This window comes from Paraburkholderia acidisoli, assembly GCF_009789675.1.
Classification (GTDB): domain Bacteria; phylum Pseudomonadota; class Gammaproteobacteria; order Burkholderiales; family Burkholderiaceae; genus Paraburkholderia; species Paraburkholderia acidisoli.
Genome location: NZ_CP046913.1, coordinates 230687 through 342876, shown reverse-complemented (window position 1 = coordinate 342876; position 112190 = coordinate 230687). Strand labels below are relative to the sequence as shown.

Genomic DNA, 112190 nt, shown 5'->3' with positions numbered 1-112190 from the left:
GCCCGGGTCGGTGGCCTTGGTGCCGCTGCGCCGCGCGATCCACAGTTGCGGCGCGCCGGAATCGCCATATTCTACGACGCCGTTCACGTGCACCGCGTACGTCATCGTGCCGAAGAAGCGCGAGGCGGCGCGCTCGATGTAGGCGAGCGGCGGTGCAGCGAAGGCGTTGCGGATCGCGTAGGTTTCGTTGCGCCAGCCCGGAATGCGGCCTTCGGCGGCCAGCGCGCCGATCACCGAGGCGAGCGCCGCGCTGCGCGCCGTCACGGTGTCGAACTCGCTCGCGAGCGAGACGCGCGCGCTGCCGGCGTCGCCGTCGATCTCGAACACGTCGGGCCAGCGCGCGAGCAGCGCGACATCGTCCTCGCGGATCCAGCCAACGCGTTCGTCGCCGAAATGAAACGGCAGGTGCGCGCTCGCGTCGAAGCGGCGCGCGGCAATGATGCAGGGCAAAGTCATCGTGGATGGCTCCTGGTGACGCCGCTCGGTGAAATCCCGGTGAGGTTTCACTGCGCGCGAATTAATCGCGCAACGCGACGCGAATGCCGATTGCGATGAAAGTCAGTCCAGCCAGGCGGTCGAGCCACACGCCCGCGCGCGGCCGGCGCTTCAACCAGCCGCCGATCGCGCCCGCGCAGAGCCCGAAAATCGAGAATACGACGAGCGTCTGAGCCATGAACACGAGGCCCAGTTCCAGCATTTGCAACGTGACGGGCTGCGCGCCGCGCGCGCCGGTCGTGTCGATGAACTGCGGCAGGAACACCACGAAGAACAGCGTGACCTTCGGATTCATGACGTTGCCGAGCACGCTCTGGCGAAAGATCGCCGACAGCGGCTGACGCGGCCGGTCGCCCGCCGCGGCGAGCCCCTGGCTGCGCAGCGCCTTCACGCCGATCCAGATCAGGTAGGCGGCGCCCGCGAGCTTGAGAATCTGGAACGCGACCGGCGAGGAGCGCAGCACCGCCGCCACGCCGAGCGCGGCGAGCATGGTGTGGAACGTCACGCCCGCGGCAAAGCCGAGCGCGGCGACGAGGCCCGCGGCGCGGCCCTGCGAGATGCCGCGCGCGAGCACCTGAAGATTGTCGGGGCCGGGCGCGAACGTGATCGCGATGGAGGTGGCGAGGAAAAGCGCGAAATTCGGCATGGCTTGTTGATGATCGCTGCGGTGGCTCGATGCGTTGACGTGATGCGTGGACGCGCGGCGTGCGCTCAATGGCCGCCGAACGTGGTCACGGTGAAGAGCGGGAGACCCGCTTCGTCGAGCATCTTCGAGCCGCCCAGGTCGGGCAGGTCGATGATCGCCGCGCCTTCCACCACCGTCGCGCCGAGGCGTTCGAGCAGCAACTTGCCCGCCATCATCGTGCCGCCCGTGGCGATCAGGTCGTCGACGATCACCACGCGGTCGCCCTTGCCGCACGCGTCCTCGTGAATCTCCACGGTCGATTCGCCGTATTCGAGCTTGTAGGTCTCCGCGACCGTCTTGTACGGCAGCTTGCCGATCTTGCGGATCGGGATGAAGCCCACGTTCAGTTCGTAGGCCACGATCGGCCCGATGATGAAACCGCGCGCGTCGAGGCCCGCGACGTAGTCGAGCCTGGCATCGACATAACGCTCCACGAACAGGTCGATCAGCACGCGCAAACCCTTCGGATGACCGATGAGCGGCGTGATGTCGCGAAACTGCACGCCCGGCTGCGGCCAGTCGGGCACCGTGCGAATGAGGCTGTGCACGAACTGCGCGGGATCGGCGCTCGGGTTCGCGGGTGCGTGGGACATGGTTTCTCCGGGGGCTCTGACTAACTGTATGGATGAAAATGATGCGTAAAACGGGGCGGGATTCGCCACGCGTCTCACGGCGCGCCCCACGCCCCATTCAAGCCGCGATTTACGACGCGAATGTTAAGCCGCGAGTTGGCGCCGCGTATTTGGCCGCATATTGGGCCGCGTATTTCGCCGCAAGCTTCACGCCGCAAGCTTCACGCCGGGGGATTCCCGCCGCGGGATTCAGGCCGCCGCGGCGCCCGCGCCCTGGCGGCGATGCCGCGACAGCCGCTCCTCGGCCTGCGCCAATTGCTCGGGCAGACCGCGAATCACGACGATGTCGGCTTCGCGCAGCTTGGTCGACGGGTCGGGCTCCACGCCGCGAATGCCGTGCCGGCGGATCGCCGTGACTTCCACGCCCAGCTCGTACAGACCGAGTTCCGCGAGCGTGCGGCCCACCGCGTCGGCGCGGGAGTCGACCGGTACGGATTGTAGCCGCACCTGCTCGTGACCGTCCTCGCCGGCATCGTCGGTGCCGTGGAAGTAGCCGCGCAGCAGGCTGTAACGCTCGTCGCGCAGCTCTTCCACGCGGCGCACCACGCGCCGCATCGGCACGCCCATCAGCACGAGCATGTGCGACGCCAGCATCAGGCTGCCCTCGACGATCTCCGGGATCACCTCGGTCGCGCCCGCCGCCAGCAGGCGCTCGAGATCGGCGTCGTCCACCGTGCGCACGATCGTCGGCAGCGTGGGCTCGAGTTCGTGGATGTGATGCAGCACGCGAAACGCCGACTGCGTGTTCGCATAGGTGATCGCCACCGCGGCCGCGCGGTGAATGCCCGCCGCGACCAGCGACTCGCGCCGCGCCGCGTCGCCGAACACCACCGATTCGCCGGCCGCCGCGGCCGCCGCCACGCGGTCCGGGTCGAGGTCGAGCGCGACGTACGAGAGGCCTTCGTTTTCCAGCATGCGCGCCAGATTCTGCCCCGCGCGGCCATAGCCGCAGACGATCACGTGGCCGCTCTGCTTGAGGCTCTGCGTGGCGATGCGCGTCATCATCAGCGACTGTTGCATCCATTCCGTCGACGACAGCCGCAGCACGATGCGATCGGCGTTCTGGATGAGGAACGGCGCGGCCAGCATGGAGAGCAGCATCGCCGCCAGAATGGCCTGGAGCAGCGTGGGATCGACGAGATGCTTGTCGAGAATGAGGTTCAGCAGCACGAAGCCGAATTCGCCCGCCTGCGCGAGACCGAGGCCCGTGCGCATCGCCACGCCCGGCGAGGCGCCGAAGAGCCGCGTGAGCGCCGTGATCAGTACGGCCTTGAGCACGACCGGCCCGAGGAAGAACGCCGCCACCATGAACGGGTGCTGCCAGATCACGAGCGGATTGAGCAGCATGCCCGTGGTGATGAAGAACAGGCCGAGCAGCACGTCGCGAAACGGCTTGATGTCCTCTTCCACCTGGTGCTTGTACGGTGTTTCGGCGATCAACATGCCCGCGATGAACGCGCCCAGCGCGAGCGAAAGGCCGAATTTATCGGTGATGAACGCCGCGCCCAGCGTGACGAGCAGCACGTTCAGCACGAACAGCTCCTGCGAGCGGCGCCGCGCGACCACGTTGAACCAGCGCGTCATGAACTTCTGGCCGACGAACAGCAGAATGCCGAGCGCGAGCACGATCTTGATCGCCGCCATGCCGAGCGATTCGAACAGCGACTTCGACGAACCGCCGAACGCCGCGATCACGATGAGCAGCGGCACCACGGCCAGATCCTGGAACAGCAGCACGCCCAGAATGTTGCGGCCGTGCTCCGACTCGATCTCGAGCCGCTCGGAAAGCATCTTGCTGACGATGGCCGTGGACGACATCGCGAGCGCGCCGCCGAGCGCCACGCAGGCCTGCCACGTGATGTGCACCCACGGCGCCAGCGCGAGACCGAGCGCGAGCGCGACCAGAATGGTGCCGAGCACCTGCGAGAGCCCGAGCCCGAACACCGCGCGCCGCATGCTGCGCAGCTTGGAGAGCGAAAACTCCAGGCCGATCGAGAACATCAGGAACACGACGCCGAACTCGGCGAGATTCTGCGCGCCGTCCGTGTTCGGCACGATGCCGAACGCCCGCGGCCCGACCAGAATGCCGACCGAGAGATAGCCGAGCATGGGCGGCAGGTTCAGATAACGGAACAGCACGACGCCGACCACCGAGGCGAGCAACAGGAACAGCGTCATTTCCAGCGGAGAAATCATCGTGTGAAGCGTCCTCTTTCGTCTGCGTCGGGGTTGCGGCGGCGGCTACTGCGTTCGGGCGGTTTTGAATCGGGCGTCGAGTCGTGCGTTTATCGTGCGTTTTAAAGCGGGTCGGTGCGGTTAATCGGTGTTGAAGCGGCTTTGGGACCGGATTTTCAATCGGTCCTGAATCATCGGCCTCGAATCGACGGCCTCGAATCATCGGCCTTGAATCGACGGCCTTGAATCGCAATGACTTGCGATACTCGATGACCACCCGCGCCGGGTTGCCCCGGTCCGGGGTCCATGATCGGCGCAAAGCCGGTTCCAGGGAAAGGGCTGCGGAGCACCGCCAGGCGGCCCGCTGGCCGGTGCTGACGAAGTCCGCTCGGGATGCGCGGCGAGGCGCGCCGCGCGGCGCGCGCACGAGGCCGACGCGCTGGGGCGTCGGCGCGGCGCGCAGACGCCTTTGCTATACTCCGCGAATGATAGCGAAAATCAATGGCGACCGGGCGCTGAAGCTCGCTCGCGACGTGCTCGACATCGAAGCCGACGCCGTGCGCGGTCTTCGCGACCGGCTCGACGACAACTTCGTCGGCGCGGTCGACCTCATCCTGGGTTGTCGCGGGCGCGTGGTGGTTTCCGGCATCGGCAAATCGGGTCACATTGCCCGCAAATTCGCCGCCACGCTGGCTTCCACGGGTACGCCCGCATTCTTCGTGCATCCCGCCGAAGCAAGCCACGGCGACCTCGGCATGGTCACCGAAGACGACATCTTCATCGGCCTGTCGAATTCCGGCGAATCGGAAGAACTCGTCGCGATCCTGCCGCTCGTCAAGCGCATCGGCGCGAAACTCATCGGCATCACGGGCAACCGCCCGCACTCCACGCTCGGCAAGCTCTCGGACTTCCATCTGGACGCCGGCGTCGAAAAAGAAGCCTGCCCGCTCAATCTCGCGCCCACCGCCAGCACCACGGCGGCGCTCGCGCTCTCCGACGCGCTCGCGGTCGCGGTGCTCGACGCGCGCGGCTTCGGCGCCGACGACTTCGCCCGCTCGCATCCGGGCGGCGCGCTCGGCCGGCGCCTGCTCACCTACGTGCGCGACGTCATGCGCACCGGCGACGAAGTGCCGAAGGTCACGAGCGACGTGACGGTGCGCGACGCGCTGTTCCAACTCACGGCCAAGCGCATGGGCATGACGGCCGTGGTGGGCGAGGCGGGGCGTGTGGAAGGCATCTTCACCGACGGCGACCTGCGCCGCGTGCTCGAACGCGTGGGCGACTTCCGCGAACTGCCGCTCTCGCAGGTCATGACGAAAAACCCGCGCACGATCGGTCCGGACCAGCTCGCGGTGGAAGCCGTGGAACTGATGGAGCGTCACCGCATCAATCAAATGCTGGTCGTCGATACCGAAGGCACGCTGATCGGCGCACTCAACATGCACGACCTCTTTTCGAAGAAGGTGATCTGATGGCTCTCCCACCCGACGCAACGGCGCGCGCGGCGCGCGTGCGACTGATGATCTTCGACGTCGACGGCGTACTCACCGACGGCGGTCTGCTCTTCACGGGTCAAGGCGACACCATGAAGGGCTTCAACTCGCTCGACGGCCACGGCGCGAAGCTCCTGCGCGAAGCCGGCATCGACACGGCCATCATCACGGGCCGCAAGTCCGAGATCGTCGCGGTGCGCGCGAAGGAACTGCGCATCACGCACTTGTGGCAAGGCGTGGAAGACAAGCGCGTGGCGTTCGCCGAACTGCTGCAACAGACCGGTCTCGCGGCCGGGCAATGCGGCTACATGGGCGACGACTGGCCCGACCTCGCGGTCATGCTCCAGTGCGGCTTCGCGGCCGCGCCGGCGAACGCGCACCCGGACGTGCTCTCGCGCGCCCATTGGGTATCGGACAAAACGGGCGGCCACGGCGCCGTGCGTGAAGTCACCGACCTGATCCTGCGCGCGCAGAACCAGTACGACGCGCTGCTCGCGGCCGCCTGTTCCCCGCAGTCGCCGCACGAGGCGCACGAGGCACAAGCGCGATGAACCCGAAGTTCCGCCTCGTTTCGCTCGTCCCGCTGATCTGCGTGGCGGCGCTTGCCGGCTTCACGTGGTGGCTGCTGCAAGCGGTGCAGCCGCGCGAACACGAGGCGGCGCCGCGCGCGCTCACGCATACGCCCGATTATTTCGCCGATAATTTTTCGGTGTCCGAGCTCGACCAGTCGGGCGCGACGCAGTACCGGCTCACGGCCTCGCACATGGTGCATTACGAGGACGACGAAAACAGCGACCTCACGAATCCGGCCGTACGCGCTTTCCAGCCCGGCAAGCCGATCGTGACCGCCACGGGACTGCGCGGCACCGTCAACGGCGACGCCTCCATCGTCAATCTGTACGACAACGCCCGCATCCTGCGCGCGGCCGGCGCCGGCGACCCGGAAATGCAGGCCGATTCGGAGCATTTCCGGGTGCTCGTGAACGACGATGTGATCCTGACCGAAAAGCCGGTTAAACTTCGTCGCGGCCTGTCGGTCATGACGGCCACCAACGGCATGAACTACAACAACGTCACCCGGGTCATCCAGCTCTACGGCAACGTCCGTGGCGCGATCGCCCCGGCTGACTCCGGCGGCTCGTCCTGAACGGCCGGGCCGTCCACGCAAGGCACGATTGCATGAACGAATCGCTTCCCCGTCCTGAGTCCGGCAGCCTGCGCACGGCGCACGCCGGACGCGTCAGCCGCTCCGGCGGCGCCGTGCGCGCGGCTTTCGCTGCGCTCGCCGCCGCGCTGTCGCTCGGCGCGTTCGCGCCCGCGGCGCACGCCGAACGCGCGGACAAGGACAAACCGCTCAATATCGAAGCGGACAATATGACGTACGACGATCTGAAGCAGCAGACCGTCTTTATCGGCCACGTGGTCGCGACGAAGGGCACGATCCTCATCAAGGCCGACCGCCTCGTCGTCACGCAAGATCCGCAGGGCTACCAGTACGCCGTGGGCACGGTGCCGGCGGGCAGCACCGGCGACAAGCTCGCCTATTTCCGCCAGAAACGCGAAGGCCTGAACGAATACGTCGACGGCACGGCGGAGCGCATCGACTACGACGGCAAGCAGGATCTCACCACGCTCACCACGAACGCGACGGTGCGCCGCCTGCAAGGCCTCTCGACGCTGATGGACACGGTCCACGGCAGCGTCATCACCTATGACGGGCAGAACGACTTCTACACCGCGAAGTCGGGCAAGGACGTCGCCGGTCCGGGCAACCCCGGCGGCCGGGTGCGCGCGACGCTGTCGCCGCGCAACGGCGGCGCGCAGCCGCTCACCGGCGCTTCGGCGCCGCTCGTTCCGTCGAACTCGCTGCAGGGAACGCCGCAACAGTGAATACCGTGACCGCCATCCAAAGCCAGGGCCGCCAGCTTGCCGGCAAGACCAGCTCGCTCGTCGTGCGCAATCTGAAGAAGCGCTACGGCTCGCGCACGGTCGTCAAGGACGTCTCGCTCGACGTGAAGAGCGGCGAAGTCGTCGGCCTGCTCGGGCCGAACGGCGCGGGCAAGACCACCTCGTTCTACATGATCGTGGGCCTCGTGCCGCTCGACGCGGGCGAGATCGACCTCGACGGCCAGTCCATCAGCCTGTTGCCGATCCACAAGCGCGCCGCGCTGGGTCTGTCGTACCTGCCGCAGGAAGCTTCGGTGTTCCGCAAGCTCACCGTCGAGGAAAACATCCGCGCGGTGCTCGAACTCCAGGTGGACGGCAACGGCAAGCGGCTTTCGAAAGACGTCATCACGCAACGCGCCGAGGCGCTGCTCGAAGAGCTGCAGATCGCGCATCTGCGCGACAATCCGGCGCTCTCGCTCTCGGGCGGCGAACGCCGGCGCGTGGAAATCGCGCGCGCGCTCGCGACCGATCCGAGCTTCATCCTGCTGGACGAGCCGTTCGCGGGCGTGGACCCGATCGCCGTGCTCGAAATCCAGAAGATCGTGAAGTTCCTGAAGCAGCGCAACATCGGCGTGCTGATCACCGACCACAACGTGCGCGAGACGCTCGGCATCTGCGATCACGCGTACATCATCAGCGACGGCACCGTGCTCGCGGCCGGCGCGCCCGGCGACATCATCGAGAACGAAAGCGTGCGTCGCGTCTATCTCGGCGAGCATTTCCGCATGTAATGCCGCGCAGGCGGGCGCGCCTGCATTTGCAGGCCTCGCGCCCGCATGCTGTTCCAACCTTCCGGCTTTGTCTTAAGCGCCTGGCGAGTCGCGTGCTTTCGCGCGACGCTGGCGCGGCAACGCGTGACGCGATCGAGCGTGCGGCATGCGCCTCGCGCCGCGCTCGCCTCGGGCAACCCCGCTAGCGGGCTGCATGGGCTTTCGTCGCTGCTCACGGCGTGCTCGCCGCGCCTCGACGAAAGGCGGCGATCCGTACCGTTTTCCCCCGGCGACTCGCGGCGCGGACCGGCGCCTGCGTCGCGTCGTGCTGTCTGATTTTTCTGTCTTTTTTTCCGCTTTTTTTCAGCGCTTTTTTCAGGAAGTCTGCGGGATCGACCGCGCACGCTCCGGTGTGCGCGGCCCCGTGTTTGCGCACCAAATTCGAGGGTGCGGCATGGCTGCGCCGGCGTGCAAGCGGTTTAGTACCGCGGGTACCGCGTACGTGGCAAACTCTTTACAATGATTCGCACATCGCCATGAAAGCCAGCCTCCAACTCCGCCTCTCGCAGCATCTTGCGCTGACTCCCCAACTGCAACAGTCCATCCGGCTGCTGCAGTTGTCGACGCTCGAACTGCAACAGGAGGTCGCCACGGCGATCGCGCAGAATCCCTTGCTCGAGAACGAAGACGACTGGATCGCCAGCCCCCTGCGCGTGGCCGCCGACGGCTCGCTCATCGCCCAGCCGCCCGCGTCTTCGGGCGCGGAGCCCATGCAAGGCGCGAGCACGTCGAGCGCCTCCAACGGCAGCGACGACAGCGAACGCGAGCCGCGCGGCGTCGACGAATACGACGGCATGTCGGGCGACACCAACGGCGATTCGAGCCAGTGGAACCTCGACGACTACGGCCGCTCCGGCAACGCCTCCGACGACGACGACCTGCCGCCGCTGCAGATCCACGAATCGACCACCACGCTGCGCGATCACCTGATGGCGCAGCTGCGCGAAACCAACGCGAGCCTGCGCGATCGCGCGCTCATCACCTTCCTCATCGAGTCGCTCGACGAAGACGGTTACCTGAGCGCCACGTGCGAGGAAATTCTTGCCGATATTCCCGCAGAGCTGGAAGTCGACGGCGACGAACTCAACGCGGCGCTCGCGCTGCTGCACAGCTTCGACCCGGCGGGCGTGGGCGCGCGCTCGGCGTCCGAATGCCTGAAGCTGCAATTGCTGCGCATGACGTCGACGGCTACGCGCACGCTCGCGCTGGAGATCGTCGCGAATCACCTCGAACTGCTGGCCGCGCGCGACTTCACGCGCCTGCGCAAGCAACTGAAGACCGGCGACGACGAACTCCGCGACGCGCACATGCTGATCCGCTCGCTCGAGCCCTTCCCCGGCGCGGCATACGGCAAGGCGGAAGCCGACTACGTGGTGCCCGACATCATGGTCAAAAAAACGGGGCAGAACTGGCACGCGGAGCTCAACCCCGAAGTGGTACCGAAGCTGCGCATCAACCATCTGTACGCGAACATCCTGCGCAACAACCGCGGCGATCCGGGCAGCGGCTCGCTGCGCCAGCAGTTGCAGGAAGCGCGCTGGCTGATCAAGAACATCCAGCAGCGCTTCGAGACGATCCTGCGGGTCGCGCAGGCTATCGTCGAGCGTCAGAAGAACTTTTTCGTGCACGGCGAAATCGCCATGCGCCCCTTGGTTTTGAGGGAGATTGCTGATACGCTGGGCCTACACGAATCAACTGTCTCGCGTGTGACAACGGGCAAATATATGCTCACGCCATTCGGGACGCTTGAGTTCAAATACTTCTTCGGTTCGCATGTGTCGACCGATACGGGAGGCGCGGCATCGTCCACCGCGATACGTGCGCTCATCAAGCAACTGATAGGAGCCGAAAACCCCAAATCTCCTCTTTCGGACAGCCGCATTGCTGAATTGCTGGCAGAACAGGGCTTCGTCGTGGCGCGACGTACCGTCGCCAAGTACCGTGAAGCGCTGAAGATTCCAGCCGTCAACTTGCGCAAGTCTCTTTAGCCTGTTCCGGCTTTTACGGAATGGGCACTTTCCGGCCGCTACGCCCGTTGGCGGAAATGGCCGGCCGCGCTAGCCCGTAGTCGCAGGCCTTTCGGGGAGCCGCGCACAGGCAGTCAGTCGACCGGCATTGCCGCGCTTCACGCGTCACGCGGCCATCAGCCTGGAGAAGCACTATGAATCTGAAGATCAGTGGACACCATCTCGAAGTAACGCCAGCGTTGCGAGAATATGTGATCACCAAACTGGACAGGGTGCTAAGGCATTTCGATCAGGTCATCGATGGCAATGTGGTCCTCTCGGTCGACAACATCAAGGAAAAGGACAAGAGACAGAAGGTGGAAGTGAACCTTCATCTGAAAGGCAAGGACATCTTCGTGGAAAGCTGCAATGGCGACATGTATGCCGCCATCGATCTCGTGGTCGACAAGCTCGATCGCCAGGTCGTGCGCCACAAGGATCGTCTGCAGGGTCATGCCCACGAGGCGATCAAGCACCAGCCCGTACCGGTGCCCGGCATCGAGATCCCGCCGCAGTAAGGCGCGAGCGATCCATGCAATGACGAGGGACGCGAGCCGGAGCTGAACGCTCACCCTCCGACCCTCGCCGCTTCGAGCATGAGCAATACCGTGCCCAAGCACCTGGCCGCCCAAACGGGGCGGCTTTTTCATGGGCGCTTTTCTGCCCCGCTTTTTTACATTCTTGATTTTTACGGGGACGGTTGCACATACGTGCTACGAGGTGCAACCCGGCAGTCCAGGTTGCGCTGATGCATGGCGCATCGCACCATCGGCGCGTACGCTTGTTCTATAATGGTCCAGTCGTTTTCGGGGTTTTCTGACACAATCGAATTCCCTGCGGTCCCGGCACCGGGCTTCGTCGCCAGATCCACTTGTTTGCCATGACGGCCCGCGCAGCGGGCGCGGCATATGCAGCCATTGTCGAGGTGAGGAGCATTCAGGCCACGTTTTCGCCTGCCAACATGAATCGTTTAGCCAAAATACTTCCCATCGAGAACGTCGTCGTCGGCCTGTCCGTTACCAGCAAGAAACGCGTCTTCGAGCAGGCTGGCCTGATCTTCGAAAACCAGAACGGCATCGCTCGCAGCACCGTTACCGACAATCTTTTCGCGCGCGAGCGCCTCGGCTCCACGGGCCTCGGCGAAGGCGTCGCGATCCCGCACGGCCGCATCAAGGGCCTGAAGCAGCCGCTCGCCGCGTTCGTGCGTCTCGCCGAACCCATCGCGTTCGAGGCGCCCGACGGTCAGCCCGTCTCGCTGCTCATCTTCCTGCTCGTGCCCGAACAGGCCACGCAGCAGCATCTCGAAATTCTGTCCGAAATTGCCCAGTTGCTATCGGATCGCGAGACGCGTGAGCGCCTTCACACGGAAGAAGACCGCGAAACGTTGCATCGCCTGCTCACGCAATGGCAACCTTGACGGCACGCGCGAGCCGGGATAAACCCGGTGCACCATCCGGCTTTCAGCGTCGTTAACCCGCTTGTGAGGCCGGTTTGCAAGGCGCCGCCCGGCGCGCTTCCCGCCCCGGTCTTCCCGCCCGCCTCACGTTTGCCCTTCTTTCGCCTTAGCCAGTTGAGCGAGTCATCTCGCGGAGTCACCGACTCATGGACACTTCCAGCATCAACGCCCAAAGCATCTTCGACGACAACGCCACCACGCTCAAGCTGAGCTGGCTGACGGGGCACGAGGGCTGGGAGCGCGGTTTTTCGACGGAGACGGTGGCCACAGCCACGGCGAGCGCCGACCTCGTCGGCCACTTGAACCTGATCCACCCGAACCGCATCCAGGTGCTCGGCGACGCCGAAATCCATTACTACCAGCGCCAGACCGACGAAGACCGTTCGCGCCACATGGCCGAATTGATCGCGCTGGAACCGCCGTTCCTCGTGGTCGCCGACGGCATGACCGCGCCGCCCGAACTCGTGCTTCGCTGCACGCGCTCCTCCACGCCGCTCTTCACCACGCCCATGTCGGCGGCCACGGTCATCGACAGCCTGCGCCTCTACATGTCGCGCATCCTCGCGCCGCGCGCGACGCTGCACGGCGTGTTTCTCGACATTCTCGGCATGGGCGTGCTGCTCACGGGCGACTCGGGTCTCGGCAAGAGCGAACTCGGTCTCGAACTGATCAGCCGCGGCCACGGTCTCGTGGCCGACGACGCCGTGGACTTCGTGCGCCTCGGCCCCGATTTCGTGGAAGGCCGTTGCCCGCCGCTGCTGCAAAACCTGCTCGAAGTGCGCGGCCTGGGTTTGCTCGACATCAAGACGATCTTTGGTGAAACGGCCGTGCGTCGGAAGATGAAGCTCAAGCTTATCGTGCAACTGGTGCGCCGCCCCGACGGCGAGTTCCAGCGCCTGCCGCTCGAAAGCCAGACGGTGGACGTGCTCGGCCTGCCGATCAGCAAGGTGACGATCCAGGTGGCCGCGGGCCGCAACCTCGCCGTGCTGGTCGAAGCGGCCGTGCGCAACACGATCCTGCAACTGCGCGGCATCGACACGTTGCGCGACTTCATGGACCGCCAGCGCCTCGCCATGCAGGACCCCGACAGCCAGTTTCCCGGCAAGCTGATCTGACCTTAGCCACCCGCGCGAGCCACGGCCCGCGCGGCTGAGACGCAGGTGGCGCGGCCGGCTGGCGAGTACGGTCGCGCAAATCGGATGCTATGATGACCCCATCGGAGTCATCCTATTTCCCATGCGTATCATCCTGATCACCGGCATCTCGGGTTCCGGCAAGTCAGTGGCGCTGAACGCGCTCGAAGACGTCGGCTATTTCTGTGTCGACAACCTGCCGCCGCGCTTTTTGCCGCAACTCGCGCAATATCTCTCCGACGACGGTTACGAACGCCTCGCGGTTGCTATCGACGCGCGTTCGAGCGCCTCGTTCGACGACATGCCGGAGATGATCCGCGACCTCTCGCAACGGCACGACGTGCGCGTGCTGTTTCTCAACGCGAGCACGCAGTCGCTCATCCAGCGCTTTTCGGAAACGCGCCGCCGCCATCCGCTTTCGGGTTCCGCCGCGCACGCCGCGAACGTCGGCATGATGAAGTCGATCGAAGAGGCCATCGAGCACGAGCGCGAACTCGTCTCGAATCTCGCCGAGTTCGGCCATCAGATCGACACCAGCAATCTGAGCGCGAACGCGCTGCGCGCCTGGGTCAAGGTGTTCGTCGAACGCGAGCGCGGTTCGCTCATGCTCACGTTCGAATCGTTCGGTTTCAAGCGCGGCGTGCCGCTCGACGCGGACTTCGTGTTCGACGTGCGCACGCTGCCCAATCCGCATTACGACGCCCGTCTGCGTCCGCTCACCGGGCTCGATCAGCCCGTGATCGACTTTCTCACCGCGCAACCGGCCGTCCACGAAATGATCGACGATGTCTACGCGTTCGTCGCCAAATGGCTGCCGCATTTTCGCGCCGACAACCGCAGCTACCTCACGGTCGCCATCGGTTGCACGGGTGGCCAGCACCGTTCGGTGTACATCGCCCAGACGCTCGCCACGCGCTTCGCGGGCGAGTCGAACGTGATCGTGCGTCACCGCGATGCGCCGCTCGACGTGGGCGAAGCGGCGCGCCTGATCGCCTAACCGGCTGCGTGTCGCGCGGCCTTTAACCGAAGCGTTGCGCCATGTCTCCGTCTCCTGCCGTGCTTGCCGATTTGCCGCTGTTCCCGCTGCATACGGTGCTGTTTCCCGGCGGCCTGCTGCCGCTCAAGATCTTCGAAGCGCGTTATCTGGACATGGCGAGCGCGTGTTTGCGCGAGCGCACGCCGTTCGGCGTGTGCCTGCTCAAAAGCGGCGCCGAAGTCGCCCTGCCCGACGAACCCTCGGTGCCCGAAGCCATCGGCTGTCTCGCCACGATCGAGGCATGCGACGTCGAAACCGTCGGCATGCTGCACATTCGCGCGCACGGCACGAAGCGTTTCCGGCTGCTCTCGCATCGCGCGGAAAACAACGGTCTGCTGGTGGGCATGGCGGAAGTGCTGCCCGAAGACATCCCGCTCGAGGGCGGCGAACGGCAAGCGCGCTTCGGCGCCTGCTCGGAAGTGCTCGAACGCATCATCGCCACCATCAGCGAGCGCGACCCCACCGGTTTGCCGTTCGCGGAGCCGTACCGTTTCGACGATCCTACGTGGGTCTCCAACCGTCTCGCCGAAGTGCTGCCGATCGCGCTGCGCGCGCGCCAGAAGCTCATGGAACTCGACGACGCCGGCGAGCGCATCGACGTCGTGCATCACTACATGCAGCAGCATCAGTTGCTGTGATGCGCCCGCGCGCGCGTTAGAGCAGCGGGCCGCGCAAGCCGTCGAGCAGCTTGCGCACGGGCGCGGGCACGCCGTACGCGTCGATCTGCGCGAGCGGCACCCACGCGAAGGCGCCGTCGTTCGCCTCCAGCGCGGCGGCGTCGCGCATCACTTCCACCAGACGCGGTTCGATGTCGAGCTTGAAGTGCGTGAAGGTGTGCGTGAGCGGCATCAGCGGAATGCCTTTCGCGGCGGCATCGCTGGCGCCATACGCCTGCGCGCGCTCGGCGAGCGCGGCTTCGTCGGCGGCTTCGGGCAGGCTCCACAGGCCGCCCCAAATGCCCGAAGGCGGGCGTTTCTCCAGCATCACCGCGTCGCCGTCCATCAGCACGAGCATCCACGTGCGCCGTTGCGGCACGACCTTTTTCGGGCGCGCGGCCGGCAATTCGCGCTGGCGCCCCGTGGCGTTCGCCACGCAATCGGCCGCAAACGGGCAGCGCGCGCAGTCGGGCTTGCCGCGTCCGCACAGCGTCGCGCCCAGATCCATCAGCCCTTGCGTGTAGGCGCTCACCTCGGCGTCGCTCGCGGCCGCGCCCGGCACGATGGATTCGGCGAGCGTCCACATCGCGTTCTCCACGCGCTTTTCGCCCGGAAATCCTTCCACGCCGAACACGCGGGCGAGCACGCGCTTCACGTTGCCGTCCAGGATCGTCTCGCGCGCGCCGAACGCGAACGAGGCGATCGCCGCGCCGGTCGAGCGGCCGATGCCGGGCAATTCGGCGAGCGCCTCGCCCGTCGACGGAAACTGGCCGCCGTGCTCGTCCGTCACCACCTGCGCGCAGCGATGCAGATTGCGCGCGCGCGTGTAGTAGCCGAGGCCGGCCCAGAGCGCCATGACGTCGTCGCTGGGCGCGGCGGCGAGCGCCTCGACCGTGGGAAAGCGTTCGAGAAAGCGCGCGTAGTACGGGATCACGGTCGAGACCTGGGTCTGCTGGAGCATGATTTCCGAGAGCCAGATGCGATACGGGTCGCGCGTGTTCTGCCACGGCAGGTCGTGGCGGCCGTGCTCGCGCTGCCATGCGATCAGGCGCGGCGCGAAGCTCGCGAGCAAACCGGCGGGATAGGTACCGGCGGGCAGTTGGACCTTGGGGGAAGACGTTTTGTACATGAATGCGAGGCGAGTCAGCGCTGGCAGCGCGGACAAAAATAAGTGGACCGCTGGCCCTGCACGATCTGCTTGATCGGCGTGCCGCACACGCGGCAAGGTTGGCCCGCGCGGTCGTAGACGAAGTATTCGAGCTGGAAATAGCCGCTCTCGCCGTTGCTGCCGACGAAGTCGCGCAACGTGCTGCCGCCCTTTTCGATGGCCGAGGCGAGCACGGCGCGCACGGCGTCCGCAAGCAGTTCGTAACGCGCGAGCGAGACGCGGCCCGCCGGCGTGGTCGGCCGGATACCCGCGCGAAAGAGACTCTCAGACGCGTAGATATTGCCGACACCCACCACGATATCGCCCGCGAGCAGCGCCTGCTTCACCGCGACCTTGCGGCCGCGTGTCTCGCGAAACAGCAGCGCGCCGTCGAAGGCGGGCGTGAACGGCTCGATGCCGAGACTCGCGAGCAGCGGATGGCCGAGCACGTCGCCGGCCTCGCGCGGATGCCAGAGCACGGCGCCGAAGCGGCGCGGATCGCGGTAGCGCAGCGTGAAGTCGTCGAACAGCCAGTCGACGTGATCGTGCTTTTCGGCGGCGGGCGGCTTGGGCAGATTGCGCAGCACGCGTAGCGTGCCCGTCATGCCGAGATGGACGATGAACCAGCCTTCGTCGACTTCGAACAGCAGATATTTGCCGCGCCGCCCGACCGAGCGGATCGTGCGACCGCGTAGCGAGCGCGCGAGCGTGGCCGGTACGGGCCAGCGCAGTGCGGGATTGCGCACCTCCACGCGCTCGACGCGGCGCCCGGCGACCCACGGTTCGATTCCCCTTCGGGTAACCTCGACTTCTGGCAACTCTGGCATGGCTTACAGGCTGGCGCGATGATGAAAGGAGATGGTCTGCAACTTGCGTAATCAGGATGTGCGCGTTGTGCGCGTATTGTAGCCAGCGCGTTACAATCGACCGAAACATTCGACGGAATTCCATGGAACTGTCTTTCGTGAAGCTGTTCGCCACGCGTCTCACCACGCCGCGCCTGCCCGCCTCTTTCGCACGCCGCCTGGTTGGCGCGGCCGTGCTCGCGGCCTGGGCCTTGACCTCGCCGGGCGCCTACGCACAGGATCCGTCCCCGGACACGGACGACACTTCCGTGACCATGCCGGACGCGTTCGGGCCTGCCTCGCCGGACGAGAAGAAGGATCTGCCGGGCGTCGCGCTGTCGAGCCAGGTCGTCTTCCAGGTGCTCGCGGCGGAGGTTGCGTTGCAGCGCAATCAACCCGCGCCCGCGTTCCAGACTTATCTCGCGCTCGCGCGCGACACGCACGACCCGCGCATGGCGCAGCGTGCGACCGAGATCGCGCTCGCGGCGCAAAGCCCGACCGACGCGCTCACGGCCGTGCAGCTCTGGCAACAGTACGCGCCGGATTCGGAGCGTGCCGCGCAGCTCGACGCCTCGCTGCTCGTGCTCGCCGGCAAGCCCGACGACGCCCAGCCGCTGCTCGCGCGTGAACTCGCGCGCGTGCCCGCGGACAGCCGCGGCCAGGCCATCCTCTCGCTGCAACTGCTGATCTCGCGCGGCCCGAACCGCGTGGGCGGCCTGAACGTGCTCAAGACGCTGCTCAAGGACGACATGAACCGTCCGGAAGCGCAACTCGCCGTCGGCCGTCAGCAACTGCTCGCCGACGACGTGCCCGGTGCGCGCAAGTCGTTCGAGCAGGCGCTCGCGCTCAAGCCCGACTACCTGCCCGCCGCGCTCATGCTCGCGCAAATGGGCACGGAAGAGCGCAACGAAGGCATCGCGTCGATCGAAAAGTACGTGCAGCAGAATCCGAAGTCGCGCGAAGGCCGGCTCGCGCTCGCGCAAACCTATCTCGCGGCGAACCGCCTCGACGACGCGCAGAAGCAGTTCGAGATCCTGCACAAGGACAACGCGAACGACCTCATGCCGCTCATGGCGCTCGCGCTCATCAACGTGCAGGAAAAGAAGTTCGACGTCGCGCAGAAGTATTTGACGCAATACGCGCAGGTCGCGGAGAAGAGCCCGACCGCCGACGCGGGGCAGGCTTACATCTATCTGGCGCAACTCGCCGTCGAGCAAAAAGACGACGCGGGCGCGCAGAAGTGGCTCGACAAGATCCAGCCGAACAGCCAGCAATACGTGCCCGCCCAGATCACGCGCGCGCAGATTCTGGACAAGGAAGGCAAGACCGACGACGCGCGCCGCCAGCTCGCGGCCATCCAGACCGACGATCCGCGCGACCAGGCGCTGATCGCGCGCACCGACGCCGCGATCCTGTTCGACGCGAAGCGCTACACCGACGCCGAAGGCCGTCTCGCGAAAGCGACCGCCGACTTCCCGGACGATCCCGACCTCACCTACGACTACGCGATGGCCGCCGAAAAGAACGGCCACTACGAAGTCATGGAAGCGCAGCTGCGCAAGCTCATCAAGACGCAGCCCGACAATCCGCAGGCGTACAACGCGCTCGGCTACTCGCTCGCCGACCGCGGCCAGCGCCTGCAAGAGGCGGACAAGCTGGTCGAGAAAGCTTCGGCGCTCGCGCCCGACGACGCGTTCATCATGGACAGCGTGGGCTGGGTCAAGTACCGCATGGGCGACAACACCGACGCCATCAAGCTGCTGCGCAAGGCCTACACGATGCAGCCGAACGCCGAAATCGGCGCCCATCTCGGCGAAGTCCTGTGGAAAAACGGCGACCAGAACGGCGCGCGCGAAGCCTGGCGCGAAGCCCGCAAGCTCGAACCCGACAACGACACGCTTCTGAAGACGCTCCAGCGCTTCCAGATCAACGATCTCTGATGGCCGACCTGTTCCCCAACGCTCTCACGGCGGCGCGCCGCTCGACCCTCGGCGCGGCCGCCGCCGCGCTGCTCGCGCTCGCGGGCTGTGCCACCCAGCCGCCGCATCAGCCGTCCACGGCCAACGCGACCACCTCGCTCACCACGCAGACGAATCGCGCGTGGCATGGCCGCTTCGCGGTGCAGTACGTCGACCAGAACGGCCAGCAGCGCAACGCGTACGGCAATTTCGACTGGCGCGAGAACGGTGCGACCGTCACGCTGAACCTGCTCAATCCGCTCGGGTCGTCGCTGGCGATCGTGACCTCGTCGCCTTCGCAGGCCACGCTCGAGTTGCCGAATCGCCAGCCGCTCACCGCCGACAACGTCAGCACGCTGATGCAGCAGGCGCTCGGTTTCGCGCTGCCGGTGGAAGGGCTGCGTTACTGGCTGCAACCTTCGGCGGCGCCCACGTCGCGCGCACGCACGACGCCCGATCCGCAAAATCCGCAGCGCCTGTCGCGCATCGAGCAAGACGGCTGGACGATCGACTACGTGGCTTATGCCGACGCACCGGCAACGGGCGTGAAGCGCGTGAATCTTTCGCGCGACAACCCGCCGCTCACGATCAAGCTCGTGATCGACCAGTAAGCTCGCTGTATCGGCATGTTTCAATGCCGCGATTTCAACGCCGCCGTTTCACCGCTTTCCCGACTTCACGGCCGTGACGCGCGCCCCGCGCGCGCCGGCCCGCCTCAACCGCATCATGATCGAAACCCCGGACTCGCTGCGCGACTGTCTCGCGCCCGCGAAACTCAATCTTTTCCTGCACATCACGGGCCGCCGCCCCGACGGCTATCACGATCTGCAGACCGTGTTCCAGTTGCTCGACTGGGGCGACACGCTGCATTTCACGCGTCGTGACGACGGCCGCGTCACGCGCGCGACCGAAGTGGAAGGCGTGCCCGCCGAGCACGATCTCACCGTGCGCGCGGCCCAGTTGCTCAAGGCGCATACGGGCACGCGGGAAGGCGTCGAGATCGACATCGAAAAACGTCTGCCGATGGGCGCGGGTCTCGGCGGCGGCAGTTCGGATGCCGCCACCACGCTGCTCGCGCTCAATCGCCTCTGGAAACTGCATCTGCCGCGCGCGGAATTGCAAGCCCTCGCCCTCAAGCTGGGCGCCGACGTCCCGTTCTTCGTGTTCGGGAAAAATGCGTTTGCCGAGGGTGTTGGAGAGGCGCTGGAGGCAGTACAATTGCCTCCGCGTCATTTTTTGGTGGTGACGCCGCAGGTTCATGTTCCTACCGCCGCGATTTTCTCTGAAAAGTCGTTGACAAGGGACACAAAGGCCTGCACAATAGCAGTCTTTCTTGCACAGCAAGCAACGCAAAACGGTTGGCCAGATAGTTTCGGTCAAAACGACATGCAAGCGGTTGTCGCAGGAAAATACGCGGAAGTAGCGCAGGTGCTGAGATGGTTTGACGACATCGCACCCGCGCGGATGACCGGATCGGGCGCTAGTGTTTTCGCAGCGTTCGGCAGTCGGTCCGAAGCAGAATCGGCGCACGCCAGACTGCTCACGGAACACCCCGGCTGGCGAAGCGCAGTGACCCCGAGTCTGGACACACATCCACTCTTCACTTTCGCGGCATAGTTTTGCAGGGTTGATCGGACCTAGCCGATCAATCAGGCTCGAAGTTGTGTAGGGGAGTCGCCAAGTTGGTCAAGGCACCGGATTTTGATTCCGGCATGCGAGGGTTCGAGTCCTTCCTCCCCTGCCAAAAATTCCAGGCAGTTCGCCAAAAGTAGTTCCTCTCGCCCCCCCAAGTCCGCAGCAGGTGCATGATGAGCAGCCATGACGGCCTGATGGTTTTTACTGGCAACGCGAATCCCGCGCTTGCACAGGAAGTCGTCAAGATCCTCGGTATTCCCCTCGGCAAGGCTATGGTTAGCCGCTTCTCCGACGGTGAAATCCAGGTTGAAATCCAGGAAAACGTGCGCGGCAAGGACGTCTTCGTCCTGCAGTCGACCTGCGCGCCGACCAATGACAACCTGATGGAACTGATGATCATGGTCGATGCGCTCAAACGCGCCTCCGCCGGCCGGATCACCGCAGCCATCCCCTACTTCGGCTATGCCCGTCAGGACCGCCGCCCGCGTTCGGCGCGTGTGGCCATCTCGGCGAAGGTCGTGGCGAACATGCTGGAAATCGCCGGCGTCGAGCGGATCATCACGATGGATCTGCACGCCGACCAGATTCAAGGCTTCTTCGACATTCCCGTCGACAACATCTACGCAACGCCCGTGCTGCTCGGCGATCTGCGCAAGCAGAATCACGAGAACCTGCTGGTCGTTTCGCCGGACGTCGGCGGCGTGGTGCGCGCCCGTGCGCTCGCCAAGCAACTGAACTGCGATCTCGCGATCATCGACAAGCGTCGCCCGAAGGCGAACGTCGCCGAGGTGATGAACATCATCGGTGAAGTCGAAGGCCGCACCTGCGTGATCATGGACGACATGGTCGACACCGCCGGCACGCTCTGCAAGGCAGCGCAAGTGCTGAAGCAACGCGGCGCGAAGAAGGTGTTCGCTTACGCCACGCACCCGGTTCTCTCGGGTGGCGCGGGCGAGCGTATCGCCGCCTCGGAACTCGACGAACTCGTTGTCACCGACACGATCCCGCTGGGCGAAGAAGCGCGCTCGTGCCCCAAGATCCGCTCGCTCACGAGCGCCGGTCTGCTGGCCGAGACGTTCTCGCGTATCCGTCGCGGCGACTCGGTGATGTCGCTGTTCGCCGAAAGCTAAAAAGAATTGACGCGCGAGGCGCGGCATTCGCGAGGATGCCGCGCCTTTGCACGTAATCGGCGCGAACGGACGATGGTTCGCGCTGCATCACCTGGGGGCCTGTCATACGGGCCCCGTTTTACTGCCTGGTCGCGGGCAGTGCATTGGAGAATCACATGAAAGTCGTCGCTTTTGAGCGCAATCTGCAAGGTACGGGTGCGAGCCGCCGCCTGCGCAATGCTGGCAAGACGCCCGGCATCGTGTACGGTGTTGGCGCCGAGCCGCAACTGATCGAAGTCGATCACAACGCGCTGTGGCACGCCCTGAAGAAGGAATCCTTCCACGCTTCGATCCTCGAACTCGAAGTGGCAGGCAAGACGCAGCAAGTTCTGCTGCGCGACGTGCAATATCACCCGTTCCGTCAGCTCGTGCTGCACGTGGACTTCCAGCGCGTGGATCCGAGCAAGAAGATCCACACGAAGGTGCCCCTGCACTTCATGAACCAGGAAACCAACCCGGCTGTGAAGCTGGGCGGCGCGATCATCTCGCACGTCGTCAACGAAATCGAAGTGGTGTGCCTGCCGGGCGCGCTGCCGGAATTCCTCGAAGTCGACCTCGCAGCGATCGAAGCTGGTCAATCGCTGCACGCGAGCGACATCAAGCTGCCGAACGGCGTCACGCTGGTTCAACACGTCGAACAGGAAAACCCGGTCGTCGCACTGGCCGCTGTCCCGGCTGCTGCCGTGTCGGCTGCTGAAGGCGAAGAAGAAACGCCGGCTGCTGAGTAAATCGCAGCGGCGTTGGGTGGCGCCTCGCAGCGCCGCCAAGCCGATCCTCTCGATCCGTTTCCATGAAACGGTCGACGTGACCCGCCGCGGTTCGCCCCGGCGGGTTTTTTTTCGCACGCGGTTCCACTCTTTCGTACACTTGCGGATTCGGTCAGTTTCATCCGCAGGCGGAATATCACCATGATCAGGTTGATCGTCGGGCTCGGCAATCCGGGCGCCGAATACACGGCAACGCGCCACAACGCGGGCTTCTGGCTCGTGGACCAGCTCGCGCGCGAAGCCGGCGCGACGCTGCGCGACGAGCGCCGCTTCCACGGCCACTACGCGAAAGCGCGCCTCTACGGCGAGGAAGTGCATCTGCTCGAACCGCAGACCTATATGAATCGCTCGGGGCAGTCGGTCGTCGCGGTCGCGGCGTTCTTCAAGATCCTGCCCGACGAGATTCTCGTCGCGCACGACGAACTCGACCTGCCGCCCGGCAGCGTCAAGTTCAAGCTCGGCGGCGGCAGCGGCGGCCACAACGGCCTGAAGGACATTTCCGCGCATCTGTCGACGCAGCAATACTGGCGTCTGCGTATCGGCATCGGCCATCCGCGCGACCTGATTCCCGAAGGCGCACGCGCCGGCGCCAAGCCCGACGTGGCGAACTTCGTGCTCAAGCCGCCGCGCCGCGAGGAGCAGGACGTGATCGACCAGTCGATCGAACGCGCGCTCGCCGTGATGCCGACGTTCGTGAAAGGCGAAACCGAACGCGCCGTGATGCTGCTGCATCGCAACGCCTGATTGCGTCCGATCGCGCCCACGAGTTCGATTGATCGCCGGGCCGAATCGCGTCAAATAGCCCGTTTGAGGAGAGTGTCTTGAGTCGTTTCTGGAGTGACATCGTCCGCCGCCTGGTGCCGTATGTGCCGGGCGAACAGCCCGCGCTCGCGAAGCCGGTCAAACTCAACACCAACGAGAACCCGTACGCGCCCTCGCCGCGCGTGCTCGACGCGATTCGCGCGGAACTCGGCGAGCACGGCGAGTCGCTGCGCCGCTATCCCGACCCGCTCGCGAAGGGCCTGCGCGCCGCCGTGGCCGCGCACCACGGCATTCGCGCGGACCAGGTGTTCGTCGGCAACGGTTCGGACGAAGTGCTCGCGCACGCGTTTCAGGCGCTGCTCAAGCACGAGAAGCCCATTCTCTTCCCCGACATCACCTACAGCTTCTATCCGACCTACGCGCGTCTCTACGACGTCGAATACCGCACGGTGCCGCTCGACGAGCAGTTCGCGATTCGTGTCGACGATTACCTCGCGGCGAACGCTCCGAACGGCGGCGTGATCTTCCCGAACCCGAACGCGCCCACGGGCCATGCGCTCCCGCTCGCGGAAGTCGAGCGCCTGGTGGCGGGCAATCCGGACTCGGTGGTGATCGTCGACGAGGCCTATGTCGATTTCGGCGCGCAATCGGCGATCGCGCTGATCGACCGTTATCCGAATCTGCTCGTGGTGCACACGACTTCGAAGTCGCGCTCGCTCGCGGGCATGCGAGTGGGTTTCGCGTTCGGTCACGCCGACCTGATCGACGCGCTCAACCGCGTGAAGGACAGCTTCAACTCGTATCCGCTCGACCGCCTGGCGCAAGCCGCCGCGACGGCCGCCTACGAGGACGCCGACTGGCTCGCCAGCACGAGCGCGCGCGTGATCGCGAGCCGCGAGCGGCTGACGGCCGCGCTCGCGGCCGTGGGCTTTAACGTCGTGCCCTCCGCGGCCAACTTCGTGTTCGCGACGCATCCGGCGCACGACGCGGCGGCCATTTCGGCGAAGTTGCGCGAGCAGGAGATTTTCGTGCGCCATTTCAACGCGCCGCGCGTGAACCAGCATCTGCGCATTTCGATCGGCACGGACGCCGAATGCGACACGCTCGTCGCGGCGCTCAAGGGCATCGTGGGTTGAGATCGCAGCCATAGCGAAAAGCCGGCAGGAAACAAAAACGCGCCCTTCGAGGCGCGTTTTTTTTGCCGACCCGCGTGGCAAGAACAAGCGGGGAACGAACGGGGAAAGCGCGCGATGGATCGCGAGATTCAGGCGTCGTTTTTCGCCGTGACCAGCGCGTGGTACTTCTGCATCAATTGCTCGGGCGACTCGAGATGCTCCGGATTCTTCGGGATGCACTCCACGGGGCACACCTGAATGCACTGCGGCTCGTCGAAGTGGCCGACGCATTCGGTGCACTTGCCCGGGTCGATCACGTAGATCTCAGCGCCCATCGAAATGGCGTCGTTCGGGCACTCCGGCTCGCACACATCGCAGTTGATGCACTCGTCGGTAATCATCAGGGCCATGCTGGTCTCGGCTTTTCCTTCAAAAACAATGCATTATAGCGGTTTTGCGCGCCGGGCACCGGCGCGATATTCGGGAGACGGGGTGCGCGCCGCGCCCGCAAAGCCAGCCGCGCAGGGGCTCCTAGCGGGTCCGGCCAGGCGTCACTGGGCGTTCGGGAGTCCGTTATAATCGACGCGCCCGCTTATAGAGATCGATTCAGGGAGTATTCCACGTGCTGCCGAGTATGTACCGAAAGAAAATCCCATGTAAATGCTGCGGCTCAACAAGCGAAATATCGGGAATTCAAGACTTCTCTTTCTCCATGGCCGACGTCAAGGCCGGAAAGAAAATCGAGCCTTTTGCGGGCATACCGGTTTATTACTACTCCTGCACGAAATGCGGATTCACCTTTTCGACGCAATTCGATGAATGGACGCCGGAAATGTTCCGGCAATACGTTTATAACGATAATTACATTCATCACGATCCGGATTATTTTTCCACCCGGCTGAAAAAGAACGTATTTCTGTTAAGTCAGAATTTTCCTGAAATTGCGCCGGGCTCGATCCTTGTCTACGGCGCAGTACCCATCGACAACGCCTTCCAGATTCGCCTTCAGGAGGCCGGTTTTGGCGATGTCACGTCAACCGGGCCTGAATCGTACCCTTCCCTGGCGGGGAAAAAATTCGATACGATTCTGGCGTTCGACGCGCTCGAGCATCATCCCGAACCCAGACAGCTTTTTGAAAATCTGGTATCGCTGCTTAATCATGATGGCGCGATACTGTTTTCAGCACGACTTGCCGATTTCCCGGAAAATTCGGAAGCGAGCAATAAAACACTTCTTTTACCCAGAAATGGTTACGTCTCGCTTCACACCCGCGAGTCGCTTTCCATTCTGGCGAGTGAATTTCAGTTGAGTCTCGAATCGTTCGACTCGCATGATTTTTACGCGCTCTTCAAACCGGATCGACCGGCCTGGGCCAATAAATATTTCCCTCACGACCAGCCCGATGCCGCCCGTGAGATGTTGCGGGGCCGGGAAATCGTCACCAGCGACATTACGCTTTACGAACCCATTCAAGCGGCGTTGAGAACGGCCGCTGAAGGCCACGTTTCCGAGGCGATCCGCATTCTCGACAACCTGCTCGAGACTCAACCGTTCAATCGCGACCTGCATATGGACCGCGGGCTGCTGCGCATGAAATCCGGTGCGATTGCCGACGCGCTGGACGACATGGAATATTTCTACAAGGGATCGATGATTTCCCAGCGTGGCGTTTTCCGCGATCTCAAAGCGCGCGCGTCCGAGTTCGAGGGCAAGCTGGTCGTCATCGTCAGCGACGCGGGTATTGGCGATCTGCTGTGGCTCGTGCGATACGGCGTCCTGCTACACGAAGTCGGTGTTCGGGTCGTGGTGGAATGCAATCCGATTTTTCACAGCCTGTTCGACAACGCCAGCTGGATTACCCACGCCGCCGCCGTGGGTGACGTGCCCATTCCCTTTCTTTACCGCATTCCGCTCCACAATCTACCGGGTGCCTTCGAGACGAGGCGCGAGACGATTCCATCGTTTCCTCATTACCTGGCGGCGTCGGAGGAAAAGATCGCGTACTGGAAAGCGAGACTTCCGGCTAGCAGGAAAATTCGCGTGGGGATCAGCTGGCGTAGCTCCAATGAGCGCACTTCGGGTTGGGCGAGCAAACGAAGCATGGATCTTTCCATGCTGCTGGGTGCATTCGATCCGGAAAAATATGACTGTGTGGTCGTTCAGAAAGACCTCAACGAGGCGGAACGCGAAATCATCGCGCTCCATGAGTGGATTCATATACCAACCGGTGAAATCAACTGCATCGAGGATACCGCGGGGCTGCTCTCCTGCATGGATCTCGTCGTGTCGACCTGCACGATGATCCCTCACCTGAGTGGCGCCCTCGGCATTCCCACTTTTTTGATGCTTTCGACCAATGCGTCGTGGGTTTGGATGACGGAAGGCGAGACAACGCCCTGGTACGCGGCGATGAAGCTGTTCCGCCAGCACACACTGGGCGACTGGCAGCCGCCCGTTGCGCATCTGGGTCACGCGCTTCGCGAATTTACACGGGGGAATTGACGCCGCCTCACCCGGATCGCAACGCGCCGCCAATTCGAACGGAAGCCCGCGTCAATGGCGACAATGCACACGACGGGAACGGCAACACCAGGAGATCCGTCCGCACTACAATGACTTGCGGACGCTGCGCCGTGCCAGCATCACACTAACAAAACCCATCCTCGTAGATCGGAAAAATGCTGCCCCAAGTCAATATCATTCGAGCCAACAACGGCGACTTTCTCTCGTTTTTCGAACAAAAAGGCATTTCCGGGGTACTCACCGCATTTGGCGCATGGGATGAATTGACGATCGCGCTCGCGCGAACGCTCGTCGACATCACGGACCTGCCGCCGGTCATCATGGACATCGGCGCGAACATGGGCACGTTCACGGTGCCGGTCGCCAAACACGTGGCGGGTCGCGGCGGTCAGGTCCACTCGTTCGAGCCGCAGAAAATCGTCTTCTACCAGCTCTGCGGAAACATTTTTCTGAATCGCCTCGACAATGTCTGGGCGAACAACATGGCGCTGTCGAGCGCGAACGAATTCCGCGAAATCCCGCGCATGAATTTCGACACCGCGTGGAATATCGGCGCTTACTCGCTCGTGCCCGACGTCGACCCCCAGCAAAAGCTGGAGACGAAGGACCCGTGCGAATTCCGCAAGCTGGACGATCTCGAACTCGCCGCGCGCATCACCCTCATCAAGCTCGACGTGGAAGGCATGGAGATCGAGGTCTTGGGCGGCGCCATGAACCGCATCGCGAAAGACGGCTTTCCGCCCATCCTGTTCGAATCGCTGACGCAAGATCCGCGAAGCGCCGAGGTGAAGACTCTGCTCACATCGGCGGGCTACAAGTTGTCCCAATACGCCGATGAAGACTGGCTGGCGCAGCACGGCGACTGGCCGGTGGAAATCGCCCTCGTGAAAGGCGAGAACGGCATGTCGTACGGGCGACTTCGTTAAGCCGCCTGCCCTGCCGGCGCGCAACCGGCGGGCAACGGACTTTGGGGGTGACCGGGCGCGGTGCCCGGCTCGCTTCGCGATCGAAATCACGAGCACGTGTCGATTGCACCCTTAAGTCCGGCAAATCAGGGCCGATAACAACGGGATCACCGCTCTCCTGTTGTCCGCATGAAGCCCACCCACCGGCTGCTGCATTTTTGCCGCTTCGCCATTGTCTACGTCGTCCTGTTTCTCTGCGCCTCTCACGTCGTCACGCTCGATTTGCTCCATTCGGGCTTTGGCGAAAACACTTACGGCAACCGCGAGCGCGACCTGAGCCTCGTCGCGATGATGGACGGCACCGCGCCCAAGCCCTTCGTCTACCGGTCCTCGTTCCCGAAAGCGGTGAAATGGGTCGTCGAGCAGCTTCCCGAAGCCACGCGCGCGCGGCTCTATCGTCACATCGCCGAGCACGATTCCCTGCACGACACCTATTTCAAGGATTTACCCGATGCCGCGTGGACGCCCGTCACCGCGCCGGTTTATCGCGTCGCGTATTTCGGTGTGCTGCTTTCGGCGTTTCTCTCGCTGCTCATCGTCTACAAGATGGCGCGGTCCTTTGGCCTGTCGTTCGGCCGCGCGCTCGGGTTTCTGGTCGCGTTCAGCTTTGTGTATTCGCTGACCTTCGAAGTGGCGGGCTATTACTACGATTTCATCGAGCTGCTGGGCGTGCTCTCGGCCTGCTATTTCACGCTCAAACGCCGCCTGGTGCTGGCTACGGTGTCGATCGCGCTCTTTTCGCTCAACAAGGAAACCTTTTTCCTCGTGCCGCTCGCGCTGTTTTTCCTGCTCGATCGCGCCATGCCGCTCAAGACGCGTCTCGGCTGGACCGGCCTGCAACTCGCGCTCTGCATCGCCACGCGCCTTTACATCATGCACGGCTACGACGCGAATGGCGGCGCCTTCGTCGAGCAGCATCTGTGGTCGAACCTGCGGTTCTGGGTGAACCCGATGTCGTACCTGAAGTTTCACCGCCTCTTCGCCGGCAATCCCACGCCGGGCGTGCAGACCCCGCTCGTGCTGATTCCGTTGGCGGTCTTCTTCCGCGCGGCGTGGCGGCGCTCGCCAGCGGCGTATCGACGATATTTGCTGGCCTCGGCCCTCCCGCTCGCGCCGCTTTTCATCTTCTTCGGCTTCGAGGACGAATTTCGCGCGCTCGCGCTCGCGTTTCCGGCGCTCGTGCTGATCGCGTTGCATGGCGCGACGTCGTTTGGCGAGATTTTCGAGCCGGCGCCCCGGCCGGCCACGCGCACGTCGCGTGACGAGGCCGCGCACGAGGCGCATCCCGAACTCGAATGGGAAAAAGCATCGGCGTGATGGCGGTAGGTCTCGCGGACAAGAAAAACGCCCCGGCGCGACAGCGCACGGGGCGTTTTCGTATGGCTGGCCCGATCGACGCAATCAGCCCTTAACGAGCGAAGCGACCTTGTCCTGCAAGCGCTTTTCCACCGAGGGAAACACGAACTTGCTGACATCGCCGCCCAACTGGGCGATTTCGCGCACGATCGTGCCCGAGATGAACTGGTATTGGTCCGAAGGCGTCATGAACATCGTTTCGACATCGGGCAGCAAATAACGGTTCATGCCCGCCATCTGAAACTCGTATTCGAAGTCGGAAACGGCACGCAGGCCGCGCACGATCACGCGCGCGTTGTTGCTGCGCACGAAATCCTTGAGCAGGCCCTTGAAGCTCATGACCTGCACGTTCGGATAGTGGCCGAGAACCTCATGCGCGATCTCGAGCCGCTCGTCGAGCGAGAAGAACGGCTTCTTGTTGCGGCTGTCGGCGACGCCGACCACCAGCGTGTCGAAAATGCTCGACGCGCGCCGCACGAGATCTTCGTGACCGCGCGTGAGCGGATCGAAGGTACCGGGGTACACGGCGACTACCATGAGGCTTCTCCTCTCAACAGAAATGGGGCGCAATGCGTGTGACTTCGCATGCGCGCGTGCGGGCGTGAAGGCCGAGCCGTCCGCCGGTTCTTATCGAACGCGCATTATTCCTCATTTTCGCACCGCAGCAAATGATAGAAAACCGCGCCTGCCTTGCCTTCCTTCACCACGCTCCAGCCCGCCAGCGCAGGCTGCGCGGCCGGATCGAGGCGCGCGCCCGACTCGACGTAGAGCCAACCCTCGGGGGCGACGAGCGGCACGGCCAGCGCGAGCGAGCGGTCGAGCAACGCCGTGTCGCCAAAGGGCGGATCGAGAAATACGATGTCGAACGAAGCCGGCGCGAGATTGGCCGCGAGGCGCAGCGCGTCGGCTTCGGCAATTTCGATGCTGCGCGCGTTCAGGCGCGTCTGGTTCGCACGCAACTGCGCGGCCGCGCGGCCGCTGCGCTCCACCATGACCACACGTGCCGCGCCGCGCGACGCGGCTTCGAAGCCGAGCGCCCCACTCCCCGCGAACAGGTCGAGACAGCGCAGGCCGTCGAGCCGCTGGCCAAGCCAGTTGAAGAGCGTCTCGCGTACCCGGTCGGGCGTGGGACGCAGGCCGTCGAGGTCGAGCACCGGCAGCGGCGTGCGCTTCCAGTCGCCGCCGATGATGCGGATCGTGTGCGCGCCGCCGCCACCGCGCGTGCGCGTGTCGGAGGGCGATGAGCGGGCGCCTTGGCCTCGCGGAGATGAAGTACGGGTCATGCGTTTCGGCTAGTGAATGCGGATGGCGGGTGCGTTACGGTTTCGTGGCGCGCTCGCCGGAAGTCGCGTGGCGTTTGCAACGCGGCGGCCGGACGGCGATACGGCGTGACAGCGGGACTGCATCGCGCCCCCCAATCCGCGCACGTTACCACAGGGTTACAGCCGTGCCGCGTCGGATACCCTCGCTCGCGCGTGGGGACATGCCCGACTTGCGCGTGGGCGGGGCCACGACGCGCCCGGGGCCGCCTGATAAAATGCCGTGTTTTCCGCGCGTTACCAACTGGAGCGCGCCATTCAACGCGTCGCCGGCCACTCGGTCCGCCCCGCACGCGTCAGACCCACACCAGATCATGTTCAGTTTCTTCAAACGATTCCGCGGCAAGGACGACGCCGAGAACGCGCAGGCCGAAGCGCCCGAGGCGCAGGACGCCCTCGACGAACACACCGCCGGCGAGATCGACGCGCCCGCTGACATCGCCGAGCCGGTCGCGCCGGTCGCGCCGATCACGCCGGTCGTGCCGGTAACGCCCGCCGCCAAACCCGTCGCCCCCGCGCCGCAGGTCCCCGCTCGCATCGACGAACCCGAAGCCGTCGAGATCGTGCCGCCGCCGCCGCTGGAGGCCGCCGCGAAGCGCTCGTGGCTCACGCGCCTGAAGAGCGGGCTCTCCAAGACGAGTTCGAACATCCAGAGCATCTTCGTCAACGCGAAGATCGACGACGACCTCTACGAGGAACTGGAAACGGCGTTGCTGATGTCCGACGCGGGCGTGGACGCCACCGAATATCTGCTCGAAACGCTGCGTCAGAAGGTGCGCGCCGACCGTCTCACCGAAGCGCAGCAGGTGAAGGTCGCGCTGCGCGGCCTGCTGATCGACCTGCTCAAGCCGCTCGAAAAGTCGCTGATGCTCGGCCGCGCCCAACCGCTCGTGATGATGATCGCGGGCGTGAACGGCGCGGGCAAGACCACCAGCATCGGCAAGCTCGCCAAGCATCTGCAGAGCTTCAACCAGAGCGTGCTGCTGGCCGCCGGCGACACGTTCCGCGCCGCCGCGCGCGAGCAACTGGCAATCTGGGGCGAGCGCAACAACGTCACGGTCGTGCAGCAGGAAAGCGGCGATCCGGCCGCCGTGATCTTCGACGCGGTGAGCGCCGCGCGCGCGCGCCGTATCGACGTGGTGATGGCCGATACCGCCGGCCGTCTGCCCACGCAGCTGCACCTCATGGACGAGCTGAAGAAGGTCAAGCGCGTGATCGGCAAGGCCTACGAAGGCGCGCCGCACGAAGTGCTGCTCGTGATCGACGCCAACACGGGGCAGAACGCCCTCGCGCAGGTGAAAGCCTTCGACGACGCGCTCGGCCTCACCGGTCTCATCGTCACCAAGCTCGACGGCACGGCGAAGGGCGGCATTCTCGCGGCCATCGCGCGCCAGCGCCCGATTCCGGTGTACTTCATCGGCGTGGGCGAAAAGGTCGAAGACTTGCAGCCGTTCGTGGCCGAGGAATTCGCGGACGCTCTGCTCGGCGGTTGAGTGATTCAGGCAGCGTTTTAGCGCCGATAGCAACACGAAGGGCGTCGTTCTCGCGAACGACGCCCTTTTTTCATGCGCAAGAACCGCGTGCGCTCATTCGGAATCGGGTTGCACGCCCGGTTCGGCGCGGGCGAACGCGTCCAGCGTGAGCGCGTAGTCGTTGATGCGCTGGATTGTCGGATAGCGCGTGGTGTCGATCTTGAAGCGATTGGCGTTGTACACCTGCGGAACGAGGCACAAATCGGCCACGGTCGGCGTATCGCCGAACGACAGCTTGCCGGTGCGCGGGTCCTGGGCGAGGCGCTGCTCCAGCGTCTCGAAACCCGACTCGATCCAGTGGCGGTACCACGCGTCCTTGGTCGCGTCGTCCACGCCCACGGTGTGCTTCAGATACTTGAGCACGCGCAGGTTGTTCACCGGATGGATCTCGCACGCGATCTGCAGTGCCAGCGAGCGCACGTAGGCGCGGTCGAGCGCCGACTTCGGCAGCAGCGGCGGTTCGGGCTGCGTCTCTTCCAGGTACTCGATGATCGCGAGCGATTGATGAATCGTGTGGTGCTCGTCGTCGACGAAAGACGGCACGATTGCCTCGGGATTCACCTGCCGGTACGCGGGCTTCAACTGCTCGCCGCCCTCGCGCACGAGGTGCACCGGCACGTATTCGTACGGCAAATTCTTCAAGTTCAGCGCAATGCGCACGCGATACGACGCCGAACTGCGGAAATAGCTGTAAAGCTTCATGCTCCTCTCTTGCTCCTCTCGTTCTTCGTGGTCTCGTGATCTCGTGGTTCCGGCGGAGAAAACCGGGCGCACCCGGCTTTCTGCCACGCGCGCTTACACCACGCGCACCTCGAATTCGCCGATGCCCGCCACGCCGCCCGTCATCACGTCGCCCGGCACCACGGCGCCCACGCCTTCGGGCGTGCCCGTAAAGATCAGGTCGCCTGCTTGCAGCTCGAACAGCGAGGAAAGGAACGCGATCGTGTCGGCAACCGGCCAGATCATCTGCGAAATATCCGAGCGCTGCTTTTCTTCGCCATTCACCTTGAGCCAGATGTCGCCTGCCGAAAGCTGGCCGATCTTCGCCACCGGATGGATCGGGCCGATGGGCGCCGAGCGGTCGAAGCCCTTCGCGGTGTCCCACGGACGGCCCAGTTTCTTCGCCTCGGCCTGCAGGTCGCGACGCGTCATGTCGAGACCGAGCGCATAGCCGTAGACGTGATCGAGCGCGCTCGCCACGGGAATGTCCTTGCCGCCCTTGCCGATGGCCGCGACGAGTTCCATCTCGAAGTGCACGTTCTTCGACTGGCCCGGATACGGGAATTCGCCGGTCGAACCGGGCGGGACGTACAGCACGGCGTCGGCGGGCTTCGAGAAGAAGAACGGCGGTTCGCGATTCGGATCGTGGCCCATCTCGCGCGCGTGCGCTTCGTAATTACGGCCGACGCAGTAGATGCGGCGCACCGGGAAACGCGCGTCGCTGCCGGCGACCGGCACCGAGGCGAGCGGCGCCGGTTCGAATACGTAAGTCATGGAAATCTCCGTTTTGAGATAAGGCGTGCGCGCGGCACGCCAGCGTAGCGAGGCAAGTCGTTCAATTCGCGTCATTCGTGCAGCCTGGTCGAGGCGAGCGGCGGTACCCGCCGTCGGTACCCGCCGTCGGAGAACCCCTCGCGACCTCGCTGCGAGCCAAGCGCGAGTGTAACGCGCACGGCCGCGGCTGCGCGGTTGAGCCCGCGCGGCCATCCCGAAGCTCGTGCGATACTTCCGGCATCCCCAGGTCCCACGAAGCGCCCGTCACGCATGTCGATGACGGCCGCCGCGCCGACCGCATCGACAAACGAACTCCGCTGCCATGATCACCGCCGACCCGACCGACCTCTTCCCCTGCGCCCGCTTCATCAAGGAGATCGGCCGCGGCCCGCACGGCGCTCGCTCGCTGTCGCCCGAAGACACGCACGCGCTCTATGCCGCGATGCTCGATGGCCGTGTCGCCGACGTCGAACTGGGCGCGGTATTGCTCGCGTACCGGCTCAAAGGCGAGACCGCCGAAGAACTCGCGGCGATGCTCGCGGCCGCGCATGCGTCCTTCACGCCGCTCGCCCTGCCGGCGGGCGACTACCGGCCCGTGTCGATCCCGAGCTACAACGGCGCGCGCAAGCAGCCCAATCTTGTGCCGCTGCTCGCGCTGCTGCTCGCGCGCGAAGGCGTGCCCACGCTCGTGCATGGCGTGGTGACCGACCCGGGCCGCGTGACGAGCGCCGAAATCTTCGCGGAACTCAATCAGCCCGTGGCGCGCCATCACGCCGACATCGAGTCGCAACTTGCCGCCAATCGTGTGGCATTTGCTTCGATCGAGACGCTTGCGCCCAAGCTCGCGCGCCTGCTCGCGCTGCGCCGCCGCATGGGCGTGCGCAACTCCACGCACACGCTCGTGAAACTGCTGCAACCGTTCGCCGCCCCGGGTTTGCGGCTCGTGAACTACACGCATCCGCCGTATCGCGAGAGCCTGAGCGCGCTGTTCGCCGCGCATCCGGACGCCGCCGTGGGTGGCGCCTTGCTCGCGCGCGGCACGGAAGGCGAACCGGTGGCCGACACGCGCCGCCAGGTGCAGGTCGACTGGCTCCACGACGGTATCTGCGAAACGCTGGTCGAGCCGGAACGCTCGTCGCCGGACGCGCCCGAAGTCGACCTGCCGGAAGGCCGCGACGCGCCGACAACCGCCACGTGGATCGACGCCGTGTTGCGCGGCGAGGCACCGGTGCCGGACGCCATCGCGCGTCAGATCGAGACGATCAAGCGCATCGCGAAGCGCTGATGCGGGAAGCCCAACACGCGCGCGGCCCCGTGCCGCAGGCGTTTGTGCGAGATCTCCCGCCATCGTCGCGGATCGTCGCCACGGTGAATCTGCAAATTCCCTGTTGACACATTCGCCCGGCGTAACATACATTCGATGAATGCGTTCCTTCCCGAACTCCCTCCGCATTACCTTCGGCCGCCTAGCGGCCCTATCGCTACGTCTAGCGTAAGCCAGGCGTAGCGCTGCGCGACCACCTCCCCGGTCGGCAGTCCTCCCAGCAGTTTCCGCAGTACCCCAAAACTCGCAGTTCCCAACAACTTGTCGTCTGCATTCGTCCGTTTACCGTTCGGACGAGTCGCGAGGTCCAAATGCACGTTGCCTACGCATCGTTCTCGTTTGCTTGCGCCGCGCCGGTTACCGCCGTTGCCGCCCTCTTTTTCGTGTCCGCGGTTGCCGCCCGTTCGCGAAACCTGAGCCGTGAATCGAACTTGAGCCGCATCGTGCTTCGTCGTCAGCCTGCCAGCCGCCCGCCGATGACCGCCATCGCATACGACACCCTGAAGAACGAGGCTCGTCATGTTGCGTAATCCCGCCGAGAAGTACCGCCCTTTCCCCGCCATCCGTTTGAATGGCCGCAAGTGGCCGACGCGCAGCGTCGAACGCGCGCCCATCTGGATGAGCACCGACCTGCGCGACGGCAACCAGTCGCTCATCGAACCCATGAGCATCGAGCAGAAGACCGAGTTCTTCGAAATGCTCGTCGCGATCGGCTTCAAGGAAATCGAAGTCGGCTTTCCGTCCGCTTCGCAGACCGACTTCGATTTCGTGCGCAAGCTGATCGACGAAAAGCGCATTCCCGCCGACGTCACCATCGAAGTGCTCGTGCAGTCGCGTGAAGACCTGATCGCGCGCACCTTCGAGGCGCTCGACGGCGTGCCCCGCGCCATCGTCCATCTCTACAACGCGATCTGCCCGTCGTTCCGCAAGATCGTATTCGGCGCGTCGCAAGACGAAGTGAAGGCGCTGGCCGTGGACGGCACGCGCATGATCCGCGAACAGGCCGACAAACACCCGCAAACGCACTGGATCTACCAGTATTCGCCCGAAACGTTCAGCATGACCGAGCTGACGTTCGCCCGCGAAGTGTGCGACGCCGTCGCCCAGCAATGGCGTCCCACGCGCGACCACAAGATGATCGTGAACCTGCCGGCGACGGTCGAAGCGGCCATGCCCAACGTGTTCGCCGACCAGATCGAGTGGATGGACCGCAATCTCGCGTATCGCGACAGCATCGTGCTCTCGGTGCATCCGCACAACGATCGCGGCACGGCCGTCGCCGCCGCCGAGATGGCGCTGCTCGCGGGCGCGGATCGTATCGAAGGCTGCCTGTTTGGCAACGGCGAGCGCACCGGCAACGTCGACCTCGTCACGCTCGCGATGAATCTCTACACCCAGGGCATCGACCCGGGCCTCGACTTCTCCGACATCGACGCCGTGCGCCGCGTGGTCGAGCGCTGCAACCAGTTGCCCGTGCACCCGCGCCATCCGTATGCGGGCGACCTCGTCTTCACGGCGTTCTCGGGCTCGCACCAGGACGCGATCCGCAAGGGTTTCGCGCAGCGGCAGCCCGACGCGGTCTGGGAAGTGCCCTATTTGCCGATCGATCCCGCCGATCTCGGCCGCAGCTACGACGCCGTGATCCGCGTGAACAGCCAGTCCGGCAAGGGCGGCGCGACCTGGCTGCTCGAACAGGGCATGGGCTTCACGCCGCCGCGCCGCGTGCAGATCGAGTTCAGCCACGCCGTGCAGACGGTTGCCGATACCTCGGGCGAGGAAGTCACCGGCGACGCGATCTGCGCGCTGTTCGAACGCGAGTATTTCGAAACGCGCGGGCCGGCGGCGGTGGCGGGCGCGGGACGCGTGCGCTGGGAAAACCGCGACATCGCGGTGCCGGGCGGCGCGAACGTCGACGAAAACTACGCTTCAGCCGTGGCCGAAGCGATCGCGGCAGCCGCGGACGAGCGCATCGAAATCGCCTCGTTCGAAACGGAGCGCACCGCGCAAGGCGGCACGGCGGTGTTCGTCGGCGCGCGCGTGGGCGGCCAGCCGCTGCGCCACGGCGTGGGCGTAGCCGACGACGCGGCCCAGGCCGCCATCGCGGCCGTGGTCAGCGCGGTGAATCGCGCGGCGTGGACGCAAGTGGATCGCCGCGTGGCGGCTTGATCGGCAAACGATCTCGTGGGGTCTAGAACCCGCCGGACGTAGGCAATCAAGCAGAACCGCAGAAGGCGGCGCCGTTGAGCGCCGGCGGCAAAACGGGCCGCCGGCGTGCGCCTGAAACGCCCAGAAGGCGTTATCAGCGAATCGACCTACCGGTCGTCATTCGATCGCGCAACGCGTTGCCTGCCATGCGACGAGCCGCCAGTGACCGTCTTCCTGGGTCTGGATCGCCGTGTAGGCAATGGGAAAGAGCAAGGCGCCGCTGTTCGCTTCCATCTCGATCAGCACGCGGCCCGAGACGACGCAGGTTTCGTTGCCCACCGGCAGCACGTCCTGCGACTGAATCTCGATCTGCCGATAGCGGCGGCGTCCGGCCGTGATCGCGTCGATGAACTGCTGCTTGGTTTCACGCTTGCCGTTCGTGTGCACGAAGGTCGCCTGGTCCGAGAGCAACCGCTCCAGCAGCGAGCCGTCGCCATCCACCATCGCGCGAAACCGCTCGCGCTCCAGCCCGCGAATTGCATCGATCGTTTTTGCCGCCATTGCCTGAGCCCCTTGCGCGCGGCGCCGTCTTGCCGAGCCGCGCCGAAGTTTTCCGCCTGCGTCTGGACGAAATTTATACCAGGATTTGGCGCAAAGATACTTGCGATCAAAGGCGTCGGCCCCATATGTGCCGAGTGTGGCCGCGTCACAATAGTGAGATACGCGACCGGGCGTCGCAGCGCAGCAACTTTCGATGCCCTTCTATGTCCTTCTTAAGGACCGCGGACGAAATGCCGCGCGCGACGCCCGCCGATATTGCCCTCAATTTTCTTTTTCGCCAGCGGTCGCCGTCGCCGGTTGCATCGCAATCTAGAATGATCCTTCGGCTCGCCCCTGCCGCGAGCCGCCGCCGGGCGGAAAGCCCCGTCCCGTCTGCCTCTGCTGATTTCGTTGAAATCTATCGATACAACTGTGTCGATAGAGACTACGGAACTCTCAAACCCCTACAGGCTCCAAGTATTAGCACTCGGTGATTCAGAGTGCTAACATCACCCTGGAGTCGAAGTCTGACTTTTGCAAGATTCTAAGGAGTTCGCTACGTGAGCAACGCAATGACCATGACCCTTCCCAGTACGCTGAGCCCGTCGTCGGCCAAGGCCGGGGGTTCGGGTGCACTGGCGCTCGCGAATGCCTCACTGCTGCCCGGTCAACTGGGCAACATCGACGCCTACATTCAGGCCGTGAACCGGATCCCGATGTTGACGCCGCAAGAGGAGCGCCAGTTCGCGACCGAGTTTCGCGAGCAAAACAACCTCGAGTCCGCGCGCCGCATGGTGCTGTCGCATCTGCGACTCGTGGTGTCGATCGCGCGTAATTACCTCGGCTACGGCTTGCCGCACGCCGACCTGATCCAGGAAGGCAATATCGGCCTGATGAAGGCCGTGAAGCGCTTCGACCCCACGCAGAACGTGCGTCTGGTGTCGTACGCCATGCACTGGATCAAGGCCGAGATCCACGAATACATCCTGCGCAACTGGCGCATGGTGAAGGTCGCCACGACCAAGGCGCAGCGCAAGCTGTTCTTCAACCTGCGCAGCCACAAGCAGGGCCTGCAATCGTTCACGCCCGAGGAAATCGAGGGCCTGGCGCAGGAACTGAACGTGAAGCGCGAGGAAGTCGTGGAGATGGAAACGCGTCTGTCCGGCGCCGACATCGCGCTCGAAGGCCAGACCGACGACGGCGAGGAATCGTTCGCGCCTATCGCCTGGCTCGCCGACTCGCACAGCGAGCCGAGCGCCGTGCTGGCCGCGCGCGCCAACGACCGTCTGCAAACGGACGGCATCGCGAGCGCGCTGGAATCGCTCGACGCGCGCAGCCGCCGCATTATCGAGGCGCGCTGGCTGAACGTGGCCGACGACGGTTCGGGCGGCTCGACGCTGCACGAACTCGCCGACGAGTTCGGTGTGTCGGCCGAGCGGATTCGCCAGATCGAGGCGAGCGCGATGAAGAAGATGCGCACCGCCCTCGCCGAATACGCGTAATCGCGCTGAAGTGCGCCTGAAGTACCGCAAAGCCCCGTTCTTCGAACGGGGCTTTTTCTTTTGGCGCGCTCGTAAAAAAACGCCGCGGCGCTAATGTGCGCCGCGGCGTTTTCATGCCGATTCCGCAAACCTCAGCCGATCACGCCGGCTGCAGCGCCAGTTCGCGCGCGTAACGCCCGGCGGCCTCGCCGACCACGATATGCAGCGTGTCGGTGGTCACCCACACGGTGTCGAGGGCTTCGAGCGCCGCGCGGTCGACGTTCGCCGCGTTGCGCACGACCACGCGCAGGCGCGTGGCCGCCACGGCGTCGAGCGAGACGATATTGGCCGCGCCGCCGAGCACCGCGATCCAGCGCGCCGGGTTCGGATCGAGCGGGCCTGCCCCCGCCGTTGCGGGCGCCTGGGCCGCCTGTGCCGCCTGCGCCGCGAGTTCCACCGCGGGCGCGGCCTTCACCGCCGTCGCACCCACGCCGCGCGCGATCTCGCCGCGCATTTCGTCGGCGATGAGGTCGGCTTCCGGCCCGATGATGACCTGCACGCTTTCGCCGCCGCGCTTGAGCACGCCACGCGCGCCGATCGCCTTCAACGCCGGCTCGGAAACCCGCGCCGGATCGTTCACCGAGAGACGCAGACGCGTCGTGCACGCATCGACCACCTTGAGGTTGGCCGCGCCGCCGAGCGCATCGATATAGCGCGCGGCACGCGTGGCCGTTGCCGCGCCCGCCACCGTCGCGCCCGACATCGACTCCGCGATTTCCGTGTCGCCCGCCGAAGCCTCGCGGCCCGGCGTGGGCAGGTTGAAGCGGCGGATGAAGAAGCGGAACAGCACGTAGTAGACCACGGCGTAGGCAATGCCCAGCGGAATGGCTTCCCAGCCGTGCGTGGAGAGGCCGTAGTTCAGCACGTAGTCGATGAAACCGGCCGAGAACGTGAAGCCAAGCTTGATGCCGAGCAGCGAGCAGATCGCGAGCGACACGCCCGTGAGCACCGCGTGGATCGCGTAGAGCACCGGCGCGAGGAACATGAAGGTGAATTCGATCGGCTCGGTCACGCCCGTCAGGAACGAGGTGAGCGCCATCGACATCAACAGGCCCGCGACCATCGCGCGCTTTTCCTTCGGCGCTTCGTGGAGCATGGCGAGACACGCGGCCGGCAGGCCGAACATCATCACCGGGAAGAAGCCCGCCATGAAGCCGCCCGCCGTGGGGTCGCCCGCGAAGAAGCGATGCAGGTCGCCGGTCACGGGCGCGCCGCCCGCCGGCGTGAACGTGCCGAACACGAACCACACGAGCGAGTTGAGGATGTGGTGCAGGCCCGTGACGAGCAGCAGGCGGTTCAGCAAACCGTACACGAAGGTGCCGATCGCGCCCGCCGTGGTGAGCCAGTGGCCGGCCGTGTCGATCACGCCCTGCACCGGTCCCCACGCGTAGCCGAACACCACGCCGAGCACCACGCACACGAGCCCGGTGATGATCGGCACGAAGCGCTTGCCGCCGAAGAACGCGAGGAACTCGGGTAGCTTGATGTCCTTGAAGCGGTTGTACAGCATGCCCGCGACGACACCGGCCACCACGCCCGACAGCACGCCCATGTTGAGCTTGTCGTTGATGTCCTTCATCACGGCGGTTTCGACCAGGTAGCCGAGCGCGCCCGCCAGCGCCGCGACGCCGTTGTTGTCTTTCGCGAAGCCCACGGCAATGCCGATCGCGAACAGCAGCGGCAGATTGTCGAAGATCGCGCCGCCCGCGTCGGCGATGATCTTGATGTTGAGCATGTCGCTCTGGCCGAAGCGCAGCAGCAGGCCGGCGACCGGCAGCACTGCGATCGGTAGCATCAGCGCACGGCCGAGGCTTTGAATCTTGAGAAACGGATTGCCATCCATCGTACTGCCTCCAGTCCCTATTTCTGGCGTCGTTCGACGCGTCATGCGACGTGCGTATGACGCGGTGGTTGACGCGCTGTTTGACGTATTGCCGAGGAAACCCGCGCGCGATCGCTGCGCGCGCGGGCGTGTGGTGAAAACGTGGTTGAGGATTGCCGATGAACGACGAACGTTACCGGCGGATCACAGGCCTCAATCGAGCGGCCAGGTCGCGGCGCTCGCGGTGCGCACCGCTTGCGCCGACTCCAGCGCGAGCGCGTTTTGCGCACGCGCGCGGCATTCGTTGTAGTCGAGCTTGCGCACGCGCGCCTTGATCGACGGCACGGAAACCGGATCGACCGACAATTCGCTCACGCCGAGGCCCACGAGCAGCGGCACCGCGAGCGGATCGCCCGCCAGCGCGCCGCACACGCCCACCCACTTGCCGTGCCGGTTCGCGCCCTCCACCGTGGCCGCGACGAGCCGCAGCACGGCCGGATGCAGACCGTCGGCTTGCGCCGCGAGATCGGGCTGGCAGCGGTCCATCGCGAGCGTGTACTGCGTGAGGTCGTTGGTGCCGATCGAGAGGAAGTCGGCGTGGCGCGCGAGCTGGTCGGCCAGCAGCGCCGCCGAAGGCACCTCGATCATCACGCCCACCTCGATGGGTTCGGTGCGGCCCGCTTCGCGCGCGAACGCTTCGATGCGCTCGCGCAGACGCACGAGTTCGCCCACGTCGGTGACCATCGGCAGAAGAATGCGCACCTTGCCGGCCGGCTTCACGGCGAGCAGGCCGCGCAGCTGGTCGTCGAGCAGATCGGGGCGCACCTGCGCGAGGCGAATGCCGCGCAGACCCAGCGCCGGATTCGGCTCGGGCGGCAGCGTCAGGTAATCGACCTCTTTATCGGCGCCCACGTCGAGCGTGCGGATGATCGCCGTGCGGCCCTTGAGCGCGTCGGCGATCGCCTGATAGCTCTGGCGATGCTCGTCCACGGTGGGCGCCGCCTGGCGGTGGATGAACATGAGTTCGGTGCGCAGCAGGCCCACGGCGTCGGCGCCGTTGTCGACGGCCGTCACGGCGTCGTCGAGCGTGGCGATATTGGCGGCGATCTCGACGGCGCGGCCATCGCGCGTGGCCGCCGCTTCGTGCGAGCTGCGGCGGTTCGCTTCGCGCAGGCCCGCGAGGCGCAGCCGCTCGTTGCGGGCGCGGTCGATGTCGGCGGCGCTCGGCGTGTAGGCGAAGCGGCCCGCGCCCGCGTCCACGACCACTTGCGTGCCTTCTTCCACCTGCTTGAGCGCGTCGCCGAGCGCGACGAGCGCCGGAATGCCCGCCTGGCGCGCGATGATCGCCGCGTGCGAGGTCGCGCCGCCGCGCGCCATCACGAGCGCCGTCACGCGCGAGCGGTCGAGCGTGGCGAGGTCGGATGGCGTGAATTCGTCGGCGGCGAGCACCGCTTCGTCGGGCAGCACGCGCGCGGCCGTGTTCGACAGACCGAGCGCGCGCAGCACGCGCTTTTCGAGGTCGCGCAGATCGGCGGCGCGTTCCGCGAGCAGCGGATCGTCGACCTTGCCGAGCACGGCGATCTGCGCGCGGATCGCCTCGCGCCACGCGTAGCCCGCGCTCTTGCCGAGACTGATCGCGTCGCGCGCCGTGTCGACGAGCGCCGGATCTTCGAGCAGCACGCGATGCATCGTGAAAATGCCCGCCTCGCCGATCGCGCCGCGCTGCGACGCCGTGCGCACGCTGTGATCGAGTTCCGCGTCCACGGCGGCAATCGCCTTGTCGAGCGCGCGGCTTTCCGCCGCCGGCGTGTTGCTCGCGGCTTCGGCCGGCGTGAGTTCGGCTTCGTCCCAGCGCACCAGCGTGCCCACGGCCACGCCCGGCGCGGCGCACACGCCCGCGAGCACGCCCGGTTCGGCCGTTGCAGCCGATGCCGTAACCGGCGCCGGTGCCGATGCCGGCGCGCGCGCCGGCACTTCGTGCGCCTCGCCCGCGGCTTCGCGCAGCAGTTCTTCGGCGACCGCGTTCACCGCGCGTTCGGCTTCCTTGCCGATCCCGACGAGTTCGATGGTCACGCCCTCGCCCGCGCCGAGCGCGAGCAGGCCCACGACGCTTTCGATGGCGGCCTTGCGCTCGCCGTAGCGCACTTCCACGCGCGCGTCGACGCCGCGCACGGCTTCGCGCGCCCGCGCGGCGGGCCGGGCGTGCAGACCGCCCGCATGCGCGAGCGTGATCGTGCGGCGCACTTCGTCGGCGATGAATTCGTGTTCGGGGATCGCGCCGGGCACGACGCCGCCCCGCGCGCGCAGCACCAGCAGCGTGCTCGCGCCCGCTTCCACGTGGCCCGCGCCCGCGCGCTCGACTACTTCGAAGGCGTCGGAATTGGCGATCGCCACGACCGAAACGAGACTCGGCGCGCGGCACGCGACCACGTCGAGATCGAATTCGATCAGCGTGTCGCCGCGGCGCACCGAATCGCCTTGTGCGATCTTCGGCGAGAAGCCTTCGCCGTTGAGTTCGACCGTGTCGATACCGATATGCACGAGCACCTGCACGCCTTCGGCGCTTTGCAGCGTCACGGCGTGCCCCGTGCGCGCGAGATGCATGACCGTGCCGTCGCACGGCGCGATCAGCTTGCCGACGAGCGGATCGATGCCAATGCCGTCGCCGAACAGGCCTTCCGCGAACACCGGATCGGGCACCGCGGCGAGCGGCACGACCGGGCCGGTGAACGGCGAAACCAGCACGACGTGCGCCTCGGCAGGCTTGAGCGGATCCATCAGGCGGGACTCCTCGATGCGTTCCATCTGCTTTCCAATCTAGTGGGTTTCGGTGACTTTGTTCAGGTAGCGCGGCTCGTCGGGATTGCGGCCGCGCGCGGCGGCGAGACCCGCCGCCATGACGTAGAACGAAAGGATGGCCGCGATCGGGTCGAGCGCGGCGTCGGCGGTGCTGACGAGCGGCAGCGCGACGTCGCCGGCACCCGCCAGATCGGGCGGCGCCGCGAGCAACACGCGCGCGCCGCGCTGCTTCATGTCGCGCGCGAGATCGACGAGACCGGCCTGCTCCGGTCCGCGCGGCGCGAACACGAGCAGCGGATAGTCGCGGCCGATCAGTTCCATCGGGCCATGACGCACTTCGGCGCTCGAAAATGCCTCGGCCTGGATGCCCGAGGTTTCCTTGAGCTTGAGCGCGGCTTCCTGCGCGATGGCGAGACCCGCGCCGCGCCCGATCACGATCATCTGCTTCACGTCGCGCAGTTCGTGAACCGCCTTCGACCAGTCGAGCTTGCCCGCCGCTTCGAGCGAGTCGGGCAACGCGCGCACGGCCTCGAGCAGTTGCGCGTCGCGCTGCCAGAAGGCCACGAGTTGCGCCGACATCGCGAGCATCGCGACATAGCTCTTGGTGGCGGCCACGCTGAGTTCGGGACCGGCGAGCAGCGGCAGTTCGGTGCCCGCGGCCTCGGCGAGCGGCGAGCCCGCGACGTTGACCATCGCCGCCGTCAACGCGCCCGCTTCGCGCAGCGCCTTGATGGTCGCGACGAGATCAGGACTCCTACCCGATTGGGAAAAAGCCAGCGCAAACTGGCCGCGCACACGTAGCGGCGCCTGTTGCAGCGTGGCGATCGACATGGGCAGCGAAGCGACCGGCACGCCCACGCGGCTCATGGTGAGCGCCGCGAAATAACTCGCCGCATGGTCCGAGCTGCCGCGCGCGACCGTGAGCGCGACGTGGCGCGGCTCGGCGTCGAGCGCCTGGGCGAGCGCCTCGACGCGCGCGGTGTCCGCGAGCTGCGCGGCAACGACGCCGGCCGAGGCCAGCGCTTCCTTAAGCATATTCGACAATCGATTCTCCTTCGACGTAGGTCGCGGTGAGCGCGAGATCGCGGTCGAACACGTTGACATCGGCCCATGCGCCGCGCGCGAGGCGGCCGCGGTCTTCGATGCCCAGGTAGTCGGCCGCGTAGCGCGACAGGCGTGCGGAAACGTCCGCGATCGGCAAGCCGAGCGAGACGAGGTTGCGCAGCGCCTGGTCCATGGTGAGCGTGCTGCCCGCGAGCGTGCCGTCGGCGAGACGCACGCCGCCGAGGCACTTGGTCACGTGCTGGCTGCCGAGGCGGTACTCGCCGTCGGGCATGCCGGTGGCCGAGGTGCTGTCCGTGACCACATAGAGGCGCGGGATCGCGCGCAGCGCGGCGCGTATCGCGCCCGGATGCACGTGCAGCAGGTCGGGAATGATTTCCGCGTATTCGGCATGCGCGAGCGCCGCGCCGACCACGCCCGGATTGCGGTGATGCAGCGGCGACATCGCGTTGAACAGATGCGTGAAACCGCACGCGCCGTGCTTGAGCGCGGCCACGGCGTCGTCGTAGGTGGCGAGCGTGTGGCCGATCTGCACGCGCACGCCGCGCGCCGCCATTTCGCCGATGATCTCGATATGACCCGCGATCTCGGGCGCGACCGTCACCACGCGTATGGGCGCGATCGACAGGTACTTGAGCACTTCGTCGAGCACGGCGGAAACCGCCGCGTCGGGCTGCGCGCCGAGTTTGCCGGGATTGATGTACGGCCCTTCGAGATGCACGCCCAGCACGCGGGCGCCACCGGCCGTGCGATTGCGCGCGACGCCGCCGAGACCTTCGACCACATGCATCAGTTCGTCGCGCGGCGCGGTCATGGTGGTGGCGAGCAGGCTCGTGGTGCCGTAGCGCGCATGCGTGCGAGCGATGGTTTCGATCGCGTCGCCGGCTTCCATGACGTCGGCGCCGCCGCCGCCGTGCACGTGCAGGTCGATGAAGCCGGGGATCAGATACGGCGCGTCGTTGTTCGCCGGATCTGCGGCCTCGCCCTCGATCGACGTGACGCGTCCGTTCTCGAACGACAACGTGCCGTGAATCCAGCCGTCAGGGGTGAGTATGTTTCCGCTCAGCATGAGAATTTTCCGGTGAGGCGCAGGAAAGCGCCGTAAAACAGATCGATGACGGGCGTAAGAGCGACAGGCAGCAAGGGCGTTCCCGGTTTCACTGGCGCAACTCCGCAACGAAGTCGTAATAGCCGTCGCGGCAGTAGGTATCGGTTAGCTCGATCGCGCGCTGATCGGCGGAAAAACCCACGCGCGTGATCACGAGCAGCGCCGCGCGCGGCTCGACGCCCATGCGCGCGGCGATCTCGCCCGTGGCGTTGACGGCGCGAAAATGCTGCAAGGCGCGCACCACGGGCACGCGCTGCTGTTCGAGATACGCATAGAGCGATCCGTCGATGGCGTCCGGCTCCGGCACGATCGAGACGGGCAATGTGGAATGCTCGACCGCCATCACGATGCCGTCGGCGCGGCGCAGGCGGCGCAGACTCGCAACCGACGCCCCCGGCGACAAGCCCAGTTGCACGATTTCCTCGCGGCGCGCCGGGCGCACTTCACGCTCGAGCCACACCGAATCCGCCGTGAAGCCGCGCTGCTCCATCTTCTTCGTGAAGCCGGTGAGGCGCGAGAGCGGATCTTCCACGCGCGGCGTGATGAAACTGCCCGCCCCGCGCGCGCGCCGGATCAGGCCCTGCTCGACCAGCAACTCGATCGCCTTGCGCGCCGTGATGCGCGACACGCCGATGGCGTCGGACAGCGTGCGCTCGGACGGCAGCGCCTCGCCCGCCGACCACACGCCGCAGTGAATGGCGGTGGCGAGGTTGCGCGCCAGCTGGAGGTACAGCGGCGTCACGTTGCGCGCGTCGGGCGTCAGGGCAGACCAACGGGTTTCCATGGAGTCAGCGCCAGCGGTTGGACAGATCGTGGGGTGGCCGGACGGCGCGCCATGCGTGCGGCGCGCATTCATCCGATGAATCCGCGCGCCTGGAGTTCCGCGCGGCTCGACGGGTTCGACTGAAAAGCGAGCCCATTATATAACCACAATAAGACCAGTCAATATGACAGCGGCTTCGCTATCGGCCTGAAAAATATCGCATAAATTCAAGGTTTTACACGAAATTACCGTATGCCGCGCGCTAGCCGGCCGGCATCAGGATTTACCCTGGAAATGCATTTCGGCGCGCGAATAAGACCAATTTGGGCTCGACTTTGCAAATGTTTGGAGACCAGCGTAGTACCGATATGGAACCAGCGGCAACGGCGCCCCTGAGAAGATAACGCGCGGCCGCGCGTCTCGATTGCGCGCGATCAACCTCGCACGCCGGAAACCGCCATTTCGATATCGTCCGACATACAAGAAGCCGCGCTCCGAAACGCGAGGGCAATAAAAAACGCCGTGGTTTTCACCACGGCGTTTTCGCGTACGGCAGCTACGAGGCGCAGCTTAGAACGACGGCACCATCGAGCCCTTGAACTGGGTCTTGATGTACTGGCGCACGTCTTCCGACTGGTATGCAGCCACGAGCTTCTTCACCCACGGCTTGTCCTTGTCCTGCGTGCGCACGGCGATCACGTTCGCGTACGGGCTGCGGATGTCTTCCAGCGCGATCGCGTCCTTGGTCGGCTGGAGGCCGGCGGCCAGCGCGTAGTTCGTGTTGATGACGGCGGCGTCCACGTCGGCGAGCGAGCGCGGCAGTTGCGCGGCGTCCAGTTCGACGAACTTGATCTTCTTCGGGTTCTCGGCCACGTCGAGCGGCGTGGCGTTGCTGCCGTTCGTGCCCGCGCCCGCGCGCAGCTTGACCACGCCCTTGGCCTGCAACAGCAGGAAAGCGCGGTTTTCGTTCGACGGATCGTTCGGCACCGCGACCTTCGCGCCTTGCGCGAGATCGTTCAGCGACTTGAGCTTCTTCGAGTACACGCCGATCGGCGAGATGTACGTGAGGCCCGCGCTCTGGATCTTGTAGCCGCGCTGCTTGACCTGGCTGTCGAGGTAAGGCTGATGCTGGAAGCTGTTGGCGTCGAGGTCGCCTGCGTCGAGCGCGGCGTTCGGCTGCACGTAGTCGTTGAATTCGATGACCTTGACGTTCAGGCCTTCGCGCTTCGCGACCTTCTGGACCACAGCCCAGACTTGCGCGTCCGGACCCGAAACGGTGCCGACCTTGATGACCTGGTCGTCGGCGCGCGCGCCGAAGCTGGCGGCGAGCGTGGTGGCGGCGAGGCCGGCGAGGAGTGCTTTAATCAGATTTCTGCGCTGCATGGAGGTGATGTTCCTGCGTGTGTTTGGTATTGCGCCTGCGTGAGGCATTGTGTGCCGTCTGCCGGACGGTATAAATCGTCTCATATGACGGCGGTGCCTGGAAATAATGAAATCGCATACTGGTATGCCGCGCGGACGTAAAAAAGCGCGCCTCGCGGGGCGCGCTTTCGCGGGATCGGCGCTGAATGGCCGTGCCTCGCGGACGATCAGGTCGAAACGCCGAGCAAAATCTTGAGATCGTGCACCCAGGGCGTGACGCCCTGCCCGTCGCGGGCGAACAGGCGCAGCTTGCCGTCCGGATCGAACACGTAGCTGGCCGCCGTGTGATCCATCGTGTAGTTGTCCGGAGTACTGCCGGGCACCTTCGCGTAGTATACGCGGAAGTCCTTCGTCACCTGCTTGAGCTGCGCCTCGTTCGCGGGCCGCAGCGCCTGGAAGCTGGGGTTGAACGCCGAGACGTACTGGCTCAGGATCTGCGCGCTGTCGCGCTCGGGATCGACGGTCACGAACAGCACCTGCACGCGCTTCGCGTTTTCGGGCCCGAGTTGTTCGAGCGCCTGCGAGAGCTCGGCCATCGTGGTCGGGCACACGTCGGGGCAATGCGTGTAGCCGAAGAACAGGACGACGACCTTGTTCTTGTAGTCGGCGAGCGTGCGCATCTGGCCGTGGGTGTCGGGCAGCGCGAAGTCCTTGCCGAACTGCGTGTTGCCCGTGATGTCGAGATTCGAGAACGACGGCTGCTGCGGGCCGCAGCCTTGCAGCGCGAGCGTGCCGCCCACGGCAAGGGTAGCGGCGAGCGCGACGACCGTGGCGCGCAGGGCGCGTGCGAGCGAGCGGGCGGCCATGGCGTTACGCGGCGATGATCGCGTGCACGTAGTGATCCACGAGCAGCGCAACGAACAGGATCGACAGATAAACGATCGAATAGCGGAAGGTCTTGCGTGCAAGCAGGTCGGAATATTCGACGTAGATCTTCCACGCGTAGGCGAGGAACACCGCGCCGAGCAGTACGGCCGAAGCGAGATACAGCAGGCCGCTCATGCCCGAGATGTACGGCATCAGCGTGACGCAGAACAGGATGATCGTGTACAGCAGGATGTGCAGGCGCGTGTACTTCTCGCCGTGCGTATTGGGCAGCATGGGCAGGCCGGCGGCCTCGTAATCCTTGCGGCGATACAGCGCGAGCGCCCAGAAATGCGGCGGCGTCCACACGAAGATGATCAGCACGAGAATCCAGGCGTCGCCGGGCACGTGACCCGTGACGGCAGCCCAGCCGAGCGCGGGCGGCATGGCGCCCGAGGCGCCGCCGATCACGATGTTCTGCGGCGTGGCCGGCTTGAGCAGCAGCGTGTAGATGATCGCGTAGCCAATAAAGGTCGCGACCGTGAGCCACATGGTGAGCGGGTTCGTGAACGTGTAGAGCACCCACATGCCGAGGCCGCCGATCACGGCCGAGAACAGCAGGATCTGCCGGCTCGTGATCTCACCGCGCGCCGAAGGGCGCCATGCGGTGCGGCGCATGCGCGCGTCCACTTTTTGTTCGACGAGACAGTTGATGGCGAAGGCCGCGCCGGCCGTCAGCCAGATGCCGACAGTACCGCCGATCAGCTGTTTCCAGGGCACCATGCCCGGCACGGCGAGAAACATGCCGATGACGGCGCAAAACACGGCCAGTTGCGTCACGCGCGGCTTGGTAAGCGCCAGATATTGGGAAATCCGGCTGCCGGGCGTTTGGGATAGGGTTGTACTTTCCATGGGGCGGGATCACACCGCGGCGGTGTCGCGCGCGGGGAGGAAGGCGCGACCGGGGCGGTTACAAGCAATTCGAAAGTTTAGCACGACGATCAAAAGCAGCAGGATCGCCGCGCCACCGTTGTGCGCGACTGCAACAGGCAGCGGCCACTGAAGCACGATATTCGACAGTCCGGTCAGAAACTGGACCGCAATCACGATGATGACCCAGTTGGCAGGACGCCGCAGCGAGGCAAAGCGCCGCATTTCGAAGGCGAACCATAGCAGATATGCGATCACCACGAAGGCGAACGTGCGGTGGGTCCAGTGAATCGCGACGAGCGCGTCTTGCGTGATGACGTCGCCGTTGCCGTCCATGCCGAGCGCGCGCCACAGATGGAAGCCGTGCTGGAAGTCCATCGGTGGAATCCAGGCGCCGTTGCAGGTCGGGAAGTCGGTGCAGGCGAGCACCGCGTAGTTGGTGCTCACCCAGCCGCCCAGCGCGATCTGCACCACGAGCAGCGCGAGCGCCGCCAGCGCCGCCACGCGCCAGCGCGCGACCTCGGGCTCGAACGCGGGCAGCGGCGTGATGCGCGCCGCGAGCCAGGCGAGCGAGCCGAGCAGCGTGAGGCCGAGCAGCAAGTGTGTGGTGACGATCACGGGTTGCAGCTTCATCGTCACGGTCCACGCGCCGAACACGCCCTGCACGACGATCAGGCCGAGCAGCGCCGTGGGCCACCACGGCGAAACGTGGAGCGGCCAGCGCTTGATGCGCGCGCGCCACGCGATGGCCATCTGCGCGATGATCAGCACGCCGATCGCCATGGCGAAATAGCGATGGATCATCTCGATCCACGCCTTCGAGAAGCTCACGGGCCCGCTCGGCATCGCGAGATGCGCGGCGGCGATCTGCGCGTGCGCGATGAACGGCGAGGACGTGCCGTAGCAGCCCGGCCAGTCGGGGCAGCCGAGGCCCGAGTCGGTGAGACGTGTGAATCCGCCGAACATCACGAGGTCCAGCGTCATGAAGGTCGTGAGCCACACGAGCTTGCGGAATTTGTTGTCGTCGGCCTTGACCCAGACCCAGGACAAGGGCAGCAACGCGATGCACAGGCCGATCAGGCCCAGCTCCAGGATAAACATCTTGCGTACTCTTTTCTGTCAGACGGCGCTGCGCACCTTAACCGATGCTGGACCACTTGAGGAGTTTTGTGACGTCCTGCTTGATCTTTGACGGATCGGCCTGGGCGGGAAAACGCATCATGAGATTGCCGTTCGGATCGACGAGATAGATATGGTCGGTGTCCTTCGTCGTGTCCGTGGCGGGCAGCCATTGCGCGAGCGCGGGCGCGCCGGCGCGCAGCATGCGCGTGTCCGGGTACGCGCCCTTGATCTTGTCGGGCACGGCGGCGTTATCGGTGCGCAGCCAGACCGTGACCACCCGCTCGCGCTCCGCGCCTTGCGTCGCGCGCACCTGGCGCATGAAGTAGAGCTTGGTCGCGCAGGCTTCGTCGCACGCGCCGCCATCGACGGAAATCATCAGCCAGCGCCCGCGCAGCGAGGCGAGCGGCACGGCGCGGCCGTCGTCGCCCGTGACCGTGAGAGCTTCGGGAATGGGCCGTTGCGGCTCGATCAGCGTGCCGTAGCTCGTGGTGCCGCCCTTCGGCTTGATCACGTAGTACGTGAAGTACGACAAGGCGATGGGCGCGCCGCAGATCAGCGCGATGAGCAGCAGCGTCCAGCGGCCGCGCCGCCACGAGCCTCGGCTACGTTGCATGGCGACCTGCGCGGGTTGGGCGGGTTGGGATGTTTGCGTCGACACTCTCGGGAAACCTCGCTTCAGTTGTCCATGTGCCCATTGAGATGCGGGCCCGGGTCCGGCTCGCCAGTGCGCGCTTTTGTCGCAGCCTTGCGGGCCGCGTAGAGACCAAAAAGCAACGCTGCGAGCGCCATGCCCCACCACTGGAGCATGTAGCCGTAATTGCGCTCGACGTCGGTGTCGGGCACCGGCCAGTCGCGCACGAGCCCGTCCTTGAAGGCCGGCACGAAGCCGGTTTGCTGGATCACGAACGGTTGCAGCGGCAACCCGGTTTCCGCTGCGTAGGAAGCGACGCCGAGATTCTGCCGAATTTTCTGATGCGCTGCAGAGCCGTTCGCACCCAGTTCGAACGCGCGCGTGGCGTCCGCACGCGCGATGCCCTCCACTTCCACCACGCCCGTGGGCGTTTCGTAGGGCGCGATCGCCGTGCGGACCGCCATGTTGCGCGGCAACCAGCCGCGGTTCACGAGCACGACGCCGCCGCCTGCGAGTTTAAGCGGCATCACCACGTAAAAGCCTGGCTGGTCGTTATAGGGACGATTGTCGAGATACACCACCTGCGCGGGCATAAACGTGCCGCTCGCGCGCACGCGATGAAACTGAATGTCCTTCAACGCGAGCGGCGCGGCACCCACCGTTTGCGGCGCCGATGTTTCGTACTGCGTAATCTGCGCCTGCAACGCCTCCTTCTGATGCGCGCGGTCGCGCTGCCAGAACCCAAGCCGGATCGTCACGGCCATCACGATCAGGATGAGCAGCGCGGGAACGAGACGAATCTTCATCGGGTATGTCCGATGCGGCACATAGCGGTGATCGAACCCCGCGTGACGCGACGCGGTGCGATAATGAGACAGGCGTTTTCAGGCATGCCCAATTCCGTGAGCTTCATGCACATACTCGTTCCCGTGGCGTTCGCGCTGATCATCGCCAGCATGATCTCGGCGCTCTATTTCATGATGCACGACCGGGGCCGCACCAAGCGGATGGTCTGGTCGCTCGCCACACGCGTGGGCCTGTCCATCTCGCTGTTTCTCTTCATTCTCTTCGCGCACTGGATGGGCTGGATTCAATCCACCGGCATTCCGTACGGGCGCTGAGCGAAGCGCCATCGGCATAAAACCGGCATAAAACCAGAAGGCGCCGCGCCGACTCAGTCGGGCGGCGCCTTTTGCATTTCACCGCATGACGAGGCGCTGCACGCGCGCATCGGCATCACATCCGCATCGGCACGGCAAGCTCGTCACAACCAGTACACGACGACGTAAAGGCCGAGCCACACCACGTCGACAAAGTGCCAGTACCACGCGGCGCCTTCGAACGCGAAGTGATGATCGGCCGTGAAGTGGCCGCGAATCATGCGGACCAGCACCACCGTGAGCATCGTGCCGCCGAGGAACACGTGGAAACCGTGGAAGCCCGTGAGCAGGAAGAACGTGGAGCCGTAGACGCCCGAGGCGAGCGTGAGATTCAGTTCGCCATACGCGTGGATGTACTCGAAGGCCTGCAGGAACAGAAAGCAGATGCCGAGCACGATGGTTGCCGCGAGCCACGCGATGGCCTTCTTGCGATGATCCTCGCGCAACGCGTGATGCGACACCGTGAGCGTCGCGCCCGAGGAAAGCAGCAGCGCCGTGTTGATGGTCGGCACGGGCCACGGCGTCATCGAGCGGAAGTGCGAGACGAGTTCCGCGGGCCCCGTGTTCGGCCACACCGCGCTGAAGTCCGGCCAGATCAGCTTGTAGTCGAGGCTGCCGAGCTGATGCAGCGCGATCGCGCGCGCGTAGAACAGCGCGCCGAAGAACGCGCCGAAGAACATCACCTCGGAGAAGATGAACCAGCTCATGCTCCAGCGATACGAGACGTCGACGCGTTTGCCGTACATCCCGCCCTCGGACTCGGCGATGGCGTCGCCGAACCAGTGCCAGAGCGTGAAGAGCAGCCACAACAGGCCGATGACGACGCCGATGGGCGCCCACGATTCGCCGTTGATCCACGACGCCAGCGACGAGAGCATGACCAGCAGGCCAATGGCTGCGCTGATCGGGTGCCGCGACGGATGCGGAACGAAGTAGTACGGGCTTTCGTTTTGACCGCTCATGCCTGATTCTCCAATTTCCGGTTTCCGGCCGCAGCCGGCTGTCTCTGCGTTGTCAGTTATTCAGTTGTCCTGCCGATGCATCCGGCATGCTTCAGCCCACCACCGCATGCACGATCAACAGCAGCACGACGATGAAAAGCGCCGCGCCCACCAGCCCCGCGATGATGAGATGCGCGGGATGCAGTTGCGCGGCGTCGGCTTCGAGGTCGGCGCGTTTGCGCACGCCCAGAAACGACCACGCCACCGCTTTCATCACCTGCAGCACGCCGCCCTTTTTCGCGGGCGGCCGTTGCGCATCGCCTTCGTCGCTCATGGGCGCCCTCCATGCGGCGCGGGTTTCGTCATCCCGCGGGTTTCGTCATCCCGGGGGTTTGTCATCCGTCAAGCGCCCGCCGACTGCTTCGGCGCTTTCGCCACCGCCGGCTTGTTCAGCTCGAAGAACGTGTACGACAGCGTGATCGTTTTCACGTCTTTCGGCAGCTTCGGGTCGACGACGAACACCACCGGCATGCGCTTCGTTTCGTTCGCCTGCAAGGTCTGCTGCGTGAAGCAGAAGCACTGGATCTTGCGGAAATACTCGGTCGCCTGCTTCGGCGCGTAGCTCGGAATGGCCTGCGCGTCGATCGTGCGTCCTTCGTTGTTCGAAATGTCGTACATCACCGTCATGACCTCGCCCGGATGCACGTCGAGGCTCGACTGCTCCGGCTTGAAGCCGAGCAGCCCGCGCGCGTTCGCGTCGAACTCCACCGACACCGTGCGCGTCATGTCCACCTGCGTGTTGCGCGCCTCGGCCTCGGTGGCGTCGCGCTGCACGAGGTTGTTGATGCCGGTGACCTGGCAGATCGCGCGATACATGGGAACGAGCGCGAAGCCGAAGCCGAACATCAGCAACGCCACGACGATGAGCTTGAACAGCATCGACCGGTTGAACGCGCGGTCGCTATGCGCGTGCTGCGTGGACATCGGACGTCCTCTTACGGTTCTCGCGCTCCTGTCAGTGCGCGCTGAAATACAGCTGTTTCACGATGGCCGCCGCGAAAAAAGCGGCGACCACGATCAGCAGGACGAGCCCGAGCCGCCGGTTGCCCGCGCGGATCTGCGCGGGCGTGCGTCGCGTGGGTTTGTCTTCGGGCATCGCTTTTTGCGTCGACACGTGGCTCATTCCACCGTCGGCGGATTTTCGAACGTGTGGAACGGCGCCGGGCTCGGCACGGTCCACTCGAGACCCGTCGCGCCATCCCACGGCTTGTCGCCGGCTTTCTCGAGTTCGCCGCCGCCGCGATACACGGGCAGCGCCACCGCGAACAGGAAGTACACCTGCGAGAGCCCGAAGCCGAACGCGCCGATCGTGATGACCTGGTTCCAGTCGGTGAATTGCGCCGGGTAATCCGCGTAGCGGCGCGGCATGCCCGCGAGCCCGACGAAGTGCATCGGCAGGAAGGCGAGGTTGAAGAAGATCAGCGAGCACCAGAAGTGGATCTTGCCGCGCATCTCGTTGTACATCCAGCCGGTCCATTTGGGCGACCAGTAGTACCACCCCGAAAACAGCGCGAACAGCGACCCCGCGACCAGCACGTAATGGAAATGCGCGACCACGAAATAGGTGCCGTGATACTGGATGTCGAGCGGCGCCATCGCGAGCATCAGACCCGAAAGACCGCCGAACGTGAACACGATCAGGAAGCCCACGGCCCACAGCATCGGCGTTTCGAAGGTGAGCGAGCCGCGCCACATGGTGGCGACCCAGTTGAACACCTTCACGCCCGTGGGCACGGCGATCAGCATGGTCGCGTACATGAAGAACAGCTGGCCCGTGACCGGCATGCCGGTCGCGAACATGTGGTGCGCCCACACCATGAACGACAGAATGGCGATGGAAGCCGTGGCGTACACCATCGAGCTATAGCCGAACAGCGGCTTGCGCGAGAACGCCGGAATCACCTGCGAGACGATCCCGAACGCCGGCAAGATCATGATGTAGACCTCGGGGTGCCCGAAGAACCAGAAGATGTGCTGGTACATGACCGGGTCGCCGCCGCCGGCCGCGTTGAAGAAGCTCGTGCCGAAATGGCGATCGAACAGCAGCATCGTGATCGCGCCCGCGAGCACCGGCATCACGGCGATCAGCAGGTACGCGGTGATCAGCCACGTCCACGCGAACATCGGCATCTTCATGAGCGTCATGCCCGGCGCGCGCATGTTGAGGATGGTCACGACGATGTTGATGCCGCCCATGATCGACGAGGCGCCCATGATGTGCACCGCGAAGATCGCGAAGTCCATGCCGGGGCCCATCTGGGTGGAGAGCGGTGCGTAGAGCGTCCAGCCCGCGGCGGTCGCGCCGCCCGGCGCGAAGAACGAACCCACCAGCAGCACCGCGGCGGCGGGCAGCAGCCAGAAGCTGAAGTTGTTCATGCGCGCGAACGCCATGTCCGACGCGCCGATCTGCAGCGGCACCATCCAGTTCGCGAAGCCCACGAAGGCGGGCATGATCGCGCCGAACACCATGATCAGGCCGTGCATGGTGGTGAGCTGGTTGAAGAACTCGGGCCGCATGATCTGCAGGCCCGGCTCGAACAGCTCGGCGCGAATGCCGAGCGCCATCACGCCGCCCGAGAGAAACATCACGAACGAGAAGATCAGATACAGCGTTCCGATGTCCTTGTGATTGGTCGCGAGCAACCAGCGTCGCCAGCCGTGAGGCGTGGCATGCGCGTGGTCGTCGTGCTCGTGACCGTGCCCGCCTGCAACATCGTGTCCGATGGTCGACATGACTTAATCTCCTGTCGATCGCAGTTGCGCCTTGCGCGCTGACCGCGACCCATTAATTGCCAAAGCGTGAGCTTTGCGTCTCTGACTGCAGCGTTTGACTGCTTGTTCTGTACTTGTGCAGCGCCTGTCCCGCGAATTCTGCGTGCTTCTGCGTGCGTGCTTCCGTGCGCCGTGTGCAGGCGCGTCCTGCTCTCAGCGTAGTCGTTTGCGAGCTTCCTTGCGACCCTGATGCTGCGTATGTCGATACGCGTAGCCAGCGTGAAGGCTTACGCGGCCGGGCTGATTTCCACGCGGCGCGCTTCCTTCGCGTCCGTGCCGCCCGTGATCGTTTCCGGCTTCTTGAGAACGATATGGTCCTCGGCGATGCCGGCCGCCTTCAGCGCGTCGCGCACGGCTTGCGCGCGGCGCTTGGCGAGGTCGGCGTTGGCGTTGGCCTTGCCGCTCGCGTCCGTGAAACCCGAGAGCGTGAACTTCGCGTCCGGATGCGCCTTCGCGTAGTCGGCGGCCGCCTGGATCGCGCTTTTCGCGTCGGCGGGCAGCGTGGCCTTGCCGACGGCGAAATACACGCTCGCCGGCAGACTCGCCGAAGCCTGCGCCGCCCCCGACGCTTCGCCCGCGCCGCTCGCGGCCGCGCTGTTAGCCGCCGTATTGGCCGCCGGAGCGCTGGCCGCACCGGCATCGGCGCCGCTGGCGCCACTCGATGCCGCCGCACCGCTCGCGCCCGCCGCATCGCTGGCCGCCGCCGCGCCGCTCGCCTGATCCGCGCCGCCCGGCGCGCCCGCCGCGCCCGCCGTGTGATCGCCGCCTTCGGGCATCTTGCCGTTACGCGCGTCCGCGACCTGGCGCGGTTGCAGCACGTCGCCCGTATGGTTGCCCCACGAATTGCGCTCGTAAGTAATGACCGAGGCGATCTCGACGTCGTTCAACGTGGGCGCCCACGACGGCATGGCGTTCTTGCCGTGCAGCACGATGCTCACGTGTTCGGCGATCGGGCCGTTCGCGACCTTGCTGCCGTCGAGCGCCGGGAACGCCCCCGCGCCCTTGCCCGTGGGCTGGTGACACACCGCGCAGTTCGACGTGTAGACCTTCTCGCCGCGCTCCTTGAGTTCGGCGAGCGTGTAGGTCTTGTTCGGGTCGTCGGCCGCGGCGGCGAGCTTGGCTTTTTGCGTCTGCACCCACTTCGCATAGTCGTCGTCGGACAGCACCTCGACCACCACCGGCATGTACGCGTGCTCCTTGCCGCACAGTTCCGTGCAGAAGCCGCGATAGGTGCCGACCTTGTCGGCCTTGAACCACGTGTCGCGCACGAAGCCCGGAATCGCGTCCTGCTTCACGCCGAACGCGGGCACGTACCACGAGTGCACCACGTCGTTGGCCGTGGTGATGATGCGAATCTTCTTGTTGACGGGCACGACCAGCGGGTTGTCGACTTCCTGCAGATAGGTGTCGGTAATGGGCGCCTCGCCGTTCACTTCCGAGCGCGGCGTGGTCAGCGTCGAGAGAAAGCTGATGCCCTCGCCCGGCCCCTTCACGTAGTCGTAACCCCATTTCCACTGATAACCCGTGACCTTCACGGTGAGGTCGGCGTTCGAGGTGTCCTTCATCGCGACCACGGCCTTGGTGGCCGGCAGCGCCATCAGCACAACGATCACGAACGGCACGATCGTCCAGATGATTTCGACGGTCGTGCTCTCGTGGAAGTGCGCCGCCTGATGACCCTTCGATTTGCGGTGCGCAAAGATCGAATAGAACATGACGCCGAACACGCCGATGAAAATCACCGTGCAGAGGATCAGCATCATCGTATGGAGGCTGTAAAGCTCTTCGGCGATGCGCGTAACGGGCGGCTGGAGATTGATCTCGTTGACCGCGGGACCGCCGGGGCTGTCTCCCACTGCGAGTGCCGCGCCGGCGACGAAAAATCCGCTGCACGCCAGCACGCCCATGAGGGCTCGCTTGATTGTTTTCATAGCTTCCTTACCCATAATTTCCATTCAAACCCTCGGCCCCGCAGGAAGGTTTTGCAACCAGGGCGCCCCCTGGGACGCATGCGCCGCGCATCGGGTCCCACGCGCTCGTCCATTCGATGAGCACGCAACCAGCCCCACTCGCGCCGCAAGGAAAACGCTGCGACTCAACCCGCGCGCGCGAGCCACGTCCGCAGTTCCCGCGCGAACTGCGCACGCCGATAGTGCGGCAGATGCAACCCGACAGCGACCGCCTGGCCGCGGGACACGAGACGCACCGGGTCGCGTGGGGTCGCGCCCGGCTCGACCCGGACCCAGCGGGGATTGAATTCGAACTGCGTGAGCGTGTTGGCGCTCATCTGCTCGATCACCAGCCGGTTCGGATAAAGCCTGATACGTTCGTAATCGACAGCATGGCGCGCATGAATGACGAATGCGCCGCCCACTACCAACAGATCGATGCCGGTGAACGGCATAACCAGCCAGGCGCCGTGGATCAACAACAGAACGGCGATCGCGATGGAGACCAGCGCCAGCGAAACATAGAAGAACACAAATTGCCTGGGCGAAACCGAACAGTTGCGCTTCATGAGCCAGTCCTGCAGGACCGGCTCCGGACTCGCCAGCAGATCAGACGCCTGCATCGTTCGCTTCCCCCACTGCAACAACCTCAGACTATCGCCGCGCCGCGCCTTGCACAACTGCGGGCAGATACGGATTTGGGGACCCTTCCGCGTAGCGACCTGCGCATTATAGGCGCGATCCCCAGGCCCTTCAAGCAAGCCTCAAACTCCCGCAAACCCAATACCAGCGGGCATTTCAGCGATTTTTCGAGATAAATTCGAGAGCTTTTCAGGCGCTAATTTCAGGCATAACGAAAGCCCCCTTATTACGTCACCGATTCCTTGCCGGACCGCGCCCGATATCTTCGATACGCACGATGCCGTGACCTTCGGCCGTGGTGCGCGGCACGGCTTTCCATGCGTGGCCGTAGATGATCTCGAAGGTCAGCGGGATCGTGCCCGCATGCGGGCCTTCGGTCGCGCGGCGCGCTTCGAGCGCCGCCAGCAGCGCGCGGTGCAGCCGTCGCGAACCGGCGATGGTAGCGCTCTCGCGCGCGAATGGGTATGCGCCCCAACGGCGCACGTCGGCGAGCAGTTTCTCCGGCGTCGTGTAGGTGACGGTCAGCGTTTCCTGATCCATCACCGGAATTTCGAAGCCGTTCTCGACGAGCATGTCGCCGAGATCGTGCATGTCGACGAAATCGATCACGTGCGCGCGCGAGCCGACGCCGTGCGCGGCTTCGACTTCGGCGAACGCGCCGCGCAACTGCTTGAGCGTGTCGGGGCCGAGCGTGCTGAACATCAGCAGACCGTCGACCTTGAGCACGCGCTGCCATTCGCCGAACACGAGGTCCGGGCGCGGATGCCAGTGCAGCGCGAGATTCGACCAGAGCAGTTCGAAGGCGCCGTGCGCGAACGGCAGTTCGGCGAAGTCGGCCTGCGCGAAACGCGGACCACGCGCGCCGAGCGCACGCCCGACGGACGCGGGCAGAAAGCGCCGCCAGCTGGTGTCGCCGGCGTCGTGCGCACGCGCGCGTTGCAGCATGGCGAGGGAGAGATCGGCGCCGAACACGGGCGCTTCGGGAAAGCGCTCGCGCAGGCCGGGCAGGTCGTCGCCCGCGCCGCAGCCGATGTCGAGCACGCTCGCGGGATTCACCTTGATGTATTCGAGGCGCTCGCGCATGCGCTGGGCAATTTCGCGCGGCAGGAAGGCGACTTCGTCGAAAGTCGCCGCACGGCGATCGAAGATGCGCCGCAAATGTCCGGTTTCATAGTCCGGACGGCCAGTTCTTGCGGGAGACGGGGACATGTCGATCGTATTGGCGAAGTCTGCGAAGTATACTCGCTCACTCCCATCCTTTCAGTTCAACGAGCCCGCGCACGGGCCGCTTTCGATGCCGCCGCCCGTTTTGCCCGACCCCGCGCCTCGCCGCGCCGCGCCGCCCGACACCTCGTGCATGACGCCCGTCGCCGCGCCCGACGCCGCGCGAAGTCCCGCGCGGGAGCGGGCACGGATCACGGCGCGAATCACGGCGCAAATCACGGCGCGCAAAACTGCGTCTCGCGCCCCGGCCGTCGCGCGGTGCGCGCGCGCCTGCCGGCAAGCGCGCGCGCACTGGCCGCGGCTCACCCACTTCGTGCTGCCACTGGTGTTTCCAAACCGGTGCTCATTATGCGGCAATTTGTCGCGAGCCTCGCTTTGCGTGTCCTGCGACGCCGCGTACTGGAACGAGCCGCGCCTGCGCTGCACCGTGTGCGCCGTGCCGCTCTCGCGAGCATTTCGGACAGCCGATCAATCGCACGCAAAATCGCACACAGCATCGCACGCGGCGGCGCGCTATCGCTGTAGCGCGTGCACGCAGTCGCCGCCCGCGTTCGACGCCACGCTCGCGCTCGCCGACTATCGCGCCCCGCTCGATCTGCTCGCGCTCGGCCTGAAGTTTCGCGCGCGCCTCGCGCTCGGCGAAGAATTCGCGCGGCGGCTCGCGCGTCTGGCGCACGATAGCTTCGATGCGCAGGGCATGCCCGACCTCGTCGTGCCCGTGCCGCTGTCGCGTGAACGCATGATCGAGCGCGGCTACAACCAGGCGTGGCTTATCGCGCGGCCGCTCGCGCAACATCTGAATGCGCGCGCGGAAGCCACACTCGTGCGCCGCGTGCTGCACACCGCGCCGCAATCGAAGCTCGATCGCGACACGCGCCGCCGCAACGTGGGCCGCGCGTTCGTGCTCGATCCGGCGCTCGAGTGCGCCGTGCAAGGCGCGCACGTGGGCGTGGTCGACGACGTGATGACCTCGGGCGCCACGCTCGACGCGCTCGCGCACACGCTCAAGGCCGCGGGTGCCCGCCGCGTGACGAATTTCGTCGCGCTGCGCACGCCCAAGGACTGAAAGCCCTCATTCGTCTACCCGTTTCAGAGAGTCCCATCGCCATGTTCAACGTCGTTCTGGTCGAACCGGAAATTCCCCCGAATACCGGCAACGTGATCCGCCTGTGCGCCAACACCGGCGCGCGGCTGCATCTGATCGAGCCGCTCGGCTTCCCGCTCGACGACGCCAAACTGCGCCGCGCGGGCCTCGACTATCACGAATACGCGCAAATGCAGGTGCATCGCGACTGGGACGCCTTCCTCGCGGCCGAAACGCCCGACCCGGCGCGCCTGTTCGCGTTCACGACGCGCGGGTCGGGGCGTTTTCACGCGCACGCGTTCACGCCCGGCGACTGGTTCGTGTTCGGCGCGGAAACGCGCGGCCTGCCCGACGCGGTGCTCGACCGCTTCGCGAATGAACAGCGCGTGCGCCTGCCCATGCGGCCGGGCAATCGCAGCCTCAATCTGTCGAATACGGTGGCGGTGGTGGTGTTCGAAGCGTGGCGGCAGGCCGGTTTCGAAGGCGGCGAATAAGCCGCACAGGCGCCGTTTCCGGCTCAGGCGTTCGCGCGCGCGGCGAGCGCCTGCTCGTAGCGCGCGAGCATGGGCTGATCGAAGCACGCGAAGATCACGTGCCGGAGTTTGGGCGATTGCGGCAGGCCGTCGATCACCGTTTGCACGGCGATCCGCACGGCTTCGTCCGGCGGAAAGCGATACACGCCGCAACTGATCGCCGGAAACGCGAGGCTCGTCACGCCCGCCTCGTGCGCGACTTCGAGCGAGCGCCGGTAGCAGGCGGCCAGCAGGAAGGCTTCGTCGCGGTGGCCGCCGTGCCAGACCGGTCCGACCGTGTGGATGACGTGTTTCGCGGGCAAACGGTAGCCGCGCGTGATTTTGGCGTCGCCGGTCGGGCAGCCGTGCAGCGTCTCGCATTCGCGCAGCAATTCGGGACCGGCGGCGCGGTGAATCGCGCCATCCACGCCGCCGCCGCCCAGCAGCGACTCGTTCGCGGCATTCACGATGGCATCCACGGCGAGCGTGGTGATGTCGACGGCTTGCGCCTCGATGCGGCAATTCGCGAGCGTGAGCATACGGTCCTCCTGATCGGCCTGAAGCGCGGCTAGCGCGCCGCTATCAACGGGCATTGCCAGCATGGCGCGAGCCCGCGCGGCGGTGACGCCGCGCAAACCGTCCGCCTCGCGTTGTATCGCGTTGCCTCGAGTTATCTCAGGCCACGTCAACCCGGCCGGCGCCGCCCTATTCCGCCTTGGCGTCGCGCCTGAGCAATGCGCTCACGGCGTCGCGCGGCGCGGTGCCGTCGAACAGCACGGCGCAGACCGCCTCGGTGATCGGCATGTCGATGCCATGGGCGCGCGCGATCGCGAGTACCGCCTGCGCGCAGCGTACGCCTTCGGCGACATGGCCGAGCGCGCCGAGAATGTCGTCGAGTGTGCGGCCGCTCGCGAGCTGCTTGCCAACCGTGCGGTTGCGCGAGAGATCGCCCGTGGCGGTGAGAATGAGGTCGCCGAGGCCCGTGAGCCCCGTGAAGGTTTCGGCGCGGCCGCCGAGCGCGGCGCCGAGCCGCGTCATTTCCGCGAGGCCGCGCGTGATGAGCGCGGCGCGCGCGTTGAGGCCGAGGCCGAGGCCGTCGGAAATGCCGGTCGCGATCGCGAGCACGTTCTTGACCGCGCCGCCCACTTCCACGCCCACGACGTCGTCGCCGGTATAGATGCGCATGGCGCGGTGATGGAACGCGTCCAGCGTACGCTCGCGGCAGGCGGCCGAGGCGCTCGCCACGGTGAGCGCGACCGGCAGGCCGTCGCCCACTTCGCGCGCGAAACTCGGGCCCGAGAGGACGCCATTGCTCGCGTGCTCCGTCAGTTCGGCCGCGACGACCTGGTGCGGCATCAATTGCGACGCCGCTTCGAAGCCCTTGCAGAGCCAGACGAAATGCGCGGGCACACGGCCCATGTCGCGCAAGGTACGCAGCGTGTCGCGCAGGCCCGCGACGGGCGTGGCGAGCACGACGAGATCCGCCTCGCCCGAGCCATGGTCGAGCGCGGCGGCGAGATCCGTTTCATAGCGCAGGGATTCGGGCAGCGCGACGCCGGCGAGATAGCGGGCGTTTTCGTGCGTCTGGCGCAGCGTGTCGACGAGCGCGCCATCGCGCGCCCACAACACCGTGTCATGCGCCTGAGCCAGATGCCCTGCCAGCGCGGTGCCCCACGCTCCGGCGCCGAGAACGGCGATTTTCATTCCGATACTCCGCACCGGTGATTCGTGAAGTCAGTCAAGCAACGATCGCAGCGCGATCAGTGCGTGGCGTTGCTCGCGCCTTCGGGCTGCTGCGCGAGTTGCTGCAGACGTTGCTCGTAGAGCGCCTGGAAGTTGATTTCCGCGAGGTGGATCGGCGGGAAGCCCGCACGCGTGATCGCGTCGGCGATGTTCGAGCGCAGGTACGGGAACAGGATCGTCGGGCAGGCGATGCCCACGAGCGGGTCGACCTGTTCGACCGGAATGTTGCGGATGTCGAAGATACCGGCTTGCTTGGCTTCGATCAGGAACGCGACCTTGTCCTTGACCTTGGCCGTGACCGTACCCGTGACGAGGATCTCGAACACGGACTCGGCGAGGCGCTCGGCCTTGACGTCGACTTCCACTTCCACCGACGGCATGTCCTGCTCAAGGAAGATAGCCGGCGAATTCGGCTGCTCGAGCGACATGTCCTTGAGGTAGATGCGCTGGATGTTGAAGAACGGCTGGTTGTTCTCGTCAGACATGATGATTAGCTTCCCTGATTGAATGGATCACGGCCTCGTTTTCGTGGCATCTCGCAGCACGAACACGCGGCCGCCTTACGGCAATGATTGCCGGTGAACGGCAACAGGCCCGCGCGAACCTTGCGGTCCATGCGCGGGCCGAAACCTTGCGGCGCTACACCGCGACGCCCGGCGCCGGCAGCGCGCCCGACAACGGCGCGCCCCCGACCTCAAGCGGCGGCTTCGAGCAGCGGCGTGAGGCCGCCCGCGCGGTCGAGCGCGGAGAGGTCATCGTAACCGCCCACATGCGTCTCGCCGATGAAAACCTGCGGCACGGTGCGCCGGCCGGTGCGCGTCATCATCTCTTCGCGCCGCGCCGGGTCCCGGTCGATCAGCACCTTTTCGATGTGCTCGACGCCGCGCGACTTTAAAAGACGTTCGGCCATCTGGCAATACGGGCACACCTGGGTGCTATACATCACAACCTTGTTCACTTCGAACCTCCTTATTTGACGACCGGCATGCCGGCCTTCTGCCAGGCGTCCACGCCGCCGTCGAGCACGTGGGCGTCGGCGTAACCGGCCTCCGTCACGAGGCGCAGGGCCTTGTGCGATTGCTGGCCGGTCTGGCAAACCAGCAATACCGGGGTGCTCTTGTTCTTCGTGAGCTGAGCGGCTTTCGACGCCAGTTCGCCGAAGGCGATATGGCGCGCCGAAGGCAAGTGGCCCTTCGCGAATTCTTCCGCGGAGCGCAGGTCGATCACGACCGCGTTGCGGCGGTTGATCATCTGCGTGGCCTCGCCGGCCGACACGCCGCCGCGGCCGCCGCGCTTGAGCGTCGGCCACAGGAGCATCCCCCCGGAGATGAGGACGATCGCGATAAGTACAAGATTGATGTAATTGGTGAAGAACGTCACGAAAGGTCCGCCGGTGAAAGAGAAATTCGGAGAAATCGCGGAAAACCGGATTCAGGCAATCCGCTCATTATAAAATAAGCGTTTGTCGCAGGGTGACCGCCCCCCAGCCTCGGGTGCGCGCCCGCGGGAAGGTCCGCCGCAGCGCGCGTGCCAGTATGCACCGCGCGCACCGCAACCGTCCCCGATTACCGCTTCCTTCACTACCGACCGGCATCCTCATGTACAAACTCGTACTCATCCGCCACGGCGAATCGACGTGGAACAAGGAAAACCGCTTCACCGGCTGGGTGGACGTCGACCTCACCGAGCAGGGCAACCGCGAAGCCCGTCAGGCGGGCCAGCTGCTCAAGGAATCCGGCTACACCTTCGACATCGCCTACACCTCGGTGCTCAAGCGCGCGATCCGCACGCTCTGGCACGTGCAGGACGAAATGGACCTCATGTACCTGCCCGTGGTCCACTCGTGGCGCCTGAACGAACGCCATTACGGCGCGCTTTCGGGCCTGAACAAGGCCGAAACGGCGGCGAAGTTCGGCGACGACCAGGTGCTCGTCTGGCGCCGCAGCTACGACACGCCGCCGCCCGCGCTCGAAGCCACCGATCCGCGCACGGCCTATGACGACCCGCGCTACGCGAAGGTGCCGCGCGAAGAGCTGCCGCTCACCGAGTGCCTGAAGGATACCGTCGCGCGCGTCATGCCGATCTGGAACGAGTCGATCGCACCGGCCATCAAGGGCGGCAAGAAGGTGGTGATCGCCGCGCACGGCAACTCGATCCGCGCGCTCGTGAAGTATCTCGACGGCATTTCGGACAGCGACATCGTCGGCCTGAACATCCCGAACGGCGTGCCGCTCGTCTACGAACTCAACGAAAACCTCAAGCCGATCAAGCATTACTACCTCGGCGACGCCGAAGCCATCGCGAAGGCCCAAGCGGCCGTCGCGAACCAGGGCAAGAAGGCGGGCTAAGCTCGCCACCCCGGCCTCGTTCGCCTCGCGCGTGCCAGCAAGGTACAACGAGCGCCATCGCAGTACCACGAACGCCGCGCGGCCACCGTCACGCGGCGTTCGTCGCTTCCGTCACGGCTTCCGTTGCCGTGATCGCCGTTGCCCGCGCGCCTTGCCCGTTTTTCACCGCGCGTCTGGCAAAACTGCCAGTTGTGCGTCAGGGCCGCGCCATCGCCGCGCCAGTCATGGCTTTGCGGCACACGACTTGCGAACCACGCCCGCGCGCCGCTGTCTTAACCGCATCGTTTGCGCCATATGCACAGGCGCGGCAAGTGTGCAGTTATACTTGTCCGTCGCTTTTCCATTAGACGCTGCCCCACGCGCCCTCGCGCGCTTCGACCGCACGCAACAATCTCTATGCGAAAGAACCTGAAAAACATTGGCCTGATCGCCGCTGGCCTCGCGACCGGCGTATTTGCCACCCTGCAGATTTCCGCCGAGGCGCAGCAAACCCAGCAGACCGTGATCGAGCCGCTGCCGCTCGACCAGCTGCGTCTCTTCGCCGAAGTGTTCGGTCAGATCAAGCATGAGTACGTCACGCCGGTCGACGACAAGAAGCTCCTCACCGCCGCCATCAAGGGCATGGTGTCGAGCCTCGACCCGCACTCGTCCTATCTCGACAAGACCGACTATCAAGAGCTTCAGGAGCAGACCAAGGGTCGCTTCGCGGGCCTCGGTATCGAAATTTCGTCGGAAGACGGCCTCATCAAGGTGATTTCGCCGATCGAAGACACGCCCGCGTTCCGCGCCGGCATTCGTCCGGGCGACCTCATCACGCGCATCAACGACAAGCCCGTGCGCGGCATGACGCTCGACCAGGCCGTCAAGCAGATGCGCGGCGACCCGGGCACCAAGGTCACGCTCACGATCTTCCGCAAGACCGACGACCGCACCTTCCCGCTCACGATCACGCGCGCCATCATCAAGGTGCAGAGCGTGAAGTCGAAGATCCTGGCGCCGGGCTACGCGTACATCCGCGTCACGAGCTTCCAGGAACGCACCACGCCCGACCTCGCGGCCAAGCTGCAGGACATCGCGCGTCAGGAACCGAACCTCAAGGGCCTCATTCTCGACCTGCGCAACAACGGCGGCGGTCTGCTGCAGAGCGCGGTGGGCGTGGCCGGCGCGTTCCTGCCGGCGGACTCGGTCGTCGTCTCCACGAACGGCCAGATCCCCGATTCGAAGCAGGTCTATCGCGACAACTACGAGAACTACCGCCTGCCGTCGTTCGACGGCGACCCGCTCAAGGGCGAAGCGGCCGAGTTCAAGACCGTGCCGATGATCGTGCTGACCAACGCCTACTCGGCGTCGGCGTCGGAAATCGTCGCGGGCGCGCTGCAGGACCAGAAGCGCGCGCTCATCATCGGCAAGACCACCTTCGGCAAGGGTTCGGTGCAAACGGTGCGTCCGATGACGGCCGACACCGCGCTGCGTCTGACCACGGCCTACTACTACACGCCGTCGGGCCGCTCGATCCAGAACAAGGGCATCCGTCCTGATGTCGCGGTCGACCAGTACGCCGACGGCGATCCGGACGACGCGCTCGTCACGCGCGAAGTCGACTACTCGAACCACCTGGCGAACACCCAGGATCCGGACGAGAAGAAGGAACAGGAAACGCGCGAGCAGGAACGCATGGACATGCTGCGTCAGCTCGAAGAGCAGAACGACAAGAAGACGCCGGAACAGCGCCAGAAGGATCGCGAGCGCAAGCCGGTCGAGTTCGGCTCGAACGACGACTTCATGCTCCAGCAGGCGCTCAACAAGCTGCAAGGCAAGCCCGTGATCGAATCGAAGTCGCCGATGGAACGCCGCCTCGCGCAAGCGAAGCCGCCCACCTCGGCTTCGGCGCCGATCGCCGTGAAGCCTTCGGCTTCGGCCGTGCCCGGCGCCTCCACGCCGGTGCCCGCTTCGGCTCCGGCACCCGCGAAGTAACACGCGAAGTCTGCCGCTGTCTCCTCGCGGTCCGCTGCTGCAAGCGGGCCGCGAGGCGCCTCCCTCCGCGCCAGTACAATAGTGTTCTGTACTCCCGGCGCATGTCGCGGCCTCCCCGGCCCATCGCAGCGCCAGCACCCTGCGCATCGCGATGAACGACGACCAACTCCTCCGCTATTCCCGCCATATTCTCGTCGACGAAATCGGCATCGAGGCGCAGCAGCGCTTTCTCGACGCGCACGCGATCGTCGTGGGCGCGGGCGGTCTCGGCTCGCCCGCGGCGATGTATCTCGCGGCCTCGGGCGTGGGCACGCTCACGCTCGTCGACAACGACAGCGTCGATCTCACCAATCTGCAGCGCCAAATCCTGCATGAGACGGCTGCCGTCGGCCGCGCCAAGGTCGAGTCGGGCCGCGACGCCCTCGCGCGCCTGAATCCCGAGGTGCGGGTGCGTGCGCTGCAAACGCGCATCGACGCGGCCTGGCTCGATGCGCACGTGCCCGGCGCGACCGTCGTGCTCGACTGCACCGACAACTTCGCCACGCGCCACGCGATCAATCGCGCCTGCGTGCAGCACGGCGTGCCGCTCGTCTCGGGCGCGGCGCTGCGCTTCGACGGCCAGATCAGCACGTTCGATTTCCGGCGCGAGGACTCGCCCTGCTACGCCTGCGTGTTTCCCGAAGATCAACCGTTCGAGGAAGTCGCATGCTCGACGATGGGCGTGTTCGCGCCCACGGTGGGCATCATCGGCGCGATGCAGGCGGCCGAGGCGTTGCGCGTGATCGGCGGCATCGGCGAAACGCTGGTCGGGCGGCTCATGATGCTGGACTCGCTGCGCATGGAATGGAACACGATGCGCGTGGCGCGTCAGCCCGATTGCCCCGTGTGCGGCGAGCGACACGTGCACGCCTGACCGCGTTGCAAGCTCGTGGGCGTAAAAAAGCCCCGGTCGAGGCCGGGGCTTTTTTGCATGCGCGCGCAACGAACTCGCATCGCGTCACGCGAGCATGCGATGAATCACGCGAGCATGCAACGAGTCACGCGAGCACGCGATGAGTCACGCAAGCATGCAACGAGTCACGCGAGCATGCAACGAGTCACGCAAGCGTGACGCGCTTCAACGCCGCCTGAAGTTCTTCGGGCTCGTAGGCGGCCAGCACATCGGCAACGGGCTTTTCGAGCGTCTTCAACTGCGAGCGCAGGATTTCCTGCTTCACCACGAGCAGCTGGCTCGGATGCATCGAGAACTCGGTGAGCCCCATGCCGAGCAGCAGCCGCGTCATGCTCGGGTCGCCCGCCATCTCGCCGCACACGGAAACCGGCACGCCCGCGCGCTTCGCCTCGCGCAGCGTATGCGCGATCAGGTGCAGCACGGCCGGGTGCAGCGGATCGTAGAGATCGGCGACCGCGTTGTCGGCGCGATCGATCGCTAGCGCGTACTGGATCAGGTCGTTGGTGCCGATCGAAAGGAAGTCGAGCCGGCGCAGGAAGATGGGCAGCGCGAGCGCGGCGGCCGGAATCTCGATCATCGCGCCGACCTGGATATTGGGATCGTAGCTGAGCCCGGCGTCGTCGAGCTGGCGCTTCGCTTCGCGGATCAGGTCGAGCGTCTGGTCGATCTGCTGCGCGTGCGCGAGCATCGGAATCAGGATCTTGACCGCGCCGAACGCCGAGGCGCGCAGGATCGCGCGCAACTGCGTGAGGAACATCTGCGGCTCGGACAGGCTCCAGCGAATCGCGCGCAAACCCAGCGCCGGGTTCGCCGCCGTCTCGTAGCCGTCGCCGCCGCTCATCGAGTCGAGCGGTTTGTCGGCACCCACGTCGATCGTGCGGATCGTCACGGGCAGCCCGTTCATCAACTCGGCCGCGCGCCGGTAGGCGATGAACTGCTCCTCCTCCTCCGGCAACTGGTCCTTGTGATTCATGAACAGGAACTCGGTGCGGAACAGGCCCACGCCGGTCGCGCCCGAATCGAGCGCGGCCTGCGCGTCCTCGGGCAATTCGATGTTCGCGCAGAGCTGGATTTTCGAGCCGCACAGCGTTTGCGTGGGCGAGAACTTGAGGCGCTGCAGCTTGCGCCGCTCGAGCGCCATCTCGCTCTGGCGGTACGTGTATTCCTCGAGCACGATGGGCGCGGGATCGACGATGACGATGCCGTGATCGCCGTCGACGATGATCAGGTCGTCCTGGCGAATGAGCGCGCTCGCCTGCTGCACGCCCACCGCCGCCGGAATGCCCAGGCTGCGCGCGACGATCGCCGTGTGCGAGGTGCGCCCGCCGAGGTCGGTGACGAAGCCCTGAAACGCCTGCCCCTTGAACTGCAGCATGTCGGCCGGCGCGATGTCGTGCGCGACCACGATCATCTCGTCGCAGCCGCCGTGCAGCACCGCGGGCGACGCGCCCGCGAGCGCCTTCAGCACGCGCTCGACCACCTGCTCGATGTCGGCTTTGCGCTCGCGCAGGTATTCGTCCTCGACTTCGTCGAAATGGCGCGTGAGGCGTTCGAGCTGCTCGGTGAGCGCCCATTCCACGTTGAAGCGGCGCGTGCGGATGAGGTCGATGGTCTCCTGCACGAGCATCACGTCGTTCAGGATCATGAGGTGCACGCCGATGAACGCGCCCATCTCGGAGGGCGCGTCGGCGGCGAGGTCGGCACGCAGCGTGTCGAGCTCCTGGCCGACCACGGCCAGCGCGACGCGAAAGCGCTCGATTTCCCCGTCGATCTGCGGATGCTCGATGAGATAGTGGTCGACGTCGAGCGCGGCCGGAGCGATCAGATACGCTCGCCCGATGGCGATACCGCGTGATACGGGAATTCCATGCAGCGTGAACGGCACGCGCACCTCCTCTGGTTATTGATGCTGCGGCAAACCGCTGCAATGCGCTCTCTCAGACCCCGACCGTGATTATAAATTCCGTCGCGCCCGAATGTGGCGGTGCGCACCGCTGCGGCCTTGCGCAGCAGGCCGCGCGATTGGCGCACCGCAAAAAAAACGCCGCGACGAGCGCGGCGTTTCTGGCGAAGCCAATGCGGGGCGTGAAGCGGCTTACTGGCCTTCGCCGAACTTGTCGGCGATGAGCTTGAGCAGCGCGCTCATGGCGTCGGCCTCGTCGGGGCCTTCGGTTTCGATCAACACCGTACTGCCGATACCGGCCGCGAGCATCATCACGCCCATGATGCTCTTGGCGTTGATGCGGCGGCCGTTGCGGCTCATCCAGATTTCCGACTGATAGTTGCCTGCGAGTTGCGTCAGCTTCGCCGACGCCCGCGCGTGCAGGCCGAGTTTGTTCACGATGGTCGTTTCTTGTTGCAGCATGGTTCGATCCGGGCGCAGTTTTTAGGAATGTAGCGAGATTCTTGCGGCGAGCCTTCGTCCGCGTCGAACCGCCAGGCGGTCAGGCGGGTGCGGTCAAACAGGTGGCGAAACGGCGGCGCGGCCGCCGGGCTCGAGCGGCTAAGCCGGTTTGAGCGCCGCGGCGGTGCTGCACGCGCCGGCGCCGTTCGCGACTTCGGCCGCGGCTTCCGCACAGGGCGTGGGCGCGCAACCGCAGTCGGCGGGCGAGGACGCGGGCGGCGTGCCCGGCCCGATGGTCTGCACGCCCTTGCTCGCGCCAGCCAGCGCCTTTTCGACCAGCGTGTCGAGCGGCGTGGCGCGGTAGCACACGGCGCGCACGAGCATCGGCAGGTTCACGCCCGCCAGCACACGCACGTCGGGCACGGTGGCGAGCCGCGCGGCAATGTTCGAGGGCGTCGCGCCGAACATGTCGGTCAGCACGAGCGCGCCGTTTTCCTCGCGCAGCCGCTCGATCTCCGAATTCGCCTGGGCGACCACCTGCGCGGGGTCACTGTCCGGGAGCACGTCGAGCGCGCCGATGCGCGCGGGACAACCGCCATAAATATGTGCAATGCACTCGCGCAACGCGGTGGCGAGCGGTGCGTGCGCGATGATCAAGATCCCTGCCATGTCAGCCTGAAGCGATATGCAAAAAAGACGGCTTCGGTTCATTGCAGCGCCGAACCCGGAGCCAGCCGTAAGCTCACGGGGTCGGAACACACGCCGCGCGTGGCGGCCGTTACCTTCTACAGTAGCAAGATAGCGGCCCGCCAGCCCGGAACATGGGCTCGCGGCATTGTAGCAGGGTCATTTTCGCGCACACGAGGCGGGTTTGCCCATGCTTTTACGCGCGGCGCGACGGGTGTCGCGCGAGGGTCACATTCGCTTGCATCGGCGCGCGGGCTCTGGTGCGTCGGGCCGGCCACCCTGCCGGGGCCGCCCGTGACACGAAGATGCCGGCGAGCGCGCGCGATTCAAGCCCGCGCCGCAGCGCGCGTCCAGGTGCGGGACTCGAAAAGGCGCCTTTGCGCCGAACGGCTCGACGCGCGCGGAAGCCCCCTCACACGTGCGACATCGACATCGACATCGACAATCAGGCCGCCGCGCGCTCCAGCGCGTCGATGAACATCGCAGCCACGTCGAAGCCGGTCTGCTCCATGATTTCGCGGAAGCACGTCGGGCTCGTCACGTTGACTTCGGTGAGCCAGTCGCCGATCGCGTCGAGCCCCACCAGCAGCAGGCCGCGCGCCGCGAGCACCGGCCCGAGCGTGCGCGCGATTTCCTTGTCGCGCTCCGTGAGCGGTTGCGCCACGCCCAGACCGCCCGCCGCGAGATTGCCGCGCACCTCGTTGCCCTGCGGAATACGCGCGAGCGAATACGGCACCGGCTCGCCGCCGATCAGCAGGATGCGCTTGTCGCCGTTCTTGATTTCGGGGATGAACTTCTGCGCCATCACGCTGCGCGCGCCGTCCTCGCTCAGCATCTCGATGATCGAGCCGAGGTTCATGCCGTCGGGCTTCACGCGGAACACGCCCATGCCGCCCATGCCGTCGAGCGGCTTGAGGATCACGTCCTGGTGTTCTTCGTGGAATTTGCGCAGGCGCGCGGCGCTGCGCGTCACGAGCGTGGGCGCGACGAACTGCGGAAATTCGCCGATGGCGAGCTTTTCCGAGTGATCGCGAATCGACTGCGGCTTGTTGAAGATCTTCGCGCCCGCGCGCTCGGCAATTTCGAGCAGCCAGGTCGACGTCACGTATTCCATGTCGAACGGCGGGTCCTTGCGCATGATCACGGCGTCGAAGTCCGTGAGCGCACGGGAGTCCGGCGTGTCCTTGAACCACGTCTCGCGATGCAGGTCCGCCGTGTCGCCGACGATCTCGAAGCGCCGCACGTCCGCCTCCACGCGGCCGCCGGTCCACGCGAGATGCTGCGGCTCGCACGCATAGAGCGTGTGGCCGCGCTTCGCGGCCTCGGCCATCATCGCGTAGGTCGAGTCCTTGTAGATCTTGAACCGCTCGAGCGGATCGGCGATGAAAAGAATGTTCATGTCGTCCCTGCTGAAACTCATCCGTTATGACGGCAACGCCCGCTCGGGGCGGGCGCTGCGTGAATTGACTGCGAGGTCGTGCGACGCGACCGTACTGCGTAGCGAAGCCGCCGGCGTCAGACCTGGATCGCCTCGGGGTCGGTTTTTTCCAGTTCCACCGAGGCGGCCAGCAAACCGAGCCGCGCGACCACGCCGTACATGTAGAAGCGGTTCGGCGGCGCGGCGCCCGGCTTCGCGCGCGTATCGGGCAGCGCCGTGTGCTCGAAACCGAGCGGCACGAAGTGCATGCCGGGCGCGTTCAGGTTCTGGTCGCGCTCGCGGCTGCCGTGCGCGCGGTAGAAGCCGCCCACCACGTAGCGGTCGATCATGTACACGACCGGTTCCGCCACTTCGTCGCCGATATGCTCGAAGGTGTAGACGCCTTCCTGCACGATCACGTCGTGGACTTCGAGCCCGTCCTTCGTGGCCGACATCTTCGCACGTTCGCGCTTCGTGAGTGCGGCGACCTCGGAAGCGTCGTGCACCGTCATGACGCCGCGGCCGTCGGTGCCCGCGTCGGACTTGATGACCACGTACGGTTTTTCGGTGATGCCGTACTCGCGATACTTCTTCGCGATCTTCTTGAGCACCGCGTCGATCGCCGTGGCCAGTTGCTCCTCACCCGTGCGCGCCTCGAAATCGACGCCTTCCACGTGCGAGAAATACGGGTTGATCATCCACGGGTCCACGCCCACCATCTTCGCGAACTTCTTCGCGACGTCGTCGTAACACGAGAAGTGCGTGGATTTGCGGCGCACGGCCCAGCCCGCGTGCAGCGGCGGCAGCAGATATTGCTCGTGCAGATTCTCGAGCACGGGCGGAATGCCGCCCGAGAGGTCGTTGTTCAGCAGGATCGAGCACGGGTCGAAGTTCTTCAGGCCGAGGCGGCGCTGCGAGCGTTCGAGCGGTTCGAGCACGATCTTCTGGTTGTCCGCCAGCGAAATGGTGACCGGCCCGGCGATGCTGTCGTCGAGCGTGCCGAAGCGCACGTTCAGGCCCGCCTGACGCATGATCGTGGCGAGCCGCGCGACGTTCTCCAGATAGAACGCGTTGCGCGTGTGCATTTCCGGGATCACCAGCAGATTCTTGGCGTCCGGGCAGATCTTCTCGATCGCGGCCATGGCCGCCTGCACGGCGAGCGGCAGCACTTCTTCCGGCAGGCAATGGAATGCGCCGGGAAAGAGATTCGTGTCGACCGGCGCGAGCTTGAAACCGGCGTTGCGCAGGTCGACCGAAGCGTAGAACGGCGGCGTGTGCTCCTGCCATTCGAGGCGGAACCAGCGCTCGATGGCCGGCGTCGCGTCGAGGATGCGCTGCTCCAGCTCGAGGAGCGGGCCATTCAACGCCGTAACCAGATGCGGGACCATAAGGGGTGACTCGCGGACTAAAGCAATGATTGTAGGGAAACCGGCCGTTTATCTGGGGACGATTGCGGCCGTTGCAAGATGCCGCCCAGGCCTTTATCGACGCCGTCTTTCAGCGCTTTCCCCTCACCCGCGGCAGGGGTAATCGGCGCGCCGGCGGCGGGATGCTCCCATCGACCAGCCATTCTGGACCGCCCACGGTGCGCGGCGCAACGGTCACGCCGATTGGGCCCACGCGGCGAAGGGACACTACGCGAGCGCACGACGAGGGACACTACGCGAACACGCCTGACCGCCGTTTTATTCCCGCCCGGTTTCCCGCCCGGTTTCCCGCCCGATCTCCCGGCGATTTCCCGGCGATCTCCCGGCGATTTCCCGACGATTCCGCGTGGCGATGCGTGGCGTTGCGTGGCATTGCGTCTTTGGCTCGCCAGCCTCGTCTTTACGGAGATAACGCAAACCGCACCGGAGATAACGCAAACCGCACGCCCGCTGCTCCGGTCTTCCAGCGGGCAAGCCGCAAGCGGTCCGCGGCCGCCATCGACAGCGTTATCCGGCGGCGCAAAGAAAAAGGCCCGCCGGAAAACCGGCGGGCCAGGTCGCTGCTGCTTGCCTTGCTACGGACTGCTACGACTCACTACTCCAACCCTGTTGCCAGGTGCCGTGCCCGCGTCGAACGCCGCGCTTACTCCACGCGCTCGCCGTGCAGGATCACGTCCAGACCTTCGCGCTCTTCTTCTTCCGTGACGCGCAGGCCCATGACCATGTCGATGATCTTCAGCAGGATGAAGCTGCCCACGCCGCTGTAGATGACCGTCGTGAGCACGCCCTTGATCTGCAGGACGATGCTGCCGTCGAAGCCGCCGATGTCCTTGACCGCGAACACGCCCGTCAGGATGGCGCCGATGATGCCGCCGATGCCGTGCACGCCGAACGCGTCGAGCGAGTCGTCGTAACCGAACTTGTGCTTGAGCCACGTGGCCGACCAGAAGCAGACCACGCCCGCCACCACGCCAATCACGATCGCGCCCAGCACGCCGACGAAGCCCGAAGCCGGCGTCACGGCGACTAGACCAGCCACGGCGCCCGAGGCGATACCGAGCACCGAGGGCTTGCCCTTGGCGATCCATTCGGCAAACATCCAGCCCAGTGCGGCGCAGGCCGTCGCGATTTGCGTCGTGAGCATCGCGAAACCGGCACGGCCGTCAGCCGCCACTGCCGAACCCGCGTTGAAGCCGAACCAGCCCACCCACAGCATGGCCGCGCCCATCAGCGTGAGCACGAGGTTGTGCGGTGCCATCACTTCGCGGCCGTAGCCAACCCGCTTGCCGAGCACGAGGCAGCACACCAGACCGGCCACGCCGGCGTTGATGTGCACCACCGTGCCGCCCGCGAAGTCGAGGATGCCAGCGCTGGCGAGCCAGCCCGTCGGTTCCCAGACCATGTGCGCGATCGGTGCGTAGATCAGGATCGACCACAGCGACATGAACACCAGCATCGCCGAGAACTTCATGCGGTCAGCGAACGCACCGGTAATGAGCGCCGGCGTGATGATCGCGAACGTCATCTGGAACACGAAGTAGACGCTTTCCGGGATCGTCGTGGCGAGGTGGCTCACGGTGAGCGTGGTCGCCTTGTCGCCCTTGATGTAGTTCATGCCTTCGAGGAACACGCGCGAGAAGCCGCCGACGAACGCGTTACCCGGCGTGAACGCGAGCGAGTAACCGATCACCGTCCAGATCACCGTGACGACGCAGGTGATCGCGAAGCTCTGCATGAGCGTCGAGAGCACGTTCTTCTTGCGGACCATGCCGCCGTAGAAGAGCGCGAGGCCCGGGATCGTCATGAACAGCACGAGCGCGGTGGAGGTCAGCATCCACGCGGTGTCGCCCGAATTGATCTTCGACGAGTCGACCGAGAACGGCGCGGTCGGCGCGGCGGGTGCGGCGTCCGAAGCGGCAGCGGCGGCGGCGGCGGCCGGTGCGCTTGCGGCGGCGGCCGGAGCCGATGCCGTGTCGGCGGCGGGCGCCGAGGCCGGTGCGGCAGCCGAGGCGTCGGGGGCCGAAGCCGTGGTGGCGGGCGCGGAGGCCGCAGCCGGTGCGGAGGCGTCGTCCGCCAGCGCGGCGCCGACGCCGCTGGCCAGCAACGAGCCGGCCATCAGCAAGGACATCAAAAGTTTGCGCATCTCGAAGTTCCTCTTGTCTCTAACAGAGTTGACGCTTGCGGCTTAAGGGGTCGCTTTCGCGTCTAACCCGGGTCCCATGCGTGAAGTGTGGTTACAGCGCGTCGGCGCCGGTTTCGCCCGTGCGAATACGGATCACCTGTTCGATCGGCGTGACGAAAATCTTGCCGTCGCCAATCTTGCCGGTGCGGGCGGCGCGCTCGATCGCCTCGATCGCCTGGTCGACGATGTCGTCGGACACGGCGGCCTCGATCTTCACCTTCGGCAGAAAGTCGACGACGTATTCCGCGCCGCGATACAGCTCCGTGTGGCCCTTCTGGCGCCCGAAGCCCTTGACCTCCGTTACCGTGATCCCCGAAACGCCGATCGCCGAGAGGGCTTCGCGCGCCTCATCGAGCTTGAACGGCTTGATGATTGCTGTAATGAGTTTCATGTAGTCCTCGCTGTGGTTGCTTCATCCCCTGGTTGCTTCTGCAACGGGCGCCTTGCGAGCGGCGCATTGGTCACCCCGCGTCGCTGGCGCACCGTGAGCCAACCATCGTTCGGTGCGCGGGGCAGTAAAAGCAACAGGTGTGCCAGTTTGTTTCAGGCCCGCTCTGCGGCGCTTCTGACCTGGTTCGATGCAAGCGCGGCAAAAGACGGGGACAATGCCGGTCCGCGCCCGCGAAGGCGCGGCCCGCAAGGCCCTGGCCGAACGGCCAACGTGCCGCGCGCGCGGTGGCGTGGCCGGTTGAAGGTTGTTAGAGTGTCCGCAGGATTCGCCCGGCGCGCCGCGCCGGGAGCGGGTGCGAGGCGGCGTGGCGCAGTTGCGCGGCACGCGTGGTGCGGTCTGCCGCAGCGAGGCGCACCCGTTGCGTGCGCACTCGCCGGCGATCCATCGGGCATGCACCAAGATCGATCACGATGCGAACCGGGGCACGGGCGAAACGAAACTTGCACAATTTTTGTGCAGCGAAGGGGAAACGAATGAAACAACCGAACGACGTCTTCAACGATCTGCAGTCGCGCTTCAGCGACCTTCTCAAGAACTCGCCCGCGCGCGACGTGGAGCGCAACATGCGCGCGATGCTTTCGCAGGGCTTTTCGAAGCTCGACCTCGTCACGCGCGAGGAATTCGACGCGCAAACGCAAGTGCTCCTGCGCACGCGCACGCGCCTCGAAGAACTCGAACGCCGCGTGGCCGAACTCGAACAAAAGCTGCCGGCAACCGGCCAGTCGTCGTAACCCGGCGATGTTCGCGCGCGGGCGTCCGCCTCGCTGCGCGGAGCTTGCGCGGTTTGTTGCGCACGGTGCGCGGCTAAGTGGCGGGCGGCTAGCGGCGCACGGCTAGTAGCGCGCGGCTAGCGGCGCACGGCTAGTGGCGCAGTTGCGCGGTCGCGCATTCCTCGGGCTCGTCGTGCCGGTTTGCGCCACATCATCGCGGTAAAGCATCGCGCCGCGCCGAAAGCGTTCCGTAGCGCGATCGAAATGGAACCGTAAAGTGGCATCGCCTCACCAGCCTGGCGCATGCGCGGCGCGCCGTTCACGCGCGAGCGCCGCGCCATCTTCCGGAGAATCCCATGTCGCTTGCCGTGGTGCGCAGCCGCGCGCCGGCTGCTGGCCGCGCGCCCGAAGTTACCGTCGAAGTCCATCTCGCCAACGGCCTGCCGTCGTTTTCCATCGTCGGCTTGCCCGACCTCGAAGTGCGCGAAAGCCGCGAGCGCGTGCGCGCCGCGCTCTGCAACTGCGGCTTCGACTTTCCCGTGCGGCGCATCACCGTCAACCTGGCGCCCGCCGATCTGCCGAAGGAATCGGGCCGCTTCGACTTGCCGATCGCACTCGGCATACTCGCGGCGAGCGGCCAGTTGCCGGTCGCGGCGCTCGCCCATCGCGAATTCGCCGGCGAGTTGTCGCTCACCGGCGCCGTGCGTCCCATGCGCGGCGCGTTCGCCATGGCGTGCGGCACGGCGCGCGCGCAAGCGGACCGCGAAACGCGCGCGGAGCTAGCGGCCGATGCCCTAACCCGCATCAGCGCGTCGTCGATTGTTGGCATTCCTGACGATGAAGCGCGCCACGCGAACGACGCGCGGCGCGGCGCAACCGAGCTGTATCTGCCAGCGCACAACGCGGCCGAAGCCGCGCTCGTGCCGGGTGTGATCGTGTATGGCGCGGCGGATTTGCGCTCGCTGTGCGCGCATCTCGCGGGCGCCGACCCCGGAGCGCGTCTCGCGCCCGTGCGGGCCGCCGCGCTCGACGCGGCGCAAGCGGCCGCCGGGCCGGACATGGCCGACGTGATCGGCCAGCGCGGCGCGCGCCGCGCGCTCGAAGTGGCGGCGGCGGGCGGTCATCATCTGTTGATGGTCGGGCCGCCGGGCGCGGGCAAGTCGATGCTCGCGGCACGCCTGCCCGGCCTGCTCCCGCCGATGACCGACGCCGAAGCGCTCGCCTCGGCCGCGCTGCTCTCCGCGAGCGCGATCGGCTTCACCCCGCAGCAATGGCGGCGGCGGCCGTTTCGGGCGCCGCATCATTCGTCGAGCGCGGCGGCGCTGATCGGTGGACGCAATCCGCCGCAGCCCGGCGAGATCACGCTCGCGCACCTGGGTGTGCTCTTTCTGGACGAGCTGCCCGAATTCGATCGCCACGTGCTCGAAAACCTGCGCGAGCCGCTCGAAGTCGGCGCGATCACCATCTCGCGCGCCGCGTGGCAAACCGACTTCCCGGCCGCGTGCCAGCTCGTCGCGGCCATGAATCCGTGCCCATGCGGCTGGCGCGGCGATCCTTCCGGGCGTTGCCGCTGTACGCCCGAAGGCGCCGCGCGTTATCTGCGCAAGCTCTCCGGGCCGCTGCTCGACCGCATCGACATCCAGATCGAGCTGCCAGCGCTGCCGCCCGCCGAACTCGCCGCCCGCGCCCACGCCGCCGCCGAGCCGAGCGCCGCGATTGCCGCGCGCGTGCAGGCGGCCCGCGCAACGCAGCTCGCGCGTCAGGGCAAAACCAATCGCGAACTCACGGGCCGCGAAACCGACACCGTCTGCCAGCTCGACGCCGCCGGCGAGGCCTTGCTGCGCGAAGCGGCCGAACGCTTCGGCTGGTCGGCGCGCGCGCATTACCGCGTGCTCAAGGTCGCGCGCACGATCGCCGATCTCGCGCAAACCGCCATGCCGGACGCCGTACACGTGGCCGAAGCGGTGCAGTATCGGCGGGTGCTCGCCGAGGCGTGAACGTGGACGCTCCCCCGCGCCCTCGGCAGACGAATAGCGCCAATAAATCGAAGTCAAGACTTGACTTATGCACACAACCTCGTGTTACGCCCCGATTTGCGCGTCGTTCGCATTACGCGAAGGCGATTTCCGTAAGTCATTGATTTTTATGCTTTTCAGGGCACACAGGAAAGCACGCAAAATGGTCGAAAAGCCCGATGGACGGCCATTTGCGGCTTTTGGACGCGCCTTGTCCACAAAGTTACCCACAAGCGATGTGGGTAACCTGTAAACCTTCAATCAAATCCGCAAGATAGCGAGTAAACCTGCTGCCCGACTTTCATAACGGGCCGCAAATGCCCGTGATTGCGCGATGCCCGATACATGTTCCGGACTCCGGAATCTCAGGACAGCGCAGCGTGGATATTCAGTACAGCTTGAAGGACGTGAAGAACTGATCGACCTGCTCGGCGGGCGGTTCTGCGCGCCCCACGATCGCAATCTGGTACGCACGCGTACCTTTGGCGACGAGGCGCGCGTGTATCGTGCGCGTCTCCCCGTTCGCGCCCGCTTTCCCGGCCACGCGCAGTTCCACGCCCTCGACCGCGCCGCCCACGGCGAGCGGCACCGCGACCGCACGCGCGTCGGGGGCGGCGCTCACGTTGCGGGCGAGCCCGGCGCGCAGGAAATCGAGCGCCTTCTGCTGCGTGGCGGGTTGCGCGTCGGGCAATTCGAGCGTGCCGACCACGAACACGTCGCCGGCGACTTCGGCGGTTTGCACGCGCATGGGCATGGCGGTGCCGTTCACGTCGATACGGCGTTCGTCGCTGCCGGGCTTGGCGGGCAGATCGACGGTGTAGCCGCTGTCGTTGTTCGAGATCGTGCGCCAGTCGTAGGTCGGCGAGCAGGCCGCGAGCGCCACGGCGCCCGCGAGCACGCCGTACGCAAGCACGCGCGGCTCGCAGCGGGCGCGCCGCCGCGGGATCGCGGCAAGCACGGCGGCCAGGATCGCCACCACGGCCACGAGCGCCATCGCGACCCGCCACGAAATCCACGCCGTCGGCACCGCCGCTATCGACGTCAACCCTGCATCACGAAGCCCGGCCAATCGCATGAGCGTCCACGGTTCGACTTGAAAGGAAACATCATTATCCGCTCCGGCGCGCCCTGCGTTGCGCTGGAAACGATATGTCAGAATTCAGAGCTACAATACGCTCGCTCATTCCCGCGTCCTTCGGCGCACGAGGCAAGACCCATGACCGCTGCATCCCCGAATTCCCCGCAAGCGCGCTCCGGCGCGATCCGCAGCATCGGCGCGGCCGTCGTCGTGATCGCGCTCGCCGTGGCCGGTTACTTCGCGTTCTTCGGCAGCCAGCAGCGCGTGCCCGACGCGACCTTCACGCTGCTGTCCGGCCAGAAAGTTTCCACGCATGATCTCAAGGGCAAGGTCTATCTCGTCAACTTCTGGGCGACGAGCTGCACGACCTGCATGGCCGAAATGCCGAAGATGATCCAGACCTATAACCGCTTCAAGGGCGAAGGTCTCGAGTTCGTGGCCGTGGCAATGAACTACGACGCGCCGATGTACGTCGCGAACTATGCGCAAACGCGTCAGCTTCCGTTCAAGGTGGCCATGGACGACGGCTCGGCCGCGAAGCAGTTCGGCAACGTCCAGCTCACGCCCACGACGTTCGTCGTCGACCGCAACGGCAAGATCCTCAAGCGCTACGTGGGCGAGCCGCAGTTCGCGGAACTCGATCAGCTGTTGCAGAAGGCGCTGGCGACCTGATCCACGCGCTTTAATGCGAAACAAAAAAGCAGCGGAAATCCGCTGCTTTTTTTTTCGTCCGCGCGCTGTGTTCACGCGCACTTCAGCCCCGTCACGCCCGCGCGTCGCCTTCGCGCGCCACCAGCCCGTAGCGGCGAATTTTCTCGTAGAGCGTGGCCTTCGCCATCTGCAAACGCTCGGCCGCTTGCGCGACGGCACCGTTGCTCTGCTGCAGGGCGTCGGCGATCAGCGCGCGCTCGTAGTGCTCCACGCGCTCCTTGAGCGGCAGCGTTTCGTCGGCGCTGCCCGGCGCGTCGGCGGAAAGATCGTCGGGAATGCCCAGCACGCGCCGCTCCGCCGCGTTGCGCAACTCGCGCACGTTGCCGGGCCACTCGCGCTGCGCGAGGCGCATGCGGTCGCGCTCGGTGAGCAGCGGCGCCGGGCGCTGATAGCGCACGGCGGCATCGAGCAGAAAATGCTCGAACAGCGGCACGATGTCTTCGCGGCGCTCGGCGAGCGGCGGCAGCGCGATCGTCACCACGTTCAGCCGGTACAACAGGTCGCGCCGGAACGTGCCGGCGGCCACGTGCTCGTTCATGTCGCCCTTGGCCGCCGCCACCACGCGCAAGTCGGCGCGTACCGGCTGATTCGAGCCCAGCCGCTCCAGCACGCCGTCCTGCAGCACGCGCAGCAGCTTGACCTGCAACGCGAGCGGCATGCTCTCGATCTCGTCGAGAAACAGCGTGCCGCCGCTCGCGTGTTCGAGCTTGCCGATCCGGCGCTTGGCCGCGCCCGTGAACGCGCCCGCCTCGTAGCCGAACATCTCCGACTCGAACATCGGCTCGGGCAGCGCGCCGCAATTCACGGCCACGAACGGCCGGTCGTGGCGCGGCGAAAGCTCGTGCAGACTGCGCGCGATCAGTTCCTTGCCCGCGCCCGTGTCGCCGTTGATGAGCACCGAGGCGTCCGTGGGCGCGACGTTCGCGATCAGCTTGCGCACCTGCTCGATTGCCGGACTCTTGCCGATGATGCGCGGCGCGAGCGCGTTCTGTCCCGCCAGCTCGCGGCGCAGCGCGACGTTTTCGAGGATCAGCGTGCGGCGCTCCAGGGCGCGGCGCACCGTTTCGATCAGCCGCTCGGAGGCGAACGGCTTTTCGATGAAGTCGTACGCGCCGTCGCGCATCGCCTGCACGGCCATGGATATGTCGCCGTGACCGGTGACGAGAATCACGGGCACGTCGGGCGCGCGCTCGTGGCACTGCGCGAGCAGGTCGAGGCCGCTCATGCCGGGCAGGCGGATGTCGCTCACCACGATGCCCGCGAATTCGGCGCTCACGAGCGGCAGCGCGGCTTCCGCGTTGGCGAAACCGGCCGCGTCGAAGCCCGCGAGTTGCAGGCTCTGCACGCCCGCGCGGCGCACGAGTTCGTCGTCTTCTACGTAAAGCACCCGGCCGGGCTGCGTGGTCACCATGCGAGTCGCACCATGTCGTTCGTCGTCCTTGAAGCGGTTCAGAGCCCCGCCGCGCGCGCCGCGTTCGCCGCATCGGCGCGCGCGCGCCGCAGCGTGAGCGTGAAGCACGCGCCGCCTTCCTCGTTGTTGGCCGCCGTGAGCGCGCCGCCGCAATCGCGCGCGATCGACGACGAAATGGCGAGACCGAGCCCCAGGCCCTGCCCCATTTCCTTGGTCGTGAAGAACGGCTCGAACAGCCGCGGCAGCACGTCTTCGGGAATGCCGGGGCCATTGTCGCGCACGGCGATCGACACCGTCGCGGCGCTCGCGTGCACGTCGACGGCGAGCTGCGGCGCGCTCACCTCGGCCACCGCGTCGAGCGCGTTGCCGAGCAGATTGATGAGCACCTGTTCGAGCCGCAAGTCGTCGCTTTGCGCGAACAGGTCGGGATACCCGGCGTGCGTGTCGAGCGGCGCGGGCGGCGCGCCGTCTTCGTGCAGCGTGAGCGCGATGGGCACGCCGTTCAGGCGCTTGCCGAGCAGCGCGAGCGCGTTGTGCAGCGCGCGCGCCACGCTCGAGCGCGCGCTCTTCGGCCGTGCGCGCCCCACGAACAGTTTGAGCTGATTCACGATCTTGCCCATGCGCTCGGTGAGCGAGCCGATCGCTTCGAGATTCTCTTCCGCCGCCGCGTACTGGCCGCGTTCGAGAAACACGCGCGTGTTGTCGGAGAAGCTGCGCAGCGCGGCGAGCGGCTGATTCAATTCGTGCGTGATGCCGGCCGCCATCTGCCCGAGCGCGGCGAGCTTGCTCGCCTGGATCAGCTCGTCTTGCGTCGCGCGCAACTCGTGCTCGGCGCGCGTGCGTTCGGCCACTTCCTGCTGCAAGCGCTCGTTCGCCTGCGAGAGGTCGGCGGTGCGCTCGGCCACGCGCTCGTTGAGCATCGCGTAGGCCTTTTGCAGCATCGCGCGGCTGCGCATGACTTCCTGCACGCGCGCGCGGCGCATGCGCCAGTAGAAGCCAAGCAGGCACAGCGAGACATAGCCGAAGCCGGTCATGATGGTCGTGTCGCGCGCAGCGTCGAGCACGGGATCGATCGACGACATCGTCACGAGATGCCAGTCCGGCTCGCCCAGCGCGCGGCGCGTTTCGAGGTAGCGCGGCGCGCGCAGGCCGCTGCCGATACGCACGATGTCGGCGTCGCCTTCGAGCACGCGCTCGACGCCGGCCGGCAGCGGTGTCAGGCGCGCGTTCGCGTACTGGCGCGTGGCGTCGATCGCCGCGACCACGGCCGGCGCGAGCGGGCTCATCGTGCGGTATTTCCAGGCGGGCACCGAGGACAGAAAGATCACGCCGTGATCGTCGGTGACGAGCAGCGGCTCGGACGCATCGGCGCCCGGAAACCATTCGAGATTGAGCTTGACCACGGCCACGCCAACGATCTTGCCGTCGCGCCGCACGGGTTGCGAGACGTAGTAACCGGGATCGTGCGAGATCGTGCCAATGGCGAAGAAGCGGCCCACGCCTCCCTTCACCGCGTCGATGAAATACGGCCGGAACTGGTAGTTCACGCCCACGAAGCTGTCGGCCTCGTGCCAGTTGCTCGCGGCGATGCTCATGCCGTCGGCGCGGATGATGTAGGTCGTGGTCGCGCGCGCGTGGCGGTTCACGTCTTCGAGGTAACGGTTCGCGGCCGCGACCCATTCGGGTTTCGGGTCCGCGAGCACGTCCTGCACGAGCGGATGCTCGCCCACGATGTACGGCAGCGAGTCGTAGCGTTCGAGCGTGCTCTTGAGCGCGGCCGTGGTGCGGTCGCCGCGCACGGCGGCGTTGCGGCGCAGCGTGTCGATGCCGGTCTGCCAGGCGAGCGCCCACGAGAGCGCGCAGACGGCCGCGAGCCCGGCGGCGAGCACGATGAGAAGAATGAGGCGGCGCGTCACGTGAGCGGCTTCCGGGCGGTCAACACGATCGAAACGGTCGGGAAATGAGGTCGATTGTGTCACACGTGAAAAACCCGGCAAGCCGCGTGTGCGGCGAAGAGTGCGAGCGCGGCGCGACGGCGGCGCCATCGGCACCCTCGCGCGCGGCAGAAGCAAAAACGGGCGACGCGGTGCAGGGGACACGCCGCGCCGCCCGGCGGCCCGATGGCCGATAAACGGTCAATGCAATACTACGTGCAACCTCGGGCGGCGCGTTTCGGTAAGCATCGGCATCTCTCGACCTGCATCGACCTGCATCGACACACACCGGCGCCTGGCGCGCCGCGCCGCCTGAGCCGGTTACACGCCCGCGCCTTCCTTCACCGCCTCGGCTTCGCCCGAGAGCACCGCGCGCAGCTTGTCGCGGTCGAGTTCCTTTTCCCATGCCGAGACGACCACCGTGGCCACGCCGTTGCCGACGATGTTGGTCAGCGCGCGGCACTCGCTCATGAAGCGGTCGATACCGAGAATCAGCACCATGCCCGAGAGCGGGATCGTCGGCACCACGGCCAGCGTGGCGGCGAGCGTGATGAAGCCCGCGCCGGTCACGCCGCTCGCGCCCTTCGAGGTGAGCATCGTCACGGCGAGCAGCGTAAGCTGCTGCGTCCACGTGAGGTCGGTGTTGGTCGCCTGGGCGATGAAGAGCACCGCCATCGTCATGTAGATGTTGGTGCCGTCGAGGTTGAACGAGTAGCCGGTCGGCACCACGAGACCCACCACCGAGCGCGAGCAGCCGAGGCGTTCGAGCTTCTGCATCAGTTGCGGCAGCGCCGACTCCGACGAGCTCGTGCCGAGCACGATCAGCAGTTCTTCCTTGATGTACGAGACGAAGCGGATGATCGAGAAACCCGTGAAGCGCGCGATCGCGCCGAGCACGACGAGCACGAACACGACCGAGGTCAGATAGAACGTGCCGATCAGCTTGAGCATCGGGATCAGCGAACCCACGCCGTACTTGCCGATGGTGAACGCCATCGCGCCGAACGCGCCGATCGGAGCGAGCTTCGTGACGATCTTCACGACGCCGAACAGCACGCCCGAGACGCCGTCGATGAAGTCCGTGACCACGCGGCCGCGCTCGCCGATCTGCGTGAGCACCGCGCCGAACAGCAGCGCGATGAGCAGGATCTGCAGGATTTCGCCCTGCGCGAACGCCGAGAAGATCGTGTCCGGAATGATGTGCATCAGGAAGTCGACGCTGCTCTGGCCGTGCGCCTTTTCGGCGAAGCTCGCGACCGACTTGGCGTCGAGCGTCGTCACGTCGACGTTGAAGCCGGCGCCCGGCTTGAGCACGTGCGTGGCGATCAGGCCGAGCACGAGCGCGAAGGTCGAGACGATCTCGAAGTAGAGCAGCGCCTTGCCGCCCACGCGGCCCACCTTCTTCATGTCTTCCATGCCGGCGATGCCGGTCACGACGGTACAGAAGATGATCGGACCGATCACCATCTTGATGAGCTTGATGAAGGCGTCGCCGAGCGGCTTCATGTCGATGCCGAGCGCGGGCCAGAAGTGCCCGAGGATCACGCCGACGACGATCGCCACGATCACCTGGAAGTAGAGGACTTTGTGGAGAGGTTTCTTCACGATGGTTCCTGCGAATGTAATTAAGCCAATGGCCGAACGACGCTGAGGTCGGGCCGCGACAGAGCGAAAACGGGAATCAGCGAAACCGGAAGAAGGGATCGGACATCGGCTGTCTCCTGTTGGCTGGACCACGCGCCTGGGCGCGGGATACAGCCTCATTTTTTTGTCGCGACCGAGGTGGCCGCGCCTTTCTTATTGCAAGGTCGATGCCAGCGCATGCGCGCGCCCAATGCCTTGATTTATCAACGTTTTGCCGCGCGGCAAAGCGCCGCGAATCTGGTTTTCCAGAAACCCGGCCGGATGGCGTCCGGCTTTCCATAACGAGGGATACGGCGTGGTTCTGGTTAACCCGTACGGCTGGACAGCACGGGGGTTTGCCACGCCGAAACGGTTCGAGTGGCCGCCGGGCTGTGCTATCGTATACCTATAGGGGGTATAGGTATGTCACATCTTTCCGAACACAAAGACGATCTGCTCAAGCGCGTGCGCCGTATCGCCGGTCAGGTGCAGGCCATCGAACGCTCGCTCGAAGGCGAAGCCGAGTGCGAAAAGATCCTGCATCTGGTCGCCGCCACGCGCGGCGCGATGAACGGTCTGCTCGACGAGATCATCGAGGCGCATGCGCGCGAGCATGTGGCGCATCCCGACCTCACGAACCAGGAACGGCAGCAAGGCGTCGACGAACTGCTCGAAGCCCTGCGCCGCTATTCACGCTAAGTCCGGCACACCACCACGCACGCCATGAACATCGATTCCCACGCGCCGCGCGCCCACGAGCATTCGTTTCTCGGCAGCGCGCACGACGAGAACGCGCGCCGCACGCGCTCGGTCGTCGCGCTCACATTCCTCATGATGATCGGCGAGATCGTGGCCGGTTATCTCACCGGCTCGATGGCGCTGCTCGCCGACGGCTTCCACATGGCCACGCACGCGGGCGCGCTCGGCATCGCCGCGCTCGCCTACCGCTACGCGAAGCGCAATGCGGGCAATCGCGCGTTCAGTTTCGGCACGGGCAAGGTGGGCGAGCTGGCCGGTTTCGCCTCGGCGCTGATCCTCGCGCTGGTGTCGCTCGGTATCGGCATCGAGTCGGCATTCCGGTTCGTGCAGCCGACCCGCGTGGCCTTCGGTGAAGCGACGCTCATCGCCGCGGTCGGGTTGATCGTGAACATCGCGAGCGCGCTGCTGCTCGCGGGCGGCCACGGGCATCACCATCACGGCCACGCGCATCATCACGACCAGGGTCATGACCACGACGCGGCTCACGCTCACGGGCATCACGGCGACAACAACCTGCGCTCGGCCTACGTGCACGTGCTCGCGGACGCCCTCACCTCGGTGCTGGCGATCGCGGCGCTGCTGGCCGGCCGCTATCTCGGCTGGGTCTGGCTCGATCCGCTGATGGGCATTGTCGGTTCCGTCGTGATCGCGCGCTGGGCCTGGACGCTCATGCGCGATACGGCCGCGATCCTGCTCGACAAGACCGACGAGCACGTGGCCGGGGAAATCCGCGAGATCCTCAGCGCGCACGGCGACGCCGACATCGCCGATCTCCACGTATGGCAGATCGGCCCGCAGGCGCGCGCCGCGATCGTGAGCGTGCGCACGCGCGGCGGCGTGACGGTGGAGACGATCCGCGCGCGGCTCGCGGCGGTGCACGAGGTGTCGCATTTGACGGTGGAGGCGGCTTAGGCGGTTGCGAGCGCGCCCGGCACCAATGAAAAAGCCCGCAAAACGCGGGCTTTTTTTCAACTCGATCGCAACTCAATCGCAACTCACAGCGCGCGCATCACACCACGCCCGCGCCATGCGCCTGCAGATCGGCGTGATAGCTCGAACGCACCATCGCGCCCACGGCCGCGTGCGTGAAGCCCATCTTGTACGCCTCTTCCTCGTACATCTTGAACGTGTCCGGGTGCACGTACGCGCGCACCGGCAGGTGATGTTCCGAAGGCTGGAGATACTGGCCGATGGTGAGCATGTCCACGTCGTGCGCGCGCAGATCGCGCATCACCTGAAGAATCTCTTCCTCGGTTTCGCCAAGACCGACCATCAGGCCCGACTTGGTCGCGACATCGGGATGCAGCGCCTTGAAGTCCTTCAGCAGCTTGAGCGAATGCGCGTAGTCCGAACCCGGGCGCGCTTCCTTGTACAGACGCGGCACCGTTTCGAGGTTGTGGTTCATCACGTCGGGCGGCGCGGCGTTCAGAATGCCGATCGCGCGATCGAGACGACCGCGGAAGTCCGGCGTGAGAATTTCGATGCGCGTTTCCGGCGAAAGCTCGCGCGTACGTCGAATGCATTCGACGAAGTGGGCCGCACCGCCGTCGCGCAGGTCGTCGCGGTCCACGCTCGTGATCACCACGTACTTGAGCTTGAGCGCCGCGATCGTGCGCGCGAGATTTTCCGGCTCGTTCACGTCGAGCGGATCGGGGCGGCCGTGACCGACGTCGCAGAACGGGCAGCGGCGCGTGCACTTGTCGCCCATGATCATGAACGTCGCGGTGCCCTTGCCGAAGCATTCGCCGATATTCGGGCAGCTCGCCTCTTCGCACACCGTATGCAGCTTGTGCTCGCGCAGGATCTCCTTGATCTCGTAGAAGCGCGAATTGCCCGTGGCCGCCTTCACGCGGATCCAGTCGGGCTTCTTGAGCTTCTCGATCGGGATGACCTTGATGGGAATGCGCGAGGTCTTGGCCTGCGCCTTCTGCTTGGCGGTGGCGTCGTAGGCGGCAGCGTCGGCGACCGACGTAACCGGCACAGAGGGTGCAGCGGGAGCAGCGGAATTCGCGGCGGGGTTCGCGGTGATGTCAGTCATGCTTTCGATCCAGTCAGGCCGCCGGTTCGCCGCCAGCCTGCGGTTGCGGCGGTTACCCGCCTTCAGACCGCGCTTGCGGTCGGGTTCCCTGTAGCCGCTTCGGCTGCCGGGTCTGCGGCGATCGGAGCGACCACCGGGTCTGCGGCAGCCGCTTCGGCCACCGAAGGAATGTTTGCGCGTTGCGCGTGCGCGGCCAGGTTCGCTTCGAGCCGCGCGGCGAGCGTCGCGGCCACGTCGCGCCAGCTCGCATTCACGCCGAGCGTGGCCATGTCGACGGTTTCGAGGCCGGCGTAGCCGCACGGATTGATCGCGAGGAACGGGCTCAGGTCCATCGACACGTTCAGGCTCACGCCGTGATAGCTGCAACCGTTGCGGATCTTGAGACCGAGCGCGGCGACCTTCGCGCCCGCGTGCGTGGCGAGTGGCGCGCTCACGGCGCTTTCGGCCTGTTCCGGCACGTAAATACCGGGCGCACCGGCCTTGCGAACACCCGCGAGATTATACGCCGCCAGCGTTTCGATCACGGCGTCCTCGATGAGCGTGACCAGCTCGCGCACCATCAGCTTGCGGCGCCGCAGATCGAGCAGCAGGTAAGCCACGACCTGCCCCGGCCCGTGATACGTAATCTGGCCGCCGCGGTCGATCTGCACGAGCGGGATGCCGCTGTTCGCGACCAGCAGATGCTCGGGCTTGCCGGCCTGGCCGAGCGTGAAGACGGGCGGATGTTCGACGAGCCAGATTTCGTCGGGGGTCGTGGCGTCGCGCGCGGCGGTGAAGTCGCGCATGGCGTCGAAGCTGGCCTGATACGCCTCGTTGCCGCGCCAGCGCACGAGAGGCGGCGCGAAAACCGCGCTATCGGCCAGGCTTTCGGCGATCAAGGGGTCGGAAGAAGTCTGCGGGGATGAAACCGGTGTGGCGCACATGATGGCGCAAGTTTACCGAATTCGAGACAAGTGCGCCGGGCGTCGATACGTCGAGCGTCGATACGTCGATACGCCGGGCGTCGATACGCCGGGCGTCGATTATCTGTCGACGAAAAGCCCATCGGCCTTGCGCGCGGCAGCGCCATCGCTAGCCGCCGCGCGCCATCTCCATCAAAACCGCGCTCAAACCGTTCGCCAGCCGTCGCCGAGATGCACGCCCGCGCGCTGCGCCACGCGCGCCGCCAGATCCACCGCGTGCTCGCCGAGCCGCGCCGGCGCCGCGAACTGCACCCAGGCGCACGCGCCGCCTTCCGCGCCGATCCACAGGCGCTCGCCGCGGCGCAGCCGCAACATGTGGCCCGGTTCGAGCCAGTAGTCGGCGGTGTCGTCGCTGCGCGTGACCCACACCGTGCCGCACGTGACCGTGAGCCGCGTGCTGCGCGTCACGCGCACCGAGGCGGTTTGCCGGGCGGCCACTTCAAACGTGATATCCGAAGAAATTTCTCTCATTTCGCGCTCCGAAAGTGCTGCTTCGATGGCTACAATCGTAGGCAGTACAAGGCATCGGGCAAAACGATCAATTTTCACGGCTATGTGAGAAAAATTACGATGGACCTGAGACAGCTCCCCGCCCTCAACGCGCTCAAGGCCTTCGAAGCCGCGTCGCGCCACGAAAGCTTCTCCCGCGCCGCCGACGAACTCTTCGTCACGCACGGCGCGGTGAGCCACCAGATCCGCGCGCTCGAAGCCGAACTGGGCGTGGCCCTGTTCGCCCGCGACGGCAAGCGCGTGCGCATGACCGACACGGGCCGCCGCTACGCCGCCCAGGTCCGCGACGCGCTGCTGCAACTCGCGCACGCCACCCAGGAAATCCGCGCCGGCGACCGCGACCGGCGGCTCGTCATCTCCATGCTGTCGTCGTTCGCGGCGCGCTGGGTGACGCCGCGCATCGGCCGTTTCATCGAGGCGCATCCGCAGTGGGACGTCGAGCTGCAATCCACCAATCTGCTCACCGACTTCGCGCGCGACGACGTGGACGTGGCGATCCGCTTCGGCTTCGGCCACTATGCGGGGCTGCACGCCGAACTGCTGCTCGACGAAATCTTCTTTCCCGCGTGCTCGCCCGACTTCAACGGCGGCAAGCTGCCCGAAACGCCGCGCGAACTCGCGACCCTGCCGCTGCTGCGTTCCGACGACGAACTCTGGCGCCCGTTCTTCGACGCCGCCGGCCTGCAGGACCTGCCCGAACCCAAGCGCGGCGTGCTCTACCAGGATTCGTCGAATCTGCTGCAGGCGGCCATGGACGGCCAGGGCATCGCGCTCGTGCGCCGCTCGCTCGCCATGCACGAAATCACGCGCGGGCGCCTCGTGCGCCTCTTCAAGGACATCGACGGCCCGAGCCCATGGCGCTATTACTTCATCTGCACGCCGCAGCGCATGCAGACCGAGCGCGTGCAGGCGTTCCGCAACTGGGTGTTCGACGAAGTCGCGCGCTTCCGGCGGCTCTACGAAGACGCCTGCGAGGCTGGGCCGCTCATCACGGCGGCCGCCGCCGCACAGCGCGCCCGCGTGGGCGATCTGCCCTGAACGCCGCGCCCCGAACGTAAAAAGGGCCGCATAGAGCGGCCCTTTTTTACGGCTGAAGCGGCGGGCTCACAGCACGATCTTCACCATCGGATGCCCGGTGAGCGCACGGTACATATCGTCGAGATGCGCCTGGCTCGTGGCGCGCACGGTCACGGTGAGGCCCGTGTAGTTGCCGCCGCTCGACGGGCGCGTTTCGATCGTCGTGGCGTCGAAGCCGCCGTCGAATTCGCGCAGCACGGCCACGATCGTGTCGTGGAACTCGGGATGCGTCTTGCCCATCACCTTGATCGGAAAGTCGCACGGAAATTCGATCAGCGATTCCTTCGCTTCGGCGGGACTGCCGCCGTTTTGCTGCGTCATGCTCATTGCTCCCTGATTACCGGCCCGGTCAGGTCAGGCCCGGCCTGACCGCACTCGGCCACTCGTCTGCACAGCCCGGCATTTTAAGCGCTGTGCACGTTCCGCGCTTCGCGTGCCTTCGCGCGCTGGTAGGCGGCGTAGAGCGCGGCGTACACCGGCCCTGGCTGGCCCGAGCCCACGCGCGCGCCGTCGAGCGACACGACCGCCAGCACCTCCCTGGTCGCCGAGGTCACGAGTATTTCGTCGGCGTTGCGCAGTTCGGTTTCGCCGATGTCGCGCGCCTCGAAGCGAATCGCGCATTCCTGCGCGAGTTCTTCGAGCAGACCGTAGCGGATGCCTTCGAGAATGCGCTCGCTGCGCGGCGGCGCGTAGAGCGCGCCGTCCTTCACGATCCACACGTTCGCCGACGAGGCCTCGGTGAGAAAACCGTCACGCAACTGGATCGTTTCGTACACGCCGTGTTCCGCCGCATGCTGCGCCATCAGCACATTGCCGAGCAGCGAGGTGGACTTGATGTCGCAATGCAGCCAGCGGCGGTCTTCGGCCGTCACGCAATGCACGCCGTGCTCGCGTTGCGCGGCGCCCGGCAGCACCAGCGGATTCGCCATGGCGAACACCGTGGGCGTGGCGTGCGCCGGAAACGCGTGGCCGCGCGGCGCGACGCCGCGCGTGATCTGCACGTACACGTTCGCGTGCGCGTCGGGGGCGAGCACGCCCGCCGCGACGTTGGCCTCGACGAGACGCGCGACGAGCGCGCGCCAGCCGGCTTCGTCGAACGGCGCGGCAATGCCCACCTTGTCGAGCGAACGCGCGAGCCGCGCGAAATGCTGCGCGCCGCGAAACGGCACCCGCACGCACGCGCCGCCGGCTTCCACGGGCAGCGCGTACACGGGCACGACTTCGTAGATCCCGTCGCCGAAAATGAAGCCGCGGTCGAGCACCGGAATGCGCGCCTCGGACAGCGGCGTGAGCGCGCCGTTGAGCCAGACGAGCGGCTCGGCAATGGCGCGTTCCATCCCGCGTTCCACCTCGGTCGAAACCGCGCCCGCCGCCAAACCGGTGGATGCCGGAGCCGCCGCCTTCATCACTTCTTCTTGTTGACCATCAGCATGAGCGAATCCCACACGCGGCCGACGATACCCGCCTGCGGCACCGCTTCGAGCGCGACCACCGGGAATTGCGCGAGCACCTTGCCGTCCGCGCCCACGAACTTCGCCGAGCCGAGCTGCTGGCCGTCCGCGATCGGCGCGATCAGCGGGCTCGTGAGTTCGATCTGCGGCTTGGCCTTGTCGGCGGCGCCCTTCGGCAGCGTCACGTACTGGTCCTTCTTCACGCCGACCTTCACGGCGTCGAGCGTGCCCTTGTAGACGCGCGGCGTGGCCACGGCCTGATTCGCCTGATAGATGCGCGTGGTGTCGAACGCGCTATAGCCGTAGTTCAGCATCTTCAGGCTGTCCTGGACGCGATCGTGCTCCTTGGTCTCGCCCATCATCACCGAGACCAGACGACGGCTGCCGCCACCCGCGATCGGACGCTTCGCCGAGGCGATCAGGCAGTAACCCGCCGCCTGCGTGTGGCCGGTCTTCAGGCCGTCGACGGTCGGATCGATCCACAGCAGACGGTTGCGGTTCGGCTGCTTGATCTTGTTGTACGTGAATTCCTTGACCGAGAAGATGTTGTAGTAGTCGGGGAAGTCGCGGATCAGGCGCGCCGAGACGATCGCGAGGTCGCCCGCCGTGGTGTAGTGCTGCGGGTCGGGCATGCCGTTCACGTCGGCGAAATGCGTGTGCGTCATGCCGAGCTTCGCGGCTTCGGCGTTCATCATGTTGACGAAGTTCGACTCGCTGCCGCCCACCAGTTCGGCGAGCGCGATGGCCGCGTCGTTACCCGACTGCACGATCATGCCGTACACGAGGTCGTGCACCGAAACCGGCTTGTTCGCTTCGATGAACATGCGCGATTCGTCGGTCTTCACGCGGCGCACGGCGTCGCTCGGCGTGACTTCCTGCTCCATCGTGATCTTCTTCGACTGCAGCGCCTCGAACACGAGGTACGCGGTCATGAGCTTCGTGAGCGAAGCCGGTTCGACGCGCTCTTCGGCGTTGCCGGACGCGAGCACCTGGTTCGCGGTGGCGTCGACGAGCACCCAGGAACGGGCGTTCACCGCGGGCGGCGGCACCTGCGCGAACGCGCTCGCGCTGGCGAGGAGCGTGGCGGGCAACAGCGCGGCGAGCGTGGCACGACGAACGAGGGAAGGAGGAGCGAAAGCGGACTGGCCGGAGGAGAGAAAACGCATAGGTTCGGATCGGGCTGAATGAGGCTGGATGAACGTGGCGCGCGGAGCGGCGCGCACCCGGAGGCAGGCGGGGATGCGGGCGCGGGCGTCGCCTTGAAGCACGGCGAGCCGACTGCAAAATCCGGGCGCGCATCCACAAAAATGGCGTCCATTATACGCGCCACATTCGGGCGTTTTTCCGCGATGTCACACGTTTGCGCGCCCTGGACGCGCGTTTTTCACGGTAAATGCACGTTTCGAATCTTTGCTAAACGTGCATGACAGAAGGACAACAAGGGGACAAAACAACCGCGAGCGCGCATGAAAGCGCGTTGAACAACCAAGGACGGCGCACTGAAAGGCGGCCTCGCGGCCGCTCGCTTCAGCGCCCGGTGACTTCGGCGAATACCTCAGCGCCAGGCTTCCACGATGATGCGCTTGAGCACGTGCAACTTGCGGTGCAGGAAGTGCTCGGCGCCCGGAATCACCACCACCGGCAGCTCTTGCGGGCGCGCCCATTCGTAGACCGACAGGATGGGCACGGTGTCGTCGAGTTCGCCGTGAATCACGAGCGTGTCCTCGCGTACCGGCGCGACGTCCCAGCGGCTCGCGGCCGTGCCGACGAACACCATGCGCTCGATCGCGCCGCCCGCTTCCAGAAAACGCTTCGCGACGTGCGAGAGCACGAAGGTGCCGAACGAAAAGCCCGCGAGCACGAGCGGCTGGTCGGCGTGGCCCGGCTGCGCGCGCATGTGCTCGAGCAGCGCGAGCAGGTCGTCCTGTTCGCCGATACCTTCGTCGTGCGTGCCTTCGGTCGCGCCCACGCCGCGAAAATTCGAGCGATACGTGGTGTAGCCGAGTTGCACGAGCGTGCGCGCGAGCGTCTGCGCGACCTTGTTGTCCATCGTGCCGCCAAAGAGCGGATGCGGATGCGCGACGAGCGCGATGCCGCGCGGCGTGGTGCCGGCTTCGGGCGCGTCGAGCGCGCACTCGATCTTGCCGACGGGACCGTCGATCTGGAATTTTTGCGTCTGGGCGTTCATCGGTGAATGGTTTCCTTCGGTCTTGCTCGGCGCTCTCGCGGTCTCGCGGCGTTCGGTCAGCGGTCGATCTTCAGGCGCTCGACCACCTGGCCGTTTTGCAGATGCGACACGACGATCTCTTCGATGTCGGTTTCGTCGATGTAGGTGTACCACGTGCCTTCCGGATACACGACGACGACCGGGCCCTCCTCGCAGCGATCGAGACAGCCCGCCTTGTTGATGCGCACCTGGCCCGGCCCGGCGAGGCCCAGCTTCTTCACGCGCTTCTTGGCGTACTCCTGCATCTCCTGCGCGTTGCAGTTGGCGCAGCTCGGGCGCTCCGCGCCGGGATCGCGCTGGTTGAGGCAGAAAAAGACGTGGTACTTGTAGAAGGAATCGGTCATGACGTGGGTACCGTGTTATGTGCTTCGCAGTCTCTGCGAGGTGGGGAAGCGCCGCGCGATCGAACCCGGCCCGGGCCACGAGCGGGCCCGCTTCGTGGCGCGATACGGCTGACGCGGCGGATCGACGGGGCGCGATCCTTGATCCGGTCGATTATAGCGAGCGGCGCACGAACGCTCCGTGGGCGCCGCGCGGGCTCACGCATCGCAGGCAGCGCGCCGCGCGGCTCGGAACGACCAGCCTGGGCGACCGGCGAGAACGACCTGCCAAGGACTGCCCGCTCAGGACCGCCCGCTCAGGACCGCCTGCTCAGGACCGCCTGCTCGCACGCCGCAAGAGCCATGCGCGCTCGGCGGAAAATGCCGCCCACGCGAGCGCGGCCCATGGCCAGGTCCACGCGAGCCAGCGCGCGAGGCCGTTGAAGTGCAGATAGCGGCCCTGGCGCCAGTCTTCCAGCACCACGTCGAAATACGGATTCACGGGCAGCACGTTCACCAGCACGAGCGCCAGCGCCAGCGCGCAGGCCGCCGCCGTCGCGCGCGCGGCGCGCGGCAGGCGCAGCGCGACGAGCGCCACGAAGGTGCCGCAGGCAAGCCCGACGAGCGCGCCCGGCGTCGCCCAGTCGAACACGAGACCGCTTTGCGATTGCAGGAAGGTCGCGCCCGCCTTCACCACCAGCGTGACGGCGATCAGCAGCAGCATGAGGCGCGCGCGCGGCGCCCGCGCGCGCATCGGCAATGAGGCGAAGGCCGCCGCGCCGAACAGGTTGAGCGTGGTGACAATGGCTTCCCAGCCCGTGTCGGGCAAGCGCGCGGCAAGCGCGTCGGGGAGCGCGCGCAGATGCCAGGCGGCGGGCGTCCACGCGAGCATGACATCTTGCATGGAGGCGTCGAAGCGCTGCCACAGCGCGCGCGGCCAGTCGCCCATGCCGAACAGGCGCGGCGCGGGAAACATCGTCGCGAACGGCCAGAGCGAGGCGAGCACCATCAGCATGCCCGCATCGCGCTCGAACCAGCGAAAGCGCAAGCGCCTGAGAAACCCGCGCTCCAGCAGCGCGCCGGTGGCGGGCGCGGCGAGCACGGCGCCGAGCAGCGCGCCGAGCGCATTCGAGGCGAGGTCGAGGTTCGAGGCCACGCGCGTGGGCAGCCAGGTCTGCACCGCCTCCATCACGCCCGAGAGCAGCGTGCCCGCGACGCTCGCGAGCAGCACCGCGCGCACGCCGCGCCAGCGCGGCCACGCCGCGAGCACGACGAGCGCGCCGAACGGCATGTAGCCGAGCACGTTGGTGACGATGTCGAAAACGGTCCAGTAGCGCGGGAACGGATCGCCGAGATAGGCGAACGGGCTCAGGCCGAGCGAGCGCCAGCCCGAAAATGGATACCACGAGCCATAGACGATCAGCGCGGCGTAGAGCGCGAGCGCCTGGCGCGAGAGCGCCGAAGCCTGACGCGGCAGAGGTTCGTGCCCGGGCCGCCCGGCGGATGAAGACGCGGATGAGGACGCGGATGAGGCGGCGGCCGCGCCGCGTTCGTGCGCGCTGCGGCCAACGCCTCCGCCAGCACCGCGCGCGGCGTCCGGATGCGCGCCCGCGCGCGGCGCGCGATGCGCGGCGCCGCCCGGCTTGCTGTCTGCCTCGCCGCCCGCCTCGCTCCCTTCGGGGCCGCGTCCTGAACCGTTCGCGCCGCGCGGGCCGCCTTGCGGCGCGCGCTGCTTCGGCCGTCCCGCTTCGATCATGGCGCTTGCCTGCTGCTGTTCAATCGCGATTCAACCTGCCTCGCTCCTGTTGACCGCAACCGCCTCAAGGCGTTCCGGCGAACACCTGCGAGCCCAGCCACGTATTCAGCTGACCCGCGAAGTCGTCGCTGGCCGCCTGCAGCGCATGCACGCCGCCCGCCGCGTCCGGCGAGTTCGCGGGCGCGCTCACGACGAAGTCGCGTTGCGCCAGCACCTTGCCGCCCTGCATGAGCGTCGCGCGCGCGGCCAGCACGCCCATGCTCTCGGTCGCGCTCTGGAACACCTGCTCGAAGTCGATCAGCTCGACCTTGAGCATCGGGGCGGGCACGGCGTCGGCGCCCGAGAGCACGGTGGCGTTCGCGCCGAGCGCCGTGCGCAGGCGCTCCGTCAACAGGCGCGCGGGCGACATCGTCCAGCGGCTGTTGGCGTAGCGGCCGGTGCGCTGCGAATCGACGTTCATGCGGTAGACGATGCCGTCGTTGTCGAGCGGCGGCGGCGCGCTCACGGCCAGCACCTTGAGCAGCGGCTTGCCGAGCTTGCCCTGGGCGGTCTTCTGCATCTGCTGCGCCTGCGTGGCTTGCGGCCCGAGGTCGTAGCGCGCGTCGTTGATGGCGGCCTGCTCGCCCGCGCAGGCCGCGAGCAGCGCGGCGAGCGCAAGCGCCGCCAGCGCCTTCGCGGGCGGCAGGGCGGCGGACGTCGAGGCGAAAAAGCGTGACATGGCGATTCCTTGTGGTGTCTCTGGCGGCGGCTTCCGGCTCGGGGGCGCGGCAGTCGCCGAACGTAGCGAATGAGGGCGATCGGGCTGGGCGAACGGCGTTGGCCAACTTCGGCAAGCGCGGCGGTCAAGCGTGAATCCAGCGTCGCTCACCCGAAGATCCAGCTTCGATCCGCGGCGCAACGCGCCAGCGCCCAGCGTAATCGGCGAAATTATTTGCCGCCCGCCGCGGGCCACGCGAAGCCCGGCTCGCCGGGCCCCGGCGCGGGCTGCGGCGCGCCGCCGAACAGCACGCTGCGCGGGCTCGTGCTGAATGTGCCCGCCGCGCGATCCACGGAACGCATGGCCGAGCGCACGTCGTCGGTCAGCGAATCGACGCGCGGCAGCGTGTCGTAACCCACGCGCGCCGAGAGTTCCTGCACCGAGGCGTCGATCGAGGCGAGCGCCGCGCCCGCCTGCGCCGCCGCGGTGCCGGCCTTGTTGAGATTGGTCTGGAACGGGCCGTCGGGGCGGTTCACGCTCGTGATCAGCTGGTTGGTGGATTGCAGCGTGTGCTGCAGGTCCGTGACCGCGCCGGGCAGCTTGCTCGTGGTCGGCTCGAGTTGCTGCGCGAGCGCGTTCACGCTGCTCGCGGCCTGCTGGAGACTCGCGACCGTCGCCATCAGCTGCTTGCGGTTGTCTTCGTTGAGCATGTCGTCCACGTCGCCGGCAATGTGGTCGAGCTTGTTGAGCAACGCGTCGCCGCGCCGTTGCAACTGGTCGAGCAAGCCGGGGCGCAGCGGCAGTTCGGCCACGTGCTTGTCCGACGAGGCGAGCGGCGAGAGGTCGACGCCGTTGTCGTCGAGTTGCACGAACGCGATGCCGGTCACGCCCTGGAGCGCGAGCGTGCCGAAGGTCGAACGCGTCATGGGCGCTTTCTGATCGACGAGAATGCGGATGCGGATCTCGCCCGGGCGGCCCGGATCGAAGCGGATCGACTGCACCTTGCCCACGTCGAGACCGCGGTAACGCACGGCCGCGTCGGGGTAGAGGCCCGTCACGCTGGTGCGCGAGATCATGTCGTAGGGCACGCGCACCGCGTGATCGGCGCTGAAGAACAGCACCGTCGCCGCGATCACGACGAGCAGCCCGATCGTGAAGAGACCCGCCCAGAACGCATGCGGTTTGTTTTCCATCGTCAGATTCCTTTTATGGCTGACCCGGCACGCCGCGCCCGGTGTCCGTCGTGCGCATGGCTAGCCCGGTTTGCAACCTACCGCCGCCGAAGCGAGCGCGGCCGGCGGCAGTTTCGCGCGCCGCTCCGGCGGCAGCGCCTGGAGCGCGCGGCGGCCGCGCATGCCCAGAAAATATTCGCGGATGAACGGGTGATCCACGCTCGCCGCCTCCTCCACGGGCGCGGCCACCAGCACGCGGCGCTCGGCGAGCACGGCCACGCGCGTGGAGAGCGCGACCATGGCGTCCAGATCGTGCGTGACGAGCACGACCGTCAGGCCCAGCGCGCGGTGCAGCGTGCTGATGAGGTCCACCACTTCGTCCGAGGAGCGCGGGTCGAGTCCGGCCGTGGGTTCGTCGAGAAACAACAGTTCCGGCTCCAGCACGATGGCGCGCGCGAGCCCGACGCGCTTGATCATGCCGCCCGAGAGCGCGGCCGGCATTTTCGAGGCGTGCTTGCACGGCAGCCCGACCATTTCGAGCTTGAGCATGACGATGTCGCGCAGCAGGTCGGGCGGCACCTTGCCGAGTTCGCGCACGGGCTGCGCGATGTTGTCGAACACCGTGAGCGAGGAAAACAGCGCGCCCTGCTGGAACAGCATGCCGGTGCGCGTGCGCATGAGGCGCGCTTGCTCGGCGCCGATCGTCGCGATGTCTTCGCCGAACATCTTGATCGTGCCCGACGTGGGCTGTTCGAGCCCCAGAATCTGCCGCACGAGCGTGGTCTTGCCCGAGCCCGAGCCGCCCACCAGCGTGACGATCTCGCCGCGCCGGATCTCCAGGTTCAGATGCTGATGGACGATGTTGCGCCCGTAGCGCTTGGTGAGGTTCTGCACCTCGATCACGGGCTCGCCAATGGCGGGCAGCGGCAGATCCTGCACCACGTCCTTGAGCGGCGTGGTGAGCGTGCCCGTGGTGCTCACTGCGGTGTTGGCGGCGGATGGGCTCGTTACGCTGACAGTGCTCATGACAGCCCCACGTTCTGAAAAAGGATCGCGAACACGGCGTCGGCGAGGATCACGATGGTGATCGACGTGACCACGGAAGTGGTCGTGCCTTCGCCGAGACTCTGCGAATTCGCCTTGATGCGAAAGCCGAAGTGACAGCCGACGATCGCCACCAGCATGCCGAACGCCACGCCCTTGGCAAGGCCGATCCACAGGTTGGCGATAGGCACCACGCTCGGCAGCGAGCGGATGAACCACGAAATGTCGATGCCCAGCACGATCTTCGCCGCGATCGCGCCGCCGATCAACGCGATGATGTCGGTCCAGATCACCAGCAGCGGCATGGCCACGCCGAGCGCCACGACGCGCGGCAGGATCAGCCGCAGGCCGTGCGAAATGCCCATCACGCGCATCGCGTCGAGTTCTTCCGTCACCCGCATCACGCCGATCTGCGCCGTGATCGCCGAGCCGGAGCGCCCCGCCACGAGAATTGCCGAGAGTACCGGCCCCAGTTCGCGGATCACCGCGAGCCCGAGGATATTGACGATGAACTGGTTCGCGCCGAACAGACGCAATTGCTGGGCCGACAGATACGACAGCACGATGCCGATCAGAAACGCGACCAGCGCCGTGATCGGCAGCGCGCGCGCCCCGGCGTTGTAGACGTTCGCCGAAATCTCGATCCACGGCGCGATTTTCGGTTTGCGCAACACCCGCAGCAGATCGAGGATCACGCCGCCCAGCAGGCCGATGCCGCCGTACAGGTGATCGAGAAACGAGAAGATCGCGAGGCCGAGCCGCGTGACGGGATCGACGCGCACCACGCGCTCGGGCGCTTCGCGCACCGAGTCGAGCAGCGCGATGCGCTCGAAGATGTCGCGCTGGGTTTGCGAGAGCGCGACCAGATCGGCGGGCAGCTTGTGGCCCCAGACGCGCCACAGCGCCTGGCCGCCCACGTGGTCCATGCGCTCGACGCGCGACAGATCCCACTCGCTCACCGGTTCGCTGGCGATCGCGCGCAGCCGCCGCGCCGCGCCGCCCTGGTCGCGGTCGCGCGCGAGCGCCAGCGCGGTCCACTGGCCGGACAGACGCACGGTTTTTCCGCGGGTGCCGGCCGTAACTTCGAGGCCGGGCGGCGTGTCTTGATTCAAGTGAGCACTCGACGGATCGCAAGGTTCAAACATTGTAACGAACGCGCCCCGTTTCGTCGGCAAGGCCGCCCAGGCGGGCGCGGGAGCGGCCTCCCGTCGCCCGAACTGTGGGTAATTCCGTGGATAACCTGTGGGCCGCCTGTGGGTGAGCTGTGGATTGCACGAAAATCCGGCGAATTCGCGGGCAGTGGCCATCCGGCCGGTCGCGTTGCCATCTGTGGATGAATCGGTGGATAAGCTGTGGGCGAGCGGTGGGCGGCATGTGAATAATCATGTCGATGAGCGTGGCGCTGGCGTTATCGGCGGCACGTTTCGAAGCCGGCGCCGACCGCGGCGGCGCGCTGCAACCCCGACGCGAGCCACTACAATACGAGCCATGACTTCCACGCCTCCACCCTCCGCTTCCCCGGGCGCCGACTGGCGCATCGACCGCGACCGCGCGATCACCCTGTTCGGTCCGGCCGCGCACGACTGGCCGATCGAGATCGTCGAGGAAACCGGCTCGACCAACGCCGACCTGATGGCGCGCCTGAAAGCGCTGCCGCAGAAAGCCAACGCGCTCGCGCGCCCGATGGTGCGCGTCGCGTACCTGCAAACGGCGGGCCGCGGCCGGCGCGGCCGCACGTGGGTCGCGCAGCCCGGCGACGCGCTGCTGTTCTCGCTCGCGGCCGTGCTGCCGCGCCCGATCGGCGGCCTCGCGGGCTTGAGTCTCGCGATCGGCTCGGCGCTGGTGGACGGCCTGCGCACGCTGCCCGTGGCCGCGCCCGGCCAGATCGCGCTCAAGTGGCCGAACGACGTGCTGCTCGAAGGCGACAAGCTGGTCGGCATTCTCGTGGAAACGGCGTGGAGCACGCCCGACGCCACGGCGGTCGTGATCGGCATCGGCACCAACGTGCGCGGCGCCGAAGCACTCGCGGCCGAGGTCAAGGCGCTCAATGCCGCGCCCGCCGTGCCCGGCACGACGCCCACGGCGCTCTCGCGCGCGTGGCCGCACGCCAATCTCACCGACACGCTCGCCGCCGAACTCAACGCGCTCGAAGGCGCGCTGCAGCGCTTCGGCGCGCACGGCTTCGCGGCGTTTCAGGCGCGCTGGAACGCGTGCCATGCCTACGCGGGGCGCGAGGTCGTGATCTACGAACAGGGCAAGGAGTTGCTGCGCGGCGCGGCCGTGGGCGTCGACGAACAGGGCCAATTGATCGTCGATACGCCGGGCGGGCGCGAAACCGTCACGACCGGCGACGTCTCGCTGCGGCTCGCGGGCAACGGCGCATGACGCCAGGCTCGATGACGGCGAGCCCGCGCCGGGGCGGCCCGTTTCTGCTGATCGACGCGGGCAACAGCCGCATCAAGTGGGCGCTCGTGGCCAGCGACGGCTCGCGGCTGCACGCGGGCGTCATGGAGCACACGCGAGAGCACACGCGAGAGCACACGCGCGAAGGCGAAGCCGCGGATGAAATCGAAGCCTGGCGCGCATTGCCCACGCCCTCGGGCGCCTGGATCTCGAACGTGGCGGGCGCGGCCGTGGGCGAGCGGCTCGCGGCGCGGGTCGAAGCGCACTGGCCCGGCGTGCCGCGCACCGTCGTGCGCGCGTGTGCGCAGCAGTGCGGCGTGACCAATCGTTACACCACGCCGGACGGGCTCGGCAGCGACCGCTGGGCGGGCCTGATCGGCGCACGCCATGCCTACCCCGACGAACCGCTCCTGATCGCGACCTTCGGCACGGCCACCACGCTCGAAGCCCTGCGCGCGGACGGCACGTTCGTTGGCGGCCTGATCGCGCCCGGCTGGACGCTCATGATGCGCTCGCTCGGCGAGCACACGGCGCAGCTTCCGGTGATCGAGCGCGGCGCGCACGAGATCGAAGCGGGCGCGAGCGCGTTACCTTTTGCCACGGACACGCGAAGCTCGATCTCGGCGGGCTGCGCGCTCGCCCAGGCCGCGCTGGTGGAGCGCGCGTGGGCCGATCTGCAGGCGGCATGGAACGAGCCGGTGCGCCTCGTGGTGAGCGGCGGCGCGGCGGCGGAAGTGACAGCGGCGCTCAAGGTGCCGCATACTCGCCACGATGCGCTCGTGCTCGCGGGCCTCGCGCTGATCGCGGCGCAGTCCTGAGCCGCGATCCTGGCGCGAAGCCCACCACCCGATTCACCCCGACAACGTTATCTTCGGAGCTTTCTGTGATGCTGCGCTGGCTGATCGCCATCCTGATTCTCGCCAATCTGCTGGCCTTCGCGGCCGTGAGCGGCCTGTTCGGCCCGACGCCCGCTTCGGGCAACCGCGAAACCACGCATTTGAGCCGACAGATTCATCCCGAGCGGCTGCGCGTGCGCGCGATCCTGCCGTCGGAATCGGCCGATATGCCTACGGTTGGCGGCCCGGTCGCGCAACCGGCCGTGCAGGCTTCGGCGCTGACGCAATAAGGCTCGACCGGCGCGCGGCCGCGTTACCACCGGCGTCCCAGGCAAAACCGGCCGCACGTCCCGCGCTTTTCTAAGCGCAAGACGTGCGGCCGGTTTTTGCGTGCCGCGTTTCGATCGATAAACGGCTTATTTGCCTTCGGCGGCGCGCACCTTCTGCAACAGCTTGGTGGTCGAGCGGTCGTGCTCGAACGGAATGGCGAGCGCCGTGCCGCCCCAGCTGCGCACGAGCGCCGACTCGGCGAGCTTGTCCATGTCGTAGTCGCCGCCCTTCACGAGGATGTCGGGCCGCACCGCGCCGATCAGCTCGATCGGCGTGAACTCTTCGAAGCGCACCACCCAATCCACGCTTTCGAGCGCCGCCAGCAGCGCCATGCGGTCGTTTTCGTTGTTGATCGGCCGGTCGTCGCCCTTGCCGAGCAAACGCACCGAGGCGTCGCTGTTCACACCGACGATGAGCGTCGCGCCGAGCGCTTTCGCGTCGGCGAGATAGGTCACGTGACCGCGATGAAGAATGTCGAAAACACCGTTGGTGAACACCACCGGGCCGGGCAGCGAGGCGCGCCGTTCGGCGAGCGCCTCGCGCGTCGTGATCTTGCGTTCGAAGGAAGCGGGCATCGGAGCGAATGAAAAGGACGACGAAGGTGAAAAAACCAACGGCCCGGGACGCGCGAGCGCTCCGGGCCGTGCCGCGCCGGGTCCGGCGCGGCGAGGCATGAGGTGAGGCAACGTGGCGTAACGTGACGCGACGCGATTCTCGCGCGTCAGGCCGGTTGCTGCGTGCCCGTTTCGGTCTGCAGACGCTGCACCACTTCCTTGCGGTAGCGGTTCAGTTCCTGCGCCGTGGTGAACGTGCGCTCGAACAGGATCGAGAGGTTGTGCAGGATACGCTCGACGACCTTCTTCTCCCAGCCGTCGTCGAAACGGATCTGCTCGTCGAGCCAGCGCTCGAGCCATTCCGGGTCGGGCAGACGCGACTGGATCGTGTCGCGCGGGAACAGCGCCTGGTTCACGTGCAGGTTGGTCGGGTGCAGCGGCTTTTCCGTGCGGCGCGCCGACGCCATCAGCACGCCGATCTTCGCGAACGCCGCGCGCGCGACGTCGCCCGCATTGTTCAGCGCCTTCTTCATGTAACGCAGATACGCGCCGCCATGGCGCGCTTCGTCACGCGAAATGGTTTCGTAGATGGCCTTGATGACCGGCTCCGTGTGCCATTCGGCGGCACGGCGATACCAGTGGTTCAGGCGGATTTCGCCGCAGAAGTGCAGCATGAGCGTTTCGAGCGGAGGCGCCGGGTCGAACGTGAAGCGCACGGCGTGCAGTTCTTCTTCCGTGGGCACCATGTCCGGCTTGAAACGACGCAGGTATTCCATGAGCACGAGCGAATGCTTCTGCTCCTCGAAGAACCAGACGCTCATGAACGCCGAAAAGTCGCTGTCGTGATGGTTGTCGCGCAGGAACATTTCCGTGGCGGGCAACGCGGACCACTCGGTGATCGCGTTCATCTTGATGGTCGCGGCCTGTTCGTCCGTGAGGAGCGACGCGTCGAACTTGTCCCAGGGAATGTCCTTTTCCATGTCCCAACGGACTTGTTCGAGCGATTTGTAAAGTTCCGGATAAAGCATCGTGTTCATAGTCCCGCCCCTGATCTGCGCATAACGCGCGCATGACGAATGTGTAGCGTGCCGCGTGCCCGCGTTCAGGACGCGGCATGCGAGCGAAAAACATTTAATTTTACGCGGTATCGGGTCCGCTGGACGCAATCGCGGAGCGGGCCACGCCTGAGCGTTGTCCCACAACAATGCTGCCAACCGGAGTGAACGGCGTCATAAGGGGTTCTGGGTAACGAATGCCTGCCTTGAACCCGGCCGCCTTGACCACTGATAGCCGCTGATCCACCACTTGCTACGCGGGCCGTTCGCCTGACGTTTGCCGCGTGCCTGCCGCCCGACCAGCCATGCGCCAACGCGGTAAGCGTTACAACGCCCCGCTCGCCTTACCTCGGCCAGCGCCTGCGACACCATGTCGCACCATGGCGACCCCGGACGCCAAGCCTTGCCCGTTGGCCTTCCGGTGCGCGTGTCCCGCGCGCGTGGACTTCGCTCAACAGGGCGCCACGCGTACAAAAACCGTCGCAAACACCCGTCGAATCCCACAATTTGACCGGAAAAACCTTACACCATGATAGCACGCCGATCTTGCAGTTCCGGATGGCGGCCGGTGCCACAGAACGGCCGTCTCCGCGAATTTGCGCTAGATCAAAAATGACGCCAGCTGCCGCGTAAAAGCGAGGAAAGCGGGCGTCGGGATGAGCCGCCGATGCGCGCGTGAAAGCACCGTTATGTGCGCATTCACGCGCCTGTTCCGCCGATGCCGAGGTACCCGCGCGCTCGCGCCTACTCGGACGCCGCCGGTTTTTTCGCGCCGCGCGCCGCCGTGCGGCCCGTACCGCCAGCGCTGCCAGCCGCGCTCGCGCTGCTGCCGCTGGCACGTTTGGCCGCGCCCGCGGCGCCTTTGCCCTTCGCGCCCTGCGCGGCTTCGGCCTGTGCCTCGCTCGCGGCCTGCGCGGCCGCTTGCGCGGCTTGCGCCGCCGCGGCGGGCTGCGCCATGGCGAATTGCGCGAGCTGGTTGAACTGCGTTTGCAGCAGATTCCACCACGCCGAGGCATCGAAGCCCGGCGGCGGCGCGTCCGCTGGCTGCGCGCTTTCGCTCGCCCCGGCCGCTTGCGCCGCATCGGCGGCCATTTTCGCTTCCTGCCCGCGGTCCGAAGACGTCGCACTCGCCGCACCCGCCGCACTCGCATAGGCCGCGAACGGGTTGTAGCCGCTGCCGGCCGAGCCCGAAGCACTCTCGGCCTCGGGCTTCGCGGGATTCATCTGCGCCTGCGCGAACGCGCCGAACGCGCGCAGCGTGGAGAGCGTCGCGCGCTGCACCTCGAGCGCCTGAATCGCCGATTGCAGCATGCCGAGATTGAGCTTGAGCCACTGCTCCACGGCGCGCAGGTCGGTGATGCGCTTGTCGAGTTCCTCGATGTTGGTGAGCGGCGTCATCATGTCGGACATCATCGACAAGGACGGCCCGAACGGCTGCGCCGCGCCCGGCTCCGCGCCGGGAAACGCCGCGCCGAACGGCGTGAGGCGCATCATGCCCCACATGCGGTCGAGCATTTCCGCGGGCGGAAAACCGGGAAAGCCCGGGAACGGCGGCATGGCGCCAGCGGAATCGGTCATGCGGTTCTCCCTCGCATTGGTGGTGATTCGCCCGCGCGGGCGATTGCGTCGATCATACCGCGCGGTTCGTACGATCAAATTGCCCGTGCCGCACGTCACGCGCCCGCCGTATCGACGAAACCAGCGCGACGAAACCAGCGCGACGAAAGCCAGCGACAAACGAGCAACAAACGAAAGCAACAAACGCCAGCGACGAACTCCGGCAACGAGCAGCGGCTGAAGGCCGACAACGAAGCCAGCAACGCCGCCCGGCGCCTCAGAACGGTTCGCCGCCCGGAAAATCGGGCGCGCGGCGTTCGCGCAGCGACTGCACGCCTTCGCGCACGTCCGGCCCGGAAAAGCCCATGAATTCGAGCGCGAGCGACGTATCGAAGGTCGGCCCCGCCGAGCGCAGCCAGTTGTTGAGCGCGTACTTGGTCCAGCGCACCGCCGTCTGCGAACCGCTCGCGAGGCGCTTCGCCACTTCGAACGCCTTCGGCAGCAGGTCGTTGTCGTCGACGGCGAGCGAGACGAGGCCGATCCGCTCGGCTTCCGCGCCGCTCACCGGCTCGCACAGCAGCAGGTAGTACTTCGCCTTCGCCATGCCGCACAGCAGCGGCCAGACGATCGCCGCGTGATCGCCCGCCGCCACGCCCAGCCGCGTATGACCGTCGATAATGCGCGCGCTTTTCGTGGCGATGGAGATGTCGGCGAGCAGGCCCGCGACGAGGCCCGCGCCCACGGCCGGGCCGTGCATCGCCGAAACGATCGGCTTGCTGCAGTTGATGACGTTGTAGACGAGGTCGCGCGCCTCGCGCCAGACGCGCGCGCGCACGTCGAAATGCGTGGCCATGTCTTCGACGAGTTGCAGGTCGCCGCCCGCCGAAAAGCCCTTGCCCTCGCCGCGGATCACGGCCACGCGCGCGTCCGGGTCACGGTCCACGTCGCGCCAGATTTCCGCGAGTTCGCGATGCATGTGCGCGTCGGCGGTGGCGAGGCCGCTCTTGTTGGTGCCTTCGCCGCTCATCACGATCTCGACGATACCGTGCTCATGCCGCCGCACGCGCAAGGCGTGATAGCGCTCGTAAAAAGGATCGTTCATGGGCACGGCCTCCTTCGTTTTCAGATGCTTCGGAACACTAACGACATCGCATGGCGAGTGCGTGACGTCGGCTTTATTTCGGCTGATACACCCACTTGCCGTCGCGGATCTCGACCATCACGCGCGCCTTCGCGTCGAGGCCGAGGTGGTCGGTGGCGCTCATGTTGACCACGCCGTTGGTGTCCTGCAGCCCGCGCGTCGCTTCGAGCGCGTCGCGCAGCGCGCGGCGGAATTCGGGCGTGCCGGGCTTGCCCGACTTGAGCGCGACCGGAATCGCACTGCTGAGCAGCATGCCCGCGTCCCACGTGTACGCGCCGAACGCCGAGACCGTGCCCGCGCCGTACTTCGCCTCGAAGCGCGCAATGTAGTCGAGCGCGAGACGCCGGCCGGCGCGGTCTTCGGGCAGTTGCGAGGCGACCAGCACCTGGCTCGCGGGCAGGAAGGTGCCGTTGCAGTCGGCGCCGCACACGCGCAGGAAGTCGCGGTTGCCCACGCCGTGGTTGTGATAGATGAGGCCCTTGTAGCCGCGCTCCTTGAGCGTTTTCGGGGGCAGCGCGGCGGGCGTGCCGGCCGCGCCCACGACCACGGCGTCGGGATGCGTGGCGAGAATCTTGAGCACCTGGCCCGTCACGCTCGGGTCGGTGCGATTGAAGCGCTCGCTCGCGACGACCTTGATGTTGTGCTGCTGCGCGGCCTTCGCGACTTCGGCGTAAAAGGTCTCGCCGAGCGCGTCGTTCTGGCCGATATACGCGAGCGTCTTCACGTTGCGCGCGGCCGCGTGCTCGGCGATCGCGCCCGCCATCATCGCGTCGGTTTGCGGCGTCTTGAACATCCAGTGGCGCTTGTCGTCCACCGGTTCGATGATTTTCGCCGACGATGCCAGCGAGATCGTGGGCGTCTCGCCTTGCGCGATCACGTCGAGCATGGCCAGCGAATTCGGCGTGATCGACGAACCGACGATGGCGTCCACGTGTTGTTCGTCGATGAGCTTTTTCGTGTCCTGCACGGCCTGGGTCGTGTCCGAGGCGTCGTCGAGCACGATGTACTGCACCTGCTGGCCCGCGATGGTCGTGGGCAGCATGGCCGCGGTGTCGCGCTCGGGAATGCCGAGCGAGGCGGCCGGGCCCGTGAGCGAGATCACAAGGCCGATCTTGACCTGGGCGAGCGCGAGCGCGGGCGTCAACGCGACCAGCGCTGCGGCGCTGGCGATGGCGTGGGCTTTGAAGCGGGCTTTGAAGCGGGCGGTGAAGCGGGCTGTGAAGCGATCCCGGCGAGAGGCGTGCATGGTTGTCTCCTCGTTGGTTTTCGTGCGCCCGCGTGCCCTCACGTGTGATGGGCCGCGACGTCGAGCGAGCGCGCATTGTCTTGCGTCTTCTAGCGTACGTCTGTCGTGCCGCGCAAAAAGCCCGCGCGGGCTGCGCCCGGCCGCGCCGCCCTGGTCCCTGGCGGCCGCCGAAGCGCGTCCGCCAGTGTAGCCGCCCGCGTGGCGCGCGGCATCCGGCGAAACCCTTCTGTAAGTCTTTCGCTACACCGAGCGACCTCGCCCCCAGGCGCACTGCGAGGCGCGATGCCGTACCGCTGTCACGCGTCCGGCGTGAGCGGCGCCACGGCCTGGTCGATCGCGCCGAAGATCGACTTGCCCGCGTCGTCGAGCATTTCGATCTTCACCGTGTCGCCGAACTTCATGAACTCCGTTTGCGCCGCGCCGTGCTCGATCATTTCCAGGCAGCGCTTTTCGGCGATACAGCAGTAGCCGCGCTTCGCGTCCTTGTTCGAGACCGTGCCCGAGCCGACGATCGCGCCCGCGCGCAGGTTGCGCGTCTTCGCCGCGTGCGCGATCAGCTGGCCAAACGGGAACACCATGTCGGTGCCCGCGTCGGGCTGGCCGACCTTCTTGCCGTTCCAGTACACCAGCATCGGCAGATGCACGCGGCCTTCGCGCCAGTGCTCGCCGAGTTCGTCGGGCGTCACGGCCACCGGCGAGAACGCGCTCGCGGGCTTGCTCTGGAAGAAGCCGAACCCCTTCGCGAGTTCGGCGGGAATCAGGTTGCGCAGCGAGACGTCGTTGACGAGCGTAACGAGGCGCACGGCGCGCAGCGCTTCGTCGGGCGCGGCGCCCATCGGCACGTCGCCGGTGATCACGGCCACCTCGGCTTCGAAGTCGATGCCGAAGGCCTCGGACGCGCACACGATGTCGTCGCGCGCGCCGATGAAGTCGTCGCTGCCGCCCTGGTACATGAGCGGGTCGGTCCAGAACTCGGCCGGCATTTCGGCGCCGCGCGCGCGCCGCACGAGTTCGACGTGATTGACGTACGACGAGCCGTCGGCCCATTGATAAGCGCGCGGCAGCGGCGCCATGCACGCGTTCGCGTCGAAGCTGAACGCGTTGCGGGCGCGGCCGTGATTGAGCGCCTCGTAAAGCTCGGCGAGCTGCGGCGCGTAGAAGCGCCAGTCGTCGAGCACGCGCTGCAGCGTGGGCGCGATCGTGTCGGCAATGGCGGCGGTGCGCAGGTCGCGCGACACGACGATCAGCTGGCCGTCACGGGTTCCGTCTTTGAGCGTGGCAAGTTTCATAGGGCGCTGAGGTGACTGCTGAGGGTGACTGAAGGGGCGCGCGGTGTCGCGCAGTGACGTCTGAGGAAATGTATTCTACGATGGTGAATCCGCGCGCCCCAAGCGCCCCGCTCGCCCCACGCCTTCATGCCGCCAACCGCCCGCCCCGACCTCGACCACGCCACCAGCGACGATCTCGCCGACGCCACGGACTTGAACGACACCGCCGACGCCCCCGAAGCCAGCGAAGAAAAACTGCGCTCCGGCATCCAGTCGATCGAAGTGGGCTTCCGCCTGCTCGAGGTGCTGACCAGCGAACCGCGCGCGATGATGCTGCGCGATCTCGCGCAACGCGCGGGCATGAGCCCGGCGAAGGCGCACCGCTACCTCGTGAGCTTCCTGCGCCTGGGCATGGTCGCGCAGGATCCGCTCACGGGCCGCTACGAACTGGGCGGCTTCGCGCTGCAACTGGGTCTCGCGCGGCTCGCGCGCGTGGACGGCGTGAAGCTCGCGCGCCTCGCGCTCACCGAATTGCGCGACGCGCTCGACATCACCGTGGGCATCGCCGTGTGGGGCAACCAGGGGCCGACGGTCGTGCACTGGCTGGAGTCGAGCCATCCCGCCAAGGCGTCGCTCAAGCTCGGCGACGTCATGCCCATGCTGAGTTCGGCCACGGGCCTGCTGTTCGCCGCCTACCTGCCGCGCAGCAAGACCGCGCCGATGATCGAGCGCGAACTCGCGGGCGCGCAGCACTATTCTTACGGCTCGACGCCGCGCACGGCCGAGGCGCTCGAACGCGCGCTCGAAGACGTGCGCGAGCACGGCGCGGCGCGCGTGGAAGGCATGCTGCTGCCAACCATTCACGCGTTCTGCACGCCGGTGTTCGACGCGAGCGGCGACCTCGCGCTCGGCCTCATCGCGCTCGGTCACGAAGGCGCGTTCGACATTCACTGGAACGGCGCCGTGGATATCGCGTTGCGCGACTGCGCGCGCAAGCTCTCGTACGAACTCGGCCATGGCGCGACGCCGCGCGAGGCTTCGGCACGGCCTTGAGCAGGCGCCGAGGGAACGCGCCGTGCTTGCCGACTGCACGGTGCCGCGCGCTGCGAAGGTGGCGCCGCTTGTGTCAGAGTAACGATTCCCGCGGATTCCCGCGATGACGAAGCGCACGTTGCGATTCGCAGCCGCGCGATGGCTTTGCCGTAGCGATCCCGGCTACTTCGTCACGCCAGCGCTTTCCTCGATTTCCCAAGCCGACCGATCAAGCCGATGCCCGAAACCGCCGCCTCGACCGAGGCCCGCCCCACGCGCCACACCGACCCGGACGCGCGCCCACGCCGGCACGCGTGGC

Annotated in this window: 109 protein-coding genes and 1 tRNA gene (2 of these 110 running past the window's edge); 44 read left to right on the top strand and 66 right to left on the bottom strand. The window is 66.2% G+C overall.

Annotated elements, in window-relative coordinates; translation table 11 throughout:
• The 4 genes from FAZ98_RS01515 to FAZ98_RS01500 all read right to left on the bottom strand — a co-directional run.
• On the bottom strand, positions 1-456 hold the 5' portion of the coding sequence (locus tag FAZ98_RS01515; RefSeq protein WP_158948107.1) for an NUDIX hydrolase. It extends 405 nt beyond the left edge of the window; only the first 456 of its 861 coding nucleotides appear in the window; it begins with the start codon at positions 454-456; its stop codon lies beyond the left edge, outside the window.
• A gap of 61 nt (positions 457-517) precedes the next feature.
• Positions 518-1141, bottom strand: a complete 624-nt coding sequence (locus tag FAZ98_RS01510) for a LysE family translocator (RefSeq protein WP_158951824.1) — start codon at positions 1139-1141, stop codon at positions 518-520.
• 65 nt (positions 1142-1206) lie between these two features.
• Positions 1207-1773: an adenine phosphoribosyltransferase gene (locus tag FAZ98_RS01505; protein WP_158948105.1), complete on the bottom strand. Its 567-nt coding sequence runs from the start codon at positions 1771-1773 to the stop codon at positions 1207-1209.
• A 228-nt stretch (positions 1774-2001) separates the two neighbouring features.
• Positions 2002-4008, bottom strand: coding sequence for a cation:proton antiporter domain-containing protein (locus FAZ98_RS01500; RefSeq protein WP_158948103.1), 2007 nt, complete (start codon positions 4006-4008; stop codon positions 2002-2004).
• Between the two features lie 464 nt (positions 4009-4472).
• On the opposite strand from FAZ98_RS01500, the gene kdsD reads away from it, so the two are divergent.
• From kdsD to FAZ98_RS01445, 11 genes are all read left to right on the top strand, one after another.
• Complete coding sequence (kdsD, locus tag FAZ98_RS01495) at positions 4473-5459, top strand: arabinose 5-phosphate isomerase KdsD (RefSeq protein WP_158948101.1); 987 nt, start codon at positions 4473-4475, stop codon at positions 5457-5459.
• Entirely contained in the window at positions 5459-6031 is a 573-nt protein-coding gene (locus FAZ98_RS01490; protein ID WP_158948099.1) for a KdsC family phosphatase, read from the top strand. Before kdsD ends, FAZ98_RS01490 begins: the two co-directional genes overlap by 1 nt.
• A complete protein-coding gene (gene lptC / locus FAZ98_RS01485) occupies positions 6028-6627 on the top strand; it encodes an LPS export ABC transporter periplasmic protein LptC (RefSeq protein ID WP_158948097.1) in 600 nt (199 codons plus the stop codon). The genes FAZ98_RS01490 and lptC overlap by 4 nt, the downstream gene beginning before the upstream one ends.
• A 32-nt stretch (positions 6628-6659) precedes the next feature.
• Positions 6660-7370, top strand: a complete 711-nt coding sequence (lptA, locus tag FAZ98_RS01480; protein ID WP_158948095.1) for a lipopolysaccharide transport periplasmic protein LptA — start codon at positions 6660-6662, stop codon at positions 7368-7370.
• 14 nt (positions 7371-7384) lie between these two features.
• Positions 7385-8158, top strand: coding sequence for an LPS export ABC transporter ATP-binding protein (gene lptB, locus FAZ98_RS01475; RefSeq protein ID WP_407672069.1), 774 nt, complete (start codon positions 7385-7387; stop codon positions 8156-8158).
• 515 nt (positions 8159-8673) lie between these two features.
• Positions 8674-10185: an RNA polymerase factor sigma-54 gene (locus tag FAZ98_RS01470; RefSeq protein ID WP_158951823.1), complete on the top strand. Its 1512-nt coding sequence runs from the start codon at positions 8674-8676 to the stop codon at positions 10183-10185.
• Positions 10186-10358: 173 nt separating this feature from the next.
• Positions 10359-10721, top strand: coding sequence for a ribosome hibernation-promoting factor, HPF/YfiA family (gene hpf / locus FAZ98_RS01465; protein WP_158948091.1), 363 nt, complete (start codon positions 10359-10361; stop codon positions 10719-10721).
• Positions 10722-11083: 362 nt separating this feature from the next.
• Entirely contained in the window at positions 11084-11620 is a 537-nt protein-coding gene (gene ptsN, locus FAZ98_RS01460; RefSeq protein ID WP_407672021.1) for a PTS IIA-like nitrogen regulatory protein PtsN, read from the top strand.
• A 185-nt stretch (positions 11621-11805) separates the two neighbouring features.
• A complete protein-coding gene (hprK, locus tag FAZ98_RS01455) occupies positions 11806-12774 on the top strand; it encodes an HPr(Ser) kinase/phosphatase (RefSeq protein ID WP_028201859.1) in 969 nt (322 codons plus the stop codon).
• 121 nt (positions 12775-12895) lie between these two features.
• A complete protein-coding gene (gene rapZ, locus FAZ98_RS01450; protein WP_158948089.1) occupies positions 12896-13789 on the top strand; it encodes an RNase adapter RapZ in 894 nt (297 codons plus the stop codon).
• A gap of 41 nt (positions 13790-13830) precedes the next feature.
• Positions 13831-14466, top strand: coding sequence for an LON peptidase substrate-binding domain-containing protein (locus FAZ98_RS01445; protein ID WP_158948087.1), 636 nt, complete (start codon positions 13831-13833; stop codon positions 14464-14466).
• 16 nt (positions 14467-14482) lie between these two features.
• Here the strand turns inward: FAZ98_RS01445 and mutY are convergent, their stop codons facing one another.
• Positions 14483-15613, bottom strand: coding sequence for an A/G-specific adenine glycosylase (mutY, locus tag FAZ98_RS01440; RefSeq protein WP_158948085.1), 1131 nt, complete (start codon positions 15611-15613; stop codon positions 14483-14485).
• A gap of 14 nt (positions 15614-15627) precedes the next feature.
• Positions 15628-16458: a bifunctional DNA-formamidopyrimidine glycosylase/DNA-(apurinic or apyrimidinic site) lyase gene (gene mutM, locus FAZ98_RS01435; protein ID WP_158948084.1), complete on the bottom strand. Its 831-nt coding sequence runs from the start codon at positions 16456-16458 to the stop codon at positions 15628-15630.
• A gap of 122 nt (positions 16459-16580) precedes the next feature.
• On the opposite strand from mutM, the gene FAZ98_RS01430 reads away from it, so the two are divergent.
• The 8 genes from FAZ98_RS01430 to hisC all read left to right on the top strand — a co-directional run bounded on the left by FAZ98_RS01430 (position 16581) and on the right by hisC (position 23903).
• Positions 16581-18416, top strand: a complete 1836-nt coding sequence (locus FAZ98_RS01430) for a tetratricopeptide repeat protein (protein WP_158948082.1) — start codon at positions 16581-16583, stop codon at positions 18414-18416.
• Positions 18416-19045: a lipoprotein insertase outer membrane protein LolB gene (lolB, locus tag FAZ98_RS01425; protein WP_158948080.1), complete on the top strand. Its 630-nt coding sequence runs from the start codon at positions 18416-18418 to the stop codon at positions 19043-19045. Before FAZ98_RS01430 ends, lolB begins: the two co-directional genes overlap by 1 nt.
• A 115-nt stretch (positions 19046-19160) precedes the next feature.
• Positions 19161-20051 (top strand): 4-(cytidine 5'-diphospho)-2-C-methyl-D-erythritol kinase, encoded by an 891-nt coding sequence (gene ispE / locus FAZ98_RS01420; protein ID WP_158948078.1) that lies wholly within the window; start codon positions 19161-19163, stop codon positions 20049-20051.
• A gap of 50 nt (positions 20052-20101) precedes the next feature.
• A tRNA-Gln gene (locus tag FAZ98_RS01415) sits at positions 20102-20178 on the top strand.
• 64 nt (positions 20179-20242) lie between these two features.
• The gene (locus FAZ98_RS01410; protein WP_158951822.1) at positions 20243-21199 is read left to right on the top strand and encodes a ribose-phosphate pyrophosphokinase; all 957 of its coding nucleotides are present in this window, start codon (positions 20243-20245) and stop codon (positions 21197-21199) included.
• A 155-nt stretch (positions 21200-21354) separates the two neighbouring features.
• Complete coding sequence (locus tag FAZ98_RS01405; RefSeq protein WP_158948076.1) at positions 21355-21966, top strand: 50S ribosomal protein L25/general stress protein Ctc; 612 nt, start codon at positions 21355-21357, stop codon at positions 21964-21966.
• Positions 21967-22146: 180 nt separating this feature from the next.
• Positions 22147-22749, top strand: coding sequence for an aminoacyl-tRNA hydrolase (gene pth, locus FAZ98_RS01400; protein WP_158948074.1), 603 nt, complete (start codon positions 22147-22149; stop codon positions 22747-22749).
• A 77-nt stretch (positions 22750-22826) separates the two neighbouring features.
• Positions 22827-23903 (top strand): histidinol-phosphate transaminase, encoded by a 1077-nt coding sequence (gene hisC / locus FAZ98_RS01395; protein WP_158948072.1) that lies wholly within the window; start codon positions 22827-22829, stop codon positions 23901-23903.
• 128 nt (positions 23904-24031) lie between these two features.
• On the opposite strand, the gene FAZ98_RS01390 is transcribed toward hisC, so the two are convergent.
• Positions 24032-24292 (bottom strand): YfhL family 4Fe-4S dicluster ferredoxin, encoded by a 261-nt coding sequence (locus tag FAZ98_RS01390; RefSeq protein ID WP_158948070.1) that lies wholly within the window; start codon positions 24290-24292, stop codon positions 24032-24034.
• A gap of 302 nt (positions 24293-24594) precedes the next feature.
• On the opposite strand from FAZ98_RS01390, the gene FAZ98_RS01385 reads away from it, so the two are divergent.
• From FAZ98_RS01385 to FAZ98_RS01375, 3 genes are all read left to right on the top strand, one after another.
• Positions 24595-26385 (top strand): methyltransferase domain-containing protein, encoded by a 1791-nt coding sequence (locus FAZ98_RS01385; protein ID WP_158948068.1) that lies wholly within the window; start codon positions 24595-24597, stop codon positions 26383-26385.
• Positions 26386-26561: 176 nt separating this feature from the next.
• Positions 26562-27332, top strand: coding sequence for an FkbM family methyltransferase (locus FAZ98_RS01380; protein WP_158948066.1), 771 nt, complete (start codon positions 26562-26564; stop codon positions 27330-27332).
• 168 nt (positions 27333-27500) lie between these two features.
• The gene (locus FAZ98_RS01375; RefSeq protein ID WP_158948064.1) at positions 27501-28688 is read left to right on the top strand and encodes a hypothetical protein; all 1188 of its coding nucleotides are present in this window, start codon (positions 27501-27503) and stop codon (positions 28686-28688) included.
• 84 nt (positions 28689-28772) lie between these two features.
• Here the strand turns inward: FAZ98_RS01375 and coaD are convergent, their stop codons facing one another.
• Positions 28773-29264: a pantetheine-phosphate adenylyltransferase gene (gene coaD / locus FAZ98_RS01370; protein WP_158948062.1), complete on the bottom strand. Its 492-nt coding sequence runs from the start codon at positions 29262-29264 to the stop codon at positions 28773-28775.
• 104 nt (positions 29265-29368) lie between these two features.
• The gene (gene rsmD, locus FAZ98_RS01365; RefSeq protein WP_158948060.1) at positions 29369-30010 is read right to left on the bottom strand and encodes a 16S rRNA (guanine(966)-N(2))-methyltransferase RsmD; all 642 of its coding nucleotides are present in this window, start codon (positions 30008-30010) and stop codon (positions 29369-29371) included.
• Positions 30011-30360: 350 nt separating this feature from the next.
• On the opposite strand from rsmD, the gene ftsY reads away from it, so the two are divergent.
• Complete coding sequence (ftsY, locus tag FAZ98_RS01360) at positions 30361-31539, top strand: signal recognition particle-docking protein FtsY (protein WP_158948058.1); 1179 nt, start codon at positions 30361-30363, stop codon at positions 31537-31539.
• Positions 31540-31632: 93 nt separating this feature from the next.
• On the opposite strand, the gene maiA is transcribed toward ftsY, so the two are convergent.
• Both maiA and FAZ98_RS01350 read right to left on the bottom strand, forming a co-directional pair.
• On the bottom strand, positions 31633-32280 hold the full coding sequence (gene maiA / locus FAZ98_RS01355; RefSeq protein ID WP_158948056.1) for a maleylacetoacetate isomerase: 648 nt from the start codon (positions 32278-32280) through the stop codon (positions 31633-31635).
• 93 nt (positions 32281-32373) lie between these two features.
• A complete protein-coding gene (locus FAZ98_RS01350) occupies positions 32374-33072 on the bottom strand; it encodes a fumarylacetoacetate hydrolase family protein (RefSeq protein ID WP_158948054.1) in 699 nt (232 codons plus the stop codon).
• A gap of 322 nt (positions 33073-33394) precedes the next feature.
• Between FAZ98_RS01350 and ybiB the strand changes: the two genes are divergently transcribed.
• The 3 genes from ybiB to leuA all read left to right on the top strand — a co-directional run bounded on the left by ybiB (position 33395) and on the right by leuA (position 36562).
• Positions 33395-34357, top strand: coding sequence for a DNA-binding protein YbiB (gene ybiB / locus FAZ98_RS01345; protein WP_158948052.1), 963 nt, complete (start codon positions 33395-33397; stop codon positions 34355-34357).
• 350 nt (positions 34358-34707) lie between these two features.
• Positions 34708-34926: a hypothetical protein gene (locus FAZ98_RS01340; RefSeq protein WP_158948050.1), complete on the top strand. Its 219-nt coding sequence runs from the start codon at positions 34708-34710 to the stop codon at positions 34924-34926.
• Complete coding sequence (leuA, locus tag FAZ98_RS01335; RefSeq protein ID WP_158948048.1) at positions 34916-36562, top strand: 2-isopropylmalate synthase; 1647 nt, start codon at positions 34916-34918, stop codon at positions 36560-36562. Before FAZ98_RS01340 ends, leuA begins: the two co-directional genes overlap by 11 nt.
• 156 nt (positions 36563-36718) lie before the next feature.
• On the opposite strand, the gene FAZ98_RS01330 is transcribed toward leuA, so the two are convergent.
• A complete protein-coding gene (locus FAZ98_RS01330) occupies positions 36719-37102 on the bottom strand; it encodes a nuclear transport factor 2 family protein (protein ID WP_158948046.1) in 384 nt (127 codons plus the stop codon).
• Positions 37103-37641: 539 nt separating this feature from the next.
• Between FAZ98_RS01330 and rpoH the strand changes: the two genes are divergently transcribed.
• Positions 37642-38583 carry an RNA polymerase sigma factor RpoH gene (gene rpoH / locus FAZ98_RS01325; protein WP_158948044.1) on the top strand — a complete coding sequence of 314 codons (942 nt, stop codon included), beginning with the start codon at positions 37642-37644 and terminating at the stop codon, positions 38581-38583.
• Positions 38584-38722: 139 nt separating this feature from the next.
• On the opposite strand, the gene nagE is transcribed toward rpoH, so the two are convergent.
• The 11 genes from nagE to FAZ98_RS01270 form a co-directional block, all read right to left on the bottom strand.
• Positions 38723-40465, bottom strand: a complete 1743-nt coding sequence (gene nagE, locus FAZ98_RS01320) for an N-acetylglucosamine-specific PTS transporter subunit IIBC (RefSeq protein ID WP_158948042.1) — start codon at positions 40463-40465, stop codon at positions 38723-38725.
• Positions 40466-40657: 192 nt separating this feature from the next.
• Positions 40658-43249 carry a phosphoenolpyruvate--protein phosphotransferase gene (gene ptsP / locus FAZ98_RS01315; protein WP_158948040.1) on the bottom strand — a complete coding sequence of 864 codons (2592 nt, stop codon included), beginning with the start codon at positions 43247-43249 and terminating at the stop codon, positions 40658-40660.
• Positions 43250-43261: 12 nt separating this feature from the next.
• Entirely contained in the window at positions 43262-44278 is a 1017-nt protein-coding gene (locus FAZ98_RS01310; RefSeq protein ID WP_158951821.1) for an SIS domain-containing protein, read from the bottom strand.
• Positions 44271-45374, bottom strand: a complete 1104-nt coding sequence (gene nagA, locus FAZ98_RS01305) for an N-acetylglucosamine-6-phosphate deacetylase (protein ID WP_158948038.1) — start codon at positions 45372-45374, stop codon at positions 44271-44273. Before nagA ends, FAZ98_RS01310 begins: the two co-directional genes overlap by 8 nt.
• Positions 45375-45462: 88 nt before the next feature.
• The gene (locus tag FAZ98_RS01300) at positions 45463-46197 is read right to left on the bottom strand and encodes a GntR family transcriptional regulator (protein WP_158948036.1); all 735 of its coding nucleotides are present in this window, start codon (positions 46195-46197) and stop codon (positions 45463-45465) included.
• A gap of 549 nt (positions 46198-46746) precedes the next feature.
• Positions 46747-47559 (bottom strand): MetQ/NlpA family ABC transporter substrate-binding protein, encoded by an 813-nt coding sequence (locus FAZ98_RS01295; RefSeq protein ID WP_158948034.1) that lies wholly within the window; start codon positions 47557-47559, stop codon positions 46747-46749.
• A 206-nt stretch (positions 47560-47765) separates the two neighbouring features.
• Positions 47766-48404, bottom strand: a complete 639-nt coding sequence (locus FAZ98_RS01290; RefSeq protein WP_158948031.1) for an SCO family protein — start codon at positions 48402-48404, stop codon at positions 47766-47768.
• A gap of 4 nt (positions 48405-48408) precedes the next feature.
• Entirely contained in the window at positions 48409-49314 is a 906-nt protein-coding gene (cyoE, locus tag FAZ98_RS01285; protein ID WP_158948029.1) for a heme o synthase, read from the bottom strand.
• A gap of 9 nt (positions 49315-49323) precedes the next feature.
• Positions 49324-50433: a COX15/CtaA family protein gene (locus FAZ98_RS01280; protein ID WP_158948027.1), complete on the bottom strand. Its 1110-nt coding sequence runs from the start codon at positions 50431-50433 to the stop codon at positions 49324-49326.
• A 37-nt stretch (positions 50434-50470) separates the two neighbouring features.
• A complete protein-coding gene (locus tag FAZ98_RS01275; protein ID WP_158948025.1) occupies positions 50471-51067 on the bottom strand; it encodes an SCO family protein in 597 nt (198 codons plus the stop codon).
• Between the two features lie 62 nt (positions 51068-51129).
• Positions 51130-51891, bottom strand: coding sequence for an SURF1 family protein (locus FAZ98_RS01270; protein WP_158948023.1), 762 nt, complete (start codon positions 51889-51891; stop codon positions 51130-51132).
• A gap of 105 nt (positions 51892-51996) precedes the next feature.
• On the opposite strand from FAZ98_RS01270, the gene FAZ98_RS01265 reads away from it, so the two are divergent.
• Positions 51997-52206, top strand: a complete 210-nt coding sequence (locus tag FAZ98_RS01265) for a twin transmembrane helix small protein (RefSeq protein ID WP_028201826.1) — start codon at positions 51997-51999, stop codon at positions 52204-52206.
• Positions 52207-52349: 143 nt separating this feature from the next.
• Here the strand turns inward: FAZ98_RS01265 and FAZ98_RS01260 are convergent, their stop codons facing one another.
• The 8 genes from FAZ98_RS01260 to FAZ98_RS01225 all read right to left on the bottom strand — a co-directional run bounded on the left by FAZ98_RS01260 (position 52350) and on the right by FAZ98_RS01225 (position 59818).
• Positions 52350-53207 carry a cytochrome c oxidase subunit 3 gene (locus FAZ98_RS01260; RefSeq protein ID WP_158948021.1) on the bottom strand — a complete coding sequence of 286 codons (858 nt, stop codon included), beginning with the start codon at positions 53205-53207 and terminating at the stop codon, positions 52350-52352.
• A 91-nt stretch (positions 53208-53298) separates the two neighbouring features.
• Positions 53299-53520, bottom strand: a complete 222-nt coding sequence (locus tag FAZ98_RS01255) for a DUF2970 domain-containing protein (protein WP_158948019.1) — start codon at positions 53518-53520, stop codon at positions 53299-53301.
• A 68-nt stretch (positions 53521-53588) separates the two neighbouring features.
• Positions 53589-54170 (bottom strand): cytochrome c oxidase assembly protein, encoded by a 582-nt coding sequence (locus FAZ98_RS01250; protein ID WP_158948017.1) that lies wholly within the window; start codon positions 54168-54170, stop codon positions 53589-53591.
• Positions 54171-54201: 31 nt separating this feature from the next.
• Positions 54202-54342 (bottom strand): cytochrome oxidase small assembly protein, encoded by a 141-nt coding sequence (locus FAZ98_RS01245; RefSeq protein WP_158951820.1) that lies wholly within the window; start codon positions 54340-54342, stop codon positions 54202-54204.
• A 23-nt stretch (positions 54343-54365) separates the two neighbouring features.
• Positions 54366-55979 (bottom strand): cytochrome c oxidase subunit I, encoded by a 1614-nt coding sequence (gene ctaD / locus FAZ98_RS01240; RefSeq protein WP_158948015.1) that lies wholly within the window; start codon positions 55977-55979, stop codon positions 54366-54368.
• Between the two features lie 266 nt (positions 55980-56245).
• Positions 56246-57973: a cytochrome c oxidase subunit II gene (coxB, locus tag FAZ98_RS01235; RefSeq protein ID WP_158948013.1), complete on the bottom strand. Its 1728-nt coding sequence runs from the start codon at positions 57971-57973 to the stop codon at positions 56246-56248.
• 140 nt (positions 57974-58113) lie between these two features.
• A complete protein-coding gene (locus FAZ98_RS01230) occupies positions 58114-58590 on the bottom strand; it encodes a DUF2244 domain-containing protein (protein ID WP_158948011.1) in 477 nt (158 codons plus the stop codon).
• 250 nt (positions 58591-58840) lie between these two features.
• Entirely contained in the window at positions 58841-59818 is a 978-nt protein-coding gene (locus FAZ98_RS01225) for a methyltransferase domain-containing protein (RefSeq protein ID WP_158948009.1), read from the bottom strand.
• A 229-nt stretch (positions 59819-60047) separates the two neighbouring features.
• Here FAZ98_RS01225 and FAZ98_RS01220 point away from each other — a divergent pair, with 229 nt between their 5' ends.
• Both FAZ98_RS01220 and trmL read left to right on the top strand, forming a co-directional pair.
• Positions 60048-60899, top strand: a complete 852-nt coding sequence (locus tag FAZ98_RS01220) for a ComF family protein (protein ID WP_407672068.1) — start codon at positions 60048-60050, stop codon at positions 60897-60899.
• Between the two features lie 41 nt (positions 60900-60940).
• Positions 60941-61411: a tRNA (uridine(34)/cytosine(34)/5-carboxymethylaminomethyluridine(34)-2'-O)-methyltransferase TrmL gene (gene trmL, locus FAZ98_RS01215; protein ID WP_158948007.1), complete on the top strand. Its 471-nt coding sequence runs from the start codon at positions 60941-60943 to the stop codon at positions 61409-61411.
• A gap of 23 nt (positions 61412-61434) precedes the next feature.
• On the opposite strand, the gene FAZ98_RS01210 is transcribed toward trmL, so the two are convergent.
• From FAZ98_RS01210 to FAZ98_RS01190, 5 genes are all read right to left on the bottom strand, one after another.
• Positions 61435-61968, bottom strand: a complete 534-nt coding sequence (locus tag FAZ98_RS01210) for an O-acetyl-ADP-ribose deacetylase (RefSeq protein WP_158948005.1) — start codon at positions 61966-61968, stop codon at positions 61435-61437.
• A 166-nt stretch (positions 61969-62134) separates the two neighbouring features.
• A complete protein-coding gene (locus FAZ98_RS01205; protein ID WP_158948003.1) occupies positions 62135-63133 on the bottom strand; it encodes an NAD(P)H-dependent glycerol-3-phosphate dehydrogenase in 999 nt (332 codons plus the stop codon).
• Positions 63134-63189: 56 nt separating this feature from the next.
• Positions 63190-63657, bottom strand: coding sequence for a protein-export chaperone SecB (gene secB / locus FAZ98_RS01200; protein WP_158948001.1), 468 nt, complete (start codon positions 63655-63657; stop codon positions 63190-63192).
• Between the two features lie 209 nt (positions 63658-63866).
• Positions 63867-64130 (bottom strand): glutaredoxin 3, encoded by a 264-nt coding sequence (gene grxC, locus FAZ98_RS01195; RefSeq protein WP_158947999.1) that lies wholly within the window; start codon positions 64128-64130, stop codon positions 63867-63869.
• A gap of 11 nt (positions 64131-64141) precedes the next feature.
• Positions 64142-64552 carry a rhodanese-like domain-containing protein gene (locus FAZ98_RS01190; RefSeq protein WP_158947997.1) on the bottom strand — a complete coding sequence of 137 codons (411 nt, stop codon included), beginning with the start codon at positions 64550-64552 and terminating at the stop codon, positions 64142-64144.
• A gap of 218 nt (positions 64553-64770) precedes the next feature.
• Here FAZ98_RS01190 and gpmA point away from each other — a divergent pair, with 218 nt between their 5' ends.
• The 3 genes from gpmA (at position 64771) to FAZ98_RS01175 (ending at position 68407) form a co-directional block, all read left to right on the top strand.
• Positions 64771-65520 carry a 2,3-diphosphoglycerate-dependent phosphoglycerate mutase gene (gene gpmA / locus FAZ98_RS01185; RefSeq protein WP_158947995.1) on the top strand — a complete coding sequence of 250 codons (750 nt, stop codon included), beginning with the start codon at positions 64771-64773 and terminating at the stop codon, positions 65518-65520.
• 396 nt (positions 65521-65916) lie between these two features.
• Complete coding sequence (locus FAZ98_RS01180; RefSeq protein WP_158947993.1) at positions 65917-67494, top strand: S41 family peptidase; 1578 nt, start codon at positions 65917-65919, stop codon at positions 67492-67494.
• A gap of 151 nt (positions 67495-67645) precedes the next feature.
• Positions 67646-68407, top strand: a complete 762-nt coding sequence (locus FAZ98_RS01175) for a HesA/MoeB/ThiF family protein (RefSeq protein ID WP_158947991.1) — start codon at positions 67646-67648, stop codon at positions 68405-68407.
• Between the two features lie 184 nt (positions 68408-68591).
• Here the strand turns inward: FAZ98_RS01175 and ptsP (FAZ98_RS01170) are convergent, their stop codons facing one another.
• The 7 genes from ptsP (FAZ98_RS01170) to FAZ98_RS01140 form a co-directional block, all read right to left on the bottom strand.
• Complete coding sequence (ptsP, locus tag FAZ98_RS01170; protein WP_158947989.1) at positions 68592-70331, bottom strand: phosphoenolpyruvate--protein phosphotransferase; 1740 nt, start codon at positions 70329-70331, stop codon at positions 68592-68594.
• A 210-nt stretch (positions 70332-70541) separates the two neighbouring features.
• Entirely contained in the window at positions 70542-70811 is a 270-nt protein-coding gene (locus FAZ98_RS01165; protein ID WP_158947987.1) for an HPr family phosphocarrier protein, read from the bottom strand.
• Positions 70812-70949: 138 nt separating this feature from the next.
• Positions 70950-71459: a PTS sugar transporter subunit IIA gene (locus FAZ98_RS01160; protein ID WP_158947985.1), complete on the bottom strand. Its 510-nt coding sequence runs from the start codon at positions 71457-71459 to the stop codon at positions 70950-70952.
• 463 nt (positions 71460-71922) lie between these two features.
• Complete coding sequence (gene gshB, locus FAZ98_RS01155; RefSeq protein ID WP_158947983.1) at positions 71923-72876, bottom strand: glutathione synthase; 954 nt, start codon at positions 72874-72876, stop codon at positions 71923-71925.
• 116 nt (positions 72877-72992) lie between these two features.
• The gene (gene gshA, locus FAZ98_RS01150; RefSeq protein WP_158947981.1) at positions 72993-74282 is read right to left on the bottom strand and encodes a glutamate--cysteine ligase; all 1290 of its coding nucleotides are present in this window, start codon (positions 74280-74282) and stop codon (positions 72993-72995) included.
• 682 nt (positions 74283-74964) lie between these two features.
• A complete protein-coding gene (locus tag FAZ98_RS01145; protein ID WP_158947979.1) occupies positions 74965-76464 on the bottom strand; it encodes an ammonium transporter in 1500 nt (499 codons plus the stop codon).
• 91 nt (positions 76465-76555) lie between these two features.
• Positions 76556-76894, bottom strand: a complete 339-nt coding sequence (locus tag FAZ98_RS01140) for a P-II family nitrogen regulator (RefSeq protein ID WP_020566534.1) — start codon at positions 76892-76894, stop codon at positions 76556-76558.
• A gap of 533 nt (positions 76895-77427) precedes the next feature.
• Here FAZ98_RS01140 and FAZ98_RS01135 point away from each other — a divergent pair.
• Entirely contained in the window at positions 77428-77685 is a 258-nt protein-coding gene (locus FAZ98_RS01135) for an accessory factor UbiK family protein (RefSeq protein WP_158947977.1), read from the top strand.
• Positions 77686-78020: 335 nt separating this feature from the next.
• Positions 78021-79661, top strand: a complete 1641-nt coding sequence (locus FAZ98_RS01130; RefSeq protein WP_158947975.1) for a YifB family Mg chelatase-like AAA ATPase — start codon at positions 78021-78023, stop codon at positions 79659-79661.
• A gap of 406 nt (positions 79662-80067) precedes the next feature.
• Here FAZ98_RS01130 and FAZ98_RS01125 read toward each other — a convergent pair whose 3' ends face one another.
• The gene (locus tag FAZ98_RS01125; RefSeq protein WP_233272635.1) at positions 80068-80724 is read right to left on the bottom strand and encodes a hypothetical protein; all 657 of its coding nucleotides are present in this window, start codon (positions 80722-80724) and stop codon (positions 80068-80070) included.
• 171 nt (positions 80725-80895) lie between these two features.
• Here FAZ98_RS01125 and FAZ98_RS01120 point away from each other — a divergent pair, with 171 nt between their 5' ends.
• Positions 80896-81429, top strand: a complete 534-nt coding sequence (locus tag FAZ98_RS01120) for a TlpA disulfide reductase family protein (RefSeq protein WP_158947973.1) — start codon at positions 80896-80898, stop codon at positions 81427-81429.
• Positions 81430-81520: 91 nt separating this feature from the next.
• Here FAZ98_RS01120 and FAZ98_RS01115 read toward each other — a convergent pair whose 3' ends face one another.
• The 3 genes from FAZ98_RS01115 to FAZ98_RS01105 all read right to left on the bottom strand — a co-directional run bounded on the left by FAZ98_RS01115 (position 81521) and on the right by FAZ98_RS01105 (position 86421).
• Positions 81521-82879, bottom strand: a complete 1359-nt coding sequence (locus tag FAZ98_RS01115) for a sigma-54-dependent transcriptional regulator (RefSeq protein ID WP_158947971.1) — start codon at positions 82877-82879, stop codon at positions 81521-81523.
• Positions 82880-82917: 38 nt separating this feature from the next.
• Positions 82918-84924 (bottom strand): sensor histidine kinase, encoded by a 2007-nt coding sequence (locus tag FAZ98_RS01110; RefSeq protein WP_158947969.1) that lies wholly within the window; start codon positions 84922-84924, stop codon positions 82918-82920.
• Positions 84925-85134: 210 nt separating this feature from the next.
• Positions 85135-86421 carry a dicarboxylate/amino acid:cation symporter gene (locus FAZ98_RS01105; protein ID WP_199272310.1) on the bottom strand — a complete coding sequence of 429 codons (1287 nt, stop codon included), beginning with the start codon at positions 86419-86421 and terminating at the stop codon, positions 85135-85137.
• A gap of 438 nt (positions 86422-86859) precedes the next feature.
• Here FAZ98_RS01105 and FAZ98_RS01100 point away from each other — a divergent pair, with 438 nt between their 5' ends.
• Positions 86860-87135, top strand: coding sequence for a metal/formaldehyde-sensitive transcriptional repressor (locus FAZ98_RS01100; protein WP_158947965.1), 276 nt, complete (start codon positions 86860-86862; stop codon positions 87133-87135).
• Positions 87136-87159: 24 nt separating this feature from the next.
• Positions 87160-88107, top strand: coding sequence for a CDF family Co(II)/Ni(II) efflux transporter DmeF (dmeF, locus tag FAZ98_RS01095; protein WP_158947963.1), 948 nt, complete (start codon positions 87160-87162; stop codon positions 88105-88107).
• A 97-nt stretch (positions 88108-88204) separates the two neighbouring features.
• Here the strand turns inward: dmeF and lipA are convergent, their stop codons facing one another.
• From lipA to FAZ98_RS01080, 3 genes are all read right to left on the bottom strand, one after another.
• Positions 88205-89233 (bottom strand): lipoyl synthase, encoded by a 1029-nt coding sequence (gene lipA, locus FAZ98_RS01090; RefSeq protein WP_158947961.1) that lies wholly within the window; start codon positions 89231-89233, stop codon positions 88205-88207.
• Positions 89234-89295: 62 nt separating this feature from the next.
• Positions 89296-90156: a lipoyl(octanoyl) transferase LipB gene (lipB, locus tag FAZ98_RS01085; protein ID WP_158947959.1), complete on the bottom strand. Its 861-nt coding sequence runs from the start codon at positions 90154-90156 to the stop codon at positions 89296-89298.
• Between the two features lie 183 nt (positions 90157-90339).
• Positions 90340-90666 (bottom strand): DUF2917 domain-containing protein, encoded by a 327-nt coding sequence (locus tag FAZ98_RS01080; RefSeq protein WP_158947957.1) that lies wholly within the window; start codon positions 90664-90666, stop codon positions 90340-90342.
• Between the two features lie 99 nt (positions 90667-90765).
• Between FAZ98_RS01080 and FAZ98_RS01075 the strand changes: the two genes are divergently transcribed.
• Complete coding sequence (locus tag FAZ98_RS01075; protein WP_158947955.1) at positions 90766-91743, top strand: transcriptional regulator GcvA; 978 nt, start codon at positions 90766-90768, stop codon at positions 91741-91743.
• A gap of 66 nt (positions 91744-91809) precedes the next feature.
• On the opposite strand, the gene FAZ98_RS01070 is transcribed toward FAZ98_RS01075, so the two are convergent.
• The 10 genes from FAZ98_RS01070 to FAZ98_RS01025 form a co-directional block, all read right to left on the bottom strand.
• Positions 91810-92103, bottom strand: a complete 294-nt coding sequence (locus FAZ98_RS01070) for a DUF493 family protein (protein ID WP_158947953.1) — start codon at positions 92101-92103, stop codon at positions 91810-91812.
• An 83-nt stretch (positions 92104-92186) separates the two neighbouring features.
• Entirely contained in the window at positions 92187-93119 is a 933-nt protein-coding gene (locus tag FAZ98_RS01065; RefSeq protein WP_158947951.1) for a D-amino acid aminotransferase, read from the bottom strand.
• Positions 93120-93187: 68 nt separating this feature from the next.
• Entirely contained in the window at positions 93188-94399 is a 1212-nt protein-coding gene (locus FAZ98_RS01060; protein ID WP_158947949.1) for a D-alanyl-D-alanine carboxypeptidase family protein, read from the bottom strand.
• Positions 94400-94788: 389 nt separating this feature from the next.
• Positions 94789-95421, bottom strand: coding sequence for an alpha/beta hydrolase (locus FAZ98_RS01055; RefSeq protein WP_158947947.1), 633 nt, complete (start codon positions 95419-95421; stop codon positions 94789-94791).
• Positions 95422-95477: 56 nt separating this feature from the next.
• Complete coding sequence (locus FAZ98_RS01050; protein WP_158947945.1) at positions 95478-95804, bottom strand: (2Fe-2S) ferredoxin domain-containing protein; 327 nt, start codon at positions 95802-95804, stop codon at positions 95478-95480.
• Positions 95805-96111: 307 nt separating this feature from the next.
• Entirely contained in the window at positions 96112-97536 is a 1425-nt protein-coding gene (locus FAZ98_RS01045; RefSeq protein WP_158947943.1) for a VanZ family protein, read from the bottom strand.
• A 64-nt stretch (positions 97537-97600) separates the two neighbouring features.
• A complete protein-coding gene (locus FAZ98_RS01040) occupies positions 97601-98254 on the bottom strand; it encodes an ABC-type transport auxiliary lipoprotein family protein (protein ID WP_158947941.1) in 654 nt (217 codons plus the stop codon).
• A 209-nt stretch (positions 98255-98463) separates the two neighbouring features.
• Entirely contained in the window at positions 98464-99426 is a 963-nt protein-coding gene (locus tag FAZ98_RS01035) for an MlaD family protein (protein WP_158947939.1), read from the bottom strand.
• 60 nt (positions 99427-99486) lie between these two features.
• Positions 99487-100431 (bottom strand): ABC transporter ATP-binding protein, encoded by a 945-nt coding sequence (locus FAZ98_RS01030; RefSeq protein WP_158947937.1) that lies wholly within the window; start codon positions 100429-100431, stop codon positions 99487-99489.
• On the bottom strand, positions 100428-101561 hold the full coding sequence (locus FAZ98_RS01025) for an MlaE family ABC transporter permease (RefSeq protein WP_158947935.1): 1134 nt from the start codon (positions 101559-101561) through the stop codon (positions 100428-100430). The genes FAZ98_RS01030 and FAZ98_RS01025 overlap by 4 nt, the downstream gene beginning before the upstream one ends.
• Before the next feature lie 376 nt (positions 101562-101937).
• Between FAZ98_RS01025 and FAZ98_RS01020 the strand changes: the two genes are divergently transcribed.
• The 3 genes from FAZ98_RS01020 to FAZ98_RS01010 all read left to right on the top strand — a co-directional run bounded on the left by FAZ98_RS01020 (position 101938) and on the right by FAZ98_RS01010 (position 103978).
• Positions 101938-102834: a biotin--[acetyl-CoA-carboxylase] ligase gene (locus tag FAZ98_RS01020; RefSeq protein ID WP_158947933.1), complete on the top strand. Its 897-nt coding sequence runs from the start codon at positions 101938-101940 to the stop codon at positions 102832-102834.
• Positions 102831-103670, top strand: coding sequence for a type III pantothenate kinase (locus tag FAZ98_RS01015; protein ID WP_407672019.1), 840 nt, complete (start codon positions 102831-102833; stop codon positions 103668-103670). The genes FAZ98_RS01020 and FAZ98_RS01015 overlap by 4 nt, the downstream gene beginning before the upstream one ends.
• Before the next feature lie 68 nt (positions 103671-103738).
• The gene (locus tag FAZ98_RS01010; RefSeq protein ID WP_158947931.1) at positions 103739-103978 is read left to right on the top strand and encodes a hypothetical protein; all 240 of its coding nucleotides are present in this window, start codon (positions 103739-103741) and stop codon (positions 103976-103978) included.
• 126 nt (positions 103979-104104) lie between these two features.
• On the opposite strand, the gene rfaE2 is transcribed toward FAZ98_RS01010, so the two are convergent.
• The 6 genes from rfaE2 to FAZ98_RS00975 form a co-directional block, all read right to left on the bottom strand.
• A complete protein-coding gene (gene rfaE2 / locus FAZ98_RS01005) occupies positions 104105-104593 on the bottom strand; it encodes a D-glycero-beta-D-manno-heptose 1-phosphate adenylyltransferase (protein ID WP_158947929.1) in 489 nt (162 codons plus the stop codon).
• Between the two features lie 146 nt (positions 104594-104739).
• The gene (locus FAZ98_RS01000; protein ID WP_158947927.1) at positions 104740-105609 is read right to left on the bottom strand and encodes an acyl-ACP desaturase; all 870 of its coding nucleotides are present in this window, start codon (positions 105607-105609) and stop codon (positions 104740-104742) included.
• A 762-nt stretch (positions 105610-106371) separates the two neighbouring features.
• On the bottom strand, positions 106372-107205 hold the full coding sequence (locus FAZ98_RS00995; RefSeq protein ID WP_158947925.1) for a PhaM family polyhydroxyalkanoate granule multifunctional regulatory protein: 834 nt from the start codon (positions 107203-107205) through the stop codon (positions 106372-106374).
• A gap of 256 nt (positions 107206-107461) precedes the next feature.
• A complete protein-coding gene (locus FAZ98_RS00985) occupies positions 107462-108286 on the bottom strand; it encodes an enoyl-CoA hydratase/isomerase family protein (RefSeq protein ID WP_158947921.1) in 825 nt (274 codons plus the stop codon).
• Positions 108287-108359: 73 nt separating this feature from the next.
• Complete coding sequence (locus FAZ98_RS00980; RefSeq protein WP_158947919.1) at positions 108360-109571, bottom strand: ABC transporter substrate-binding protein; 1212 nt, start codon at positions 109569-109571, stop codon at positions 108360-108362.
• A 296-nt stretch (positions 109572-109867) separates the two neighbouring features.
• Complete coding sequence (locus FAZ98_RS00975) at positions 109868-110860, bottom strand: fumarylacetoacetate hydrolase family protein (protein ID WP_158947917.1); 993 nt, start codon at positions 110858-110860, stop codon at positions 109868-109870.
• 126 nt (positions 110861-110986) lie between these two features.
• Between FAZ98_RS00975 and FAZ98_RS00970 the strand changes: the two genes are divergently transcribed.
• Positions 110987-111892: an IclR family transcriptional regulator gene (locus tag FAZ98_RS00970; RefSeq protein ID WP_158947915.1), complete on the top strand. Its 906-nt coding sequence runs from the start codon at positions 110987-110989 to the stop codon at positions 111890-111892.
• Positions 111893-112108: 216 nt separating this feature from the next.
• Positions 112109-112190, top strand: the 5' end (the start) of a protein-coding gene (locus FAZ98_RS00965) for a DUF3108 domain-containing protein (RefSeq protein ID WP_158947913.1). The gene runs 1388 nt beyond the window's last position; the window shows 82 of its 1470 coding nt (coding positions 1-82); it begins with the start codon at positions 112109-112111; its stop codon lies off the right edge, out of view.

Coding starts and splice junctions, on each gene's coding strand:
- FAZ98_RS01510 (WP_158951824.1), bottom strand. CDS start 1,141: ATGCCGAATTTCGCGCTTTTCCTCGCCACCTCCATCGCGATCACGTTC.
- FAZ98_RS01505 (WP_158948105.1), bottom strand. CDS start 1,773: ATGTCCCACGCACCCGCGAACCCGAGCGCCGATCCCGCGCAGTTCGTG.
- FAZ98_RS01500 (WP_158948103.1), bottom strand. CDS start 4,008: ATGATTTCTCCGCTGGAAATGACGCTGTTCCTGTTGCTCGCCTCGGTG.
- kdsD (WP_158948101.1), top strand. CDS start 4,473: ATGATAGCGAAAATCAATGGCGACCGGGCGCTGAAGCTCGCTCGCGAC.
- FAZ98_RS01490 (WP_158948099.1), top strand. CDS start 5,459: ATGGCTCTCCCACCCGACGCAACGGCGCGCGCGGCGCGCGTGCGACTG.
- lptC (WP_158948097.1), top strand. CDS start 6,028: ATGAACCCGAAGTTCCGCCTCGTTTCGCTCGTCCCGCTGATCTGCGTG.
- lptA (WP_158948095.1), top strand. CDS start 6,660: ATGAACGAATCGCTTCCCCGTCCTGAGTCCGGCAGCCTGCGCACGGCG.
- FAZ98_RS01470 (WP_158951823.1), top strand. CDS start 8,674: ATGAAAGCCAGCCTCCAACTCCGCCTCTCGCAGCATCTTGCGCTGACT.
- hpf (WP_158948091.1), top strand. CDS start 10,359: ATGAATCTGAAGATCAGTGGACACCATCTCGAAGTAACGCCAGCGTTG.
- ptsN (WP_407672021.1), top strand. CDS start 11,084: ATGACGGCCCGCGCAGCGGGCGCGGCATATGCAGCCATTGTCGAGGTG.
- hprK (WP_028201859.1), top strand. CDS start 11,806: ATGGACACTTCCAGCATCAACGCCCAAAGCATCTTCGACGACAACGCC.
- rapZ (WP_158948089.1), top strand. CDS start 12,896: ATGCGTATCATCCTGATCACCGGCATCTCGGGTTCCGGCAAGTCAGTG.
- FAZ98_RS01445 (WP_158948087.1), top strand. CDS start 13,831: ATGTCTCCGTCTCCTGCCGTGCTTGCCGATTTGCCGCTGTTCCCGCTG.
- mutY (WP_158948085.1), bottom strand. CDS start 15,613: ATGTACAAAACGTCTTCCCCCAAGGTCCAACTGCCCGCCGGTACCTAT.
- mutM (WP_158948084.1), bottom strand. CDS start 16,458: ATGCCAGAGTTGCCAGAAGTCGAGGTTACCCGAAGGGGAATCGAACCG.
- FAZ98_RS01430 (WP_158948082.1), top strand. CDS start 16,581: ATGGAACTGTCTTTCGTGAAGCTGTTCGCCACGCGTCTCACCACGCCG.
- lolB (WP_158948080.1), top strand. CDS start 18,416: ATGGCCGACCTGTTCCCCAACGCTCTCACGGCGGCGCGCCGCTCGACC.
- ispE (WP_158948078.1), top strand. CDS start 19,161: ATGATCGAAACCCCGGACTCGCTGCGCGACTGTCTCGCGCCCGCGAAA.
- FAZ98_RS01410 (WP_158951822.1), top strand. CDS start 20,243: ATGAGCAGCCATGACGGCCTGATGGTTTTTACTGGCAACGCGAATCCC.
- FAZ98_RS01405 (WP_158948076.1), top strand. CDS start 21,355: ATGAAAGTCGTCGCTTTTGAGCGCAATCTGCAAGGTACGGGTGCGAGC.
- pth (WP_158948074.1), top strand. CDS start 22,147: ATGATCAGGTTGATCGTCGGGCTCGGCAATCCGGGCGCCGAATACACG.
- FAZ98_RS01390 (WP_158948070.1), bottom strand. CDS start 24,292: ATGGCCCTGATGATTACCGACGAGTGCATCAACTGCGATGTGTGCGAG.
- FAZ98_RS01385 (WP_158948068.1), top strand. CDS start 24,595: ATGGCCGACGTCAAGGCCGGAAAGAAAATCGAGCCTTTTGCGGGCATA.
- FAZ98_RS01380 (WP_158948066.1), top strand. CDS start 26,562: ATGCTGCCCCAAGTCAATATCATTCGAGCCAACAACGGCGACTTTCTC.
- FAZ98_RS01375 (WP_158948064.1), top strand. CDS start 27,501: ATGAAGCCCACCCACCGGCTGCTGCATTTTTGCCGCTTCGCCATTGTC.
- coaD (WP_158948062.1), bottom strand. CDS start 29,264: ATGGTAGTCGCCGTGTACCCCGGTACCTTCGATCCGCTCACGCGCGGT.
- rsmD (WP_158948060.1), bottom strand. CDS start 30,010: ATGACCCGTACTTCATCTCCGCGAGGCCAAGGCGCCCGCTCATCGCCC.
- ftsY (WP_158948058.1), top strand. CDS start 30,361: ATGTTCAGTTTCTTCAAACGATTCCGCGGCAAGGACGACGCCGAGAAC.
- maiA (WP_158948056.1), bottom strand. CDS start 32,280: ATGAAGCTTTACAGCTATTTCCGCAGTTCGGCGTCGTATCGCGTGCGC.
- FAZ98_RS01350 (WP_158948054.1), bottom strand. CDS start 33,072: ATGACTTACGTATTCGAACCGGCGCCGCTCGCCTCGGTGCCGGTCGCC.
- ybiB (WP_158948052.1), top strand. CDS start 33,395: ATGATCACCGCCGACCCGACCGACCTCTTCCCCTGCGCCCGCTTCATC.
- FAZ98_RS01340 (WP_158948050.1), top strand. CDS start 34,708: ATGCACGTTGCCTACGCATCGTTCTCGTTTGCTTGCGCCGCGCCGGTT.
- leuA (WP_158948048.1), top strand. CDS start 34,916: ATGTTGCGTAATCCCGCCGAGAAGTACCGCCCTTTCCCCGCCATCCGT.
- FAZ98_RS01330 (WP_158948046.1), bottom strand. CDS start 37,102: ATGGCGGCAAAAACGATCGATGCAATTCGCGGGCTGGAGCGCGAGCGG.
- nagE (WP_158948042.1), bottom strand. CDS start 40,465: ATGGATGGCAATCCGTTTCTCAAGATTCAAAGCCTCGGCCGTGCGCTG.
- ptsP (WP_158948040.1), bottom strand. CDS start 43,249: ATGGAACGCATCGAGGAGTCCCGCCTGATGGATCCGCTCAAGCCTGCC.
- FAZ98_RS01310 (WP_158951821.1), bottom strand. CDS start 44,278: ATGCTTAAGGAAGCGCTGGCCTCGGCCGGCGTCGTTGCCGCGCAGCTC.
- nagA (WP_158948038.1), bottom strand. CDS start 45,374: ATGCTGAGCGGAAACATACTCACCCCTGACGGCTGGATTCACGGCACG.
- FAZ98_RS01300 (WP_158948036.1), bottom strand. CDS start 46,197: ATGGAAACCCGTTGGTCTGCCCTGACGCCCGACGCGCGCAACGTGACG.
- FAZ98_RS01295 (WP_158948034.1), bottom strand. CDS start 47,559: ATGCAGCGCAGAAATCTGATTAAAGCACTCCTCGCCGGCCTCGCCGCC.
- FAZ98_RS01290 (WP_158948031.1), bottom strand. CDS start 48,404: ATGGCCGCCCGCTCGCTCGCACGCGCCCTGCGCGCCACGGTCGTCGCG.
- cyoE (WP_158948029.1), bottom strand. CDS start 49,314: ATGGAAAGTACAACCCTATCCCAAACGCCCGGCAGCCGGATTTCCCAA.
- FAZ98_RS01280 (WP_158948027.1), bottom strand. CDS start 50,433: ATGTTTATCCTGGAGCTGGGCCTGATCGGCCTGTGCATCGCGTTGCTG.
- FAZ98_RS01275 (WP_158948025.1), bottom strand. CDS start 51,067: ATGCAACGTAGCCGAGGCTCGTGGCGGCGCGGCCGCTGGACGCTGCTG.
- FAZ98_RS01270 (WP_158948023.1), bottom strand. CDS start 51,891: ATGAAGATTCGTCTCGTTCCCGCGCTGCTCATCCTGATCGTGATGGCC.
- FAZ98_RS01265 (WP_028201826.1), top strand. CDS start 51,997: ATGCACATACTCGTTCCCGTGGCGTTCGCGCTGATCATCGCCAGCATG.
- FAZ98_RS01260 (WP_158948021.1), bottom strand. CDS start 53,207: ATGAGCGGTCAAAACGAAAGCCCGTACTACTTCGTTCCGCATCCGTCG.
- FAZ98_RS01255 (WP_158948019.1), bottom strand. CDS start 53,520: ATGAGCGACGAAGGCGATGCGCAACGGCCGCCCGCGAAAAAGGGCGGC.
- FAZ98_RS01250 (WP_158948017.1), bottom strand. CDS start 54,170: ATGTCCACGCAGCACGCGCATAGCGACCGCGCGTTCAACCGGTCGATG.
- FAZ98_RS01245 (WP_158951820.1), bottom strand. CDS start 54,342: ATGCCCGAAGACAAACCCACGCGACGCACGCCCGCGCAGATCCGCGCG.
- ctaD (WP_158948015.1), bottom strand. CDS start 55,979: ATGTCGACCATCGGACACGATGTTGCAGGCGGGCACGGTCACGAGCAC.
- coxB (WP_158948013.1), bottom strand. CDS start 57,973: ATGGAAATTATGGGTAAGGAAGCTATGAAAACAATCAAGCGAGCCCTC.
- FAZ98_RS01230 (WP_158948011.1), bottom strand. CDS start 58,590: ATGCAGGCGTCTGATCTGCTGGCGAGTCCGGAGCCGGTCCTGCAGGAC.
- FAZ98_RS01225 (WP_158948009.1), bottom strand. CDS start 59,818: ATGTCCCCGTCTCCCGCAAGAACTGGCCGTCCGGACTATGAAACCGGA.
- trmL (WP_158948007.1), top strand. CDS start 60,941: ATGTTCAACGTCGTTCTGGTCGAACCGGAAATTCCCCCGAATACCGGC.
- FAZ98_RS01210 (WP_158948005.1), bottom strand. CDS start 61,968: ATGCTCACGCTCGCGAATTGCCGCATCGAGGCGCAAGCCGTCGACATC.
- FAZ98_RS01205 (WP_158948003.1), bottom strand. CDS start 63,133: ATGAAAATCGCCGTTCTCGGCGCCGGAGCGTGGGGCACCGCGCTGGCA.
- secB (WP_158948001.1), bottom strand. CDS start 63,657: ATGTCTGACGAGAACAACCAGCCGTTCTTCAACATCCAGCGCATCTAC.
- gpmA (WP_158947995.1), top strand. CDS start 64,771: ATGTACAAACTCGTACTCATCCGCCACGGCGAATCGACGTGGAACAAG.
- FAZ98_RS01180 (WP_158947993.1), top strand. CDS start 65,917: ATGCGAAAGAACCTGAAAAACATTGGCCTGATCGCCGCTGGCCTCGCG.
- FAZ98_RS01175 (WP_158947991.1), top strand. CDS start 67,646: ATGAACGACGACCAACTCCTCCGCTATTCCCGCCATATTCTCGTCGAC.
- FAZ98_RS01165 (WP_158947987.1), bottom strand. CDS start 70,811: ATGCTGCAACAAGAAACGACCATCGTGAACAAACTCGGCCTGCACGCG.
- FAZ98_RS01160 (WP_158947985.1), bottom strand. CDS start 71,459: ATGGCAGGGATCTTGATCATCGCGCACGCACCGCTCGCCACCGCGTTG.
- gshB (WP_158947983.1), bottom strand. CDS start 72,876: ATGAACATTCTTTTCATCGCCGATCCGCTCGAGCGGTTCAAGATCTAC.
- gshA (WP_158947981.1), bottom strand. CDS start 74,282: ATGGTCCCGCATCTGGTTACGGCGTTGAATGGCCCGCTCCTCGAGCTG.
- FAZ98_RS01145 (WP_158947979.1), bottom strand. CDS start 76,464: ATGCGCAAACTTTTGATGTCCTTGCTGATGGCCGGCTCGTTGCTGGCC.
- FAZ98_RS01140 (WP_020566534.1), bottom strand. CDS start 76,894: ATGAAACTCATTACAGCAATCATCAAGCCGTTCAAGCTCGATGAGGCG.
- FAZ98_RS01135 (WP_158947977.1), top strand. CDS start 77,428: ATGAAACAACCGAACGACGTCTTCAACGATCTGCAGTCGCGCTTCAGC.
- FAZ98_RS01130 (WP_158947975.1), top strand. CDS start 78,021: ATGTCGCTTGCCGTGGTGCGCAGCCGCGCGCCGGCTGCTGGCCGCGCG.
- FAZ98_RS01120 (WP_158947973.1), top strand. CDS start 80,896: ATGACCGCTGCATCCCCGAATTCCCCGCAAGCGCGCTCCGGCGCGATC.
- FAZ98_RS01115 (WP_158947971.1), bottom strand. CDS start 82,879: ATGGTGACCACGCAGCCCGGCCGGGTGCTTTACGTAGAAGACGACGAA.
- FAZ98_RS01110 (WP_158947969.1), bottom strand. CDS start 84,924: ATGGCGCCGCCGTCGCGCCGCGCTCGCACTCTTCGCCGCACACGCGGC.
- FAZ98_RS01100 (WP_158947965.1), top strand. CDS start 86,860: ATGTCACATCTTTCCGAACACAAAGACGATCTGCTCAAGCGCGTGCGC.
- dmeF (WP_158947963.1), top strand. CDS start 87,160: ATGAACATCGATTCCCACGCGCCGCGCGCCCACGAGCATTCGTTTCTC.
- lipA (WP_158947961.1), bottom strand. CDS start 89,233: ATGACTGACATCACCGCGAACCCCGCCGCGAATTCCGCTGCTCCCGCT.
- lipB (WP_158947959.1), bottom strand. CDS start 90,156: ATGTGCGCCACACCGGTTTCATCCCCGCAGACTTCTTCCGACCCCTTG.
- FAZ98_RS01080 (WP_158947957.1), bottom strand. CDS start 90,666: ATGAGAGAAATTTCTTCGGATATCACGTTTGAAGTGGCCGCCCGGCAA.
- FAZ98_RS01075 (WP_158947955.1), top strand. CDS start 90,766: ATGGACCTGAGACAGCTCCCCGCCCTCAACGCGCTCAAGGCCTTCGAA.
- FAZ98_RS01070 (WP_158947953.1), bottom strand. CDS start 92,103: ATGACGCAGCAAAACGGCGGCAGTCCCGCCGAAGCGAAGGAATCGCTG.
- FAZ98_RS01065 (WP_158947951.1), bottom strand. CDS start 93,119: ATGGAACGCGCCATTGCCGAGCCGCTCGTCTGGCTCAACGGCGCGCTC.
- FAZ98_RS01060 (WP_158947949.1), bottom strand. CDS start 94,399: ATGCGTTTTCTCTCCTCCGGCCAGTCCGCTTTCGCTCCTCCTTCCCTC.
- FAZ98_RS01055 (WP_158947947.1), bottom strand. CDS start 95,421: ATGAACGCCCAGACGCAAAAATTCCAGATCGACGGTCCCGTCGGCAAG.
- FAZ98_RS01050 (WP_158947945.1), bottom strand. CDS start 95,804: ATGACCGATTCCTTCTACAAGTACCACGTCTTTTTCTGCCTCAACCAG.
- FAZ98_RS01045 (WP_158947943.1), bottom strand. CDS start 97,536: ATGATCGAAGCGGGACGGCCGAAGCAGCGCGCGCCGCAAGGCGGCCCG.
- FAZ98_RS01040 (WP_158947941.1), bottom strand. CDS start 98,254: ATGTCACGCTTTTTCGCCTCGACGTCCGCCGCCCTGCCGCCCGCGAAG.
- FAZ98_RS01035 (WP_158947939.1), bottom strand. CDS start 99,426: ATGGAAAACAAACCGCATGCGTTCTGGGCGGGTCTCTTCACGATCGGG.
- FAZ98_RS01030 (WP_158947937.1), bottom strand. CDS start 100,431: ATGAGCACTGTCAGCGTAACGAGCCCATCCGCCGCCAACACCGCAGTG.
- FAZ98_RS01020 (WP_158947933.1), top strand. CDS start 101,938: ATGACTTCCACGCCTCCACCCTCCGCTTCCCCGGGCGCCGACTGGCGC.
- FAZ98_RS01015 (WP_407672019.1), top strand. CDS start 102,831: ATGACGCCAGGCTCGATGACGGCGAGCCCGCGCCGGGGCGGCCCGTTT.
- FAZ98_RS01010 (WP_158947931.1), top strand. CDS start 103,739: ATGCTGCGCTGGCTGATCGCCATCCTGATTCTCGCCAATCTGCTGGCC.
- rfaE2 (WP_158947929.1), bottom strand. CDS start 104,593: ATGCCCGCTTCCTTCGAACGCAAGATCACGACGCGCGAGGCGCTCGCC.
- FAZ98_RS01000 (WP_158947927.1), bottom strand. CDS start 105,609: ATGAACACGATGCTTTATCCGGAACTTTACAAATCGCTCGAACAAGTC.
- FAZ98_RS00995 (WP_158947925.1), bottom strand. CDS start 107,205: ATGACCGATTCCGCTGGCGCCATGCCGCCGTTCCCGGGCTTTCCCGGT.
- FAZ98_RS00985 (WP_158947921.1), bottom strand. CDS start 108,286: ATGAACGATCCTTTTTACGAGCGCTATCACGCCTTGCGCGTGCGGCGG.
- FAZ98_RS00980 (WP_158947919.1), bottom strand. CDS start 109,571: ATGCACGCCTCTCGCCGGGATCGCTTCACAGCCCGCTTCACCGCCCGC.
- FAZ98_RS00975 (WP_158947917.1), bottom strand. CDS start 110,860: ATGAAACTTGCCACGCTCAAAGACGGAACCCGTGACGGCCAGCTGATC.
- FAZ98_RS00970 (WP_158947915.1), top strand. CDS start 110,987: ATGCCGCCAACCGCCCGCCCCGACCTCGACCACGCCACCAGCGACGAT.